This is a genomic window from Mesorhizobium sp. BR-1-1-10, from assembly GCF_020165595.1.
In the GTDB taxonomy this organism is placed as follows: Bacteria; Pseudomonadota; Alphaproteobacteria; order Rhizobiales; family Rhizobiaceae; genus Mesorhizobium; species Mesorhizobium australicum.
This window is the reverse complement of record NZ_JAIUIL010000003.1, coordinates 397,525-510,796: the sequence shown is the minus strand read 5'-3', so window position 1 is coordinate 510,796 and position 113,272 is coordinate 397,525. Positions and strand designations below refer to the sequence as shown.

The following is a 113,272-nucleotide window of genomic DNA, read 5'->3' as shown; positions in this document are numbered from 1 at the left end:
CTGGCGATGGAAGAACCGGCAATGGCGGTCCGTCCAGTCCATCATGGGTGCAATAGCCAGTCTATATTGTTGATTTTTCAGCATTTTCTTTAACATTCAAAACGCTAGACCCTGCCGGGTGCACACGAATTTACGCCAAGTCGATCATGGTGAGACGCTGACAAAGTCCCGTATAGCGCGCCTGAAGCCCTTCGGCGAATTCATCGACCTTCATATCGACGACATGTGCGATGTAGGCAAGTCCCTCTCCGATCTGTGTCGTAAGCACATGAGTTGTCCGGATTAGGTAGCAGAAGAGTTGTCCGGGTTTATCGCCCGCCAAAAGAGGCTTGGGATGACACGGACAGCATGGCTGAGCACCAGCCTCCAAATCCAACTGCACGAATTTTTCCAAAGCAGGAACATAGAAGCATTGTGCGAGTTAGGCACGGACGCCTGCTCGCGTTCCACGATCTGCCAGGGTTCTCTTTGATGTTCGAACGAATGCCCAAGACAATGTATCGCTGTCAGCTTTTCGTATCTGCCTTTGGTTTGTTGTTGCTGATGGGCGACCTGCTCCACGATGACAGGGCCATGGCGCAGCAGGCTTGTCCGGCCGATCACGATAGGCTGCTTACAGTCCTCAAAGCCAATGTGAAGGCAAGCGGCGGACCAGCCAATGGCGGCTTTGAAACCAACGAATGGGGCGCGATCGTTGCCCGCGATGGCACTGTCTGCGCGATTGCGTTCAGCGGCCCGGCAGTCGATTCGCAATGGCCGGGCAGTCGGCTCGTCGCAGCGGAGAAAGCCAACACCGCCAATGGTCTCAGCCTGGCTCAAATGGCCCTGTCGACGGCCAATCTCTACGCTGGCGTGCAACCGGGTGGGCCGCTGTTCGGGCTGCAGGCGACCAACCCCGTCAACCAAGCCGCGGCTTATGCGGGCGATCCCAAAACCTTCGGCAGCGCCAACGATCCGTTGGTCGGCAAGCCTATCGGCGGCGTCGTCGTGTTTGGCGGGGGCTTGGCCCTTTACGACGGCAAAACGATCGTCGGCGCGCTTGGCGTCAGTGGCGATTCCTCTTGCGCCGACCACAATGTCGCCTGGCGCGTTCGCGCGGCTCTCGGCCTCGACAAGGTCCCGGCAGGCGTCAATCCCAACCGTAAGGATGCCATCATCTATGATCTCGATCCCGGCGGAAAAAGCGCCTCCGGCTGGGGTCACCCGCTATGCTCGGGCACCGAGGCCGACATCGCAGCGGAAATCGGTTCAGGCGTCGGAGGCGCGACACCGAAATGAAGCAAGCAGCGCGGTGTGCAACACCCTGCGTCGACGCGGTACGCACGAACCGCCCGGCGGCAGCTAGAAAACGTCTCCAGAGCTTCCTTGCGGGGTTGCTGCTGGCTTGCACTCCTCTGCTGACGAGCGCTTCCGAAGCTCCGCCACCGTCGGCGATCTCGCCGCCGGCTTCCGCCGCACCGCGCGACGATGGGCAATGGACGATGCCGGCCAAGAACTACGCGTCGACCCGCTACAGTGAGCTCACGGAAATCAACGAAGGCAACGTCAAGAACCTGCAGGTGGCCTTCACCTTCTCCACCGGCGTCAACAAAGGCCAGGAAGCGGCGCCGCTGGTCGTCGGCGGCACGATGTACATCGTGACCCCCTTCCCCAACATGGTCTACGCGCTCGACCTCACCAAGCCAGGCGCGCCGATGAAATGGAAGTTCGAACCCAATCCCGAACCCGCGGCGCAAGGGGTTGCCTGTTGCGACGTCGTGAATCGCGGCGCGGCTTTCGCGGACGGGCGCATCTTCTTCAACACGCTGGACGGTCACACCATCGCACTCGATGCGAACACCGGTCAGCCGATCTGGAACTCCCATATCGGCAACATCAACATAGGAGAGACCATCACCATGGCGCCGTTGGTGGTGAAAGGCAAAGTGCTGGTCGGCAATTCAGGCGGCGAGATGGGCGTCCGCGGCTGGGTCAAGGCGCTTGACGCCGGCGACGGTCATGTCGTCTGGACGGCCTACGGCACCGGACCGGACAAGGACGTGCTGATCGGCCCCGATTTCAAGCCGCATTACGACATGGACAAGGGCAAGGACCTTGGCGTCACGACCTGGCCGCCGGAAGCCTGGAAAATCGGCGGCGGCAACATGTGGGGCTGGATTTCCTACGACCCGGATCTCAACCTGATCTTCCACGGCACCGGCAACCCCGGACCGTGGAACCCGGATCTGCGGCCCGGCGACAACAAATGGACGTCAGGGATTTTCGCCCGCGACCCTGATACCGGAGCGGCGAAATGGTTCTACCAGTGGAGCCCGCATGACCTCCATGACTATGACGGGATCAATGAGCAGGTCCTGCTCGACATGAACTGGCAGGGCAAGCCGCGTAAGGTGCTGGTCCGGCCCGAGCGCAACGGCTATCTCTACATTCTCGACCGGACCACCGGCGAAGTGCTGTCCGCGAAGCCCTACGGCCCCGTCAATTCCAGCAAGGGTGTCGACCTCAACAGCGGCCGTCTGGTCGAAAATCCGGACAAGAAGACCGGTACCGGCAAGGTCGTCCGCGACATCTGCCCGACCGCATCGGGGCTCAAGGACTGGCAGCCTTCCGCCTTTTCGCCGAAGACCGGGCTGCTCTACATCCCGCATAACAATCTGTGCATGGACGAAGAAGGCGTCGAGGTGAATTACATTGCCGGCACGCCCTATGTCGGCATGAACGTACGCATGATCCCCGGGCCCGGCGGAAACCGGGGCGCCTTCACCGCCTGGGACATCGCCGCGGAGAAGCCCGCCTGGAGCCTCAAGGAGAACTTCCCGGTGTGGAGCGGCGCGGTCGTGACCGCCGGCGATGTCGTCTTCTACGGAACCATGGAGGGTTGGTTCAAGGCGGTCAGCGCCAAGACCGGCGAGTTGCTTTGGCAATTCAAGACGTCGTCCGGCATCATTGGCCAGCCCATCACATATCGCGGCCCCGACGGACACCAATATGTGGCGATCCTGTCGGGTGTAGGCGGCTGGGCCGGCGCCATCGTGTCCGGCGATCTCGATCCGCGCGACGCCACCGCTGCCCTCGGTTTCGTCAACGCGATGAAGGATCTCAAGGACGCGACAACGGCGGGAGGCACGCTCTATGTGTTCCGGCTCCCCTGAGGCACTCGAGCGGCCCTCGCGCCAGGTGCGAAAGGCGCTCCAGCGGATGGCAACCGGCATGGCCGCCCTCGCCTTGCTGCTCTTGCCGGCGACAGCGAATGTGCGTGAACTGAGGGTCTGCGCCGACCCGAACAACATGCCCTTCTCCAACGCCGCCGGTCAGGGCTTCGAGAACAGGATCGCTGAGATCGTGGCCGCCGATCTCGGCGCCAAACTGACCTACACTTGGTGGGCACAGCGCCGGGGCTTCGTGCGCAACACGCTGAAGGCCGGCCTTTGCGATCTCGTGCCCGGCACGCCGGCCAATCTCGAAATGCTGCGCACCACCACCCCCTATTATCGGTCGTCCTATGTTTTCGTCACCCGCCAGGACGGTCCGGATGTGGCATCCTTCAACGATCCGCGGCTGCGCGCCATGCGGATCGGCGTGCAACTCATCGGCGACGACGGGGCCAATTCGCCTCCCGTCCAGGCGCTCGGCCGCCGCGGCATCGTCGGGCATCTCGTCGGCTATCCCGTCTATGGCGACTACTCCGCACCCAACCCTCCGGCGCGTATCGTCGAAGCAGTGGCGACCGGAGACATCGATCTTGCCGTCGTCTGGGGCCCGCTCGCCGGCTACTTCGCCGCCAAGCAGAAAGTGCCTCTCCGCGTCACGCCCGTCACGCCTCGCATCGACGGGCCGCAATTGCCCATGATCTACGACATCTCGATGGGCGTTCGGCGCGAGGACGATGCGCTGCGTGGCGATGTGAACAGCGCGCTGGCCAGGCACAAGGCCGAGATCGACGCATTGCTGTCGCAATATGGCGTGCCGCGCCTCGATGGCCCGGGGAGCCCAGTGCGATGAAGCACGGTGTCGCCATGCTCTTGTTTACGGCCCTAGCGCTTACGGCATGCCAGCGCGAGGAGCGTGACACGCGCCCGCAATCCTCGCTCGGATCGGGTGAGCAGCCGGCGCCTGTGACCACATTGGAACCCGGTGGACAGCGGCCTTCGGCCAGCGACAACAAGGCAGCCAGCTTCGAGGCCAATGCCTTCCACCTCAGCGAGGGCAAGCGCCTGTTCAGCTGGTTCAACTGTTCGGGCTGTCATGCCAATGGCGGCGGCGGCATGGGGCCGGCCTTGATGGACCAGAAATGGCTTTACGGCAGTTCGATCGAAAGCATCCACGCCACCATCCGCGATGGGCGGCCAAAAGGCATGCCGAGCTTCCGCGACAAGATACCCGATGACCAGATTTGGGAGCTTGCCGCCTTCGTTCGCTCGCTGAGTGGCAACGCACCCTCGTCCGCCGCGCCGCAACGCAATGACGACATGATGCCGCATCCGTCGGAAAACCGCATGCCAGATGCAGCCACGCTGGGGAAATCACCGTGAAGCGCCTTGCGTCGACCGGGTTCGGCACGGCCTGCGTCTTGTTTCTGCAGGGATGCGCGGGATGGCAATCAGCGCTCGACCCGAAAGGGCCAGCTGCCAGTGAGCTGGCATGGCTCATCTGGTTTTTCACCGCGCTTTGCGCGGTGATCTGGGTCCTGGTGATGATCGCTCTTGCCACACCGTTGATGATGCGGTCGCGGGACGGCGCCGAGCCGCTCGTGCTCGACGCCGGCGCCGACCATCGAAAGTTGCGCGTTGTCGTGATCGCCGTCGGGCTGACCGCAGTGATCGTGGTCGGACTGACCTTGCTGAGCTTCTTCGCCAACAGGACACTTGCGGCGATCGGCTCCGACGCCGCGCTCACCATTCGCGTCACGGGCCACCAATGGTGGTGGGAAGTCCGCTACGAAGACGCCACGCCGAGCCGCATCCTGACCACGGCGAACGAGATCCACATCCCCGCCGGGGAGCCCGTACGGCTTCTGCTGACATCGACGGACGTGATCCATTCCTTCTGGGTGCCGAGCCTTTCCGGCAAGCTCGACCTCATCCCCGGCCATATCAATGTGCTCGACATCAAGGCCGACAAGCCTGGCGTATATCGCGGCCAGTGCGCCGAGTTCTGCGGTGCGCAGCATGCGAACATGGGTACCTTCATCATCGCTGAGCCGAAGGAAAAGTTCGACGCTTGGTGGAACGACCAGTTGCAGCCGTCTGGCCCTCCGGCGAGCGACGAGGCCAAGGCTGGCGAGGACCTGTTCCTCAAGCGTCCCTGCGTGATGTGCCACAGGATCGGGGGCACTCCAGCGGGAGGAACCGTCGCGCCGGATCTGACGCATATTGCCAGCCGGCGCACGCTCGCCGCCGGCACGTTGACGATGAGCCGAGGCAATATCGCTGCCTGGATAGCGGACCCCCAAGGCGTGAAGCCCGGTTCCCACATGCCTGTGGTGGAGCTCAACGGCGACGAACTCAACGCCATCGTCGCCTACCTCGAGGGTCTGAAATGAGCAGCGCGGATCTGATCAGCGAACGCGACCTGCCGCCGAAACGCGAGACCGCCACCAAGGGCGACCTGGCTCCCGAGCATGACGGACCGCGCGATACTGGCATGGACGATGCCAGCCTGCACCACTGGCTCACGCGGGCATGGCGCACGCCGCCCGGCATCATCGGAGCATTGTCGGCCGTCGACCACAAGGTCATCGCAAGGCGCTATCTGATCACGGCCTTCATCTTCCTGTGCCTTGGCGGGCTGAACGCGGTCGCCATGCGAATCCAACTCTCCGGGCCGCAGCGCGGGCTGATCGGGCCGGACCTCTACAACCAGCTGTTCACGATGCATGGCGTCACCATGATGTTCCTGTTCGCTGTGCCCATCGTTCAGGCAACGGGAATCTATCTGGTGCCGCTGATGGTCGGCACCCGTAACATCGCCTTCCCGCGGCTCAATGCATTCGGCTACTGGATCTACGTCTCGGGCGGGGCCTTTGCCTGGATCTCATTCCTCCTCAACATGGCGCCGGACGTCGGCTGGTTCGCCTATGTGCCCCTATCCGGACCGGAATTCTCTCCTGGCAAGCGCGCTGACGTCTGGGCGCAAATGATCACCTATACCGAAGTGTCGTCGCTTGCGGTCGCCGTCGCCACCATCGTCACCGTGTTCAAGCAACGCGCGCCCGGCATGTCGCTGGACAAGATGCCGCTTTATGTGTGGGCACTGCTGGTCACTTCCTTCGTCGTCGTCTTCGCGATGCCGGCGGTCATGATCACCTCGACCTTCCTCATTCTCGACCGGCTTGTCGGAACCCACATTTTCAACCCCGCGGAGGGCGGCGACGCCCTGCTGTTTCAGCATCTGTTCTGGTTCTTCGGTCATCCCGAGGTCTACATCATCTTCCTGCCGGCGACGGGCATGGTCTCCTCCATCATTCCCGCTTTTGCCCGGCGACCGACGTTCGGCCATTTAGGGCTGGTCCTGTCGCTGATCGCGGTGGGTTTCCTGTCGTTCGGCCTCTGGGTGCATCATATGTTTGCAACAGGATTGCCGAAGCTCGGGGCGAGCTTCTTCACGGCGTCCAGCATGCTGATCGCCATCCCCAATGGCGTGCAGATCTTCTGCTGGCTGGCGACCTTGTGGGATGGCAGACCGGTGATCCGCACGCCGCTGCTGTTCGTCTTCGGCTTCTTCTTCATCTTCGTCATCGGCGGGCTAACCGGCGTCATGCTCGCCTCGGTGCCGCTCGACCTTCAGGTGCACGACACCTACTTCGTCGTCGCCCACTTCCACTATGTCCTGATCGGCGGATCGGTATTCCCGCTGCTGGGCGCGGCCTATTTTTGGTTCCCCAAGATCACCGGGCGCATGATGAGCGAACGTCTCGGACGCTGGCATTTCGGGCTGGCCTTCATCGGCTTCAACGCGGCCTTCTTCCCGATGCATCTCGTGGGCCTGTGGGGCATGCCGCGCAGGGTCTATACCTATCCGGCGGAGCTTGGCTGGGGCAACGTCAACCTGTTCATCAGCGCCGGCGCGGTGCTGTTCTTCCTGAGTTTCGTGCTGTTCACCTTCAACCTGATACATGGCGCATTGAAAGGGGCTCCGGCCGGCGATAACCCCTGGGATGCCGGCACCCTGGAATGGGCCACGTCGTCCCCGCCTCCAAGTTACAATTTCTCGCGCATTCCGATCGTGACGAATGTCGAGCCGCTGTGGGCCGAACGAGAGGCACTTCCCGTCGCAACTGGACTCCGCGTCGATGTCCGCGAGTTGCTCATCTCGACGGTGGCGGAGGCCTACCCCGACATCCGCGAGAAATCGGCGACGCCGTCGATCTGGCCGCTGCTGGCGGCGATCGCCGTGGGCGGCACGTTCCTCTACTCGATCTTTACGCCGTGGGCGATCGTCTGGGGCGCCATGCCGATCGCGCTCACGCTGCTCGGCTGGTTCTGGCCCAAGGGCGATCCGGAGGACGAGGAATGAACCAGCGGCCCGTCACCGACCTTTCCGCCCTCCCTACGTTTGGCCATGGTCCGCGCAGCCCAACCTGGTGGGGCACGCTCGGCTTCATGGCATTGGAAGGGACGGGCTTCGCGCTGGCGGCCGGCGCCTATCTCTATCTGGCGATGTCATGGCCCAACTGGCGTCTGAGCGCCCCGGAACCTAACCATTGGCCGGGAACGATCGTCACTCTGTTGCTGATCGCCAGCCTGGTGCCAAACCACATCCTCAATCGCTACGCCGAGCATTGCGCAATGGTACCGGTGCGGATCGGCATGGTCGTGATGTCGCTGTTCGGTGTCGCCCCGCTCGTGGTGCGCTGGTTCGAGTTCCCGGCATTGAATATCTTTTGGGACACAAACGCCTACGGCTCGATGCTTTGGGTGTTGCTTGGACTGCACACCACGCATCTGATCACCGACGTGGGCGACACGATCGTGCTGACGGTGCTGATGTTCACACGCCATGGGTATAGCGGCCGGCGCTTCGGCGATGTGGGCGACAACGTCTTCTACTGGGATTTCGTGGTGCTCACCTGGATCCCGATCTACCTGCTCATCTACTGGGTACCGAGGCTAGGCTGATGCGCGCGCTGCGGTTGGGAATGTCCTGGGGTGGTCTTCTGTCGGGGCCTTTGGCTTGGGCAATCTCGACGCAGCTGAACTACGCGCTTGTTCCGTGGCAGTGCAATCGCCAGGTTCCGGTCGTGCTTCCGATCGCATTGCTGCTGGCCTTCCTTTCACTTCTCGGCGGCATGCTTTCTTGGCGGGCACGGCGGCAAGGGGGCGCGGCTTTCAAGCCGGAGCGCACGCGCGGCACCGAGCAATTCGTCGCCGATCTCGGCATTCTTGCGGCTTTGCTTTTTGCCCTCGTCATCGTCATGCAGGGCAGCGCCGCACTCATTCTCGACGAGTGCCTGCGATGAGCTTCGAGGCCTTCTTCTCAACCTCGATCTGCTATGGCGCCGGCGCGCCCGAAGCGGGATGGACGCTTGCGTTTCCCATCACGCTCCCTTTGGCCGCAATCGCGCTCATCTATGCGCTCGGAGCGAGCCGGCTATGGCGCCGCAGCAGCCGGGGCCGCTCCGAGCGGACGCGGCAAGTTCTGTTGTTCACCGCCGGCTGGGGCGTGCTGACCGGAGCGCTGGTCAGCCCGATCCATGCGCTTGGCGAACGGGTGTTTGCCGCCCACATGATCGAGCATGAACTGCTGATGGCGGTAGCGGCGCCACTCCTTGTCGCCGCCTGCCCCGGCGCAGCCCTGATATGGGCATTGCCGACCGGACTTCGCCGAGGGACGGGAAGGCTCACGCACGGCAGGACTCTTCATGCGATATGGACCGTTGCCAGCCGCCCCCTCAACGCAACCGCCATCCACGGCATCGCGATCTGGATCTGGCACGTTCCCGTCCTGTTCGAGGCAGCGCTTCAGCAGGGCGTGCTGCACTATGCCCAGCATGCGAGCTTCCTCGGCACAGCCCTGCTGTTCTGGTGGGGGATTTTGCCGCGTTCCGGCCGCCAGCAGGCCTATGGCAGCGCGGTCATGCATCTCTTCTTCACGTCACTGCACACCGGTCTGCTCGGCGTGCTGCTGCTGTTGTCACCCAGACTCTGGTACCCGCAGAATGCCGCCGACGCGGCGCTCTGGGGTCTAACCCCGATCGAGGACCAGCAGCTCGCCGGACTGGTGATGTGGGTTCCGGCTGGCCTGATCTATGGCGGAGCCGCCTTGCTGCTTGCCGGCCTTTGGATAAGTAAGAGCGGAATCAGGGAGGCAAGCCATGCGCTCCGGCCTGGCTAGGATGGTGGGCGGCGCGCTCGCCGCGATCCTGCTGCTGACCGCGGCAGTCGCCGCAGCGACCTTGTGGTCCGACCGGCGCGATCGTGTTCGCCACGAATCGGACATGGCGACCGGCGGCTTGGAAGCGCGCGCCATTCCGATCATGATCGCGAACGGCTGCTCTGGATGCCATACGATCCCCGGCGTGCCGGGGGCACAAGGCCAGGTTGGTCCGCGCCTCGATTCCAGCCTTGCCGACCGGGTCTTTATCGCCGGCGTGCTGGCGAACAATCCGGAGAACCTGATCCGCTGGATACGAGCGGCCAGGGAGATCAATCCGCACACGGCCATGCCATCGACGGGGATCACAGAGCAGCAGGCGCGTGATATCGCTGCCTACCTCTACGCCCTGAAATGATCAGCCCTCGCCGCCGCCCCGGGACCACAGGCCGCGGCCGGGGTCGTAGCCGACCACTGCCGCCAGGAAAAACACGACGAGGCAGGCGAGAACGATTTAGGGCGGAAACGAGATCGAAGCGCAGATAGAGAGTGAAGCGTATCAGTTCGACCGCCGAACTGAACGGCCCTCGAGCGACAGCGCCTTCATGGACCGATCACCACCGACTTCACCACCTCCTCATTCTCCAGATCGATGAACGAGATGTCGCCGGAATTGCCCTTAGCGCTGACCAGGCGCTTCTGGTCATCGGACAGCGCCAAGTGCCACGGCCGCTGGCCGACGAGATAGAGGCGGCGCACCGCCAGCGTCTTGGCATCCACTTCGGCCACCCGGTTGGCCGAACCGAGCGCGACATAGGCAGTGGCGCCGTCGCGTGCCATTTCGATGTCGACCTGGACGCCCTCGCTGCGGATGCCGGGGACCTCGAACTCGACCTTGCCGGTCTCTGCACGAGACGTGGTGTCGAGGCGGTCACCGTCCCGGGACCAACAGAAGCAGCAGAATCGAGAGCGCCAGTTTCATTGATGGAGAGGTTGGGCGAGAATAGGAGTTCATTGACGACCTGAGGATCGGCCACGTCGATCTTCGCCTGCGGGCCGTCAACTGGCGACGGAAGAACCGGCAATACCGATCCGTCCAATCCATAGCGAATTTTGCTTCCAGCATGTTTGATTTTAGTTGCTCTCTGCCGAGGCTGGTCAGTGTTGATCACCGAACAGCTTGGAAAGCCTGTAATCTACTGCATTCTCTTTGTATTTCAAACACTTGGCGGGCGAGCATTGCCGCGATTCACGGCTGTTCGATGCTCGTTTGAATCGGTTTAGATTCATATTAATTTCAAAAATGCAATAGGCATATTGAATTATCCACAAATTGGAGTAGCTTTTTAGCTATTGCTAATAAAAGGAGGACGGCATGCACATCCGTGCGTGCCAAGGGAGGGGGGTCATCATCATGGCCTATTTGTTGCCTGATAGCATCCGCCGGCTGCGGATGATCCACGCGCGCAGGACACGTCCGCGCGGGAACGCCTGACCGGGGCATGAGCGAAGGGCTTGGAACGCCCTCGACGCCCTACCCCCGATCCATTCCACCACTCCACTTTCTTTAACGAGGACGCGTAGCGCCGGCCGTACCGGCGGATGCGCGCCCATGCGGCTGGTTGTCGGCGTTGGGGCCGATTTGGGCCTGCCGCAATAACCAGGGAGAATTCCGATGGCACTCGACATCCTCGCCCAAGACATCATCATCGACGAAACGACCGGCCTTCAGCAGCCCAGTGAAATAGACCCGACCGGCAACAGCAATGGCACGTTGCTATATCTCCTCAGCCGCGACGGAGCGGGGGGGCTGGCCTCACCGCAGGTCGCCTTCCAGTCCAACTTCGTGGTGGCCTCGGCGAGCGCGGGGGAAACCATCGACTCAGTCGTTCTTACGCAGAACGCCTCCGGAACCCCGTTTTCCACCACCGTCGGTGTGAACAGCGGCATTCAGACGGCCGACGGCAATTATGTCTGGCTATTCCAAGCCGTGGGGCACCCAAATGTAGTGATCGGCGTCATTGGGACCTCTAGTCTGGTCATCGCGCCAGACGCGAACGGCCCGCTCGCCTTCTCGTTCGGGCTGGATGGCACCGGCGCGAGTGCGGACCTCTACCTGGTTCAGTATGTGCCGTTGCTCCATCTGAACCCGGCCGACCCAGACGACCGCATCGATCTGACCGGCAAGGTGTTCGCATCGGTCTCGGGAACCACCGTCGTCAATTTCAGCCAACTTGGCGATGCCCCTCCCGGACACAACAAATGGTACATTCTCGACGCCGATGCGGCGAGCTCACAGAAGATTCTCGTCACTGCTCACGACAATGGCGTGCAAGCCGAAGTCAACATCAGCACGCAAGGCCTGGGTGTCTCATCCCAGGACGTGCGCTTTGGCCGCGAGCTACAGATTGACCTCATCAATGGTGGCACCCAGAGCGCGGGCAAGAACTTCACCAACTCGCCGCTCGCGCCAGACTACGGCAGCCACATCGAAACTGTCATCAGCGCCGGTTTTTCGGTCTCGCAGTCCACACCTACCAATACCAAGGCCGATATCGAGATCCACGCCTACAACAATAACGACAACGCGGAAGGCGCCGCGTTGCCCGGCGATGACAATGATGCAGAGATAAATATCTCCGCGGTGACCTTCAAACTGAACGGCGTCACAACCACGGCCGCAGCCCTGGGCATCACCATTAATGACAGCGGCCCTGGACTGATCCTTCATGATGTCGGCGAGGGCGTGACGGTCGATTTCACTGCAGACGCTACCTTTGACCGCTTCACCATCAAGAACATCGATACGCAGAAAGATTATTTCGATGTGAAGGAAGTTCACTTTGGTGGACAATCAACCAACGCCTACACCGAACAAGTCGGCTCCTTTATCAACTTCGACGACGACGGCCCGGCGGCCAGTTTGATCGAGGAAACGGCCACGCTGCTGCAGGACGAGACATCCGGTGTCGACCTCAACTCCGATGACCAGCCGCTCGGCTCCCTGCCCGCCGCCTTCGTGGCGCTTGGCTCGGCTATTGGCTGGGCGTCCAGCGCTTCCGCCGCTGTCACGCCTAACTCGAACTTCGGCGCGGACGCACCTGGCACAGAGACGCTGTCGCTTGGCGTCAGCGGGCCAAACGCTGACTCCGGCTTTGATTCGCTTGATGGCCATAATATCCTGCTTAATGTCGAGAATGGCCTCGTGATAGGCCGGGTTGATGTCGGCAATGACGGCAGCGTCGCCAGCGACCCGATCGCGCTCGCTATCTCGATCGACCAGAACGGCATTCTCAGCATCGCGCAGTACTTGGCGATTGCCCACTCGAATCCCGGCGACGCGGACGACGTGCAGACAATGCTCGACAGCGCGCTGGTCGCCAAGCTCCATGCCGTCGACAGCGACGGAGACAGCAGCGACACCAGCGTCGCCATCGGCGATAAGGTACAGATCAGGGATGACGGCCCGAGCGTCACGGGGGACGGCACCAAGCCGACGATCACGGTTGACGAGTCCAGCCTGGGCGACAAAAGCGGCGATTTCTCTGCCGCCTTCCAGTCGAATGCCGGTGCAGATGGTGGTGACATCAGCTATGCGCTCGGAATAAATCTGGTCACGAACGACAGCGGCCTGATCGATACCTTAAGCGGCCAGTCCGTCCTGCTTTTCGTCGAAAGCGGCGCCGTGGTCGGTCGTGCCGGCTCAGCCGGTGGCGCCGTCGTGTTCACGGTTAGCGTGGATATTGACGGTAACGTCACACTCGATCAGGAGCGCGCCATCATTCATTCGCCGGACACCGGGCCGGATCAGCAAACAACATTGACGTCCGATGATCTCATCACGTTGACGGCAACCATCACGGATGGCGACGGCGATCAGGATTCTGACACCGTCAACATCGGCACGAGTCTCATCTTCAAGGACGATGCTCCGACGATCACCGTGCCGTTCGACGGCGACCAGACCGGCACTGCCGGCACCCCCGAGACTCTGGCCAATACGACCAGCGCATCAGCCATAGGAGCCTTTGGCTACGACGTTGGCGCGGATGCTCATCCGGCTGCCTTCTACACGGGTGGCGGTTCGGACTTTGTCGACCAGGACAGCGTGCTCTCCGGCATCCAGCTCAGCCTTGGTGGTAACCTCACCGGCCTTGCACCAGGCGCGACTCCGTTCATCAGCTCGTTCGCGACGCTCCAGTCGGAAGACGCCCATCAGGCATCGTTCAACTGGCAAATCACTTACGACAGCGACCCCAACTCGGCCGCCGACCCCCCGGCAACGGCGGGCGGCACCCTTGTCTTCGACAAAGATAATGACACCTACACCATCAACTTGAACGACGCGGTGGAGGGCTTCACCAAAGACATTCTTCACACCAGTGAGCTTCTATCCAAGGAGCCTACGGGCAATACCGGCCACCCGAATATCGTGGTGGAGAAGCTCTTCGAGGCGGACAGTACACCGGAGACGACCGACCGTGACTTCTTCGTGCAGTTCACGGCGAACTCGACCACCAACACCATTAAGTTCGGGCTTAACACGACCGGCGACAGTGACGGGGTCGGCGCGACACCTACCGACACCCAGTGGAACCCCGGCGACCTGGTCACAAACAGCCACGAGGATTGGGTGTCTGCCACACAGAGTACGAACGGGGTTGCTGGTGACACCATCCAGAAGGGCGAATTGCTGACGCTGCGGTTCTTCGACCACAGTCCCGGCATCGCCACCGAGGACACCATTCCCACCCAGGCGGCCAGCGACATGGCGATCAAGTTCGACGGCATCGGCAGCAGCGAGGACCTGATGGTCATTCTTCAACTGGTCAGCAGCACCGACAGTTCGGTGCACACCTCCAAGGCGGTCTACATCTCCAACGCCGATATCTACAAGACTGGGCAGGTGCCTGCCGCCTACGCGGCGGACTTCCCGCTCGATAACAACGACGGCCTCGTGATCATCGAAAAGAACGACTACAACGCTGCCGGCGAGAACTGGGTGATCCAAGGTGCCCAGATCATGCAATCCGGCAACGGGATCACAGGCGACAACACTGCGATCGACCTGCAACGGGCGATTGGCTCTGGTGGTGGTAGCTCCCAGAACACACTGGTGAACTGGGACGCGACCGACAACGATGTGCTGAAGATCGTCGACCTCGGCTTCACCTCGACCCAGACCACGACACCGGACGCGCACCTCGACTTCGGCGTCCAAGTGGCGGACGCGGACGGCGACATGACCAACGTGCAGTTCATCCACGTCGACATCGCCTGACGGTCAACTACGGGGGCAGCAGCTGCTGCTGCCCCCACCCGCCACGCCCCAGCTGAGCGCCCGGGCACTCGCAGTAGCATCGAAGTGGGAAATCCGTGATGCAGCCAAGACCGCAATTCCAGGAGGTAATGCATCTGGCACGCCACCAGGTCCCCGCCCTCCTCCTCTTCAGCCTGGTCTCCAATCTTCTCCTGCTCGCCAGCACCGTTTACATGCTGCAAATCTACGACCGGGTACTGTCGAGCGGTTCCATCGACACATTGTTCTGGCTCACATTGGCCGTTGTCGGCGCCATCGCCGTCTACGGCATGCTGGAACACGCCCGCCGTATGATGCTGGGGCATATCAGCCAATGGCTGGACGACCAGCTCAGCGTTCCGGTGATCGAACGCGCCATGGACGCGCGGCTCGCCGGCAGCAGCCTCGAAGCCGGGCTGAAGGACGTAGCGGACCTGCGCGGTTTCATCGCCGGCGACGGCATCCTGACCTTTCTCGACGCGCCATGGACACCGGTCTTCCTGGCGTTCATGTGGTTGCTGCATCCCGCGCTGGGCGTGGTCGGTCTTGCCGGCGCCGTGCTTTTGTTCTGTGCTGCGCTCGCCAATGATTTCCTCACCCGCCGCAAGAGCCAGGAGGCCGCGGCCGGACTGCGCCGCAGCCAGACCGCCGTCGGGCAGTTCATCGACGGCGCCGAGACATTGCGCTCGCTCGGCATGTCCGAGCCGGCGCTGCGGCGCTGGGAGGAAAACCAGCAGTCGCTGATGGATATCCAGACCCGGCTCCTGCGGCGCACCACCGTCATCGGCAGCTTGTCGCGTTCGCTTCGCCTAGCGCTCCAAGTGGCGGTGCTCGGGCTCGGCGCCTATCTCGTCCTGCGTCGCGAGCTGACGCCAGGCTCGATGATTGCGGCCTCGATCCTGCTCAGCCGCGCGTTGGCGCCGATCGAGCGCTCTATCGGCGCCTGGCGCGGCCTGGTCAGCGCGCGAACCGCGCGCCGCAATCTCACGAAGCTTTTCGCCGACACCAGATCGATGCAAACGGTTGGCGTCACATTGCCCCGCCCACAAGGCAGGCTGAAGCTCGAGAACCTGCATTACTGCGCGCCGGGAACGTCCCAGGCGCTTGTCAATGCCATAAGCTTCGGCGTTGAGCCGGGCCAGACCTGCGGTGTGATCGGCCAGTCCGGTTCCGGCAAGACCACGCTCTGTCGTCTTATCGTCGGCGCGCTGCGGCCTTCGCTCGGCCATGTCAGGCTGGATGGCGCGGAGGTGTGCAACTGGCCTTCGGACGAACTTGGCATGCATCTCGGCTATCTGCCGCAGCAGGTCGAGCTGTTCCCCGGAACGATCGGCGAGAACATCGCGCGCCTGCGTGACGTCGACAGCGACGCGGTCATCGCCGCGGCGCAGCTTGCCGGCATCCATGATATGATCCTGCGGCTGCCGAACGGCTACCGGACCGAAGTGGGACCGCATGGCGCTCGCATTTCGCGCGGCCAGCGCCAGCGTATCGCGCTGGCCCGGGCACTGTTCGGCGATCCGCAGCTGATCGTTCTCGACGAACCGAACACCGGCCTGGACGGTGAAGGCGAAGTGGCGCTGTTCAACGTGCTCCAGCAACTGAAGGAGCGGGGCCGCACTGTCATTCTCGTCAGCCACCAGACCAATCTCCTGCGCACCGCCGATCATGTCGTCTTCCTCCATGACGGATCGGTTTCGATGTTCGGCACGCGCGACGAGGTGCTCGGCGCGCTCGGCGGACCGCCCAGGCGCATTCCGGTTCCGGCGGCCTTGCGGGAAAAGCTTGTTGCCAACGCGGCAACGAAACTGAACGCAGCGGAGTGAGCCATGAGCGATCGATTTGGCGACTTCTCGACGACGCTGAACCGGCTGACGGACAGCTTGCACGAACTCACCGACAGGCTGACCGCCTCCGCCAACGACCTCAGCACAGCGGTATCGGTTTGGTTGGATGGGACCGACACGCCGTCTCGCATAATGTTGCTGGCGGTGGCTGGCGCGCTCTTCCTGCTCTTGATTGCGGGATTGCTCCGGCGACGCTCGCGCGCCTACCGTGCCAGCAGGCGCAATCTGAAGCTGCGGACGCGGCCGGCGCGAATGCTGGGCTACGCTTCGGCCATCCTTTTCGTAGGCGGCACCGCTGCTTGGTCAAGCGTCGCCCTGCTGGCGAGCGCTGTCGTTGCCAACGGCGTCGTCAGCCCCGAAGGTTATCGTAAGACCATCCAGCATCTGGAGGGCGGCATCATCGGCGCGATCCACGTTAAGGAGGGCGATAAAGTCAGCGTCGGCCAAGTGCTTATCAGCCTGAAGACGACCGATGCGCAAGGGCGATATGACGAGCTGGAGGGGCGCTATGTTCGCCTGCTGGCGACCGAGGCGCGACTTGTTTCGGAACTTGCCGGTCGGGACCGGATCTCCTTCCCCAAGGAGCTGACCTCGATCGACAGCGAGAGCGCGCGAAAGGTGGTCGCCGAAGAACAGGCGCTGCTCGACAGCCGCCTCGCAACCCGCCAAGGCCGCACACAGATCCTCAACAAGCGCATCGCGCAGATCGAAGAGCAAAGCACGGGAGCGAGGGATGTCATGGCGGCCGAGGCCGAGCAACTCGGCCTGATCGACCAGGAGATCGCCTCCGCGCAGGAGATGTACAGGAAGGGCCTCGAACGCCTGCCGCGGATATTGGCGCTTCAGCGCTCCCAGGCCGACATTCGAGCCAACCAGGCATCGAACCGGGCGCAGATAGCGAAGAACGATCAGCAGATCGGCGAGACCCAGTTCCAACTCCTCAACCTGCGTCAGCAGGATAGCGAGAGCGCCAACGAGGATCTTGCCAAAGCGCGCACGGATCTCGCCGAATTGCGCAGCCAATTGCCTTCGCGCCAGGACGTGCTGGCGAGGACGGACATCGTCGCGCCAATCGCCGGAACGGTGATGAACCTGCGCGTAACAACGGAATCGGGCGTGATCTCCAGCGGTCAGGCGCTTCTCGACATCGTCCCGAACGAGGCCAATCTGATCATCGATTCCCGCATCAAGCCCACGGATATCGACGTGGTGCATCCGGACATGCCGGCCCGTGTGGTGCTGTCGGCCTATCCAACCAGACACCTGCCGCAAATCCATGGCCTGCTGACCTCGATTTCGGCTGACCGGCTGACGGACGAGAGAACCGGAGAGCCTTATTTCCTTGCCAAGGTCAAGATCGACGCGGCCGATCTCAGGGATCTGCATGACATCCATCTATCGCCCGGCATGCCGGCGGAAGTCATGATCCTGACCGGCGAGCACACGCTGCTGGACTATATGTTGGCGCCGGTTCGCGATTCGCTCAATCGTGGGTTCAGGGAGAATTGAGAAGCGATACCCACCGACCTGCCCCGAGGGTCAAGCATAACCTCCATCGCGCCCGTAAGGGGCGCGATCCACCAGAGGCAGAGGGGCGTGGCGGCTATCGCCGCAGCGCGTGTATGCTCGCCATGCTGTCGCTGCCCATCGGCAGTGCCATGTCATCGTCGAGAAGCCGCGTGATCCGGGCAAATCCGGTGAACGCCTTTCTGGCTTCCTCCGCCGACATCTGTCCCGACAGGGCAGCCGAGCAGCAATTCAGCGCGCACTGATACACTGGCCCACGTCGTCCCGTCGGCCATTTACGCAAGAAAACCATCGCCTCGGCGACACTATCCACTTCTTCTACAGGATGCCCCTGCCCGCGCGATATCCGCACGGGCGCAAAGAAATGCAGGTAGTCCATTGTTTCCTCCCGGTCGATCGAGATGCGCTCGATCGAACCGTATGAAACGCCCCGCCTGGTGATTTGTTCCATACGGAAAACAGAATTTTTTAAAAGATTCTGGCGATCGGAATGAGGTCGGCTATACCGTCGGGAAGTGGCAAGCCGCTTTGCGGCCGGATTGGTGCTCCCTCAGCTCCGGCCGTTCCGAACGGCAGCGCTCAACCGCGATTGGGCATCGGGGGTGGAAACGGCAGCCGGATGGCGGGTTGAGCGGGCTCGGTACGTCGCCTGTCAGAATGATACGCTTGCGCGTCCCAGTGGGCGTCGCCTGCACGACGGGAACGGCCGAGATCAACGCCTGGCTGTAAGGGTGGGCCGGGGCTGAAAATACCTCTTCCGCCGGTCCTTCCTCGACGATGGAGCCGAGATACATGACCGCGATGCGGGTCGAGACCTGACGCACCACGGACAGGTCGTGGGCGATAAAGACATAGGTGAGGTCCAACTTCTCCTGGAGATCGGCAAGCAGGTTGACGATCTGCGCCTGTACGGACACGTCGAGCGCGGAGACCGGTTCGTCGAGAACGACGAGATCGGGATTCAGGGCGATGGCGCGCGCAATGCCGACACGCTGGCGCTGCCCGCCCGAGAATTCATGGGGAAAGCGCATGACATGGTCCGGCAACAGTCCGACGAGGTCGAAGAGTTCCGCGACGCGGCTGGCGATCTCGCGCGATGAAAGCCTGCCATGGATGCGCAGCGGTTCGGCCACCAGGTCGCCGACGCGCCGGCGCGGATTGAGCGAGGCCGACGGGTCCTGGAAGACCATTTGCAGGCGCCGCCGCAGCGGCCTCAGTTCAGACAGCGATTTCGAGGTGATGTCGTCGCCTTCGAACAGGAGCTTGCCGTCCGAAATGTCGTAGAGCCTGACCAGGCATCGCGCCAGCGTGGACTTGCCGCATCCGGACTCGCCGACCAATCCAACAGTTTCGCCGCGCCGCACTGTCAGGGAGACATTGTCGACCGCCTGGACGGTTCGCCTGCCCTCCGCGGAAAAACGGCTGCCGATCGAGAAGCGTTTGCCGAGCCCGCGCGTTTCGAGGATTGGACGGTCTTTGTCGATCATCGGTCCGCTCATGTCTGCGCCACCCGGAAACAGGCCGCCGCGTGCGGGGCGGCGCCAAGCTCGGGCTTGCCGGTTAGGCAGGGCTCGTACCCGACGGGGCAACGCGGGCCGAAAGCGCAGCCTTGCGGCAATCGCAGCAGCGATGGCGGAGACCCGGGAATGGCCGGCAGGCGGCGGGGTTTGGCACCGGTCAGCGGCGGGATCGAACCAAGCAATGCACGCGTATAGGGGTGTCGCGGGTCGGAGAACAGCTCCGTGCGGCTGCCGCGTTCCACGATGCGGCCCGCATACATGACCATGACCCGGTCTGCGAGTTCGGAGACCACGCCCATGTCATGGGTGATGAAGACCACCGCCGATTTGTGCGTGGCGCGCAGCTTGCGCACGAGATCGAGAATGCCGGCCTGCACCGTGACGTCGAGCGCCGTGGTCGGCTCGTCCGCCACCAGCAGCGCCGGGTTGCAGGACAGCGCCATCGCGATCACCGCCCGTTGGCGCATGCCGCCGGAGAGCTGGTGCGGATAGCGCGACATTGCTTCGTGCGGATTGGGGAAATTCACCTCCGCCAGCAGTTCCTCCACGCGCTCCATGGCTTTGGTTTTGCTGACGTTGCGATGCGCGCGGATCTGTTCGGCGATCTGCCAGCCGATGGTGTAGACCGGCGTCAGCGCCGTCATCGGATCCTGAAAGATCATTGCGATCTCGTTGCCTCGCAGGCGCCTCAGTTCGCGCGGTGGCAATCCGACCAACTCGCGACCCTTGTAGCGGATCGAGCCTTCGATGATGGCGTTGGGATCGGTGATAAGCCCCATCACCGCAAGCAGCGACACGGTCTTGCCGGAGCCGGACTCGCCGACGACACCGAGAATTTCGCTTTCCGCGAGGTCGAAGGAAACGCCATCGATGGCCCTCACCAGGCCATCATCGGTCCGGAAGGATACACGGAGATCACGCACCGACAATATCATGATGTCCTCAGGCGCGGATCGAGAAGGATGTAGACGAAATCGACGACCGCGTTGGCGACCACCACGAACATGGAAGCGTACATCACCGTCGCCATGATCATTGGCAAATCGAGGTTCTGCAGCGCGTCATAGGTGAGCTTGCCGATGCCGTGCAGCCCGAACACCACTTCGGTCAGGAGGGCCGAGCCGCCCACCAGTGCGCCGAAGTCGAGACCGAACAAGGTGACGAAGGCGATGAGCGACGTGCGCAAGGCATGGCGCAGCAGGATGCGGGTCTCCGAAAGGCCCTTGGCGCGGGCCGTGCGGATATAGTCTTCCTGCAGGGATTCGATGATCGCCGCGCGCAAGACCCGCCCGTAAATGCCGATGTAGAGGATGGCGAGCGTGATCCAAGGTATGACCAGCGTCAGGAACCAGCCTTTCGGGTCGTCGGAAAAATTCTTGTAGCCAAGCGGCGGCACCCAGGAAAACGCCCAGCTGTCGTGATAGCGGCTCTGGGTGACCAGGTTCATCACCTCGCCCAGCCAGTAGACCGGCATGGAAATGCCGAGCAAGCCCAACGCCATCAGCAGCCTGTCCAGCCAACTGTCGCGTGTGGCGGCGGCGATGATGCCGATGCCGATGGAGACAACCACCCACAGGATCGCCGCCCCGAACACCAGCGAGAGCGTGACGGGTATGGAATCCAGCACCGCCGGCACCACCTTCCAGCCGCGATTGACGAAAGAAGTCAGATCGCCCGTGACGAAGATCTTCTCCATCATCGTCACGTACTGCACGTAGAGCGGCCGGTCGAAGCCGAAGCTGTGGCGTACCGCCTCGAGCACTTCGGGCGATGCATTGCGGCCGGCGATGCGGGCCGCGGGGTCGGCGCCGGGCGTGGCGAAGAAAATCAGGAAGACGATGACCGAGATGCCGAACATCACAAACAGCATCTGACCGAAACGGCGCAGGATGGCGTAGATCATCAGTCGCGCCCCAGCCGAACCTTCGAGCGCGGGTCGAGCGCGTCGCGCAGGCCGTCGCCGAAGACATTGAGGGTCATGACGGAAATCGCGATCGCCAGGCCCGGCACCAGCGCCACGAGTGGCCTGGTGTAAAGCAGCGCCTGCCCGTCCTGGATGATCGTTCCCCAGCTCGCCGCGGGCGGCTGCACGCCAATCGAGAGGAAAGAGAGCGCCGATTCGGTAAGCATGTTCAGCGCCATCATCAGCGGTATGAACACGATGAGGGTGGTGGTGATGTTGGGCAGGATGTCGCGCCATAATATCCGCCATCCCGGTACGCCCAGATTGATCGCGGCCAGAACGAACTCGCTGTGCCGCAGCGACAGAACCTGCCCCCGGATCGGACGCGCCACATAGGGTATATAGACGATACCGATGATGATGACCGGCAACCACAGGCTGCCGGACTCGATCTCGATCGGTCCGATCGAGATGCCTTGCGAAATTGTGACGATGGAAAGCGAAATCGCCAGGAGATAGATCGGAAATGCCCAGAGCACATCCAGCAAGCGCGACAGAACCGTGTCGGTAACGCCGCCGAAATACCCCGCGATCAATCCCGCCGCCGCGCCGAGGACCAGCGTGAAGATGGTCGCGGCCCCGGAGATCAGCAGCGAGCTCAGCCCGCCATAGAGCATCCGGGCCATGACATCGCGCCCCTGGCTGTCGGCACCGAGGAAATAGTTGCCGACCCGCCAGGTCGGGCCGAGCGGCGTGTAGCCAAGCCCGAGCCCCTCTGTCGATTGTTCCATCACCGGAACGTCGGCACCGTCGATCTGAATGACGGCGTCGAGCGTCGAGGCGAAGGGGTCTGTTCCTGCCCATTTCGCGTAGAGAGGCGCACTGAGGCAGGCAAGGACGATGACGAGGAACACGGCCAGGGACGCCATGGCGGCCCTGTTTCTTGCCAGCTTCGCAAACGCGACGGCCCAGGGCCCTCGCGTTTTGCGCGGCACGGCAGCGACTTGGTACGACACGGACGTGCCCTCCGCGGTTCGTTACTGCACCCAGGCCACTACTGTACCCAGGCCATTACTGTACCCACGACTGGGTGATCATCCAGTTGAACTGCCGGTTGAACTTGAAATTGCCCACGCGCTTGCTGACGAAGTCAAGCCGCTTCGGCGTGAAGAGGCCGACGGCCGGTGCCTTGTCCGTGACTTGCCTGTCGATTTCGGCCCACATTTTGTCGGCGGCTTTCTGGTCGGTCACACCGAGGTCCAATGCCTTCTGCATTTTGGCGTCGATATTCTTGTCGCAGAAGCCGGCGATGTTGATCGATGCGTCCGAGCCTTCACGGAAAGATGCGCAGCTGAACAGGATGTTCAGGAAGTCCGAAGCCGCGGGATAGTCCTTGTACCATTGGGTGACGGACATCTGCACTTTGTTGTTGGTGTTCTGGATGTAGGTGAACTGGATGTTCGACGAGATCGGCTTGACGTCGGCGACATAGCCGATGGTGGTCAGCACGCTCTGCAGATAGACGCCGATGGAGCGGGAAATGGCCGTGTCCTCGACGATGATGGTCACCTTCTGGCCCTTGGTGCCCGATTCCTCGACGAGCTGCTTTGCCTTGTCGAGGTCTGGCGCCGACCACTTGGCGCCGGGGTTCTTGGTGAAGGGGCAGTAGTCTTCGTGGCCGGGGAAATCCGGAGGCAGGACCTGACACACCGGCGAGGCCAGCACCTTGCCGCCAAACAGCTTGACCAGCGTGTTGCGGTCGACCGCGTAGGCAACGGCCTGCCGCGCCTTTTCATTGTCGAACGGCGCCAGCCGGTTGTTGAGCGGCGCATACCACCAGGCCGAGAGCGGCGAGATATGCAACTGGTCCATGGCCTTGGTACCGAGTTCGCCGAGACGATCGCTGGGCAGCGCGTCGAACATCCAGTCGGCTTCCCCGTTCTGGATCGCGGTGACGGCAGCTTCCTCGGAGAGGCCGAAATCATACTGGACGACATCAGGATAGCCGTCCGGCTGGGCGTCCTCGCTCCATTGCTTGAAATTGGGGTTGCGGGTCACCGTCATGCCCTTGTTGGGATCGAAGGCGGAGATCATGTAGGCGCCGGTGCTGGGGATGGGCTTGGAGCCCATGTCTTCCGCGGGCGTGTCCGCCGGCAGGACCACAGCATGCGGCAACGCAAGCTTGTAGAGGATCTCGGCGTCCGGCTTGGTGAGATTCAACGTAATGGTGCCTGCCGCTTCGTCGCCGACAACGCCGCCTTCCAGCGTGCAGCTCTTGGTTTCGGCAAGGCATTTGTCGGCGCCGACGATGCCGGCATAGAAGGTGCCGGAGGTCGGTCCGGAGACCTTGAAGATGCGCTGGAAGGAAGCAACGACGTCCTTCACGCCGAGATCCTTGCCGTCGGAGAACTTGATGCCCTTGCGCAGTTTGAAGGTGAAGGTCTTGCCGTCATTGGTCACCTCGGGCAGCGCCTCGGCCAGATCGGGGACGATGGCGAAGCCATCCATGCCCTCGGCCTTGCGGAAGGCGACCAGCCCGTCATAGATCGGCTGATACATCTGCCAGCCCTGGTCGGTGTAATTGATGTGCGGATCGAGCGTTCCGGCGGCCGAGCGGGCCAGCAGGCGAATAGTGCCGCCGCGATGTTCCTTGAGGTATTCGGCCTGTGCCGGAGCCAGCCACGAGCCGGCCAGCAATGCCGCGGCTGAGGCCGCCAAGAGCAGTTTCTTCATGTCGCAGTTCCCCTTTTTTCAGTTGTCGTTGTCGTCCAGGAAGTCTCCCACCACCCGCATGCATAGATCCTGCTCTTCGACATGCGGCATATGGCTGGAATGCTCGAATACCTGCCAGCGCGATCCCTCGATGCCGTCCTTGAACGGCTGCACGGTCGCGGGCGTGGCTTCGTCGTAACGGCCGGAAATGATCAGCGTCGGAACATCGACGGCGGGCAGCCGATCGATGATGCTCCAGTTCTTCAGCGTACCGATGACATGGAACTCGTTCGGCCCGTTCATGACGTTGTAAACGGTCGGATTGCGCACGACCTGGGCGAAGGTCTCGGTCACTTCGGCCGGGAACGGAACGATCCGGCAGACATGCCGCTCGTAGAACACCATCGTCGCTTGCTGGTAGTCCGGATGATCCGTCGTGCCAGCCTGTTCGTGCCGGGTCAGCGTCTCCTGTACGTCCATGGGCAGGTCGGCGCGCAGCCGGTTGGCCTCTTCTACCCAGAGCTTCATGGACGCCGGCGAGTTGGCGATGGTCAGCGACTTCAGGCCCTTCGGCCGCGTCACCCCATACTCGGCGCCCAACATGCCGCCCCAGCTCTGCCCGAGCACATGGAAGCCGCCGCGGATGCCGAGATGGTCGACAAGGTTTTCAAGCTCGTCGATGAACAGCCTGGGTGTCCAGAAATCGGCGCCTTTGTCCGGCAGCAAGGTGGAATTGCCGCAGCCCAGCTGGTCGTAGTGGATGACGGCGCGGCCTCTTCGGGCAAGAAGCTTGTAGGCATCGACGTAATTGTGGGCGGCGCCCGGCCCGCCATGCAAAATGACGATCGGAGCCTTGTCGGCATCGAGGTTACCGCTGACGCGATACCAGGTTTCGTAGTCGCCGAAATCGGCCCGCCCTTCCCTGGTGACGATCTCCGATGACATCCCGATCTCCTGAATGTTGGAAGGCATGCCGCTGGTCACCTAGTTTGCAACCCGGCTGGAGCGAACCCATTCTTCCAGCATCTGCACGCCGAATGCGGTAGCGCCTTCCCGGCCCAGGGGCTGATCCTTCTCGGTCAGTTCCTTGCCGGCGATGTCGAGATGCACCCAGGGGCGGTCTTCCGTGAAGTGGCGCAGGAACGCCGCGGCGTAGGGAGCGTCACCGTCTTCCATGTCCTTGGCGTGATGTCGCAGGTCCGCGAACGGCGATTGCAGGCCCTCGTCATAAGCCCGGTCGAGCGGCAGCTGCCAGAACCGCTCGCCGACCATTTCTCCGGCCGCGATCATCCGCGAGGCGATGGCATCGTCGGTGCTGAAGAGACCGGCGAATATCGATCCAAGACCGCGCATCACCGAATAGGTCAAGGTGGCGAGGTCGACGATCACCGACGGATTGAAGCGCGAAGCGGCATAATAGAGGCAGTCGGCCAGGATCAGGCGGCCTTCCGCATCCGTGTCGAACACTTCCACGGTTTGCCCGGACGCTGTCGTGATGATGTCGCGCGGCTTGAGCGCGGTGCCTGACGGCATGTTCTCGGCAATGCCGAGCACACCGACGACGTGCACCGGGCTGCCTTGCCGGGCCAGGGCGATCAGCAGGCCGACCACGGCAGCCGCACCGCCCATGTCGGCCTTCATATCGAACATCTGCTCGCCGCGTTTAATGCAGAGACCGCCGGAATCAAAACAGACACCCTTGCCGACGAACGCCAGCGGCTGCGCAGGAGCACCCTTGCCGCGATAGCGCAGGACGGCGACTCGTGGCGGCCGTACCGAACCCGACCCCACGGCCAGTATCGCGTTCATGCCGAATTCCCTGAGCTTCGCCGTATCGAGTATCTCGACGTCGATGCCGGCTTCGCGCAGAGGCTCCAGGTGATCGTGGAAATTGTCGGGATGGAGATGGTTCGGCGGCAGGTTGACCAGTGTGCGCGCATATTCGACGCCATCCGCGATGGCATTGATCCGCGCCAGCGCCGAATTCAGCTCCGGACCGCCGGCCCCGACCAGTTGCACCCGAAGGGTCCGATCGGCCCCCGCCCCTTGGCGCCGGTTGCGCATGTCGAAACGATAGCGCCGCAGCCGCATGCCAAGCGCGACTCTTGCCAGGATTTCCGCTCCCGGCAGACTTATGCCGGCAATGGGGTCCAGGACCAGGGTGGCCGCGCATTCCCCTTTGCCCTCCAGATGCGCGGCAAGCAGGCCGCCGGCACGCGCCAAGGAGAGTGCGGTGACGGCCTCAGCCTTGCCCATGGCCAGGACAATCACGCGCCGCGCCGATACCGCCTGGGGGGCGATGACATCGATACAGGCGCCGGATTCAGCCAAGGCAGCCGCATCGGCACAGGCCCGGGAGAGGATCCCGCCCATTTCGGTGTCCAGGGCCGTTGCCCGCGGGCCAAAGCCGGTTTGAGCGGCCTGCAAAATCACGACGACGGAGGTTTCAGCGGAAATCTCGTCCGCCGTTTCAAAGACCGGCACTGGCGATTGAGGCATAGGTAGGCGTTCTCCTCTTTGCGGGGCTTTGGCCGAGGCGCGGCTTGCAGTTTGCGCAAGGCTTCTCCCGCCACCGGTGGAAACCGGTCAAACCGGCCGTCACCTCTGGTTGGATCGTGCCGAAGTCCCCAAATTGTCGTTCTTGAGACGACTTAATTGCTCTTGCCTCTTGGGTATCCCCGAACGGGTCAGGCGATCAAACGCCAATTTTGTCCATATCGATTGACAAAAACTCAACTGGCAATTCATGATCGGCCGATGGCCCTACCCTCACTCAATGGCATGCGCGCTTTCGAGGCCGCCGCCCGTCTCGGCAGCGTCAAGGACGCAGCCGAAGAGCTGCATCTGACACCCTCGGCTATCAGCCGTCACATCCGCGCACTCGAACGGAATCTCGGCCAGGAGCTGTTCGAGCGCGGCTTTCGGCAGATAACGCCGACCATTCGGGGCTCTTATTACGCACGCAGCCTCTCCGAAGCATTCGAAGCCATCTGGCGGGCCACCGACGATGTCAGTCTCGCCGGGCCCCCAAGCCACGGCAGGACCCAGCGTGTCCGGGTTTTGTGCGTCCCTGCTGTCCTGAACCTTTGGCTGGCGGACCGGCTGCCGAATTTTCGCCGGCGGCATCCGTCCGTGGATCTGGAGATCTCGACATCGGGCAAGCGGGCCAATTTCGATTTGGCCATCGTCGACGAGTTCGTCTACAAGGCCGGCCCGGCTCTGACGCTGCTGATCCCGCTGGTCCTGACGCCGGTCTGTGCTCCTTCGCTGCTTGAAGGGCCGATGCCGCTGCGATCGCCCGCCGACTTGGTCAACCACCACCTGATCCACGAATGCGAGACCATGCGATGGAAGCGCTGGCTGGAGCAGGAAGGCGTGTTGGACACGACGCCGAAATCCAGCACGACGCTAGATGATTGTACGCTGATCATGCGCGAGGCGATCAATGGCGCTGGAATAGCGCTCGCCGACACGATGATGGCCCAGGATCTGCTGCAGCAGGGCAAACTGGTCGCCCCGTTCAGCGCCCGCCATACCTACCCGGCCGGCATCTACCTGCATCAGCGCCGCAGCATCGGCAACAAGCCGGGTACGGGCCTGTTTCAGGATTGGCTGCTTTCCGAAGTCGAGGACCACAAGCGGGTGATGGCCATCGGCTAGGCAGCCTAGCTTGCCGATAGGCGTCGGGAACGCGGATTTGTCCAGCTTGGAAGCCGTGGATCGAGAATTCGAATCGACAGGCAGGCCTGTTTCAAAAGCGGCTCACCATCACGGGCTCTCGATAATCGCGGTTCGCATTGAATATCTTTAAGGCCAAAGCCGGCAAATCGATTGCTTGCCGGTTCCCCTGCGTCAGGCGTAACCTCTGCGGTCAACGCGTGAGGGCGCGTGCTGCAAGAAGGGGACATTGCAATGACGATACAAGGCGCATCGCCTGACCTGTATAATGAAGACCTCGCTCCTGCCAAGGTTCGAAACTGGGGACCGTTCTCGATCTTCAACGTCTGGACGTCGGACGTCCATAGCCTGTGGGGCTACTACCTCGCCGCCAGCCTGTTTCTGTTCTGTGGCGGCTTCGTCAATTTCATCATCGCCATCGGCATCGGTTCGCTGATCATCTACGCACTGATGAACATGGTCGGTTATGCCGGTGTGAAGACCGGTGTGCCCTACCCCGTGCTCGCCCGCGCCTCCTTCGGCATCTGGGGCGCCAACATTCCGGCACTGGTGCGCGCCATCGTCGCCTGCTTCTGGTACGGCGCGCAGACAGCGGCCGCCTCAGGCGCCATCGTCGCATTGCTGATCCGCTCGCAATGGTTCGCCGATTTTAACGCCAATACCCATTTCCTTGGCCATTCCGGCCTGGAGGTGATCTGCTTCGTGATCATATGGGCACTGCAACTGCTGATCATCCAGCGCGGTATGGAAACGGTGCGCCGCTTCCAGGACTGGGCCGGCCCGGCGGTCTGGGTGATGATGCTGATCCTGGCCATCTATCTCTGCGTCAAATCAGGAACCTTCGCTTTCACCAGCGATATCCCAATGGATGTACTGCTGGAAAAGACCAAGGATGCGGGCGTCCCTGGTACTCCAGGGTCTTGGACCGCACTGTTTGCCGTGGCGGCGATCTGGGTGACTTACTTCTCGGCGCTCTATCTAAACTTCTGCGATTTCGCCCGTTATGCCCCCGACCAGGCATCGCTGCGCAAGGGCAATATCTGGGGCCTGCCTATCAACCTGATCCTGTTCTCGCTGGTCGCCGGCGTCACCACCATCGCCGCCTACGACGTCTACCATGAGGTGCTGCTGCACCCCGACCAGATCTCGGCCAAGTTCGACAGCTGGTTCCTGGCCGCCCTTGCCGCCCTTACCTTCGCGGTGGCGACGCTCGGCATCAATGTCGTGGCCAACTTCGTCTCGCCGGCCTTCGATTTTTCCAATGTCTTTCCCCGCCAGATCGACTTCAAGAAAGGCGGCTACATCGCGGCCGTCATCGCGCTGGTGCTCTATCCCTTCGCACCGTGGGAAGGCAGTGCGGCTTCCTTCGTCAACGTCATCGGCGCAACGATGGGGCCGATCTTCGGCGTGATGATGGTCGATTACTATCTGATCCGCAAAGGTGAGGTCGACGTCGAGGCGCTGTATCGCGAGGACGGCGAGTTCCGCTTCCAGGGTGGCTGGCACGTCAATGCGTTCATCGCCGCCGGCATCGGCGCCATCTTCTCGTCGATCCTGCCCAACTTCACCAACTGGCTGCCGTCCTGGTGGGGCGTCTATGGCTGGTTCTTCGGCGTGGCGATTGCCGGCGTCATCTACTACGTGCTGCGCACCGCGGCCGTGAGCGCCAGCGCCAAGATGGCGAAAGCTTGATGAAACCATAGCGGGGCGGCCCCGAGCCGCCCCGCTCTACCGCGCGATCATTTCGGCCAGCTTGCGCACGGTGTTCCAGTTGCGCGATGTGCCGACGCCCATGCGCTTGTGGTTGGCAGCGGCAAGCAGGCGCGAGCTAGGCCTCTCCCTTGAAAAGACGATCCAGATGTCGCCGCCGACCAGAAGCACCTTCTCGTCCGCGACGGCACAGGCTTGAAGCCCCGATATGGCATCTTCGGCCACAGGTTTGCGCATCACGCGCACCGCCACCTGGTCGCCGGCTTCCACCGACTCGGTCGGGAATGGATTGCTGGCTGCGAGTTTGCGCCAGTCTTCGGCGGCACGCACGATGATATCGACATGGCGGCCAAAGGCCTGTTCGAAGGCGGATTCCAGGCGTGTCTCAAGCGTGGTGATCGAGGTCCTTTCACTCTCGAAGACCAGGTTGCCGGTCGCCACCAAGGTGCGGACATTCTTCAGGCCGAGACTTTCCGCCATGGCCTTGAGGTCGGACATGACGACCCGCCGCCCCTCTCCCAGGACGATGCTGTAGAGAAGCGCGACATAGGTCCGCATGGGAGCGATCAGACCAGGCGGCTCTGCTCCACCGCCGCCTCGATGAAGCTGGCAAACAGCGGATGCGGATCGAGCGGCCGGCTCTTCAGTTCGGGGTGATATTGCACGCCGATGAACCAGGGATGGTCGGGGTATTCGACCGTCTCCGGCAGCACACCGTCGGGCGACATGCCTGCAAACACCAGCCCGCAATCCTCCAGGCGCTGCTTGTAGTCGATATTGACCTCGTAGCGGTGCCGGTGACGTTCGGAAATCTGGGTGTCGCCATAGATGTCGGCGATCTTCGAGCCCTTGGCGAGCTCGGCCTGATAGGCGCCGAGCCGCATGGTGCCGCCGAGATCGCCGGTCGCCCTGCGCTTTTCCAGCATGTTGCCTTTCAGCCATTCGGTCATCAAACCGACGACCGGCTCCTTGGTCGGGCCGAATTCGGTCGACGAGGCATGTTCGACACCGGCCAGCGATCGCGCCGCCTCGATGCACGCCATCTGCATGCCGAAGCAGATGCCGAAATACGGCACCTTGCGCTCGCGTGCGAATTTGGCCGCCAGGATCTTGCCTTCTGAGCCGCGTTCGCCGAAGCCGCCGGGCACCAATATGCCGTGCACCTTCTCCAGCCAAGGCGTCGGGTCTTCCTTTTCGAAGATTTCCGATTCGATCCAGTCGAGCTTGACCTTGACGTGATTGGCCAGCCCGCCATGCGAAAGCGCCTCGATCAGCGATTTGTAGGCATCCTTGAGGCCGGTATACTTGCCGACGATGGCGATGGTGACCTCGCCTTCCGGATTGTGGATGCGGTTGGAGACGGCCTGCCACGGCTCCATGCGCGGCTTGGGCGCCGGCTCGATGCCGAAGGCAGCGAGCACTTCCGAATCCAGACCTTCCTTGTGATAGGCCATCGGCACGTCGTAGATATGTGGCACGTCGAGCGCCTGGATGACGGCGCTTTCCCCGACATTACAGAACAGCGACAGCTTGCGGCGCTCTTCCTTGGGGATGGCGCGGTCGGCGCGCACCAGAAGAATGTCGGGCGCGATGCCTATGCCGCGCAGCTCCTTGACCGAATGCTGGGTCGGCTTGGTCTTCAGTTCGCCCGCCGTCGGGATATAGGGCATCAGCGTCAGGTGGACATAGACGGCGTTGTTGCGCGGCAGATCGTTGCCGAGCTGGCGGATCGCCTCGAGGAACGGCATCGCCTCGATGTCGCCGACCGTGCCGCCGATCTCGCACAGCACGAAATCATAGTCGTCATTGCCGTCGAGGACGAAGTTCTTGATCTCGTCGGTGACGTGCGGGATCACCTGCACGGTGGCGCCGAGATAATCGCCGCGCCGCTCGCGCTCGATGATGTTCTTGTAGATACGCCCGGTCGTGATGTTGTCCTGCTGATTGGCGGACCGGCCGGTGAAGCGCTCGTAATGGCCAAGATCGAGGTCGGTCTCGGCACCGTCATCGGTGACGAACACCTCGCCGTGCTGGTACGGCGACATCGTGCCGGGATCGACGTTCAGATAAGGGTCGAGTTTTTTGATGCGTGCGCGATAACCTCGCGCCTGCAGGAGAGCCCCAAGGGCCGCTGCGGCAATGCCTTTTCCAAGTGAGGAAACCACGCCGCCTGTGATGAATACATATCGCGCCATGGGAGTCATCGCTTAACGCGGCCGGATTGATTCCGCCAGAGAAAAAACCGCCGCGAAGGCTTTTTCCCAAAAAGGCGCTCGGACCATGATCCCGAAAAGTGGGATCCGGCTTTCGGACAGGCATCACGGCCAAAGGGTTTTGACCGGGGGTCTTACAGCAATTCCAGGACAGGTGCGTAGCGGTTTTTCGTCTGGAATTGGCGTAAAAACAACGACTTAGAGCGGGTCGACCCTTCAAACGTTGAATCGCTCTAAGCAAAACAAAAGGGCCGGCTGAGCCGGCCCTTTCGGTATGATGACGGAAACGTCAGATGATGACGACTTTGGTGCCGACCCGGACGCGGCTGTATAGATCCATGACGTGCTCGTTCATCATGCGGAAGCAGCCATTGGACGCGCTGGTGCCGATCGACTGCGGCGCGATGGTGCCGTGGATACGCAGATGCGTGTCCTTCCTGCCATCATAGAGATAGATGGCGCGGGCGCCGAGCGGGTTCTGGCCGCCGCCTGCCATGCCGTCCTTGTACTGGCCGTAGTGCTTGGGCTCGCGCTTCTGCATGTCGAGCGTCGGGATCCAGCGCGGCCACTCCTGCTTGTCACCAACCGCGACCGTGCCCTTGAACTGCAGGCCTTCGCGGCCGACCGCGATGGCATAACGGCGTGCGGTGGTCGATGATTCGACGAGGTAGAGTCGGCGAGCGCTGGTGTCGATGACGATTGTGCCGGCGTCATAGCCGGTGAATTCCACGTCCTGAGGCACGAATTCCGGCTTCACCTTGAACGGCTTCTTGGCGTTCTTCTGGGCAAGTGCCGAGTCGAGCGCGCGTGTCTCGGGCAGATAGCTGATCGATGAGCCAGACGAGGTTCCACCGAACAGACCGGCGAACAGGCCGCCGCTTGACTGCTTCTGGCCGCCGACGACCTCGCTGCGCAGTTCGCCATTGTTGCCCGTCAAAGCGACATTCATTGCCTCGGCTGGGATCGGCTCGGCCGCCGGGATCGGGGTTACAGGTTCGATCGGTTCGATGATCTTGACGGTCTTCTTGGCCGGCTTGGCATCGGCCACTTCGGTTGCCGCTGCTTTCTGGCCTTTGCTGGCCAGGAACGCCTGCCGATCTGCGTCAGCCCTGGCCTTGGCCGCCTCGCGCATCGCCATTTTCCTGGCCTCAAGCGCCTTGGCCTTGGCATCCTCCTTGTCGGCAACGATCTTGGCCTCGATCTTCTTGATCTGGGCAAGATCCTCCGGCGTGGGGTTTTTCTTCTTCTTGAGAAGCTTCAACTGCGTCGCATCGCTTTTGGCAGCGACGGGGATGGCGTCGGTCTTTTCGAGCGACACCGACTGTTGTGCGGCCATGTTTGCCGGCATGGCGGCGGAGGCCGGGGAACTTATGCCGATTGCGGCGCAAAGTCCCAGGAAAATGAAGCTGCGAAGCTGCATGGCGAAGATCCGATCGTTCAATGCTTGTTGCCCACGGCGTCGCCCGGCGTCCCCCAAGGACGCCGAAAATGCCGCGTGCAATCTATAGTCGAATAAGCGCGTATGCCTCAAGCGCGAGACCGCGCTGCGGTCTGTCGAATCTTCGTGATTGCGCAGCATTTGCCGCGACTGTGTTCAAACGAACACAGATCGCGGTTTAGAACATAAGGTTATTGGTTCGGAACCTGAGGCGACGCCGGCGCGGTGTTGGTGGTTCCATTGGCCGCTGGCGGCGTGGTGCTGCCGGCGGGCGCGGTGGCCGGGGCCGTTGCCAGCGGTTTTGTCGCGGCGTCGTTGCCGGACGGAGGCGTCGGCGTGGTGTTGCCGGCGGGTGCCGGCGTGGCCGTACCCGGCAATTGGTTGAGCACGCCCTTGCCGGCGCCATCCGAGGTCGCGGGAACCCGATCGAGAATGTCGATCGGCTTTTCGCCGTAGCGGGCAATGATCGACAAGGTCAGCGACGTCACAAAGAACGCTGCCGCCAGGATCGCCGTCGCCCGGGTCAATGCGTTGGCCGCGCCGCGCGCGGTCATGAAGCCCGATCCGCCACCAATGCCGAGACCGCCACCTTCGGAGCGCTGCAGCAGCACCACGCCGACAAGGGCGAGCACGACCATGAGATGGATGACGATCAGTACGGTTTGCATAATTTATCCTGGCAAGGCCCTGCCCGGCCGCGGACACGGCCGGTGAATTGGAGGCGGCTCAATACAATGCTTTCACGGCATTTCCAAGCCCGTGGCCGGAATATGGGAAGCAACGCCCTCTTTGCAACGAATTTGGACGGGACGAGACCCGTCCATCCTCGCGAATCTCAGCCAGCAATGCTGCGATAGGCTTCGGCGATGCCCAGGAAATCAGCCGCTTTCAGGCTGGCACCGCCGACCAGCGCGCCGTCGACATTCCTGACGCCCAGCAGTTCAACGGCATTGGAAGGCTTGACCGAGCCACCGTACAGGATGCGCATCCTGGCGGCGGCGGCCCCAAGTTTTTCCGCCAGCTTTTCGCGGATATGCGCATGCGCCTCGGCCACATCGGCCGCGGTTGGCGTCAGGCCGGTGCCGATCGCCCAAACCGGCTCATAGGCAATGACGGTGTTCGATGGCGTGGCGCTTGGCGGCACCGAGCCGGCGACCTGGCGCGACAGCACCTCCAGCGTCGCTCCAGCCTCACGCTCCTGCCGCGTCTCGCCGATGCACACGATGGCCACGAGCCCGGCCCGCCAGGCGGCGGTGGCCTTGGCCTGGACCGTCGCATCGTCCTCGCCGCTTTGCTCGCGGCATTCGGAATGGCCGACAATGACATGGCTGGCGCCTGCGTCCTTCAGCATCTCCGCGGAGATACAGCCGGTATAGGCACCGCTTTCCTTGGGATGGCAGTCCTCGCCACCGGCATGGACCGGCGTGCGCGACAAAATCTCCGCGGCATGGGAAAGCAGCGTCGCGGGAACGCAGACCAGGGCTTCGGTCTCGGCGTCGAGCCCGCTCATGAAACCGTTGCCGATCATCCTGAGCTCGTTCAGCGAGGCGCTGGTGCCGTTCATTTTCCAGTTGCCGGCGACAAGCGGGCGAATTCCTGGTGTCATGGTGTGCTTCTCCGGGCGATATCAAGCTCTGGCCCTCACTACCAAAATCAGGCCACAAAGCAATCGACAGTGGGCAGGAAGGGCGCTATTGCGCTTGGTTCAGACTCGGCGCATGCGAAAATGCGCATAAATCGGAAGTAACCATGCTTGGTATATTGAGAAGCGCGGCGGGTACCTGGGTCGCGAAGACATTGCTTTCGCTGCTGGTGGTCAGTTTCGCCGCCTGGGGCATCTCCGGACGGCTGATGGGCGGCTTCGCGGGCCACGATTCGGTAATAACGGCCGGCGGCACCAAGGTATCGATCAACGAATACCGCCTCGCCTATGACCGCCAGCTCGCCGTCATGTCGCAGCAGTTTGGTCAACGCCTCACGCATGAACAGGCAAAGGCGCTCGGCATCGACAACCAGGTGCTGGCGCAACTCGTTTCCGGTGCCGTCCTCGACGAGCAGGCACGCAAGCTCGGCCTCGGCCTTTCCAAGGATCGGCTGGCCGAACTCACCCGCGAAGACCCGGCTTTCAAGGGCCCTGGCGGTCAGTTCGACCGAAGGACATTCGACTACATGCTGCACCAGGTCGGCATGCGGCCCGAGGATTATCTGAAGAACCGTGCCCAGGTGGCGGTGCGCCAGCAGATCGTCGAGGCGGTCTCGGACGGCCTCAAGGCGCCGGACACGTTCTTCAAGGCGGTGGCGCTCTACCGCGGTGAAGACCGCACCGTCGACTATTTGACTTTGCCGAAGGCGCTGGTCGAGCCGATCGCGGCGCCGAGCGACAGCGTGCTTCAGGCCTATTTCGAGGCCAACAAGAAGAGCTACGCCGCACCTGAATACCGCAAATTCTCGTATGTCCGCCTCGAACCGGCGGACATTATGGATACGACCGCGGTCACCGACCAGCAGGTCAGTGACGACTACAACAAGAACAAGTCACGCTACACCACGCCCGAAATGCGCACCATCGAGCAGCTTGTGTTCAAGACGCCGGATGCCGCCAAGGCGGCGCTCGATTCGCTCAAGGCCGGCGCCACCTTCGACAAGCTGGTGACCGCTGAGGGCAAGACCCCGGCCGACACGCTGCTTGGCACGCTCGCCAAGGACAAGATCGCCGACAAGGCGGTTGCCGATGCCGCCTTCGCGCTCAACGCCAACGAAGTCAGCCAGGTCGTGCAGGGCGCCTTCGGTCCGGTGCTGCTGCGCGTGACCGAGATCAAGCCCGAGGTGGTGAAGCCGCTCGCCGAAGTGTCGGACCAGATCCGCAAGGATCTGGCGCTGGGCGAGGCAAGCCGCATCCTTCTGGATGTGCACGACAATTATGAAGACACCCGCGCCTCCGGCAGTTCGCTGGCCGATGCCGCCGCCAAATTGAAGCTTAAGGACATCACCATCGACGCCATCGATCGCAACGGCCTGAGGCCCGATGGCTCCATCGTCAAGGACCTGCCGGAATCGCCGGCGCTGATCAAGGCCGTCTTCGATGCGGAACCGAACACCGAAAACGAGGCGCTGACCACAGCGGACAACGGCTTTGTCTTCTATGAGGTCGGTTCGATCACACCGGCCCGCGACCGCACTCTTGATGAGGTGCGCCAAAAGGTTGTCGCCGACTGGACGGCGGCCGAGACCGCCAAGCGGCTCGCCGCCAAGGCGGACGAACTCGAGAAGCGCCTCAAGGCCGGCACCACGCTCGACGTCATCGCCGGCGAACTCAAGCTGGAGAAGCAGACCAAGCGCGGCTTGAAGCGCGAAGCCGACGATGCCGATTTCGGCAAGGAAGGCGCCGCCGTCATGTTCGGCGTCGGCGAAGGCGGCACCGGATTGATCCCCTCGCCCACCGGCGACGGCCAGATCCTGTTCAAGGTCGCCGAAGTGTTCGAACCGGCCGGCGCCGACGCCAGCTCGGTGCCGGACGACGCGCAGAAATCATTCACCTCCGGCATGTCCGACGACCTGCTCGACCAGTTGGTGGCGCAGTTGCAGACGCAGTACGACGTCCGCGTCGACCAGGCCGCCGTTGCCCAAGCCTCGACAAGATGAGCGCGCTGAAAACCCATATCGCCAAGGTCGCGACCGGCACCGCACTGTCCTTCGAGGAGGCCTGCGAGGCCTTCGACATCATCATGTCGGGCGATGCGACCCCAGGGCAGATCGGCGGCTTCCTGATGGCGTTGCGCGTACGCGGCGAGACGGTGAGCGAAATATCGGGCGCTGTCGCCACGATGCGCGCCAAGATGCTGCGCGTCGATGCTCCTGACGGCGCCATCGACATCGTCGGCACCGGCGGCGATAATTCGCACTCGGTCAACATCTCGACGGCTTCCGCCTTTGTCATTGCCGGCAGCGGCGTGCCGGTCGCCAAGCACGGCAATCGCGGCCTGTCCTCGCTGACCGGCGCGGCCGACGTGCTAATTGCCCTTGGCGTCAGGATCGACATCGCGCCGGAGCTAATCGGCAAGTGCATCCATGAAGCCGGCGTCGGCTTCATGTTCGCGCCAGCGCACCATCCGGCGATGAAGCATGTCGGTCCGGTTCGTGGCGAGCTTGGTACGCGCACCATCTTCAACCTGCTCGGCCCGCTTTCGAACCCGGCTAGCGTCAGGCGGCAGATGGTCGGCGTGTTCATGCCGGAATGGATCATGCCGGTGGCCGAAACGCTGAAGGCGCTCGGCACCGAGCATGCCTGGGTCGCCCACGGCGATGGTTATGACGAGATCACCACCACAGGCGACACACAGGTAGCCGAACTGGTTGGCGGCGAAATCCGCAGCTTCACGCTGACCCCGGAAGAGGTTGGACTGAAGCGTCATACCAAGGATGAGTTGCGTGGCGGTGATGCCGCCTACAATGCCAAGGCCTTGCGCGATATGCTGGGCGGCACCGCCGGCGCCTATCGCGACACGGTGTTGATGAATGCCGGCGCCGGACTGGTGATTGCGGGCAAGGCGACGACGCTCGGTGACGGCATCGCCATCGCCGCACAGGCCATCGACAGCGGCCGGGCGCTGCAGGTGCTCGACCGGCTGGTCGAGATTTCGAACGGGTGAACCGTGTCTGACATTCTGCGCAAGATCGAAGTCTACAAGCGCGACGAGATCGCCGCCGCCAAGGCAAGCGTGCCGCTGGCAGAGATCAAGGCGCGCGCGAAGGACGCCGACGCGCCGCGCGGGTTCCTCGCCGCGCTCGAAGCCAAGCGCGGATCGGGTGGCTTCGCACTGATAGCCGAGATCAAGAAGGCAAGTCCGTCCAAAGGGCTGATCCGTGCCGATTTCGATCCGCCGAGCCTGGCCAGGGCCTATGAAAAAGGCGGCGCGGCCTGTCTTTCCGTGCTGACCGATGCGCCCTCCTTTCAGGGCGCACCGGAGTTTCTGACCGAGGCGCGAGCCGCCGTGACGCTGCCCGCCCTGCGCAAGGATTTCCTGTTCGACCCCTACCAGGTCTACGAGGCGCGGGCCTGGGGCGCGGACGCCATTTTGATCATCATGGCCAGCGTCGATGATGCCATGGCCAGCCAACTCGAATCGACTGCGTTCGAGCTCGGCATGGACGCCCTGATCGAGGTGCACGATGAAGCCGAGACCGAGCGAGCGCTGAAACTGTCATCGCAATTGATCGGCATCAACAACCGCAATCTGCGGACATTCGAGACCAGCCTCGATACGTCGGAGCGGCTGCGGGCGATGGTGCCGGGGGGTCATTTGCTGGTCAGCGAAAGCGGCATTTTCTCGCATGACGATTGCCTTAGACTGCAAAGGATGGACATCGGTGCCTTCCTGGTGGGCGAGAGCTTGATGCGCCAACGGGACGTGACCGCTGCAACGCGCTCGCTGCTCACGGGCAAGGCGTCCGATGCGGGCCGAAAATCGGAATCGATTTTCGGAGAGCACGATGCATAGAGTCAAAGTGACAGAGCGCACTCTGTGCGTCCGAATGGACGCACGTCGCTCTATGGCGATTTGACGATGACAGGCGCTCTCACCCATCTTGGCGCACAGGGCGAGGCCAACATGGTCGATGTCGGCGGCAAGGACGAGACGACGCGCACCGCGATCGCCGAGGGTTTCGTCTCGATGCAGCCAGAGACGTTGAAGACCATCCTCGCCGGCAATGCCAAAAAAGGCGATGTGCTCGGCACGGCGCGCATCGCCGGCATCATGGCAGCGAAGAAGACCCATGAGTTGATCCCGCTCTGCCACCCCCTGCTGCTGACCAAGGTTTCCGTCGACATAGAGCCTGACCATGCTCTGCCCGGCCTGAAGGTCACCGCCCTTGCACGCGTCACCGGCAAGACCGGCGTCGAAATGGAAGCATTGACGGCAGCCTCGGTGGCCTGCCTGACCATTTACGACATGGCCAAGGCGGTTGACCGCGCCATGGTCATCTCCGGCATACGGCTGGTCGAAAAGACCGGCGGCAAGTCCGGCGACTACAAGGCAGGGCTCTGATGGCACTGGTTCCGGTCGCCGACGCGCTCGAGCGCCTGCTCGACGGCGCCGTGCCGCTGGCCGGCGAAAGCGTCCCGCTCATCGAGGCGATCGATCGTGTGCTGGCGGAACCGGTCATGGCGCTGCGCACCCAGCCACCCTTCGACGCTTCGGCCATGGACGGCTATGCGGTGCGAGCCGCCGATATCGCGTCGGTGCCGTCGAAACTCTCGGTGATCGGCATGGCGCCGGCCGGACGCGGCTTTGACGGCGCGGTCGGCCAGGCACAGGCAGTGCGTATCTTCACCGGCGCACCGCTGCCTGACGGCGCCGACACCATCGTCATCCAGGAAAACGTCCGGGATCTCGGCGGCGGCAACATCGAAGTGATCGAGCCAACCGCCGTGTGGCGTAACATTCGCCGCGTCGGCCTCGATTTTTCCAAGGGCGACGTGCTGCTGGAGAAGGGGCGCGTGCTCGACCCGGCGGCACTGTCGCTGACGGCATCGGCCAATCATCCCCGAGTAGGCGTGGTGAAACGGCCGCTGGTCGCCATCATCGCCACCGGTGACGAGTTGTTGCCGCCCGGCAGCGAACTCGGGCCCGACCAGATTATCTCGTCCAACGCCTACGGCGTCGCCGCGGCGGCACAATCGGTCGGTGCCTGTGCGCTCGATCTCGGGATCGCCGCCGACCGCAAGGACGACATCGCCGGCCTGGTCAGGAAAGCGGTCGCGGCGGGTGCCGATGTCATCGTCACGCTGGGCGGCGCCTCGGTCGGCGACCACGACCTGATCCATGACGTGCTGACCGGCGAAGGCATGACGCTCGGCTTCTGGAAGATCGCCATGCGTCCCGGCAAGCCGCTGATGTTCGGGCGCCTCGGCGATATCAGATGCATCGGCCTGCCCGGCAACCCGGTAGCAAGCCTGGTCTGCTCGCAATTGTTCCTGAAGCCGCTTCTGGCAAGGCTGGGCGGTCGCGACCATCGTCAGGACATCCGCCCGGCTCGGCTGGGCGCCGCAATGGCGGCGAATGATCTGCGCCAGGATTATGTGAGGGCGGTGGTCAGGGAGGATGACGGCGAACTGGTGGCGACGCCGTTCGGCATCCAGGATTCCTCGATGCTGAGGATGCTGGCCGATGCCAACGGACTGGTCGTTCGCGCGCCTTTTGCCCCTGCATCCGCTGCGGGCGACGCTTGCAGCGTTCTGATGTTGCGCTGAAGTATTTCGTAATAACTTACTGATCACAGGGCTTATTCCGAGATCAAGGTCCGCGTCAATGCATGCGCCGGATCGGCCAGGCCATCAACTACATCGTAGTGATGCCGGTCGGGCTCGACCACGGCACTGGTGGTGGCGCCAAGCCCGGTCCAGATGTTGGCCAGCAACGCATTCTGTCGCAGGAACTCCGAGCGCTCGCCGCCGCCGGCCCAGCAGGTGATGCGGGCACCATCGATTGGCCGCAGCAGTGCCGGGCTTTCCGTCAGCGCCTCATGCTCATCGATTTTCAGCACGGCGTTCATGCCGGTGCGCATCAGCGGGCGCAAATCATGCAAGCCGGAAATCGAAACGACGTGGCGTATGCGCCGCACGACATCGGTGGCGAGCGGTGTGGTTGTGGTCACCATGCGGCTGGCGAGATGTCCACCGGCCGAATGTCCGGTCAACATCAGCGGTCCCCCGACCATTGCCGCCGCTTTGCCGATCGCCGCCCCGATTTCGCTGACAATGCCGGCAATGCGGATGTCCGGGCACAGCGTGTAGGAAGGCATAGCCACCGCAAAGCCGTTGCCGACCGCGCCCTTGGCGAGATGCGACCATCCGCTTTTATCGGACTCCAGCCAGTAGCCGCCATGGATGAACACGACGAGCCCCTTGGGCGTGGTCTCCGGCAGGAAAAGGTCGAGCCGGTTGCGCGGCCGATCGCCATACGCGATGTCGAACCGTGCCCGGCCCTCCCCCGACAGTGCGTCACGGAACGCTTGCGCCGGTCCCGACCAGGCGGCCGGCCAACGGTCGCTGCCGGCAATATTCGCGCCGTTGGCATAGGCATTGTCCCAATCGGCAATGCGATGGTCGAGCATCGGCACCCTCCCCGAAACAGCGTCGTCTCAGTGCTAGCAATGGCCGCCACCATACCGTGCGTCAAGGCTTTGGGGTGAAACATTTTAGGCTTGAAACAAATTTCGACTGGTGCGATCCTGCCTTCGGAACAGCCGACAAAATGGGAGGTCCGCTGTGCCGTCCGAACCCGCCGATGGTCACCTTTCCGGTGACATGTCGACAAGGGTGTAGCCGGCCGCACGAAGCCTTCCGCGAGAGACAGGAATTCAGATCCACCGCCGCCGGCCAGGTGCCACGCACACTGCAGGCGGCAGACAGGGACAGCGGCGACATGCTTGGGCCTTCAGCGCATACCGACACGTTCACCCGCGATAATCTGCCGCCGCCCGAGCAATGGCCCGACTTCCTGCTCGACGGCTTCGACTATCCAGAACACCTCAATGCCGGTGTCGAATTGACCGACAGGCTCGTCGAGAAGGGCCTTGGTGACCACACCGCGCTGATCGGCAATGGCCGCCGCCGCACCTACAAGGAACTGTCCGACTGGACGAACCGGCTCGCCCATGCGCTGGTCGAGAACTACGGCGTCGAGCCGGGCAACCGGGTGCTGATCCGCTCCGCCAACAACCCGGCAATGGTCGCCTGCTGGCTGGCCGCCACCAAGGTCGGTGCTGTCGTCGTCAACACCATGCCGATGTTGCGCGCCGGTGAACTCACCAAGATCGTCGACAAGGCCGAGATCACGACCGCGCTCTGCGACACCAGGCTGATGGACGAGATGACCGCCTGCGCCAAGGACAGCGCGTTCCTGAAGCAGGTGATCGGCTTCGACGGCACCGCCAACCATGACGCCGAGCTCGATCGCGCCGCCCTCGACAAGCCGGTTACCTTCACCGCCGTCAGCACCGGCCGCGACGATGTCGCCCTGCTCGGCTTCACTTCGGGCACGACCGGCGTGCCGAAGGCGACGATGCATTTCCACCGCGACCTGCTGATCATCGCCGATGCCTACGCCCGTGAAGTCCTGCAGGTGACGCCCGACGACATCTTCGTCGGCTCGCCGCCGCTCGCCTTCACTTTCGGCCTTGGCGGGCTTGCCATCTTCCCCCTGCGCTTCGGCGCGGCGGCAACGCTTCTGGAACAGGCGACGCCACCCAACATGGTCCACATCATCGAGACCTACAAAGCGACCATTTCCTTCACCGCGCCGACCGCCTACCGGGCCATGCTGAAGGCCATGGACGAAGGCGCCGATCTTTCATCATTGCGCGTTGCCGTCTCGGCCGGCGAGACCTTGCCGGCCCCGGTCTTCGAAGAGTGGACGCGAAAGACCGGCAAGCCTATCCTTGACGGCATCGGCGCCACCGAAATGCTGCACATCTTCATCTCCAACCGCTTTGACGACAGGAAGCCCGCTTCGACGGGCAAGCCGGTGGGCGGTTACGAGGCGCGCATCGTCGACGAGGAGATGCGCGAGGTGCCGCGTGGCGAGACCGGACGGCTGGCGGTGCGCGGGCCGACCGGCTGCCGCTACATGGCCGATGACAGGCAGAAGGATTATGTGCGCGACGGCTGGAACCTCACCGGCGATACCTTCACGCAGGATGAGGACGGCTTCTTCCACTTCGCCGCGCGTTCCGACGACATGATTGTCAGCGCCGGCTACAACATCGCCGGACCCGAGGTCGAGGCGGCGCTGCTGTCGCATCCCGATGTCGCCGAATGCGCGGTCATCGGTGCCGAGGATGGCGAGCGCGGCCAGATCGTCGAGGCGCATGTCGTACTGGTGCAAGGTGTCCCGCCAGACGCAATGACCGTCAAGCGCCTGCAGGACCACGTCAAGGCAGCCATCGCGCCCTACAAATATCCCCGATCGGTCAAATTCATCGCCGCTCTGCCGAAGACCCAGACCGGCAAGATCCAGCGGTTTCGGCTGCGCACGGAGAAGATCAATTGAGCGAGCCTTACGATCCGGCCTCTGAAGGCGCAGAGATGTCGTTCAAGGAGCGCATGTCCTACAGCGACTATCTGCACCTGGAGAAAGTGCTGGAGGCCCAGACGCCGCTGTCCTCGGCGCATGACGAAATGCTGTTCATCATCCAGCACCAGACATCGGAATTGTGGATGAAACTCGCTTTGCACGAGATTGGCGCGGCGATCCGCTCGATCCGTGCCGACCGCCTCGAACCGAGCTTTAAGATGCTGTCGCGTGTCGCCCGCATTTTCGAGCAGTTGAACAATGCCTGGGACGTGCTGCGCACGATGACGCCCAGCGAATACACCGAGTTCCGCGACGCGCTCGGCCAGTCCTCGGGTTTCCAGTCCTGGCAGTATCGCGCCATCGAGTTCATGGCCGGTAACCGCAACCTCGCCATGCTCGGGCCGCACAAGCACCGGCCGGACCTCAGCCAGAAGCTGGAGGCGATCCTGGCCGAGCCGTCGCTCTACGATGAAGCGCTGCTGCTTCTGGCCCGCAATGGCTTCGACATCGGGGTGGACGCAAAGCGCACGGATTGGCGCGAGACGCGGACCGGGAACGAAGAAGTCCTGGTCGCCTGGCAGACGGTGTACCGCGATCCGCAGCGCTACTGGATGTTTTATGAACTGGCCGAGAAGCTGGTCGACTTCGAGGACTATTTCCGCCGCTGGCGCTTCAACCACGTCACCACCGTCGAGCGCATCATCGGCCTGAAGCGCGGCACCGGCGGCACGTCGGGCGCCTCCTATCTCAAGAAGATGCTCGAGGTCGTCCTGTTTCCGGAACTGTGGACGGTTCGCACCCGGCTCTGAACTCTCGTCTGACGCAATTCCTGTGGGAAACCGCGTCACATTTTTCCCGGCTTCGCGCCGGCTTCAGGTCACCGCCGTCTTGACCGCGAAGCGTGCATCCTGCCAGGCGCCAGTGCGCAGGATATCCTCCAGGACCTCGACCGCCTGCCATACATCGGCGTAGCCCACATACAGCGGGGTGAAGCCGAAGCGGATCGTCGACGGCGCACGGAAATCGCCGATCACACCGCGCTCGATCAAGGCCCGCATCACCTGGTAACCGTTGGGATGGAGGAAGGACACCTGGCTGCCACGCTGATTGCCGTCGCGCGGGCTTTCCAGCTCCAGGCCATAGGCGCCGCATCTGGTCTCGACGAGCTGGATGAACAGGTCGGTGAGCGCGATGCTCTTCTTGCGCACCGTCGCCATGTCGACATCGTCCCAGATATCCAGCGCCCCCTTCAGCGCCCGCATCGATAACACCGGCTGCGTGCCGCACAGGAACCGGCGGATACCGCTGCCGGCCGCATAACCCTGCTCGAAGGCGAAGGGCCGCGCATGGCCCCACCAACCGCTGAGCGGCTGCTGGACTTTATCGTGATGACGCTCGGCGGCGTAGATGAAGGCTGGCGCGCCCGGGCCGCCATTGAGATATTTGTAGGTGCAGCCGATGGCGAAATCGGCATTGGCGCTGTCGAGCTCGACAGGCAGCGCGCCGGCGGTGTGGCAGAGATCCCAGACGATCAGCGCTCCGACCTGATGGGCCTTGCATGTCAGTGCCGCCATGTCGCGCAGCTGGCCGGACTTGTAGTTGACGTGGTTGACCAGGATGACCGCAACGCGCTCGTCGATCAGCTCCTCAATGGTCGGCGCATCAACGCCCTCAAGGCGCAACACCGTGCCGGGGCGCGTCGAGGCCACGCCTTCGGCCATGTAGAGATCGGTTGGAAAGCTGTCTCCCTCGGCGACGATGACCGAGCGGTCCGGCCGCATGCCGAGTGCGGCATGCAGCACCTTGTAGATGTTGATCGAGGTCGTATCGCAGACCACCGTCTGGCCGGCCGCCGCGCCGATCAGCCGCCCCAGTTGGTCGCCGAGCGCGACCGGCATGTCGAACCAGCCGGCGGTGTTCCAGGCACGGATCAGATCCTGTGCCCACTCCTGGGTCGCGGCTTTCCGCAGCTCGTCGAAGACGGCGGGTGCCGCGGCGCCGAGTGAATTGCCGTCGAGATAGATCACGCCTTCCGGCAAGATGAACCGGTCGCGGATGGCACGCAGCGGGTCCGCCGCATCCATGGCTTCGACGGCTGCGAGATCGAGCGTTGCAGGCATCATTTGTGACATTCCCTGGTTATTCACGCCTTGGTCATTCACGCCGGTTACTCACGAATCGCTTCGCGAACCGGTGCGGAACCCCGGCTGCGCTTGAGGCTGGGCAAGGCAAGCATGGCCAGTACGAACAGGCCCGTGGCAAGCTTCAGGTCAGGCGGCGGCATGCCGGCCGCAAGGCAGAACGACACCAGCTGGTAGTAGATGATCGCGCCGGCGAAGGGCGCCAGCAATTGCCGCCACACCGTCTGCTTGCCGACGACGGCTTCGCCGATCATCAGCGCGGCAAGGCCGTTGATGAGAATTCCCAGGCCCATATTGACGTCGGCGAAGCCTTGCGACTGCACCATCAGCGCACCGCTTGACGCCGAAAAAGCGCTGGCCAGCCCGACACCGCCTATGGTCGCGGCCCAGACATTGATGCCTTGCGCCTCGGCCATGTCAGGATTGGCGCCCACGGCGCGCACGGCAGTCCCCTTCTCGGTCCTGAAGAACATGTAGAGCAGCATGAAGGCGGCAAGCGCGAGGAGACCCGCGACGACAATCTTGCTGGCGGGGAAACCCGGCCGCGCGAACGGCACCCAGTCGAACACCGAGGGCGAACCGAAGACGGACAGGTTGGACTTGCCCATAATGCGAAGGTTGATGCTGTAGAGCATCGTCATCATCAGGATGCCCGCAAGCAGCGTGTGGATGCGGAAGCGCAGATGGATGAAGGCGGTGCAGCAGCCCGCCGCGAAGCCAGCGACAAGGGCGGCAGCAACGCCCATCAGCGGCGATGCGCCGGCGGCAAGGAGAACGCCGCAGACGCAGCCGCCCAGCGGAAAAGCGCCTTCGCTGGTGAGATCGGGAAAATTCAGCATGCGAAACGGGATCATGATCCCGAGCACGACAAAGGCCAGGATCAGGCTTTGCGCCAGGGTGACCGGCATGATCGCGACGAAGCTGGTGAGAACGTCCCCAACAAAATCCATGATGATCAGCTCGCCAGCAACATGCGATCGGTCTTGACCGAGAAATGGCCGATCAGATCAATAACCGTGACCCTCGCCTTCTCCTGCCCGGCGACTTCCAGGAGCACCCGGCCCGCATCGAGCATGATCACCCGGCTGCCATAATCGACGGCGTGTTGCATGTTGTGGGTCACCATCAAAGTCGTCAGTTTCAGCGCGTTGACGGCGCGCACGGTCGCTTGCATGACGATTTCGGCCGTGCGCGGGTCGAGGGCCGCGGTATGCTCGTCGAGCAGCAGCAAGTCCGGCGATCCGCCGACCGCCATGATCAGCGACAAGGATTGCCGCTGCCCGCCCGAGAGCAGGTCGACGCGCGTGTCGAGACGATTTTCCAAACCGAGACCCAGTATCGACAGTCGTTCCCTGTAGGACGCAAGCCGGGTGGTGTTCAGCCCCGGGCGCAAGGTGCGCTTTTGGCTACGCAAATCGGCCAGCAGCATGTTTTCCGCAACCGTCATGCTGGCGGCGGTGCCGCGCATCGGGTCCTGGAACACGCGCGCCAGTTTCGCGGCGCGCTTGTGCACCGGCATTGCAGTCACGTCGGCGCCGTTGATCAGGATCTGGCCGGAATCGAGGATCAGGGCGCCGGAAATGGCGTTGAGCATGCTGCTCTTGCCGGCCCCATTGGAGCCGATGACGATGCCGAACTCTCCGGTGGCCAAGGACAGGCTGAGACCGTCCAGCGCGACCTTCTCGTCGGCCTGGCCCTTGTAGAACACTTTGCGCGCGGATCGAATCTCGAGCATCGTTTCTCCCTGACCTCGGGATGACGGCGCCGACGCCGTCACCCCGGCAGTTCCGATGTTAGTCGACGATGCAGCCGCAATCGGCCATTGAAGCCGGTATCTCGATGCCGAACGCGGCCATCGCCTTGCGCGAGATCGTTGCCATGTGGTCCTTGTAGGCCGGGCGCGACGGCGCGATCGTCTTGGGATCCTTGCCCTTGAGGATCTCGGCGGCGATGTTGCCGGCGTTGACGCCGACCTGCGTGTAATTGACCGCGAAGCTCGCCGGCACGGTACCGTTACGGACCGCACTGTCATCGGAGTTGACGACCGGGATACCGGCCTGGCGGGCGGCCGCGGAGACAGCGGCGATCGCCGGCTGGATCAGGTTCGAGGCCGGGCCGTAGATCACGTCGGCCTTGCCGGCGAGCGAAGCGATGCGTTGCTGGATGTCATTGACGTTGTCTATGCCGACCTCCACCACCTCGAAGCCCGCGGCCGGTGCCGCCGCCTTGATCTTTTCGACCAAGGCAACGTCATTGGCCTCACCGGGATTATAAGGCACGCCGAAGCGCTTGGCGTTCGGCAGCAGCTTCTTGGTGAAGGCCATCACCGCGGCGACGTCCTGCAGATCGCTGGCGCCGGTCATGCCTTCGTCTCCGGCGTCCCATGACGGCACCAGCTTGGCCGCCACCGGATCGGTGACCGCGGCAAAAACGATCGGAATGCCGGAACCGGCAAGCGCTTTCTTGGCGATCTGCGATACCGGCGTGGTGATGGTGTAGATCAGCTTGGGCTGCTCGGCCTGCAGCTTGGCGATCATCTGCGGCACCAGCGATGCATCGAAATTGGTGTGGCTCTCCGTGTAGACGACGTCCTTGCCCTCGACGTAGCCATTATCCGTCAGCGCCTTCTTGAAGCCGGCTATGGCGGCGTTCAATTGCGGATGCTCGCCGAAATTGGCAATGCCGATACGGATCTGATCGGCCGCGGCACTGCCGGCGCTGACCATCAATGCGCCTGCCAGCGCCAAGCCCGACAACCAAGCGGATTTCGACTTCAACATCATTTCCTCCCAGATTTGATCAGGGCCGCTTGGAAACGCGGCGGCTACGGCGATCATGGTGAGTCCGCCGGTCTGTGTCAAACATTATATATAATTGTTGCTGTGACCCAATATCATATATACTTTTGCCAGACGACGGATTGATCACCATGCGGGATGAAACGAGTTCCACAAAAACGGAAGCCGCCTATCAGCTGTTGCGGCGCGACATCCTGACCACGCGCCTCATGCCCGGCGCCCCGCTCAAACTGAGTGCGCTGCGCGGCACCTATGGCGTCGGCTGGACACCGTTGCGCGAAGCCCTGTCGCGGCTCGAGGCCGAACGCCTGGTCACCGCCATCAGCAATCGTGGTTTTGCCGTGGCTCCGGTGTCGCGGGCCGAGCTGGAGGATCTGGCACGCGCCAGGATGGTGGTCGAGATACCCCTGTTCCTCGAATCGATGGAAAAAGGCGGCAGGGAGTGGGAGGATGCCGTGGTCACCGCCCACTACCGGCTCTCGCGTTGCAAGACGGCGGTCGACGATCCCTCGGACGCGGCCGTCGACAGATGGGACGAGAACCACGAGGCCTTCCATGCGGCGCTGCTGAGCGCCGCCACATGCGACTGGCTGTTGCGGTTCCGCTCGACGATCTCGGATCAGCTGCGCCGGCATCATCGCTTTCTTGGTCTGGCGCCGACACTGCGGGCCGCGGCCGGCCTCAAGGATGGCTATGAAGAGGCAATCGAAGCGCTACGCGAAGCGATTGCGATCGAACACCATACCGCGATCATGGAAGCGGCGCTCGACCGTGACGTCGAGCGGGCCAAGGCGCTGATGACGGCGCATATCGGCTACACACTGCACGTCTATGTCCACAGCGAAGACAGCGGCGCTACCAGATACGCCGCTCGCGCCGGCAGCTTGAAGGCGGGTTCGGGATAACTTCAGCGCTTCCGCTACGCCTATTCGAACGCGCTGGCCGGGGTGCGCCGAACGCCCGGATCCATGGCCGCCCGAAGCTACCAATCGTTGGCATTTTGGTTTCGTTTCGTTCCGCGATAATGGCTCCGCGAATTATACGTGCCCCCGAGGAGAAGCCTTCCAACTAACTGATGCCAAAGCCTCGTCGGCGGATGGGCCACAGGCCATTAACCAAAACGATTTCAATGCGCCTGCCGATGGCGGAAAGGGCTGGTTGCTGCCCGCCGTCGCGGGCAAAAAACTTCAGACCCCTTAACAAATTCATTAAACTTTAAACGGTTGCAGAACACAACTGGAACAGATAGTGTTTGTTCTGGGTTTGTTTTTTCGATTCTGGTTCAACCTTTCGTTCAATGTCTTGGGGGCCGCCATGCTGACACGCAAGCAACATGAACTGCTGATGTTCATCCACGAACGGCTCAAGGAAAGCGGGATACCGCCTTCCTTCGACGAGATGAAGGAAGCACTCGATCTTGCCTCCAAGTCGGGGATCCATCGCCTGATCACGGCGCTGGAGGAGCGCGGCTTCATTCGCCGGCTACCCAATCGGGCGCGCGCGCTGGAAGTGCTGCGGCTGCCGGACTCGATCGCGCCGGGCCTCAATGCGGCAAAGAAGTTCTCGCCAAGCGTCATCCAAGGCAGCCTTGGCCAAGGCAGTCTCGGACGCCAGATCAGGCCGGCCGCTGCGCCTTCGCGCCTGCCCGCGGCCGGCAACGACGACGATGCGGTTTCAGCCGTGTCCATCCCGGTCATGGGCCGTATCGCCGCCGGTGTGCCGATCGATGCCATCCAGCATCAGACGCATTCGATCTCGGTGCCGCCGGACATGATCATGGGCGGCGAGCACTATGCGTTGGAGGTCAAGGGCGACTCGATGATCGAGGCTGGTATCTTCGATGGAGACACGGTCATTATCCGCAATGCCGACACGGCAAGCCCGGGCGAAATTATCGTGGCACTGGTCGACGAAGAGGAAGCGACACTGAAGCGGTTCCGCCGCAAAGGCGCTTCGATCGCGCTCGAGGCCGCCAATCCAGCCTACGAAACGCGCATTTTCGGGCCGGACAGGGTCAAGGTACAAGGCAAGCTGGTCGGGTTGATCAGGCGTTACTGAGCCGGCTTGCCATCGGGCTTGTCGGGTTTTTTGTACGGCGGCAGCCCCCTTGCCTCGCGTGAGAATTTTCGCTGTTCGTGCCAAGGTCGGTATGGTCCGTCGACGGCGAATGCGATCGCGGCCCGGGTCGTGGCCGACTGGGGATTGAAGAAGACGGCAGCGCTTCCCTTGCGGGCGAGCTGCCGTTTGGTGACGACGAGAACCAGTGGATTGTGGCACGCGTCATAGGCGGTTGCGTCGTTGACGATGATCAGGTCGGCGAAAGCGCAGGCTTTCCAGGTGGTCTTGCGGTCTTCGACATAGGCAATGATCGCGCCGGAAGGGTGCCTGGCAAGGCACAGGCCTTCGCGGCAGTAGAAGGGCGATCCCGGCGGCAGGTCGGTCGGACTGGCAACATCGAATTGCCCGTCTGTCGTGTCGAACATTTCCGGTTTGACGATTGTTTCGGAGATCAGGGCGCGCTTCCAGTTGTCGGTTGCGAATTCGTTGGGACGTTCCCGGTTGACGGCCAGTTCGCCATTGCCGATCGGCAGCGCGACCAGCCGCGCATCTTCCGAGATCAGCACATCGGGCGCGCGCGTGTGCGACACAGTCAACAGGCCGGCGAGCGCGAATGGCAGCGCCGCGAGCCGCAGCCATGTCGTCGCCATCGTCGCGATTACCAGCGCGACCGTGACCATCAGCACGGATTGCTGCGAAATCAGCCCGACTCCATCGACCGGAGAGCGCTCCGATATCCACGCCGACACGGCGATCATTGCTGTCAGGCCCTTGCCCATGAGGTAGAGAGCCGGCCAATCCAGTCCGAATGGCATCAGCAGCGCGCTGGCGACGGCCAGGAACATCACGACCGACACGATAGGCATCACGGCCAGATTGGCGAACAGGCTGAGCGGCGATACCCGCTGGAAATGCCAGATGGCAAACAGTGCCGTGGCGCTGCCGGCGATAATAGACGTCATGGCCAATCCACCTGTCGCCAGCAGGAATTTTCGCGTCAGGAACCAGGGCAGCGATCGCTTTGGCGGCGGTGGCCGCGTCTTTCCCGCACGGTGATCGGCCCAGCCGGCATAAGCGCCAACCAGGGCCGCGGTCGCGGCGAACGACATCTGAAAGCTCGGGCCGACGACCTCGTGAGGCGAGACCAGGATGACGGCGATCGCCGAGATCGCCAGATTGCGCATGGTCAGCGCAGCGCGATCGAAGAAGACGGCAATCAGCATCACCGCCAGCATGATGAAGCTGCGTTCGGCCGCAACGACGACACCGGAAATGATGAGATAGGCCGCGATCGAGAACAGTGCGGCGGCGGCCGCGTATTTCTTCACCGGCCGGCGCGCGGAAAAGTCTGGAAACAGCGCGAAGGCACCACGCAGCAGACCCATGATGGTGCCGGCCACAAGCGCCATATGCAGTCCCGAAATAGAGATGATGTGATAGATGCCGGTACGCCGCATCGCTTCATTGATTTCATCGGGTATGCCGGCGCGCACGCCGACGATCAGCGCCGCCGCGATCTCGCCTTCAGCGCCGCCGACGCTGCCCCTGATGTGGTCGGCGATGGCTTCGCGGGCATTTTCGATGCCTGAAAAAAGGCGAGCCGATAGCGGCATCTCACCGTCGTCGGCGGAAACAACCGTTGGATTGCCGAGAAAGAAGCCGCTGCCGCCGATGCCGGCGAAATAGCTGTCGAAAGAGAAGTCGTAGCTGTCCGGCCGCACCGGACCGGTCGGCGGCAGCAGTTTGGCGTAGCCTGTGATGAGCGAGCCGGCGGTCATTCCCGGTGGTATCTTGCGTGCGGAAAGCCGGACCCTTTCCGGCGCATAGCGCAGTTTCGGCCGGGCGGTCGAAATCACGTCCATGGTCAGCCGGATGCGGCCGCTCTCCATCTCTTCGAGCGAGACCACGCGGCCGGTCAGTTGCGTGGAGATTTCCGAACCCAGCATCCGGGTTCCGGCTCGCCATGTTTCGACCTTCGCCGCGAGTAGGCCCAGCGCGCACAACAGCACTGCCATGAAACACAGATGGGTTTTCGACCAGGAGCGCGAGACGAAGGCACAGACCGCCATCAGCACCACGACCGCGACGGGTTTTGCAAAGTCGGGCTCGGATGCCAGCGAGAAATAGGCGATCGCCCCAACGGCCAGACAGACCGGCACCAGCAGGAACGCGATGCCCCGGTCGAGTTCAAGCTCCGCCGCCCGGGTCACGCCATGGCGCACGCGAGGCAAGGATACCAGGCCGACTTGCCGGCGCACGCGCGCGATCCTGCCCGCGGCAGGAGCCGGCGCCGGCGCCTGCCCACCTGCCTGCAGCGACCTGGTTTCGGGTGCAGCCACGAGCGGAGATGGCAGTGGGATCGTCGCAGGCGCCGCAAACAGGGATCGCTCGCTGACGCCGATAGCGGCATCCTCGCCCCGATCCGAGCCCCGGCCTCGTCCAGTCATCGGGTCTGCCCCTTGCACCCTCGACGTCCTATGCTACATGAACGCGCAACGCGCGAAAGTCCGCACGCTCCGCACCCAGCTTCAGACGTTTTCCGAGAGTTCCATGCCCGACAAGGTCATCACCCGTTTTGCCCCCTCGCCGACCGGCTATCTGCACATCGGCGGCGCGCGCACGGCGCTCTTCAACTGGCTCTATGCAAAGCATACCGGCGGCACGATGCTGCTGCGCATCGAGGACACCGATCGCGAGCGTTCGACCGATGCGGCCACATCGGCCATTCTCGATGGCCTGACCTGGCTTGGCCTTTCGTGGGACGGTGACGCGGTCTCCCAATTCGAGCGCGCGCCGCGCCATCGCGAGGTGGCCGAGGAGCTGGTGCGCCTGGGCAAGGCCTATTACAGCTACGAGACTTCAGCCGAGCTCGAGGCAATGCGCGAGGCTGCACGTGCCAAGGGCCTGCCGCCACGCTATAACGGCCATTGGCGTGACCGCGACCCGTCGGAGGCGCCGTCCGGCGTCAGGGGCGCCATCCGCATCAAGGCACCGGCCGAGGGCGAGACAGTTGTGCAGGACCGGGTCCAGGGAGACGTGCGCTTCCCCAACAAGGATCTCGACGACTTCATCATCCTGCGTTCGGACGGCAACCCGACCTACATGCATGCCGTCGTCGTCGACGATCACGACATGGGCGTCACCCACATCATCCGTGGCGACGATCACCTGACCAACGCCGCCCGCCAGACCGTGATCTACAATGCCATGGGCTGGGACGTGCCGTCGATGTCGCATATCCCGCTGATCCACGGCGCCGACGGCGCCAAGCTGTCGAAGCGCCATGGCGCGCTCGGCGTCGAAGCCTATCGCGCCATGGGCTATCTGCCGGAGGCGCTCCTCAATTACCTTGCGCGGCTCGGCTGGAGCCATGGCGACGACGAGATCATGTCGATCGAGGACATGGTCTCGTGGTTCGACATTAGCGACGTCAACAAGGGTGCGGCGCGCTTCGACTTCGCCAAGCTGGAAGCGATCAACGGCGCGCATATGCGACGTATGGCCGACACCGAGCTGTTCGATATCTTTATCGCCACCTTGCCCTATCTGGAGGGCGGCCCGGCGATGGCGGCGCGGCTCAACGAGAAGAACAAGGCGCAGCTGCTGGCAGCACTTCCGGGCCTGAAGGAGCGCGCCAAGACGCTGGTCGAGCTTGTCGACGGCGCCGCCTTCCTGTTTGCCGCGCGGCCGCTGCCGATCGACGACAAGGCGGCACTCCTGCTCAATGACGACGCGCGCAAGATCCTGCGTGGCGCTCACGAAGCTTTGAAGTCGCTGTCAGGCGACTGGACGGCGGCCACGGCCGAGGCCGCGATCCGCGACTTTGCGCTGGCTGGCGGGCACAAGCTTGGCGCCGTGGCCCAGCCGTTGCGGGCTGCGTTGACCGGCAAGAGCACGTCACCGGGCGTATTCGACGTGCTTGCCGTTCTGGGGCGTGAGGAAAGCCTGGCGCGCGTAGCGGATCAAATCGATTAGGAGCAAACTGGCCCAAGAAGATTGGCATTGAAAGGCGGGTTTCGCAGTGCAACATTAGGCCTTGGCCCAATCTGGCACGCACCTCCTAGAATGCGGTGGCGAATACGCGCATTGCGGTGATTTCGACGTGTCGCTCTGCGGAATTTGCCTTTGCCGGCATGAGGAAACAAGAAGGAGTTTGCAATGACCGAAGCTGCGAAAAAACTGGATGTGGGCGGCCAAGAGGCCACGGCAACGCTGGAATTCGCCGGCAAGACTCACGAATTCAAGGTGCGAAGCGGCTCGGTCGGACCTGACGTCATCGACATCGCCTCGCTCTACAGCACCACCGGCGCCTTCACCTATGACCCAGGCTTCACCTCGACGGCAAGCTGCGAGTCGGAAATCACCTTCATCGATGGCGACGCCGGCATCCTCCTGCATCGGGGCTATCCGATCGACCAGTTGGCCGAACATGGCGACTTCCTCGAAGTCTGCTACCTCCTGCTCTACGGCGAATTGCCGACCAAGGCGCAGAAGGACGATTTTGACTACCGCGTAACGCGCCACACAATGGTGCACGAGCAGATGTCGCGCTTTTTCACCGGCTTCCGCCGCGACGCGCACCCGATGGCGGTGATGTGCGGCGTGGTTGGCGCGCTGTCGGCCTTCTATCATGACTCGACCGACATCTCCGACCCGTACCAGCGCATGGTTGCCTCCATGCGCCTGATCGCCAAAATGCCGACGATCGCGGCCATGGCCTACAAGTACCACATCGGCCAGCCCTTTATTTATCCGAAGAACGATCTCGGTTTCGCGGCAAACTTCCTGCACATGTGCTTTGCCGTGCCGTGCGAGGAGTACAAGATCAACCCGGTGCTGGCGCGCGCCATGGAGCGTATCTTCATCCTGCATGCCGATCATGAGCAGAACGCTTCGACCTCGACCGTTCGCCTCGCCGGTTCCTCGGGCGCCAACCCGTTCGCCTGCATCGCCGCCGGGATTGCTTGCCTGTGGGGCCCGGCCCATGGCGGCGCCAACGAAGCGGCGCTCAACATGCTGGGCGAGATCGGGCATGTCGATCACATCCCGGAATTCATCGCCCGCGCCAAGGACAAGAACGATCCGTTCCGCCTGATGGGCTTTGGCCACCGCGTCTACAAGAACTACGATCCGCGTGCCAAGATCATGCAGAAGACGGCGCATGAGGTTCTGGGCGAACTCGGCATCAAGGACGATCCGCTGCTCGACATCGCGATGGAACTGGAAAAGATCGCGCTGACCGATCCCTATTTCATCGAGAAGAAACTCTACCCGAACGTCGACTTCTATTCCGGCATCACGCTGAAGGCGCTGGGCTTCCCCACCACCATGTTCACCGTGCTGTTCGCGGTTGCCCGCACGGTCGGCTGGATCGCCCAGTGGAAGGAAATGATCGAGGATCCACGCCAGAAGATCGGCCGTCCGCGCCAGCTCTATACCGGTGCGCCAGAGCGCGACTACGTGCCGATCGCCAAGCGCTGAGACGAGTGAGTAGCGAGTAGTGAGTAGTGAGTAGTCAGGTTAGAGAGTTTTCTAATTCACTACTCACTACTCACTACTCACTATTCACCACTCACTACTGCCTACCCACTCTCTTGATACACCCCATCACCACCTGCGCCGCGATCTCACCGGACGGTTTGTCCGTTGCCATGCGCCGTGAAATCTCGGCGAACCCGTCTTTCTGCCAGGCGCGCATGCCACTGTCGGCCAACAGCGCTTCCAGCTGGCGTGCCAGATTGTTCGGCCTGACGTATTCGTCGTAGAACTCCGGGATCAGTGCGCGATCCGAGATCAGGTTGGGCAGCAGCGCCGACCAGACGGAAACGAAATACCGCGCCACGGCGCGTGCGACAGGGTCGAGCCGGTAGCAAGAGATCATCGGCACGCCGGACAGTGCCAGTTCCAGGGAGACGGTGCCGGACGCGATCAACGCCGCGTCGGCCTTGCCGAAGGCCTGCCATTTGCGCTCCGGCTCCAGGATAATCTCGGGTTTTTCATCCCAGCGCGTGACCGCGGATCGTACGATGTCCGCGACATGCGGCACCGTCGGCAACATCAGCCGAAGCCGATGCCCGCGTGCCCGCAGCATCGACACGGTCTCGCCGAACGGCTCGAGCAGCCGTCGCACCTCGCCGCGCCGCGAGCCGGGCAGGACAAGCAGCGTCTTCACGCGGTCTGGTGAAAGATCACGCGGCTGGGCCTGCGCCCTGGCGGCCGACAGCACGCCGGGATCATGCGTCAGGCGATGGCCGACATAGGTGCCGGGCGGGCCACCCAGCCGATCGAGCTCCTTCACTTCGAACGGCAGGATGCACAGGATGTGATCGACATACGGCTTCATCGCCACCGCCCTGCCCGGCCGCCATGCCCAGACGCTCGGGCAGACATAGTGGACGATCGGGATCGTCGGGTTGGCGGCGCGCACCTTTTTGGCGACGCGCAGCGAAAAATCGGGGCTGTCGATGGTGACGAGGCAGTCCGGCTTGGCATCCGCAACCAGCCCCGCCAGCTGACCGATCCGCCGCATCAGGCGCGGCAGGTCACGCAGGACGGCGCTGAACCCCATCAGCGCGACCTCGCTGGCGTCGAACGGCGAAACCAGCCCAAGCGCCTGCAGGTGGCGGCCACCGAGGCCGACGAGCTGCACCTCGCGTCCTGTTATTTGGCGCAGCGACTGGACAATGTCGGCGCCAAGCAGGTCGCCTGACTCCTCGCCCGCGACGATCGCGATCTTCAGCGCCCTGTCAGCCATGACCTGACTCCGTTGCGGCCAGACCGACAATAAACAGCCCAAGGTCATTGGCACGCGAGAGGGTTGCGGGACCTTCGAGGATCAGGGAGCGTCCCGCCTCGACGGCAATGCCGGCAAGCCCGGCCGCATGCGCTGCTTCTACCGTCTGGGGCCCCATGGAAGGAAGATCCGCGCGCAGCTCCTGGCCAGGCTTGGCGCATTTGACCAGCACGCCGCGCGTCTTGCCGGCGATACGGCCGTGGCCGCGCAGCAGCCTGGCGCGGTCCAGCAATCCGGCCGTGCCCTCGATGCCTTCAAGCGCAATGGTCCGGCCGCCGACCGCGATCGCCGCCTGGCCGATATCCAGCGCCCCGATGGCTTTTGCCGCGGCAAAACCTGCATCGATGTCGCGCCAGTCCGACTTCCGAGGCGTGACCCTGGTCAACACCCCTTCGGCGGCGACAAGGTTCGGCACGATCTCGTGGGCGCCCACGACCTTTATCCCCCGGGCCTCGAGCCCGCGCGCCACCACCTTGAGCAGTCCATCGTCGCCGCGCGCCAACGCCATGACGACGGTGGGTATCACAGCGAGCAGGCTGAGGCTTGGACGCATCTGTGTCAGCCTTGGCCTGCGCTTTATCTCGCCGGCAAGCACCAGATGCGTAATCCGGTTACGCTTGAGCAGCGGAATGAGCGATCCTATCGCCTCCAGGGCAAGGGTCTCATGCTCGTAACGGCACAATTCCGCCAGGCGGTCGGCCTCACCGTCCATGAGCACGAGGAATGGCGGATGACCCTGTTCGGCCAAACCGGCAGCGACTTCGACCGGAAGGCTGCCGCCGCCGGCGATGATGCCGACCCTGGCACCAGGCGGGAGATCAAGACCAGCCGCGGCTGTCTCAGCCTTCGTCATCGGCATCGTCGCCATCGCCGCCCTTGAGCGATGGCACCGCATAGTGCCGCTTGCCGCGACTGGTGATGAAGTCGATGATCTTCATCGCTGTCGGCGACGAGGCGAACTCCACCTTGGCGAACTCGATGTTCTCGCCGACGGTGCGGGAGCGGTCGAAGATCGTCTTGTAGGCCTTGCGCAGCAGATGGATTTCGGAACGCGGCAGACCGGCGCGCTTGAGGCCGATGATGTTCAAGCCGCGCAGGCTGGCGCGGTTACCGACGGCGATGGCATAGGGAATGACATCACCGACAAAAGCCGAGCACCCGCCAAGAAAGGCGTTGTCACCCACGCGCACGAATTGATGGACGGCGCTGAGGCCGCCAATATAGACGTTGTTGCCGATCTCGCAGTGGCCGCCCAATGTCGCCCCATTGGCGAAGGTGGCGTTGTTGCCGACGGCGCAGTCATGGGCGATATGGGCGTAGGCGAGAAAATTGCCATTGTTGCCGACCGTGGTTTCGCCACGGCTGGTGTCGGTGCCGACATGCATGGTCACGCCTTCGCGGATGGTGCAGTTGGCGCCGATGACCAGCGTCGTGCGGCGGCCCTTGTGCTTGGTGTTTTGCGGCGGTGCGCCCAGTGTCGCCATCGGATAGACCTTGGTCGACGCCCCGATAGTGGTCGCGCCCATCACCGAGACATGGCTGACCAGTTCGACCCCGTCGCCGATCACGGCATCGGCGCTGACATGGCAGAACGGCCCTATGCGCACACCCTGGCCGATCTGGGCGCCTTCTTCCACGACGGAGGAAGGATGGATTGACGTCTTGATTTTCATAGGCACTCGATCGTCAGTCGCCGGTGACCATCATGGCTGAAATCTCGGCCTCGGCCGCCTTGGTACCTTCGACCAGGGCTTCACAGGCGAATTTGAGCAGGTTGCCGCGCTTCTTGATTTTCTTGACATGGATCTTCAACTGGTCGCCGGGGACGACCGGTTTGCGGAATTTGGCGTTGTCGATGGTCAGAAAATAGACCAGCGACGGCTTCGACGCCCCGAGGCTGCGGATGCAGATGGCTCCGGCCGTCTGGGCCATGGCCTCGACGATCAGCACGCCAGGCATCACCGGCTGCTCCGGGAAATGCCCCTGAAAATGCGGCTCGTTTATGGTCACGTTCTTGATGCCGATGGCAGAGTCGTCGCCGTCGATGTCCACGATGCGGTCGATCATCAGGAAGGGATAGCGGTGCGGCAGGAGCTTCATCAGCCCCAATATGTCGACCGCTTCCAGCGTTGTCGCCGCCACCATGTCAGCCATTGTCCTTGCCCTGCTTGCGTGCCCTGGCCATCGTGCGCAACATGGCTATCTCTCGCATGGCTTCCGCCATCGGCTGCGCCGGATAGCCACCCCAGATCTCGCCGGCGGGAACATTGCTCATAAATCCACTTCTGGCTGCAAGCTTGGCACCTGTACCAATCGTCAGATGATCCGCAAGCCCGACACCGCCGCCCATGGTGACATTGTCACCCACCACCACGGAACCGGAAATACCCGACAGCCCGGCCACTATACAATTGCGGCCGATGCGGACGTTATGGGCGATCTGAACGAGATTGTCGATCTTGGTGCCTTGCCCGATGATCGTATCGGACATGGCGCCACGATCGACGGTGGAATTGGAGCCGATCTCGACATCGTCCTGGATGACGACGCGTCCGATCTGTGGAACACGTTCCGGCCCCTTGGCGCCGCCGACAAAGCCAAAGCCGTCCTGGCCGATCCTGGCGCCACCATGGATGATGACCCGATTGCCGATCAGAGCGTACTGGATACTGGCGCCCGGCCCGACATAACCGTCACGGCCAATCTGGCAGGACTGTCCGATGACGGCGTTGGGCGCAATGACTGTGCCGCTGCCGATCGAGACACCAGGCCCGATGACCGCGCCGGCCTCGATGATAGCCCCGGCTTCGACATGCGCCGTCGGATCGACATGGGCATGCGGCGAAACACCGGTTTCACTCGTCATTGGCCCCGGCGTGGCGGCTGTCGGGAACAGCAGGCGCCCAACCAGCGCGAAAGCCTGCTGCGGCCGTGGATGAGTCAAGACAGCGACGCTGGAAGGCGCCTTGTTTGCGAATTCGGCCGTGCACAGGACCGCCGCCGCCCGCAGCGACGGCATCAGCGCGGAATTACGCCTGCCGTCGACGAAGACAAGCGCATTGGCGCCGCCTTCATTGGCCGGCGCCAGCGCTTCGATCAAAACGTCGGATTGGCCGGAATCGACAAGCACCGAGCCGGTCAGATTCGCGACTTCGGCCGCCGTATACCGGCGTGATGGCGCGAAGAACACCGGATCGGTCATTCCAGAAGCTATATCCAGCTAGGTCGGAACATTTCTCCCGGATCCAAAACCCGGGAGCATCGTTGGCCGCCGATCAGAAGCGGGTCGATATGCCGAAGTTGAATTCCTGCACGTCGTCGCTCGCTTCCTTCTTGACCGGGATTGCATAGTCGATACGGATCGGGCCGAACGGAGACGCCCACATCAGGCCGAGACCAACCGAGGCGCGCACCTTCATGCCGGTAGAATCTGGATCGACCAAGCCAGTGGCGATCTTGCTGCCATAGAGCGTTGCCGCATCAGCGAACACCGCGCCCCGCAAGCCGAAGCTCTCAGGCACGACCGGCAGCGGGAATTGCGCCTCCGCCGAAGCGTTGAAATAGGTCGTTCCACCCAGATGGTCACCGCTGGTGTCGTTAGCAACCGGGCCGATGCCACCATAGGCAAAGCCGCGGATCATGCGATCGGTGCTCTGGAAGTGATCGAAGATACGCAGATCGCCGTCGCTGCCGTAGCCCTCGACATGTCCTGCGCCACCCGAAAGGAGGCCGACAAGGTCAAGCTGCTCGGACAGCGTCTGGTAGATGCTGCCGCGCCCGGTGATCTTCACGAACTTGGCATCGCCACCGAGACCGGCGACCTCCACTGTCGTGTTGGCATAGATACCCTCATGCGGGTTCTTCATGTCATCGATGGTATTGTAGACCAGCCCAAGGCTGACCGAGGACTTGATCCATGGGCTCTGCTCGATGCCATCCAGAATGGCCTGGGAAATGTTGCAGTTGCCGTCGGGATCGACAGGAGTGGGATCGCAACCGTCGTCGACCTTATATTTCTCCTGCGAGATGTTGTACGCCAACTGGGTCGTGATGCTGTTGGTGATTGGCAACCCGAAGCGGATCGTCGCGCCGGTGGTGTCGCTGTCGTAATTGTTGTTGTATTCCCGCGTCGACTTGAAAATGTCGAAGCCGGCGGCGATACGCCGCCCGAGGAAATACGGCTCGGTGAAGGACAGGCTGTAGTCGCGCGAGTTCTTCCCGCCACCGGCCGACACTTTGATGAACTGGCCACGGCCTAGGAAGTTGCGCTCTGTGATCGATCCTTCAACAGACGGTCCAGCCGAATCGCCGCCAGTCGAATAGCCGGCGCCAACCGAGAATTCACCCGTCGACTTCTCGACCACGTCGACCACCAGCACGACCTGGTCAGGGGCCGAGCCGGGCACAGTCGAAATCTCGACTTTGTCAAAATAATTCAAGTCTTCCAGGCGCTTCTTCGCGCGCTGGATGAGCACCTGGTTGAACGCATCGCCTTCGCTGACATCGAATTCGCGACGGATGACATAGTCACGCGTGCGGTCGTTGCCGCGGATCTCGATGCGCTCGACATAGGCCTTGGTGCCCTGGTCGACGGTGTAGACCACCGAGATCGTGTGGTTCTCGAAGTTGCGGTCGCCGCGCGGTGTCACCTGGGCGAAAGCATAGCCGGAACCAGCCACCTTCTCCGTCAGCGCAATGATGGAGTCTTCGACGTTCTTGGCATTGTAGACATCGCCCTTGCGGGTTTCGACCACCGATTCCAGCGACTTGGAGTCGACTTCCGGAATCGTGCTTTCGACGCTGATGTCGCCAAAATTGTAGCGCTCGCCTTCCTGGACGGTGATGGTGACCGTGTATTTGTTGGTCGCATTGTCGAGCTCGCCGACGGCGGACACGACCTGGAAGTCGGCATAACCGTGATTGTAATAGAAGCGGCGCAGCAGCTCCTGGTCGGCGCGCAGCTTGTCTTCGTCGTAGACGTCGTCGCGCAGGATGAACGAGACCCAGGACGAGCGCTTGGTGTTGATCACATCAGACAGGCGGCGGCTGGAATAGGCGCTGTTGCCGACGAAATTGATTGCCGCGATCTGCGTGCGATCGCCTTCGGTGATGTGGAAGACCACGTTCACGCGGTTGTCGCCAAGCTCCATGATCTGCGCGGTCACGCCGGCATCGTCACGGCCGATGCGCCTGTAGGCGGCCTTGACCGCCTCGACATCCGAATCCAGCGTAGCCTGAGAGAACGTGCCGCGCGGCTTCAGCTGAACCGCCGCCTGAAGCGCGTTGTCCTTGAGCTTCTTGTTGCCCTGGAACAGCACCTGGTTGACGACCTTGTATTCCGAAACCTTGACCACCAGGGTCGAGCCGACCTGGTTGATCTGGACATCCGAGAACAGGCCGGTGCCGAACAGCGCCTTGACCGCGCTATCGACATCGGAGCTGGAGAAGGCCTTGCCGGGCTTGATGGTGATGTAGTTGCGGATGGTATCGGCGTCGACACGCTGGTTGCCGCTCACCTCCACCCGGCTTACGACCGCGGCTTCGGCCGCCGATGTGGCAACGAACTGCACTGCGAGCGCACCTGGTACGACCAGAGCGGCGGACAGTGCCGCCGCTGACGCGGCGTTTAGAAACTTGGATGCTGCCTTCATCGGGCTTAATAACCTTTTCTCGTAGTCCCCACGGCGAGAAAACCGGACGTGCGGTCATTTCCCCTACCGTATTAACCGGATTTTCCCTACACGCAAGGCTTCTGGTTAATTTGTATTTACTTAACCCTGGTGCGTGGCTTTCGCGTCACTCATATCCCCGTGCATGGTAAACGGCGTCTCAACATCCGCCATGCTCAGGCCAAATTCCTTCATGATTTCAGCACCCAAAGAGATCGTTCCAGAACACGAACCCCATGAAGCACAGCACCAGAAGCAGACCGGCCCGATAGGCCATTTCCATCATCCGTTCCGACACCGGCCGGCGGATGACGGCCTCCACCCCGTAGAACAACAGATGGCCGCCGTCGAGGGGGGGAATCGGCAAAAGGTTTAGAATGCCTATCCCAACGGACAGCAGCGCGACGAGCTGCACCAGCCATTCAAAACCGAGTTTGGCCGCCTTGCCGGCCATGTCGGCGATCTTGACCGGGCCACCCAACTGGCACTTGTCCTCGCGCCCGACGGCGAAGCGCTGCAGGAACTGTCCGGTGCGCTCGATGACGTGGCCGGTTTCCTCAACGGCCGCCGCAACGGCTCCGACCGGGGTGTAGGTGATGAGGCGGGGCTGGCCGAGTTCCTTGTTGTTGACGACGCCGATCACGGCGACTTTGACCTTGTTGCCGAGCGCGTCCTCCTGCTCCATCAGCTGCGGCGACGCGGTCACCGTGACCTCCTTGCCGCCGCGCAGCATGACGAAGGTGATGGTGTCGCCGGCGCGGCCCGAGACCAGCCGCTGCACGTCGCCGAAGGTTTCGACCTTGCTGCCGTCAACGCTGACGAATCGGTCGCCTGGCAAGATGCCGGCCTTGGCCGCGGGACTGTCTGTTGTAACCTCCGCCACCATGGGCTCCGCGACATAACGCCCATAGGCGGCAAACAGCACGGAAAAGACGACGATCGTCAGCAGGAAGTTGAATAGCGGCCCGGCCACCACCGTTGCCGCGCGCTTCCAGATCGCCTGGGTGTGGAAGGCAACCTTGCGTTCCTCGTCGGTCAGCGTTTCGAGTTCTTCCGATGTCGGCTGGCTGGAGGTGGCGTTCATGTCGCCGACAAACTTGACATAGCCGCCAAGCGGTATGGCGCAAAGCTTCCAGCGCGTACCATGCCTGTCGTTGAAGCCGATGAGCTCCGGACCGAAGCCGATTGAGAAGGCCCTGACCCCGATGCCGCACCAGCGGCCAACGAGATAGTGGCCCATCTCGTGAACGAACACCACGACGGTCAGAACGAAGAGAAACGGCACGAGCGTGCCGAGAAAGAGGCCTTCCGTGCTGAAAATCGCGTGAAGAATCTCGTTCAATTCAGGCCCTCAAGTTCTTCCGCGTCGCTGCGTGACTGTGACATCAATACAGGCGAATCCAAGGCGCCCGCGCCAGATCGTGGAATGACACCGTTCAAATGGGAAACAGCCCCTGTGCCGGATGCTCGGCGCCCGCCGCGATCCAGCCGATGACGTATAGGGCAAGAGCGGCCGCGACAAGCCCGTCGACACGGTCCATGACGCCGCCATGCCCAGGGATGAGCACGCCAGAATCCTTGCGGCCGTGCCGCCGCTTGACCCAGGATTCGAAGAGGTCGCCGGCCTGGGCGACGATCGACAGCACCAGCGCCACAATACCCAGCAACGCCAGGTTGCCGGCGCCGGCGAAGGCGGCAAGCAGAAGCCCTGCCACGACACCACCGACCGCCCCGCCGAGGGCGCCGCTGCGGGTCTTGCCGGGCGAGATCGAAGGCGCCAGTTTGGGCCCGCCGACGGCACGCCCGACGAAATAGGCAAAAATGTCGGTTGCCCAGACGACCGCGAACAGGAACAGGATGGCGACGAGGCCCGAATGGTCGCCGTCGCGCAGCAGGGCAAGCGACAGGCCCGACATGCAGGCATAGGCAAGGCCGCTGGCGTCCCACTGGCCGATCTTGCGAACTCCGGCGGTGATCGCCGCTGTCGCAACCAGAATCACGACGAGCGGCAGCAGCCACCGTGCGGGCAGGCCGGCAACCAGGGCGCCGACGAAAATGACCATCAGCGCTTCCGGGAGAAAACCAAGCCCGTCGGCCGCGGCGGGCCGCGACATGCGTGTCCACTCGTAAAAGATCATTGCCGCCATGACGGCGCACAGCAGCCGGAACGGCAGGCCGCCGAGCCAGGTCAGGCCGAGGGCCACAATGGCCAGCACGACAGCCGACATGACGCGCAGCTGAAGGTTGCTCATCCCGCGGCCGGCCGCGAAGCAACGTCCTGCGGGCCGAGTCCGCCGAAGCGGCGCTCACGGCCAGCATATTCGCGCAAGGCCTCGGCGAAATGCTCGCGGTTGAAGTCCGGCCAGTAGCACGGCAGGAAGACGAGTTCGCTGTAGGCGGCCTGCCACAACAGGAAGTTGGACAGGCGCAGTTCGCCGCTGGTGCGGATGACCAGCTCCGGATCGGGAATGCCTTGCGTGTCCAGAGAGCCGGCAAAGCTTTCGGCTGATATCGCCTCGCTGTCCATTTCGCCGCGCGCCACGGCCGCGGCAAGCTTGCGCGCCGTGCGGACGATCTCGTCACGCCCGCCGTAATTGAAGGCGATCACCAGCGTCAGCGAAGTGTTGTGGATCGTCAGCGATTCGGCCTCGTCGAGCAGCCCCCTGATGTCCGCCTGCAGCCCTGTGCGGTCGCCGATGATCCTGACCCGTACGCCGCTCTGGTGCAGCTCGGCAAGGTCGCGACGGATGAACAGCTTCAACAGACCCATAAGGTCGCTGACCTCGGACTTCGGCCGCGACCAGTTCTCCGACGAGAAAGCGTAGACGGTCAGGAAGGAGATGCCGAGACCCGGGGCGGCGCGCACCGCCTTGCGCAGGGCCTCGACGCCGGCGCGATGACCGGCGAGCCTCGGCATACCGCGCGCCTTGGCCCAGCGTCCATTTCCATCCATGATGATCGCGACATGCGCGGGCGTTGTCATGATCTCGCTTTCGGGTCAGCCAAGGGCCAACCCTAAACCTGCATGATTTCAGCTTCCTTGTCGGAAAGCAGATGATCGATGGTGCTGATGGTTTCGTCGGTAAGTTTCTGGACCTGGTCGGAACGCTTGCGCTGATCGTCCTCGCTGATGTCGCCGTCCTTCTCCGCCTTCTTCAGGAAATCCATGCCGTCGCGGCGCACATGGCGCGCGGCGACACGGGCGTTCTCTGCGTAGCCGTGCGAGATCTTGACCAGTTCCTTGCGGCGCTGTTCGTTGAGCTCCGGCAGCGGAATCCTCAGATTGGTGCCATCGACGATCGGGTTGAAGCCCAGATTGGATTCCCGGATCGCGCGGGCCCCCGCGCCGACCATCGATTTGTCCCAGACCGAGACCGAGATCATGCGCGGCTCCGGCACCGAAACGTTGGCCACCTGGTTGATCGGCATGGTGGTGCCATAGGCCTGCACCTGGATCGCATCGAGCAGATTGCTGGAGGCGCGACCGGTCCGCAGCGAAGCCAGGTCATGCTTGAACGCGGCGATGGCCCCATCCATGCGCCGCTTCAGATCGTCGTACTCACCACTCATCTTAGTCTCCTCGACCCGTCTGCCGCGGGTTCACTGCTTCGGGGCAAGGGCCCCGTGTTCGAGCCTGATGTTCGAAAGCCGGTTTCCCCTTCCAGGGATCCGGCCCCGATCATTCGTCCGCGACGACCGTGCAGCGGCCGCCGCCCCTTAGAATATCGCCGAAACCACCCTTTTCGTGGATCGAATAGACGATTATCGGAATGTTGTTTTCGCGCGCAAGTGCAATCGCAGCGGTATCCATGATGGAAAGGCCGCGATTTATGACTTCGGCGTGGCTGATGCGCTCGAAACGCGCCGCACTCGGGTCCTTTTTCGGGTCGGCCGAATAGACGCCGTCGACCTGGGTACCCTTGAACAGCGCGTCGGCGCCGATTTCGGCCGCGCGAAGTGCCGCTGCCGAATCAGTGGTGAAGAACGGATTGCCGGTGCCGCCGGCGAAGATCACCACCTTGCCCTGGTTCATGTAGGCGGTCGCTTGGCGCTGCGAAAAACTCTCGCAAAGCTCGGGCATGGCAATTGCGGACAGCACGACGGCATCGACACCGATCTTGTTCAGCGACGTGCGCAACGCCAGCGAATTGATGACCGTGGCAAGCATGCCCATGTGATCGCCGGTAACGCGGTCGCCTCCCTTGGAGGCGCCCCCCACGCCGCGAAAGATATTGCCGCCGCCGATAACGACACCCACCTCGATGCCCAGCGCACGGGCCTCGGCAATGTCGCCGGCGATGCGGTCGACGACCGAGACGTCGATGCCGAAATGCTGTTCGCCCATCAACGCTTCGCCCGAAGCTTTCAGCAGAACACGTCGGTAGCGGGGCTTGACCGTCATCTGGTTCCTCGAAATTCCGGCGTGGCAAGCTCTGAAGGCGAAAACGCCCCCTGCTTCGCCCGGCGGTGCTGTCATGACGGGTTGACCGGATACACGAAGGGCGCGGCGATGTCACGCCGCGCCCTTGTGCAAAATTCCAGGCTTTCTGGATCAGTTGCTGCTGATGGCAACCGCCTCGCCTTCGACCACGACCGGCAATGCGTAGCCTGACGGCTTGTCGCCGGTCACGACACCGCCCGCGACACGGACCTGGATCTCGGGACCGAAATAAGAATGCGGGAACGGTGCCGGCGTGCCGCTCACCTTGTCCAGGCGCTGGCGAAGCGCGGGCGGTATGGAGAAATCGAGCGCCGCAAGATTATCCTGCAGCTGCGAAAGCCGCGTTGCTCCGAGAATGACGGTGGCAACTCCTGGCTGAGTCGCCACCCAGTTCAGCGCGACCTGAGCCATGCCGCGGCCGAGTTCGGCGGCGACTTTCTCCAGCTCCGCCACCACAGCCCAGTTGTGCTCGCTGAATTTCTGGAAGCCTGGGTGGGTGGTGTTGCGGAAGCCGTCGAGCCGGCCGGCATTGCCCGCCTGCGCCGGGCGGTATTTGCCACTTAGCAGTCCGCTTGCCAGCGGGCTCCAGACCATGATGCCGGCGCCATGGCGTGTCCCGAACGGCACGAATTCATGCTCGATGGCACGCTCCGCCAGGGAGTATTCAAGCTGCAACGCCGAGATCGGCTCATAGCCGCGCAGTTCGGCGATCGCCTGCGCCCGCCCGGCATACCAGGCCGGCACGTCGGACAGGCCGATGTGACGTATCTTGCCTGCCCGAACCAGATCGTCGAGCGTACGCAGCACTTCTTCGGCCGGCGTCAGCCTGTCCCAGATATGCATGAGATAGAGATCGATATAGTCGGTACCCAGCCGCTTCAGCGATGCGTCGACGGCACGCATGATGTTCTTGCGGCCATTGCCGCCGGCGTTCGGATTGCCGGGGTTCGAGTTCATGGTGAATTTGGTGGCGATCACCGCCTTGTCGCGCAAGCCCCGCTCGGCCACGAATTCACCGAGCCAGGTCTCGGCCGTGCCGCCGGTGTAAAGGTCGGCGGTGTCGAAGAAATTGCCTCCGGCCTCGACATAGGCGTCGAACATCGCGCGCGCCGTATCCCGGTCAGCGCCCCAGCCCCATTCCGTCCCGAAAGTCATCGTGCCCAGTGCCAGCCGGCTGACGCGCAGGCCGCTGTTGCCGAGTGTGTAGTAGCTCATCGTCATTGTCTTTTTCCGATCTTGGTCCGGTTGATGCGGGCGTCATTGGCCAGGTGTCGCCTTGACCCAGGGATTGCCGCGCTCATGCGTCATGCGGAAGGTGAAGCCATCGACCTTCCAGCCAGCCGCGGAGCGCGTGAGGTGATGCTCATACGTGCCCCAGACCTCCCAGAGCGGGTCGCCATTGCCCTCCATCCGGTTCCAGGCGTAGCCGTTCGACAGAACGGTCGCCGTGTCCGCTTCAAGGACGACCTGGTGATTGGTGCGCAGATGCAGGCTGGTCTTGCTGCCTTTGAGATTGCCGGCCCAGGCGCCGATCAGATCGTCGGAGGCGATGTTGGCCGCGGGCTGCCCGGGCAGGCTGCTGAAGTCGGCGGTGACCCTATCCGCGAAATAGCTGCGCGCGCGTTTCCAGTCCTGCGCGTCGACCGCGCGGTCGATGGCATCGGCGATGCGGATGATGGCGCGGTCATCGGCAAGCGCCTGCCAGCCCATCGGTTCAGCCCCGCCGGCGTCGAGCGGCGCCAAGGCAAGCCCTGCGGCGAAGGTAGCGTGTTTCAAGGCGTTCATGTCTCTTCTCCTCGATACCATCAGCCCGATCGCCGATGTGTTGGCGACAATGTGGACCTCTGCCTCGGCGTCGATAAGATTGCATTGTCCGCAAAGACTATGCGATACTGTTCATGAATGGACCGGGATCTGCTCAGCCATCTGCCTGTCATCATTGCGGTCGCCCGGCGCGGCGGTTTTGCCCTTGCCGCGGCCGAACTGGGCATGAGCCCTTCGGCGGTCAGCCATGCAGTGCGCCTCGTCGAGGAGCGGATCGGCCAGCCGCTGTTTGCGCGCACGACGCGCAGCGTTTCGCTCACCGAGGCGGGCAAGGCGCTGGTGGAAACGGCGGCCCCTGCCCTTCAGGATATCGCCGAGCGGATGGATCGTATCCGCAGCGTCAAGGGTAGGCCGTCCGGGCTGCTCAGGATCAACGCCTCCAACATCGCAATGCCGTTGGCGGTGACGCCGGTCGTGGCGGCGATGGCCGAGCGATATCCCGACATCACGGTCGAGATTTTTGCTGATCAAGGGTTGGTCGACATCGTCGGCGAAGGTTTTGACGCCGGCATCCGGCTCGGCGAGATGATCGCCCAGGACATGGTGGCCATCCGACTGACGCAGCCCTTCAAAGCCGTTATCGTCGCCTCGCCCGCCTATATCGGGCGACATGGCCGTCCGCGCAGCGTGGCCGATCTCGCGAACCACAATTGCATCGGATACCGTCTCGTTCGCTCCGGTGCCCTCTATCGCTGGGATTTGACCTGGGACGGCAAGGACGTGGTCATGGAAACCAGCGGTACGGCCATCGTGACGGACTCGCTTGCGGCAATCGATCTGGCTCTCGCCGGAGTGGGCCTTGCCTACATGTTCGAGCCGCTGGCGCGCGCCGATCTCGCGGCCGGTCGCCTGGTGCAGGTTCTGCCGCAATCAGCGATCGAGGAACCCGGCCTTTTCCTCTACTTTCCGCGTCGCGCGGCGATGGCGCCCAAACTCAGGGCCTTTATCGACACCGCGAACGAAATCGGCCGGGCATCCCAGCGGATGTCCGGCCGAAAAAACACAGGCGAAATGGACCGGTAAGAAGTTACTTCTTGACCGCCGCCGCGACTTCCGCGGCGAAATCCGTCTCTTCCTTCTCGATGCCCTCGCCAAGGGCGAAGCGCAAATAGGCCGTGATCTTGGCCGGCGCGCCGATTTCCTTTTCGGCATCCTGCAGCGCCTTCTCGACGGTGATGTCGGGATTGAGCACGAAGGCCTGCTTCAGGAGCACGACTTCCTCATAGAACTTGCGCAGGCGACCCTCGACCATCTTCTCGATGATGGCTTCCGGCTTGCCGGACTGGCGCGCCTGATCGGAGAAGATTGCCTTCTCGCGCTCGACCGCGGCCGGATCGATCTGCTCGGCGGTCAGCGCCATCGGGTTGGTGGCGGCGACATGCATGGCGACCTGGCGGCCAAAGGCATTGGCGGCATGCTCGTTGCCCGTGGTCTCGATCGCGACCAGCACACCGAGCTTGCCGAGACCATCGGCAACAGCGTTGTGGACATAGGTCGCAACCGCGCCATGCGGAACGGTGAGCTTGGCCGAGCGGCGGAAGCCCATGTTCTCGCCGATAGTGCCGACCGCGTCCTTGATGGTGTCGGTGACCGACTTGTCGGAGCCCGGATATTTGGCGGCGGCGACCGCTTCGGTCGTGCCATAGGCAAGCGCCACCTTGGCGACGTTGGCGACGATTTCCTGGAAGGCGGCATTGCGGGCGACGAAGTCGGTCTCGGAATTCACCTCGACCACGGCCGCTTCACGCACACCGTTGTCGACGCCGATCAGACCTTCGGCTGCCGTACGGCCGGCCTTCTTGTCGGCCTTGGAGATACCCTTCTTGCGCAGCCAGTCAACGGCCTCTTCCAAGTTGCCGTTGGTCTCGTTCAACGCCGCCTTGCAGTCCATCATGCCCGCGCCGGTCAAGTCGCGGAGTTCTTTGACCTGTGCAGCCGAAATGCTCATTGTCGCCTCTTTGTTTAAATGCACCGACGCACCATCGGTATTCGATGGTGCGTCTGTTTAGCGTGCCAAAATATGAGAAAGATGAAGGCCGCAACCGGCCTTCGATTGTCAAGCCTCGGGGGCTTCCGACGCCGGAGCCGGATCGAGCGCCGGTTCGATCGGAGCTTCGACCGAAGCGCCGATATCCATGCCGAGCGCGCCCTGCTGACGGGCGATGCCGTCGATGGCGGCCTTGGCGATCAGATCGCAATAAAGCTGGATGGCGCGGGCCGCGTCGTCATTGCCGGGGATCGGGAAATCGATCTTGTCCGGATCGCAGTTCGAATCGATGATGGCGACGACCGGGATGCCCAGGCGCTTGGCCTCGAGGATGGCAATCGCCTCCTTGTTGGTGTCGATCACGAACATCAGGTCGGGCGTCGAGCCCATGTCCTTGATACCGCCGAGCGCCTTGTCGAGCTTCTCGCGCTCGCGATCGAGGTTCAGGCGTTCCTTCTTGGTCAACCCTTGCGCTTCGCCGGCCAGCATCTCGTCGAGCTTGCGCAGGCGCTGGATCGAGTTCGAGATCGTCTTCCAGTTGGTCAGCATGCCGCCGAGCCAACGCGAGTTGACGTAGTACTGGGCCGAACGCTGTGCCGCATCGGCAACGATGTCCGACGCCTGGCGCTTGGTGCCGACGAACAGCACGCGGCCGCCCTTGGCGACGGTGTCGGAAACCTGCTTCAGCGCCTGGTGCAGCAAAGGCACCGTCTGCGAGAGGTCGATGATGTGGATGTTGTTGCGGGCGCCGTAGATGTAGGACGCCATCTTCGGGTTCCAGCGGTGGGTCTGGTGGCCGAAGTGAATGCCAGCTTCCAAAAGCTGGCGCATGCTGAAATCAGGCAGTGCCATTCTAAGTTCCTTTCCGGTTAGCCTCCACGGACACAGGCATTTTTAGACCGAGGTCCTCGAACGCCACCGGAGGTCTCAGCCGGATTTCTCCCGGGCAGACACCAAAGTCCGTGTGTGGAATGAGCGCGCATATAGAGGGGAAGTCCGACAAACGCAAGCGGGGCGGCGCTTTAACGCCTAGCGTGCGGCAATCAGCGCTCCGGTGCCGTCCGCGGCTCATTCGATTGCGCGACCGAGGCCCGCCACATCCTGACGCCGAGAAAGATCAGATAGGCGGCGCCGGCATATTTCAACAGGAGGAAGATCCATTCGAAGGTCTGAGCCAGGGCCACCAACCCCAGCAGCGCCAGAGTGACGAGCACGGCATCGCCGGCGGCGACCCCAAGGCCGGCCATGAAGGCCCGCAGGAACCCACGCGACACGCCGTTGGTGATGACCGCGAACATTGCCCGCCCCGGCGTGGCGGCGGCGAGCGTCACAGCGGCGCAATATGCCAGGAATGCGGTTGGTGTCATCGCTTGGACTTTCCGTTGGGCACCCGCACGCGCCGGAAGATGGCGACGATCTGCTCGCGGCTGCACTCGATGGCGCCGAGCCGCACCGCACGGTCGCGCTCGAAGCCGGTTATGTCATAGTGCGGAGCGGATGTCTTGGGCGGGCCTTGGTAAGATGAGCGCTTGATGCCGAGTTCCGCCGCAAAGCGATGCAATTCGTCGGTGTCGTCGGCCAGGAGATGGCACCAGAGATGGCCGGCCCATTTCCAGATCGCCGCATCTACATAGACTGCCATCAAGCCCGCCACGGCCAGCTCAATTGCCCGACCCTGCTATTTCGATACTGGGCAAGGCTTTGTCTGGTCGAACAGCGACAGGTTGACCAGCTTGCCGGTCATCGAGAAGTCGCCATAGTCCATGACGAGATCACGGGTGATGCCGTTCTCGTGCAGCTTGAAGCTGATCCGGTATTCCGGCACTTCCTCGCCGTTCTGGGCGCTGTCGTCGAAATAGGCGATGTCGACCGGCCAGTATTTGTCGGTGGCAAGCTTCGCCAATGCCGGCGCTTCCGGATCGGCCTTGTCGGCCTCGCTCTTCTTGCCGACGACGACGGTGGTCGTCATCACCTTGTTGGCGTCTTCCGAACCATCAAACAGGTTGGTCTGATAGAAGTTTTCGCCTTTTTCGGCCTTTCCGATCAGCTCGACCAGGTGCTGGGTCGGAAACTGGGTGGCGGCGAGTTCGAGACTGTTTTTCTCCGGCTTGTCGATGTCGACCTTGAGGCCCTTCGCGTCCTTCGTGGCCATACCCTTGACCTCCTTGTCGAGGTTCTGGTCGACAAAGGATTTGGTCACGAATGAAAAGGTCTTGCCTTCGGCATCCTCGAAAGTCGTCGTCTGCTGGTCGGTCAGCTTCGTGTTGTCATTGGTGGCGATCTGGGTGACGAAACGGAATTTCACCGTATAGCCTTCGCAGGCCGAGCCATTGAACTCGTAGACCATGCGGCCGGTGATGCCGGTGATGCCGGACCGATCGTCCGCCTTTTTGAGCGTGAGATCATAGACGGCGCGATGCGCCTGCAGCGCCGGTGCGGCGACAGCGGCGCCTGTTGGCAAAAGCGCCGACAACAGAACGGCGTGGAATGCAAGGCGCGTCGCGCGCATGAGGTACTCCGATCGTCGCGGCTGATGGCAGGCCGCAGGGAAAGATGGTCCAGCTTAAAAAAAGTCGTGGCGGAAGCGAGGCAAAAATAGCAATTTCGGCCCGGCCAGCGCGGCGCCTTCCAGCAATAGGGAAAAGCAATGAGTGAAACAATCGAAAAGCGGCTAAGTGATCTCGGCGTGACGCTTCCCGTCGCCGCCGCACCCGCCGCCAACTACGTGCCCTATTGCAGGACCGGCAACCTGCTGTTCACTGCTGGTCAGTTGCCGCTCAAGGACGGCAAGCTGCAGGCAAGCGGCCTGCTCGGCCGCGACGTCGACACGGCAAGCGGCAAGGACGCGGCGAAATACTGCGCCATCAACATCCTGGCACAAGCCAAGGCGGCACTTGGCGACCTCGAGAAGATCCGTCGCCTGGTGAAGATCACCGTCTTCGTGGCCTCTGCCCCCGACTTCGTCGAGCAGCATCTGGTCGCCAACGGCGCCTCCGATTTCCTGGTTGCCGCGCTCGGCGAAAGCGGCAAGCACGCGCGCTCGGCCGTCGGCACCGCCTCCCTGCCGCTTAATGCCGCGGTGGAAATCGAAGCGATCTTCGAAGTCGAATGAGTGTAGGTGCTGACATGACCGACCTCTCCTGGCTGACGGCCCGGCCGGTTGCCCATCGCGGCTTTCACGACATGAACAAGACGCGCTGGGAAAACACGCTTTCCGCCTTCGCTGCCGCGGCCGAACGCGGCTACGCGATCGAATGCGACGTGCATCTGTCGTCGGATGGCGTCCCCGTCGTGATCCATGACGACGATTTGCAACGGCTGACCGGGCAGGACGGTTTCGTCTGGCAACGCAGCGCGGCCGAACTTACCGCGCTCAAGGTTGGCGGCACGGCGGATCACGTGCCGACGTTGCAGGAAGCACTCGACCTCGTCGATGGTCGCGTGCCCATGGTGGTCGAACTGAAAGGAACTCCCGGTCGCGACGAAGGCCTGGTGGCGCGCGTCGGCAAGATGCTCAAGCGCTACAAGGGCAAGGCGGCGATCATGTCATTCGATCACTGGCTGATCCGCGATTTCCCCAAACACGCGCCCGGCATCCCGGCTGGATTGACCGCCTATGGCAAGGACGCCAAGCTGATCGAAGCACATTTCGCCATGCTGGCGCACGAACTCGCCTTTACCTCCTATGCCGCAGGCGACTTGCCGAACCCGTTTGTCAGCTTCGTGCGCGAAAAGCTCAAAATGCCTGTCATCACCTGGACGGTGCATGATCAGCCCGCGATCGACCTGACCTTTAGATACGCCGACCAGATGACGTTCGAAGGGTTCGAACCCGACCTGGTCGAAGTCGCCTGAGCAGGGTGCCCGAAACGTGACTTGTAGCGGCCCGAATGGAGCTTAAATAAGCCTCATGGATCAGGGCGACGACGGCGACGGGCAAATGGCGAATGCGGACTATTCGATCCGCATCGCCGCCGGCATCGGTGCCTTTACCTGCGACGAATGGAACGGCTTTGCCGGAACCACGCGTGGCAACACGGAAGCTGGGTACAACCCGCTCGTTTCCTTCGCTTTTTTGAGCGCTCTGGAGGATTCCGGCTGTGCCGTGCGTCGCACCGGCTGGCAAGGTCATCACCTGCGGCTGGAGACCGCGCAAGGCAGGCTCCTCGGCGCCGTTCCCTGTTATCTCAAGTCGCACAGCCAGGGCGAATACGTGTTCGATCACGGCTGGTCGGATGCCTTCGAACGCGCCGGCGGCCGTTACTATCCAAAACTGCAAAGTGCCGTGCCGTTCACCCCCGTCACCGGCCCTCGCCTGCTGGTCGGCAAAGGCGAGGATCAGGATGCGGTGAAGGCTGGGCTTGCCGCCGGTCTCAAAATGGTGACCGACAAGCTCGGCGTGTCCTCTGCGCATGTCACCTTCGTGCAGGAGAGCGACGTCGCGACGCTGGAAGCCGCGGGCTTCCTGCATCGCACCGACCAGCAATTCCATTTCTTCAACGAAGGCTTTTCGACCTATGACGACTTCCTCGCCACGCTTGCCTCACGCAAACGCAAGGCGATGAGGAAGGAACGGCGCGAGGCGCTGGCCGATGGCATCTCGATCGACTGGCTGACCGGAAAGGACCTGACCGAAAAGGCCTGGGACGACTTCTTCGCCTTCTATATGGACACCGGCAGCCGCAAATGGGGCCGCCCCTACCTGAACCGCCAGTTCTTCTCGTTGATCGGCGAACGCATGGCGGACGACATCCTGCTGGTGATGGCCAAGCGCAACGGGCGCTATATTGCCGGCGCCATCAACTTCATCGGCTCCGACGCGCTCTACGGCCGCAACTGGGGCTGCATCGAGGATCACCCCTACCTGCATTTCGAGGTTTGCTATCACCAGGCCATCGACTTCGCCATCGAACGCAAGCTGAAGGTGGTCGAGGCAGGCGCGCAAGGCGAACACAAGCTGGCGCGCGGCTACCGGCCGGTGACTACGCATTCGGCCCACTACATTTCCCATCCTGGCCTGCGCAACGCGGTCGCCGATTATCTCAGGCGCGAGCGGCGCGAAGTCGAGCGGATGGGCGAATATTTGGAAGAACATACCCCGTTCCGCAAGGATCTCGAGGAATAGCAGGCTCTTTGGCGTGCCATGCCCCGGCCATGGGTGCGTAAGCACCATCGCAGCGCAAAAGGCGCTTCATGACGCGCTTGTCGAATTTGGGATGGCCGATCACGTCGGCCATAGTCTTGCCGCTCCGGAAGAGCTTCGTTACACCGGATGGCGAGGCACAATCCGGAGCGTTCGCCATGGCCGAAACCGCCTATGACCCCGACAACATCTTCGCAAAGATCCTGCGTGGAGAACTTCCTTCGCACCGCGTTTACGAAGATGACGCCGTAGTGGCCTTCATGGACGTGATGCCGCAAGGACCGGGCCATACGCTGGTGGTGCCGAAAGCACCGTCGCGCAACTTGCTCGACGCCGATCCGTTGACCTTCGGCCCGCTTTTCACGGTTGTTCAGAAAGTGGCCCGAGCGGTCAAAAAAGCCTTCGACGCCGACGGTGTCACCATCATTCAATTCAACGAGCCTGCTTCGGGGCAGACTGTCTATCACCTCCACGTCCACGTCATTCCGCGTTTCGATGGCATCCCGCTGAAGCCGCATTCGGGCGAAATAGAGAAGCCTGAGGTGCTGGCTGAGAACGCCCGCCGGATAAAAGCGGCGTTGGCGTTATCCTGACGCCTGACTTCCAGCGGTTGCCAGCACCTGCGGACTTCCGCGGAGATTGCGCAGTTGCGTATCGAAAACCATTAACCCGAGCCGCCAGGATATCAGCGTGATCGTCGTTCCACCGAACACATCCATCAGATTGTGCCCGCCTTGGATGAGGATCGCAGGCAACAAGGCGGCACTGATCAGGATCAATGCAAAACGCATCGGCCTGTAGGGCCAGATCGCGATCAGCGAAATCAGCGCCATGACGGTATGAAACGAAGGAAACCCAATGAGACCGGTTACTTTCAGGCTGGAAACATCCGGTACGCCCCTGGCGAACAGGCGATTCAATTCCGTGCCATAAGCCGAGCTTACGACCGGCCGGACAATACGGTCCACCTCCGGCGCCAGCGTCCAGTAGCCGGCGGCGCCGGCGGACGGGAACAGCGCCCAGCAGAATATGGTCGCCAGTGATGCTATTACTGTCCCCAATGCGGCCGCATGCAGGCGGCGCCGGTCGTTCGCCATGCCGAGGAAGAGAAACGTGAACAGCAACTGGGCCAGCGTCAGGTTGTAGATTTGCCGAAGCAAATCCGAGAGGCGGGGATATTGCGCAATCCAGGCGCAAAAGCCCGGCCAGGAATATCCCAGCCACGAATCCATTCGGACAAGCATGGCGTCGATCGGCTCTGATGGCCGCGGCAGCAACAGTATGTTGAAAAGGGCGGCAGGCACGGAATAGGCGATGAACAGCGCCAGAATGTGTGTGGTGAGGGCAATGCGCTCCGCCTTGCGGACCCGACGGTAGAACTGGCCGATGATTATCAAGAGAACGGCAAAATAAACAGAAGGAATATATCCGTCGAGCGAGACGACGGTTCCTTTCTCCCAAACAAGAAAGAGGCAAACCGCCACCAGCGCCAGGGTAGCCGCCAATATCGTGCGTTCTGCAGGGAGGAGAACCATTCGTCAAATCTGCACGAAGGTCGTTAATTCAGAATGAAAACACAACGGTCAGCCGGCTGAAATCCATTCCCATCGCCCGCCAGGACGCGTGATCAGAATGGTTTGGTCGTGGAGACAGCCGAAAGCTTCTCAAACGCCGTCGGATGCTCTGCATGTTGCCGCAGCCGTTTGCGGATCGCATCCGCGCATTGTGCAGGCGTCAGCAGCGACGTGTCGACTTCCAGATCGTATACGCCTGGCCGGTGCACCTCCTCTTGCCACAGGCGCACCGGCAACGGCACGGGATCGCCAGGCGAGCCGGTCACATACCCCCTCGCCGTCGCAGTGGCGGCACGCCTCTGCATGATGATTCCGATCGGGCAGCGAATACCCACAAATAGTACCGGAAGGCCGACGAGACGACGAGCACAGTCGGCAAGGCAATCAAGGGCTTCGAATAGGCGTCGTGGTGACCAACATCCGCCACGACGTTCAGTCCCAGCCGGCTGTGGGCGGCCATCGACTCGTAGAGAGCTGCGTATAATTCCGGCACAAGGCCATCGAGGTCCGGACGCTCGCCGCCTGGCCGCAGTCCTATTCCAGGCCGGCATCGTGGCGGCGTGGCCTGCTCGAAAACATCCACGCCGAGATTCATCCAGACGCCATCGAAATGCTCCTGAATGGCCTGGACGGTGCTTGATTTTCCCGATCGCGGCGCGCCGTTCAGGATGATGATTTGCCCGACCATGGATCGCCTCTTCTCCAACGAAAAAAGCCCCGTTGCCGGGGCTTTTCGAGGGGGTGACTGTTCAGCCTTTGCGGGGCAATTGCGGCACCAGGCTGCGTTTGCCACCATCCTTGCCCTTGGGCTCCGGCTTCTGCGCGACGACCTTCTTGGCCGCGGGCTTCTTGGCCACCGCCTTGGGCGGCTTCGGCGCGTCTTCGGGCTCTTCCTTCTTCGGCTTCACCGGTGCCTCGTCGGCGAGCGATTCGAGCTTCAGGCCGGTCTCGCCAGTTTCCTTCTTCTCGACGGTGACGCGCACCGTGCCGCCCTTCTTCAGCTTGCCGAACAGCACCTCGTCGGCCAGCGGCTTCTTGATGTGCTCCTGGATGACGCGGCCAAGTGGACGCGCGCCCATGCGTTCGTCATAACCCTTGTCGGCAAGCCAGGCGATCGCGTCCGGCGACAGGTCGAAGGTGACGCCGCGCTCGGAGAGCTGGGCTTCCAGCTGCATGACGAACTTCTGCACCACCTGATGGATCACCGGCACCGGCAGCGAGCCGAACGGGATGATCGCATCGAGACGGTTGCGGAATTCCGGCGTGAACAGCCGGTTGATCGCCTCGACATCGTCGCCTTCGCGCTTGGTCGAACCGAAACCGATCGCCGCGCGCTGCGCATCGGATGCGCCCGCATTGGTGGTCATGATCAGGATGACATTGCGGAAGTCGATCTGCTTGCCATTGTGGTCGGTCAGCTTGCCGTGGTCCATCACCTGCAACAGGATGTTGAACAGGTCCGGATGCGCCTTCTCGACCTCGTCGAGAAGCAGCACGCAGTGCGGATGCTGGTCGACACCGTCGGTCAAAAGGCCGCCTTGGTCGAAACCGACATAGCCGGGAGGCGCGCCGATCAGCCGCGAGACGGTGTGGCGTTCCATATATTCCGACATGTCGAAGCGGATCAGTTCGACGCCGAGCGAGGCGGCCAACTGCTTGGCGACCTCCGTCTTGCCGACGCCGGTCGGGCCCGAGAACAAGTACGAGCCGATCGGCTTTTCCGGTTCGCGCAGGCCGGCCCGTGCCAGCTTGATCGCCGAGGTCAGCGCCGTAATGGCGGTGTCCTGGCCGTAGACGACGCGCTTGAGCTCAATGTCCAGGCCCTGCAGCACCTTCTCGTCATCGGCCGAAACCGTCTTCGGCGGAATACGCGCCATGGTGGCGATCGTCGCTTCGATCTCCTTGATGCCGATCGTCTTCTTGCGCTTGGCTTCCGGCACCAGCATCTGCGAGGCGCCGGTCTCGTCGATCACGTCGATCGCCTTGTCCGGCAGCTTGCGGTCGTTGATGTAGCGCGCCGACAGTTCCACCGAGGCCTTGATCGCCTCGTTGGTGAACTTCACCTTGTGAAATTCCTCATAATAGGGCTTCAGGCCCTTCATGATCTCGATGGCGTCCTCGACGGTCGGCTCATTGACGTCGATCTTCTGGAAGCGCCGCACCAAGGCACGGTCCTTCTCGAAGAATTGGCGGAACTCCTTGTAGGTGGTCGAACCGATGCAGCGGATCGCACCGGAAGACAGCGCCGGCTTCAACAGGTTCGACGCATCCATGGCGCCGCCCGAAGTGGCGCCGGCGCCGATCACCGTATGGATCTCGTCGATGAACAGCACGGCACCCGGATAATCCTCGAGTTCCTTGACGACCTGCTTCAGCCGTTCCTCGAAATCGCCACGATAGCGCGTGCCGGCCAACAGCGTGCCCATGTCGAGCGCGAAGATGGTGGCATTGTGCAGCACTTCCGGCACGTCGCCCTCGACGATGCGCTTGGCCAACCCTTCGGCGATCGCCGTCTTGCCGACACCGGGGTCACCGACATAGAGCGGGTTGTTCTTGGAACGGCGGCACAGCACCTGGATGGTGCGGTTGATCTCGCCTTCGCGGCCGATCAGCGGATCGATCTTGCCGGCCTTGGCCTTGTTGTTCAGGTTGACGCAATAAGCGGTCAACGCGTCCTGTTGCTGCTTCTTCTTGCCGCCCTCCTCCTGTGGCTCGGCGCCGTTCGGGCCGCCCTGCTCGTCATCGGCACCGCGCGGGCTGCGGCTCTCCGACGCGCCCGGACGCTTGGCGATGCCATGCGAGATGTAGTTGACCGCGTCGTAGCGGGTCATCTGCTGTTCCTGCAGGAAATAAGCGGCATGGCTTTCGCGCTCGGCGAAGATCGCCACGAGCACGTTGGCACCAGACACTTCCTCGCGACCCGATGACTGCACATGGATCACCGCGCGCTGGATGACCCGCTGGAAGCCGGCGGTCGGCTTGGAGTCCTCGTCGTAGCCGGTAACCAGATTGTCGAGCTCGGTATCGATGTAGGTGAGAACGGTGTGCTTCAGCTCGTCGAGATCGACGTTGCAGGCGCGCATGACGGCGGCCGCCTCGGTGTCGTCGATGAGCGCGAGCAGCAAGTGTTCAAGGGTTGCATATTCATGGTGCCGCTCATTGGCGAGCGTCAGCGCCTGGTGAAGCGCCTTTTCCAGGCCTTGGGAGAAAGCCGGCATGTTACCTCACTTCTTCTCCATCACGCATTGCAGCGGATGCTGATTCTGTCGGGCGAAATCCATGACCTGAGACACTTTGGTCTCGGCCACCTCGAATGTATAGACCCCGCACTCGCCCACTCCATGATTGTGAACATGAAGCATGATGCGTGTGGCGGCTTCGCGGTCCTTCTGGAAAAAACGTTCCAGCACGTGAACCACGAACTCCATCGGAGTGTAGTCGTCGTTGAGGATGAGGACCCGGTAAAGGCTGGGCTTCTTGGTTTTGGTTTTGGTGCGCGTGATGACGGCGGTCCCGCGGCCGGCCTCATTGCCGTCGCCGCCGCCGTTTTGCATCCGCGCCACTTGTCTCGTGGCAGTCAAACCGATCGTCACGTAATCCTGCCTCTTTCGAATCCTCATGCGAGTTCAACATGTAGGTGTTCGATGGACGATTTTAAGCCCTTCTGGTTAGCTGACAATATGGCTAGGTGATCAACCTGGCGGTTTTTCGCAATCGTGAAGCGCTGGCATGAAAAAACCCGGCCGCGTTTCCGCGGTCGGGTTTTGTCCCGCGCCCAAAGGGCCGGATTTTCAATTCACGGGCGAAAAATTACTTTGCCTTGGCAACGATCGATTCGAACGGCTTGTAGGCCTCTTTGGCGAGTTCGGCATAGAGGTCGCCAATCTTGGTGGCCTCGGCGACGAACGCCTCGTAGGACTGCTTGGCATAGTCGGATTGAATCTCGATCGCCTTGTCCAGCGACTTGGCCGAGAACAGCTTCTCGCACGCGACGCTGCCGGCTTCGAAGCTCTTCTTGGTGTATTCGCCGGCCTCGGTGGCGATCGCCTGCGCGCCCTTGGACAAGGAGGCGAAGCTCTTCAATCCGGTGTCGGCGAACTCCTTGCCGTATTTGCTGAAGTCCTCATAGGTCTGGGTCATTTCGTACTCTCCCTGGACGGTTGACGCGCCCTGCCCCGAGCGCCGTTGTGCAATGCATAATATATATTGTGCAGCGCACAAAAGTCAAGAAGTCGGGGGCTCGCGACCCCGCGGGCAGCGGCAATGGCTAAAATTCGAATAAAGGAAGGCTCAAACCCCCAGAAAATGGTGAACGCGGCGGTTACCATAAACGGATTGGTAACGCTGCCCCGCTAGCTTGGCCAGAAGTGAGGCAGGATCCCTTTGCCGCCTCCAGCGCAACGAGAAATTCAAAGGAACTACCAGTGCGTCAGGCGTTGTCGGGCTTCGTTTCCAAATCCGCGTTCCCTCTTAAAACGATCATGATCCTCGCCATGGCGATGACCTTCGTCGTCGCGGACGTCGCCTCGTCGCTCGCGGCGAAATCCGCGGCCATCGTCGTCGATGCCAAAACCGGCAAGGTGCTGTACTCGGCTAATGCCGATGGCCGGCGCTATCCCGCTTCGCTGACCAAGATGATGACGCTCTATCTGACCTTCGAAGCGATGGCGAAGGGCAAGATCAGCAGAAACTCGCCAGTCGTGTTTTCGGCACATGCGTCAGCCGAGGCGCCGACCAAGCTCGGCGTGAAGCCTGGTGGATCGGTGGCGGTCGAGACCGCGATCCTGTCGATCGTGACGAAGTCGGCCAACGACTCGGCGACCGCGCTCGGCGAAATGCTCGGCGGCAACGAAACCAACTTCGCCCGCATGATGACGGCCAAGGCGCGGCAGCTCGGCATGAACGGCACGGTCTTCCGCAACGCCAACGGCCTGCCGGATCCGGGACAGTTCACCACCGCGCGCGACATGGCCACGCTCGGCATTGCGCTCAGGGAACATTTTCCCCAGTACTACGGCTATTTCGCGCAGCGATCCTTTCTCTACGGTCGCCAGCGCATCAATGGCCATAACCGTCTGCTCGGACGCATCAAGGGCGTCGACGGCATCAAGACCGGCTATACCCGCGCCTCCGGCTTCAATCTCGTCTCGTCCGTTAATGACGGCAACCGCCGCCTGGTCGCCGTTGTCATGGGCGGCACATCGGGCGGCAGCCGAGACAACCAGATGGCAGGCCTGATCAACACCTATCTGCCGAGGGCCTCGACCCGCGGTGGCGGCGACCTCGTTGCCAAGGCGGACAGCAACCCCATCAGCGCACTTGCAAAGGTTCTCCTGCCCAAGCATGATGCGCCGACCCCGGACGAAAAGCCGGTGGCCGTGGCGGAAGCCGATACGGCCGTCGCCGACGACGCGACCGTTGCCCAGGGCGACAGCGAGGACGAGGATACAGCCGAGGCGGAGGCACCCAAGCTGGTTGTCCCGGCAAAGAAGGTAAAGACGGTCATCGTCTCCGCTCCCAAGGTCGCCACCGCCCAGGTCGTGGCCGCCTATGCCGAGCCCACCCCGGCCGTTGATCCGGTCAGCACCGCGTCGGTTCCGTCAGGCTGGGCCATCCAGGTTGCCTCCTCGCCGAAGCAGTCCGAAGCCCAGGCTTTCCTCGACAAGACCACCAAGCAGGCTCCCAAGGTGCTAGCCAACGCTTCCGGCTTCACCGTCGCTTTCGACAAGGACGGCGCCACCTACTACCGCGCTCGCTTCGGCGGCTTTGGGTCCAAGGATGCCGCCTGGAAGGCCTGCACCGCTTTGAAGAAGAAGAAAATCGAGTGCTACGCCGTCCAGCAATAGGACTGCGTGGAAGATATCTCCCGGAAAATTTTTGCGTCGAAGGAGACTAGTTGTGATTGGAGAGCAAGACGTCCTTGGCTTCGTTAATCCGCGCCGCCAGGAAAGACGTGCCGCCGACATCGGGGTGCAGGCGCTGCATCAGGCGGCGGTGCGCCTTGCGGACATCCGCCGCGGCGGCCCCCGCTTCAAGACCAAGGACCTTGTAGGCCTCCTCCTTAGTCATGGCGCCCGAACCTGGCGCAACACCCAGCCTTTCGCCACCATTCGTCTCAGCGTATTTGCGCCAGACGGGAAATCTGCCGTCAAGATACGTCTCTAGCAACTGCCGGCTCTCCGGATCGCCGGAGAGTTCGCGGTAGAGATGCTGCAATTGCGCAAGGGTCATCGAGCCAAGCATCTTGCCATCGTGGCGGCCGGCCAGAACCAGTCCTTCCAGGCCGCCAGTATTGTGATCGAGTTCCATCTCGAGTGCCGCCGTCCGCACCATTGAGCGTTTTCCAGCACCCGGTCTGGCCTTTGGCCCGCCCGTATGCGTGGCGCCGTACCAGGCGATTGCCACGAACAGGATGATGCCGCCGATGCCTTGGCGCCCGACCAGGAGCACGGCGCCACCCACCAGCGCCAGCAGGATCGGTCCCAATTTTCTCATTCCGCTTGCGAGTTGCGCCGGATCCGCGCGGAGAAATGCGGTGGCTACCCCCAGCAGCACCAGCAACAACGCGACCACGATGATAATTGCGCCTAACATTTCGCACCGCCCCGCAGGGGTCCTGTCCGCTCGGACAGCCGCGTGATGTCCTTCAACACTTTTCCTGCGCCAGAATCATGGCCTTTAATCGGGCCGGAAGGAGGACCATCATGCGAACTGATCCTCCAAAGCACAGCGGCCTGTGTCGACAGTTCTTCATCGCGCATGGATTTCAAGATGTGGCGTCGTCGCGTCGCTTGCAAGTCCAGCGCGGGGCAAGATTGAGGGCCAGAAAACGCGGGCGCGGCAGTAGGCAATCCTTCGCTCAAGCCCTAGAGCAGGCCGAGGTCGGCCAGCTCGCGCCTGAGTTTCGGCGGCATCTCGACCAATCCCGCCTTGCCCTTGCCGAGGTCGGCCGGGGCGTCCGCCGGCTTCAGGTAACGCCAGCCCTGGAAGGCGCGGCGCGGCTGCCAGTCGGTGCGCACCACCTCGGGATCGAGCATCAAATGGCAGCGGCCAATGCCGTCGTCATCGGTGAACGGCCGGATTTCCGTGATCAACTGGCGGCACTGCACGCTGCCCTTGATCACCCAGTAGAGCGAACCGCCATCGGTGACCTCGTCGCCACGTGTCGGCATCATGCGGGTGGTGTGCCAGTGTTCGGCTGGTTCGCCGGCACGGCGGCGCTCGTCAAGGCGGAAGGCGATCCACTCTTCGAGATCCTCGACACTGTCGCAACCGACGCAAAGCTTTAGGAGATTGAGAGCCATCGCCCAAGGTTAGTCCGGAGCGCCGGGACGTCAACGGCCTGACGGACTTCTCCACAGTGCCGGCTTGGGCCAGCCCTCAACACTCAACGACATTGACCGCCAGGCCGCCAAGGCTGGTTTCCTTGTACTTCTCGTTCATGTCGAGGCCGGTCTGGCGCATCGTCTCGATCGCCGCATCAAGCGGCACGAAATGCACGCCGTCGCCTTTGATGGCCAGTGACGCGGCCGTCACCGCCTTGACGGCACCCAATGCGTTGCGCTCGATGCAGGGCACCTGGACTAGCCCGCCGACCGGGTCGCAAGTCATGCCGAGATGGTGTTCCAAGGCGATTTCGGCAGCATTCTCGACCTGCTCGGGCGTGCCGCCCATGACCGCGCACAGGCCGGCCGCAGCCATCGCCGAGGCGGAACCGACCTCGCCCTGGCAGCCTACCTCGGCGCCCGATATCGACGCATTGGACTTGATGATGCCGCCGACGGCCGCTGCCGTCAGCAGGAAGTCGCGAATGCTCGGCTGGTCGGCCTCGGGATGGAAATGCAGCCAATAACGCAGCACCGCCGGCAGCGTGCCGGCGGCACCATTGGTCGGCGCGGTGACGACACGCCCGCCGGCCGCATTCTCCTCGTTGACCGCCATCGCATAGATCGACAGCCAGTCATTGGCGAGTAGCGGGTTCGGCCGGTTCTGTTGCCACTGCTCTTGCAGCTTGTCGTGGAGCTGCCTGGCGCGGCGGCGCACCTTCAGGCCGCCGGGCATGATGCCATCCTGCGACAGGCCGCGGTCGATGCAGCCCTTCATGGCGTCCCATATCGCGTCGAGGCCGGTGTCGAGCGCCTCGCGCGACATCTGCGTCTCCTCGTTGACGCGCTTCATTTCGGCAATGGAAAGGCCGCTCCTGGCCGCCATCTTCAGCATCTCGACAGCATTCTTGAAGGGATACGGCACTTTCTTGCCCTCGGTTGTGACCGAGCCCTTCGACTTCATCCGTTGCAGCTCTTCTTCCGAAACCACGAAGCCGCCGCCGATCGAATAGTAGATGCGCTTGAGCAGCAACCGGCCGCCGGCGTCGTAAGCGTAGAACGCCATGCCGTTGGCATGACCGGTGAGCGGCGTCTTGCGGTCCAGCACCAGATCGGTGGTCGGATCGAAATGGTAGGGAGGGTGGCCGGGCGGTGAAACCAGCTTGTCGGCGGTGATGCGGCTGACAATTTCGTCGGCTCGGTCGGGGTCGACCGTTTGCGGCGTCTGGCCGGCAAGGCCGAGAATGACGGCACGGTCGCTGCCATGGCCGATGCCGGTATAGGCGAGCGAGCCATGCAGGCTGGCGCCGATGCGATCGACCTTGGCGCCGGCGGGATGCGGCCAGTCGTCGCCCGCGACCTCATCAAGGAAGCGGCGCGCAGCCGTCATCGGTCCCATCGTGTGCGAGCTCGAGGGGCCGATGCCGATCTTGAACAGGTCGAAAACCGAAAGGAACACGCTGTCTCCTGGGTCACGTCGAGGATTACATATAGGAATTCCCGGGATGTTTCCGCTCTTTTGACAATCGCGGCGCAGCACCTGCCGACCTTGTTTGCTCCGGCAGCGACATCGAGTGCAACGCGCCGTGCAAGGTCATCGAAGCAACCGGGCCAAATATGGTAGATTCGGCGCCATGGGCGATTCCTATCTTTCGACGGCCGATCTCGCGGCGCTGGGCTTTTTCCTCCTCGCATGGGTGCTGCACACGCTCGCCTCGGACGGCCACCTGGTCGGCCGCGTGTCGCTGACCACCGCCATGAATGCGCAACGCGAGGCCTGGATGCGCACCATGGCCGAGCGCGAGATCCGCATCGTCGACACCGCCATCATGAGCGGCCTGCAGCAGGGAACCGCCTTCTTCGCCTCCAGTTCGCTGATCGCGCTCGGCGGCTGCTTCGCCCTGCTTGGCGCGTCGGACCGGGTGCTTGAGGTGCTGAGCACCTTGCCCTTGGGCGGCGCGCCGTCGCGCTCGGCCTTTCAGATCAAGGTGCTGGGACTGGTGCTGATCCTGGCCTTTTCCTTCTTCAAATTCGGCTGGGCCTATAGGCTGTTCAACTACTGTTCGATCCTGATCGGCGCCGTGCCGATCCCGCATGGCGAGGCCTCGCGCAATCCCCTCACGCAAACGGCCGTGTGGCGTGCGACGCAAATGAACATGCTGGCCGGCAAGCATTTCAACTCGGGCCTGCGCGGCGTGTTCTTCTCGATCGGCTATCTCGGCTGGTTCGTCGATCCCCTGGTGTTCGTGCTGTCGACGCTTCTGCTGCTGGCCGTTCTGGTACGGCGCCAGTTCTTCTCGGCGGCGCGGCGCGCGGTGATCGGTCAGCCGCCCGGCGTGGGAAACGGCTGATCGATGCGTCCGGAAAGCCAATAGGCAAAAAGCCCGATCCATTCGCGAACCGCGATGGTCGTGTTCTGCAGCGAATCGGCCGCATTGTCGCGAAACAAGCCGACGCCTTCCCGACCCGAGGTGCGATAGTCGACCGGCCATTGGACAGTTGGAAAACCTGCCTTGTCGAACAGGGCCTTGGCGCGCGGCATGTGAAAGGCTGATGTCACCAAAAGCCATGTCTCGCCCGGTTTGGGCTTGACCAGTTCGCGGCTGAAGACCGCGTTCTCGTAAGTGTTGCGGGATTTGTCTTCGAGGAGCAGCTGGTCGGCCGGGACACCCAGCGCCTCGAGCAGGCGCGGCGCGGTGTCGGCATCACCTTCGCCGTCGAAGAACAGTGAACCGTTTCCACCGGAGACCACCACCTTTGCCTGCGGGAAACGCCTGGCGAGGATCGCGGTCTCAACCATGCGATCGCCGCTGCTGTTCAATTCATAGCCGCCGCGCACAAGGTTGATAGCGCCCTCGAAGCCGCCGCCGAGCACGACGATGCCGTCTACCTTCTCCGGCAGCGGCGGCCTGGGAAAGCGTTCCTCCAGCGGATTGAGCATCATCGCTCCAAGTGACGTCCACGCCGACAGCGCAAGGATCAGAAACGCCAGCACGCCGCCGCTGACGGCAAGTCGCCGCCGGCCGGCCATCCCGGCGAGCAGGCCTGCCAAAAGCAGGAAGATCGTCAGGTTGAGCGGCTGGATGAAGAACCAGAATATCTTGGAAAGATAGTAGAACATCGCTCACTCATTACAGCCCGCAAGGCTGTCCAAAATCGATCGCGATTTTCAGGACCATGCGTCAGGCGAGCGATACCCTTACCACCACTTCTCCGGCTGGAATGTGCCGGCCGCCTGCTCGATGACGGCGGCGGTCTGGAACAGCGTCTCTTCCTCGAATGGCCTGCCGATCAATTGCAGGCCGAGCGGCAGCCCCTTGGGGTCGAGGCCGGCGGGCACTGCGATGCCGGGCAGGCCGGCCATGTTCACGGTGACCGTGAAAATATCGTTGAGGTACATCTTGACCGGATCGGCGGCCATGTCCTCGTCGGCAATGCCGAAGGCAGCGGACGGCGTCGCAGGTGTCAGGATGACATCGACGCCGGCGGCGAAGACATTTTCGAAGTCGCGCTTGATCAGGTTGCGCACCTTCTGAGCCTGCAGGTAGTAGGCGTCATAGTAGCCGGCCGACAGCACATAGGTGCCGATCATGATGCGGCGCTTGACCTCGCGGCCGAAGCCGGCGGCGCGGGTCTTCTCATACATCTCGACGATGTCCTTGCCCGGCACGCGCAAGCCGTAGCGGACGCCGTCATAGCGGGCGAGGTTGGAAGAAGCTTCCGCGGGCGCCACGATGTAATAGGCCGGCAGCGCGTATTTGGTGTGCGGCAGGGAGATGTCGACGATTTCGGCGCCCGCGTCCTTGAGCCAGGCAATGCCCTTCTGCCACAACGCCTCGATCTCTTCCGGCATGCCGTCGACACGGTATTCCTTGGGAATGCCGACTTTCATGCCCTTGATCGGCTTGCCGATCGCCGCCTCGTAGTCCGGCACCGGCCGGTTGACGGACGTGGTGTCCTTGGGATCGACCGACGCCATGGATTTGAGGAGAATGGCGGCGTCGCGCACGTCGCGGGCGATCGGTCCGGCCTGATCGAGCGACGAGGCGAAGGCGACGATGCCCCAGCGCGAGCAGCGGCCATAGGTCGGCTTGATGCCGACGGTCCCGGTGAACGCGGCTGGCTGGCGGATCGAACCGCCGGTGTCGGTGGCGGTTGCGCCTGCACACAGGAAGGCCGACACGGCGGTCGCCGAACCACCGGAAGAACCACCCGGCACCAGCTGCGCATTGTCGAGGCTACGCTGGGTTTTCGTGCCACCTGCCGAGACGAAGCCGCCATCACCCTGATGCGTCGTCGGCATCACCACCGTATCGAGGCGCGAACGCCGCCACGGGTTGATGACCGGGCCGTAGTAGGAGGTCTCGTTGGACGAGCCCATGGCGAATTCGTCCATGTTGAGCTTGCCCAGCATGACCGCGCCGTCGGCCCACAGGTTGGACGTGACCGTTGATTCATAGCGCGGCTTGAAACCGTCGAGCACGTGGCTGCAGGCCTGGGTGTGGACGCCTTCGGTACCGAACAGGTCCTTGATCCCGAGCGGAATGCCTTCCAGCGCACCGCCCTCGCCCTTGAGCAGCCTGGCGTCCGACGTCTTGGCCATGTCGCGCGCCTTGTCGCCCGTCACCGCCACATAGGCATTGAGCGCCGGATTGGCGCGATCGATCGCCAAGAGATAGGCTTCGGTGATCTCGGTCGCGGTGATTTCCTTGGCGCGCAGCTTGGCGCGGGCCTGCGAAATCGTCAGATGGGTCAGGTCGCTCATCAAAGGCTCTTTTCGTAAAACACCGACCACTCGGAATCGGGATAGTCCAGCACCGGGCCGCAGCGCGAGAACCCGGCGCGTTCATAGACGGTCCAGGCGGCGGGATGGCGATCGCCGGTCTCCAGCACCAGCCGCTTCAACCCTTCATCGCGCGCCAGCGCCTCGACCCGTTGGACGATTCCAGCGCCGATCTTGCGGCCACGATGCGAAGGCCTCGTGTACATACGCTTGACCTCGCCAATGGCATCGTCATGGCGCTTGAGTGCACCACAACCAATGGCGACGCCGTTGTCCCGAGCGATGAAAACCGTCGTGTCCGTGCCTGCCATCTGCTCGACCGTCAGGTGGTAGCAGTGCTCCGGCGGCGTCAGTTCGAGCAAGGTCGCGTTTAGTTCCGCGACCAGGCTGCGCACGTCGTCCTGCAGCGGCGTTTCGATGGCGATCTCGATAGCCATCGGTGCCTTACTCCACGACCTTCGGCACGAGGAAGAAATTCTCGTCGGTCGCGGGCGCGTTGGCGACGATGTCGGCCGCCTTGTTGCCGTCGGTGACGACATCGCCGCGCTTCTTCATTTCCATCGGCGTCACCGACGTCATTGGCTCGACGCCGGAAACATCGACCTCGTTCAACTGCTCGACGAAGCCCAGTATGGCATTCAACTCGCCGGTCATACGCTCGGCATCTTCCTCGCTCACCGCGATGCGGGCGAGATGCGCCACGCGCTTCACTGTCTTGACATCAACGGACATGTATTTGCCTCGGGGAAAACCAGTCCGGGCTATAGCGGCGCGGCGCGCGACGCGCAACATGTGCCGCCCGACAATCGGGCAACAACCTCATGGCAGGGCAATGCCCGCGCACAGATAGTAGCTGCCGCTGTTGCCGCTCGCCTCGCTTTCATCGTCGATCGGCCGGGCCGACACGAGATCGACCTGCGTCGGGTTCATCTGCGTCACCGACAGGACGTCAGGAAAGACATAGCCCGGCTCCTGGCAGATCGCCGTCACAGCCCAGCTCGGCGAGCGTGTCGCCTTGCTGACCTGAACGAATTCGCAATTGTATTCGACGCCTTGCAGGCCGTTCTTCGAAAGAACGATGTTGCCGGCATCGATCAGCGTCTGCAGCGTATCCTTTTTGGCTTGGGTACAGAGTTCCTCCGACTGGAGATAGACACCTTCGATGAAGTCATCCGCAGCAAGCGCGGGCGACGCCGCGACAAACATCGATACGCAAAGAGATCGCCCTAATGCCATGGATTTGTTCCGCTTTGGCTGTTCTAGATGGTAATCGTTTCACCAATCTTCGGCAATGCAAGCTTGACCCCAGATCCTTCCAGCCCGGCTTCGAACTTCTCGGGCGTCGGGTCGATCATTGGAAACGTGCCGAAATGGCAAGGGACCACCGTTTCGAACTTGAAGAAGCGGCGGCAGGCAAGGGCCGCCACCGCACCGCCCATGGTGAAGCGATCGCCGATCGGAACGATGCCAATCTTTGGCTCGTGCAATTCATTGATCAGCGCCATGTCGGAAAAGATGTCGGTGTCACCCATGTGGTAGAGCGTCTGGTCTTCCGGGAAATGCAGGACCAGCCCACCCGGATTGCCGAGATAGACGTTCTTGCCGCCCTCTTCGCCAAAGGAGGACGAATGCAGCGCCTGAACGAAAGTGGAGGTGAAACCGCCGCAATCGACCGTGCCGCCAATGTTGCCGGGATTGATCTTCTTGTCGCTGACGCCCCTGCCGACAAGGTACATGCAGATCTCGAAATTGGCGACCAGTTGCGCGCCGCTCTTGCCGAGCACTTCCAGCGCGCCGCTGATGTGGTCGCTGTGCCCGTGCGTCAAAAGAACATGCGTGATCCCTTCGGCCGGTCCTTCCCACCCGTCCGTCCAGGACGGGTTGCCGATCAGATAGGGGTCGATGAGGATTTTCGCGTCGCCGGTTTCGATGCGGAAGGCCGAGTGGCCATACCAGGTCAGTTTCATGAATGCATTTCCTCGATTTTTCCCGAGCCAAAGGATAGAACGCCGATAGCCTTGAGATCAAAGGGTATAGTGTCCGCCGGGCATCCGAAAGGACGCGTGCTGTCGAAAAAACGAGGGAAAACCGTTGACCGTCATCACGATTGAGCAATTGCCGGCACGGCTCGCCAACGGCAGGACCTTGGCGGGGCTCGATCTCGGCGACAAGACGATCGGCGTGGCGGTTTCCGATCGGGGGTTCTCCTTCGCTCATCCGCGTCCAGTCATCATCCGGCGGAAATTCTCGCTCGACGCCGCCGTCCTTCTGGCATTGCTGACGAAGGAGAATGTCGGTGCGGTGGCGATCGGATTGCCGATCAACATGGATGGATCGGAAGGTCCGCGCGCACAGAAATCGCGCGCCTTCGTGCGCAACATGGCGCGGCTAAGCGACCTGCCCTTCGTATTCTGGGATGAGCGGCTGTCGACCGTCGCGGCCGAACGGACGCTGATAGAGATGGATTTCTCGCGCGCCAAACGCGCCGGCAAGATCGATTCGGCGGCGGCCGCCTTTATTCTGCAGGGAGTTTTAGACCGGCTTCAGTCACTCGATGCAGCCGATCGAACGGGACCGGACCCGTCCAGCGACGCCTGACCCAGCCCAATATCTCGCGACGCCTGCGAAACACCCATATCGCCACGAGCAGCAAGCCATCGAACACGCAGGCTTTTGCCACCATGCCCGGGATGGTCGCGGGGTCGATGCCGAGCATCTGACCGTAGAGCTGGAACACGAAATCGTGCAGCTGCCGGCTGAGCATCACATAGCCGAAATTCATGTCGTTGAGCGACAGGTAGAACCAGCCCCAAAACAGCGCCATCGGCGCGGCCCACAACGCGAAGATGTAGCGCATCAGCGGCCTCCCTTCCCGTTCGGGCCGGTCCGTCCCGATATCATGGAGAGCAGCGAATTGTGCGCCGCGGCTTTCGCCATGCTGTGCGCCGTGGCGTGGAAATCCTCCTCATCCAGCGCAGCTACCGAACGCCGTTCGGCAAGCATTGCGACATAGGAGACCAGAAGTGCGGCCAGTTGCACTGCGACCACCATGAACAGGCCGTTGATGCCTTGGGCCGCACCGCCGATCAGGATCATCGACATCACCCCGGAAGCGGAAATGAAGGCGATGCGAACGACGCTGTCGGCGCCGGGGCTGGACGCGTCGTTGATCAGTGTATCGACAAAGGCCCAGAAGAACAGCACCGCCACGACCAGCAACGCGATCGCCAGCGGAGCGACCACGACGATGTTCTCCAGATTGACAAACTGGGCGCTCTCGACGGTCACGCCGAGTACGCCGAGAGCCGCCGTCACACCTCGATTTCCATCGATACAGATCACCGCGAGCAGGGCAAAAACGATCGCCCAGTGCACGGACAGAAAGGAGGTCAGTACGTGTCGCATCGTGATTCCTGCTTCGACAGGAATGACAGTGGGCTTTGCGGTTCGCCGCCGCAACGGAAACCATTTGTTAAGGTTAACGGCGACGGCGGGTCAGTGGGGATTCCGGCAACGCCCCTCGAACATGAACGGCATCTCCGTCAATTCACCGGCGGATAGAGCGTATCGATGATCATGCGCGCGTCGTGGCGCGAATCGAGCATGCCGTAGGTATTGCGCCACTGGCCCGCGAGCCGCGTCTCGACGAAGGCATCGGCGATCCGCCCTGCCCCGAGCCGACGCAACTCGGCGGCCGCCGCAGAGAGCGCAAGCTGTTCCGTCAGCAGCCGGGCCGAGCCCTCGTCGGTCGAAGCGACCTGCATGGCCGCCTTCAGAACGCCGATCGTGCCGCGCCCGCCGGCGCCGAGGTCGCGATCGATGCCGGTCAATACTTCTTCGAAAAGCCCCGGCGCGCGGCCAAGCACGCGCAGCACGTCGAGCGCCATGACATTGCCCGACCCTTCCCAGATCGCGTTGACAGGCGCTTCGCGGTAATAACGGGCGAGCGGAGCTTCCTCGACATAGCCATTGCCGCCAAGGCACTCCATCGCCTCGTAAAGCAGCGGTGGCGCGATCTTGCAGACCCAGTATTTGACGACCGGCGTCATGGCGCGGGCGAACGCCGCCTCGCCGCGATCGCTCGCCGCCTCGTCGAAGGAACGCGCCAGCCGGAACGACAGCGCGGTCGCCGCGGCAACATCGAGCGCCATGTCGGCCAGCACGCGCTGCATCAACGGCTGCTCGATCAAGGTCGAACCGAACACCTGGCGATGGCGGGCATGATGGATCGCTTCGGCCAGCCCGGCCCGCATGATCGCCGAAGACGCCACCGCGCAGTCGAGCCGGGTCAGCGTCACCATGTCCATGATCGTCTTGACGCCGGCGCCGGGTTCGCCGACCATCTCCCCGATGGCGTTGACGAATTCAACCTCGGAAGACGCGTTCGAGCGATTGCCGAGCTTGTCCTTCAGCCGCTGGAAGCGAAAGCCGTTGCCAGACCCGTCGCCGAGCACGCGCGGCACCAGGAAGCAGGACAGTCCCTCCGGCGCCTGTGCCAGCACCAGGAAGGCGTCCGACATCGGCGCCGACATGAACCATTTATGTCCCGTCAGGCGGTAGAAGCCGCTACCGACGCGTTCCGCCCGGGTCACATTGGCACGCACATCGGTGCCGCCCTGTTTCTCGGTCATGCCCATGCCGAGCGTCAGTCCGGTCTTTTCGACGGGCGGCTTCTGGCTCTGGTCGTATTTGCGCGTCGTCACGCGCGGCGCCCATTCGCGAAACAGTTTTGGGCTGGCCATCAATGCCGCCAGCGAGGCGCTGGTCATGGTGATGGGGCAGAGATGCCCGGTCTCGAGTTCCGCCGTCAGGTAAAAACGGGCGGCGCGCACCTGATGGCGGCGGCCGATCTCGGCGTCGCCATTTTCCCAGACCGAGGAATGCAGGCCGTTGGCCACCGAGCGGCGCATCAAGGCGTGGTAGGCGGGATGGAATTCGACCAGGTCGATGCGCCGTCCCTGGCGATCGTGCGTCCTGAGTTTCGGCGTCTCGACATTGGCGAGGCGCGCCAGTTCCTGCGCTTCTTGCGTCAGCACGAAACGGCCGAGCCCGTCGAGATCCTTGCGCACCGGATCGGAAAAGCGCTCGGCAAGCTGGATCAGCAACGGATCGCCTCGCCAGGCGTTGCCGCCCGTCAGCGGCGGCGGCTGGTTCGTTACGTCGTCGGTCACGCCCAATCCTTCTAGCCGATCCTTCTAGAAAGGCCCTATTGTCGGAAAGCCTCGAATCCGAGGCCGTCGGCTTAGATATAGCCAAGCGTTGCTGCGCGCGCGACGAAAATACCGGCCGATCTAATCGGCTATCTACACGAAAAAATTGAGGAGAACGGCGTCAATCCAAAGCGGGTGCTTGCGGGCGCGAAATCCGCACCCTATAGCAGCCCCTTGAGATGACCGACGCTTCGTCCCTGCCACTCTACCCTCACCGCCATCTTCTGGGCATCAGCGACCTTTCGCCCGCCGACATCGAGCTTTTGCTCGACAGGGCGGATCGGGCGGTCGCGATCTCGCGCCAGTCCGAAAAAAAGACCTCGACGCTGCGCGGCCGCACCCAGATCAATCTCTTCTACGAAGCCTCGACCCGCACGCAATCCTCGTTCGAGCTGGCCGGAAAGCGGCTTGGCGCCGATGTCATGAACATGTCGGTGGCGAGTTCCTCGGTAAAGAAGGGCGAAACGCTCATCGACACCGCGATGACACTCAATGCCATGCGGCCCGACATATTGATCATCCGCCATCAGTCGGCGGGCGCGGCGGCCCTCCTGGCGCAGAAGGTCGGCTGCTCGGTGGTCAATGCCGGCGACGGCGCCCATGAACACCCGACACAGGCGCTGCTCGACGCGCTCACCATCCGCCGCGCCAAGGGTGCGCTGTCGAAGCTGATCGTGGCGATCTGCGGCGACATCCTGCATTCGCGTGTGGCGCGCTCCAACATCATGCTGCTCAACGCACTCGGCGCACAGGTGCGGGTGGTGGCGCCCTCGACGCTGTTGCCCTCGGGCATCGACAGGATGGGCGTGATCGTCTGCCGCTCGATGGCGGAGGGCCTGAAGGACGCGGATGTGGTGATGATGTTGCGCTTGCAGCGCGAGCGCATGGAAGGAGCCTTCGTGCCGTCGGTGCGCGAATATTTCCGCTATTTTGGTCTAGACGCCGAGAAACTGAAGGCCGCCAAGGATGACGCGCTTGTCATGCATCCTGGCCCGATGAACCGCGGTGTCGAAATTGCTTCGGAAATCGCCGACGGCCCGCAAAGCGTCATCCAGGAGCAGGTGGAAATGGGCGTCGCCGTGCGCATGGCGGTGATGGAAGCGCTGCTCGATTCCCGCCGCAATCAAGAGGGCCGCAATCAAGAGGGCCGCAATCAAGAAGGCCGCGGCGCATGAGCATCACGGTCTTTGAACGCGCCCGCATCGTCGACCCGTCACGCGGCCTTGATGAAGTCGGCTCCGTCATAGTCGAAGGTAGGAAAATCGTTGCCGCGGGCAAGGCGGCGCTGAACCAGGGCGTCCCCGACGGCGCTACGGCGATCGACTGCAGCGGCAAGGCGATCATCCCCGGCCTGATCGACGGCCGGGTCTTCATCGGCGAGCCCGGCGCCGAACATCGCGAAACCATCGCTTCGGCAAGTGTCGCCGCAGCGGCCGGCGGCGTCACGTCCATCGTGATGATGCCAGACACCGATCCGGTGATCGACAATGTGGCGCTGGTCGAATTCGTGCTGCGCACCGCCAAGGACACGGCCGTCGTCAATATCTTTCCGGCCGCCGCCATCACCAAGGGCCTCCACGGACGTGAAATGACGGAGTTCGGGCTGCTGCGCGAGGCGGGCGCGGTCGCCTTCACCGATGGCAGGCATACCATATCGAGCGCGCTGGTGATGCGTCGCGCGCTAACCTATGCGCGCGATTTCGGCGCCACCATCGTCCATGAAACGCAGGATGCCGATCTTGGGTCGTCGGGCGTCATGAACGAAGGCCTGTATGCCAGTTGGCTCGGCCTCTCCGGCATTCCACGTGAAGCCGAATCCATCCCGCTCGAGCGTGACCTCGCGCTGGCGCGGCTGACGCAAGGTTCGTACCACGCCGCGAAGATCTCGACGGCAATGGCGGCAAGCGCCGTGGCGCGTGCGAAGGCCGACAGCGCGGCAGTGACGTCTGGCGTGTCGATCCACAATCTGTCTCTCAATGAAAACGACGTTGGCGAGTACCGCACCTTCTTCCGCCTGACGCCGCCGCTGCGGGCCGAGGAGGACCGGTTGGCGATGATCGATGCGGTCAAGGACGGAACGGTCGATGTCATCGTCTCCTCGCACGATCCGCAGGACGTCGATACCAAGCGCCTGCCCTTCGCCGACGCCGCGGCCGGTGCCATTGGCCTCGAAACCCTGCTGGGCGCGGCCTTGCGCCTCTACCACAATGGCGACGTGCCCCTGCTCAGGCTGATCGAAACCTTGTCCACCGCGCCGGCGAGGCTGTTTGGATTGGCCGGCGGCACGCTGAAGCCAGGCGCCGTCGCCGATCTCGCGCTTGTCGACCTCGATGAACCCTGGATAGTCAGCGAAAGCGGTATCCGCTCGCGCTCGAAAAACACCTGCTTCGAAGGCGCACGGCTGCAAGGCAAGGTCTTGCAAACGCTGGTGGCGGGCCGCACAATATTTTCTGCCTGAGCCGGCGGTAGCCATGCGACTTCAGGCATGGTTGGGGGAACGCGGGGGGAACAATGACTTACGGCCCAATCCTGGCGCTGGTGTTCGGCTATCTGCTGGGCTCGATTCCGTTCGGCCTGCTGCTTACCCGCGCGGCCGGCCTTGGCGATGTGCGCAAGATCGGTTCAGGCAATATCGGCGCCACCAATGTGCTGCGCACCGGCAACAAGGGGCTTGCCGCCGCGACTTTGCTGCTCGATGTGCTGAAAGGCACGGCCGCCGTGCTGATAGCAAGCCATTTCGCGCCTGAAGCCGCGATCTGGGCTGGTCTCGGCGCCTTTCTGGGCCACCTGTTCCCGGCATGGCTCGGCTTCAAGGGTGGCAAGGGCGTCGCCACTTATCTCGGCGTGCTGGTCGGCCTTGCCTGGCAAGTCGCATTGATCTTCGCTGTCGGATGGTTGGTGATGGCTTTCCTCTTCCGCTACTCATCGCTGGCGGCGCTGGCTGCTGCCGTGGTGGTGCCGATCGCGCTTTATTTCCTGAGCACGCCGCAGATAGCCATTCTGTTCGTGGTGATGAGCATCATTGTCTTCATCAAGCACCGAGAAAACATTTCGCGACTGATTGCCGGCACCGAACGCAAGATCGGAGCCAAGGGGTGAGCGAACCGGCCGCCGGGCCGCGTCTCACCGATCGCCAGCGACTGAGCTGGCTGCGGCTGATCCGCACCCAGAATGTCGGCCCGGCCTCCTTTCGCGACCTGATCAACCGTTTCGGTTCGGCCGAAGTCGCGTTGGAAATGCTGCCGGAACTGATGATTTCCGGCGGCGCCAACCGGATCGTGCGCACCCCTTCCCTTGCCGAGGCCGAGGCCGAGATGGAGGCCGCGCGGCGACTTGGAGCACGCTTTGTCGGTATTGGGGAGGCGGACTATCCGCCGCTGTTGCGCAGCATGGACAATCCGCCGCCGATGCTGGCGGTCAGGGGCAATGCCGCGGTGTTCCGGTTGCCGGGTGTCGCGATAGTCGGCGCCCGCAACGCATCGCTTGCCGGCATCAAGATGGCGCGCATGCTGGCAGCCGATCTCGGACGAGACGGCTACGGCATCGTCTCCGGCCTGGCACGTGGCATCGACACGGCGGCGCATCAGGGCAGTGTCTTGACCGGTACGGTCGGCGTGCTCGCCGGTGGGCTCGACCTGCCCTACCCGCCCGAAAATGCCGGTCTGTGCGATGACATTGCGGAGCGTGGCGCCATCATCTCGGAAATGCCGTTCGGCTGGCAGCCGCGTGCCCAGGATTTCCCGCGCCGCAACCGCCTTGTCGCGGGCGCCGCTCTTGGGCTGGTGGTGGTTGAGGCAGCACAGCGCTCAGGCTCGCTGATCAGCGCCAGGCTTGCCGGCGAGATGGGCCGGTTGGTCTTTGCGGTGCCCGGCTCCCCGCTCGATCCGCGCGCGGCCGGTACCAACGGTCTGCTCAAGGACGGCGCCACGCTGGTCACCGAAGCTTCGGATATTTCCAGGGCGATCCTTCCGCTGACCGGCATGCGGGCGCCTGATCTGCCGCCGTTTGAGGACCCGCCCGACTTTTCGGCCACACCGCCACCAGGCGAGAGCGACCGGGCCAAGGTGATCGAGGCGCTGGGGCCGACACCGGTGCCGGTCGACGAGATCATCCGCCACACCGGCCTGCATCCCGCCCAGGTCTTCATGGTGCTGCTTGAACTCGACCTTGCCGGCCGCCTCGAGCGTCACGCCGGTGGAAATGTTTCGCTTGTTTTCGGGGAAGGCTAACCGCCCTCAGTGGCGGCTGGTCTTTCTATCTCCGGTCTCGTCGTAATCCTGCATGTTGGCGTCAAAGAGATCCTTTTGAACAAACTGGCGCCAGACCTCATCCGCGTCCTGCGGGCGCGACGGATCGAAACTCGGCTGGGTCTCGTGCGTATTCGGCAGCGACCGCCGGCGTAGCCAAGCAGGCATGATCTCCAAGATGAGACTGGTGAATTGGGTCATCACGGACTCCTTCGATTGAAGGGATGGACCAGGCCGGTCGATCCATCCAAATTACGCTGGCTCACCGCACCCAGCCAAGCCAAAGCCTCCCCGACGTCGGCAAGCACATGGCGCGCCGCTGTCGGTCCGTGCGGTTTGATGCGGATCGACATGCCGTCCATCTCGTTCACGGCCTCGAAACCATTTTCGTCGGATGTATCGTCGCCCAGAAACACCGGCCGCCGCCCCTCGAAAGCCGGCAGATCCAGAAAGCGCCTGATGGCGGCTCCCTTTGCTGCCTCCAGCGGCATCAATTCAACGCCGGCATTGCCGGCCAGCACCCGATATCCCGTAGGTAACCTGCCCAACGCCTGTTCGACCAGTTGCGTCGCGCGCCGCAACAGTTGCGGTGCCGCGCGCGTGTGGACTGCCAGGATCGGTCCCTTGCGCTCGATATAAACGTCCGAACTGCCCAGCTCCGCTTCGATTTCCTCGGCAAGTGCCGCAATGTCGGCCGGCTCTCCCGCTGCCTCGACCGGGCCGTCGCGGATGAGCCTGTGCTCAAGCCCATACAGCCCGGCGGCGCGCAATCTGAGCGGCTGGAAAAGATGGTCGACCGCGGCGATCGATCGTCCCGTGATGAACGCCAGAGCTCCATCCAATTGCAATTCGAGCCTCGCCAGCAGCGTACGCAATTCATCGCCGACAACCACCGCATCGGGATGCGCGGCGTGTTCGAGAAGCGTGCCGTCAATGTCCAGGAACAAGGCCCACGGCCCTGTTGGGAGCTCAGGCGCGGGCAGCTTTGGCAGAAGCGACATCACAGCGCCGCCACCCGTCTGCGATCGAGCAGCGAGATCACGTTGCCCGATGAGGTCGGGGCGGCGCCGACGGCGCGATCGACCGCAACGCGTTTGCGCAGGCGCGCGGCATCGAGAAGCATGCTGCCTGCCCACCGGTAGACATTATTGTCGCGAACGACCTCACGCATCCTTTGCATGCGCTGCCGCTGCTCTTCCGACGACATCGTCAAAGCCTGCAACAAGGCGTCGCCCATCATTGTGGCGTCGTAGGGATTGACGATCAGCGCTTCCAGCAATTCCTTGGAAGCGCCGGCGAACATGCTGAGCAGCAGGACCCCCTGTTCGTCATTGCGCGCCGCGACGAACTCCTTGGCCACCAGGTTCATGCCGTCATGCAGGCTCGTGACCAAGCAAACGTCGGCGGCCCGGTAGATTTCGTAGACCTGTTCCTGCGAATGATGTTCCGTGACCATCAGGACGGGAGTGTAGCCGTCGCGGCCATAGCGCCGGTTGAGATCCTCGGCTTGACGCAGACACTCTTCATGCAACTGTTGGTATGCGGGCAAGGTGCCGCGACTGGGTGCCGCGATCTGCAGGAAGGCGACCTTGCCAATCCATTCCGGATGGAGCCTCAGCAGCTCGTCGAGTGCGGTAAAGCGATCGAGGATGCCCTTGGTGTAGTCGAGACGTTCGACGCCGACACACAGCCTGACATCGTCCGCCAGCCCGAACTTTTCACGAACATGCCGCCGGCATTGCGCCACGTCGGGCAGCTGGGCCTGTCGAGCCGGCTCCCATTCGATTGAAATTGGATACGCGTGAACCAGGCTGATCTGGCCGCCATAGGAGATGGCGGAATCCTCGCGCTCGATCCTGCTCTCCAGGAAGCGGTCGACGCTGTCGATGAAGTTGTTGCAATGGAACTGGGTGTGAAAGCCGACGATCGAACTGCCCAGCAATCCTTCTAGGATCTTCTCGCGCCATGGGCAGATGCTGAATACCTCGGAATTCGGCCATGGAATGTGCCAGAAGGTGATGATGATGGCTTCCGGCAGGCGCTCCCGGATCATCCGCGGCAACAGGGCGAAATGGTAGTCCTGGACAAGCACGATGGGCCGCTCGTTGCGTGCCTCCGCGACGACGGTGTCGGCGAATTTGCGGTTAACCGCCTCGTAGGCCTCCCAGTCGGAAGCACGGAATATCGGTCGGGTGAAGGCTATGTGGCACAGCGGCCAAAGCCCCTCATTGGCAAAGCCGAGATAATAGCCTTGCTGTTCTTCCTCGCTCAGCCAGACACGGCGCAACGTATAGGAAGGGTTTTCCGGCGGCACTTCGACGCGGTCGTTTTCGTCCACCACCAGCGCATCGGCCGAACCGCCGCCATAGGCGATCCATGTGCCCGCACAGGCGCGCGTGATCGGCTCCAGGGCGGAGACCAGCCCGCTGGCGGGTACGACCAGCTGGATGCCGTCGCCGTTGCGGTTATGGATGTAGGGTTCGCGATTTGACACCACGATCACCTGCGCATCGGGAAGTTCCTTCGCCAGAATGTGACGCAACGTTTCCGGCGACCATTGGACGAGGGCGGCGGCCGCGGATTGCCCGTTCTTTTCGAACTCCGGCAATGGGCTGCGAACGGATCCTGCTTCGAGACGGGCGAGCTTCATGTTTCTGGCCCGGCGCGCCCGTGACAGCACCACCGCGAGCGCGACGCATGAGATACCGACAATTACGAGAACGAAGAGCCACAGTGCGGCCGAGGGTACGACCAGGTACGAACTGTTGTCGGGCATTTCGAATTGATTACCTTTCAATGGGACGCGGCAGATCCACCGACAGGAACTCCAGCATCCTTGGCGTGCTGATCCAACGTTCCGCACCCGGTGTTGGTTCCGATTTTTCAGCTCTTGACCACCAGTGGCACCAATCCTTCATGCGCATCCGCAAGGAAGGCACCGACACGATCCCCCACGCGCTGAAACGTCAGGTCCACCGCCACATGTCCCACCGAGAGATGGCGAATGACAAGATTGTCGATGCCGATCGGCAAGTGCGGCCGGGTCACGTGAATTTCGTTCGTCCAACCGTCGATCTGTAGGCCGAGGCAGGCCTGCATGAGCATGAAGGCGGAGCCCGCGGACCAGGCCTGCGGCAGGCAAGCCACCGGATAGGCAATCGGCGCTTCGCCGGCCGAGCGCGTGAACCCGCAGAACAGTTCGGGTAGCCGCATGTTGAAATGAACCGCGGATTCGAAGGTCCCGCTCATCAACCGCACCACGCTGTCGCGGATACCGTATCGCGCCAGCCCGGCGGCGCAGATCGCGGTGTCGTGCGGCCAGATGGAGCCGTTATGATAGGACATCGGATTGAAGAAGATCGCATCGTCCGCCAGCGTTCTCAGCCCCCAGCCGGAATGGAACGAAGCCGACAGCAGCTGGTCGGCGACCATGCGTGCGCGATCCGGATTGGGAAGGCCGACATAGAGCAGGTGACCAGCATTGGACGTGCGCACCTTGCAGGGTTGGCCGTCGCCATCGATCGCCAGCGCATAGTAGCCAAGCTCTTCGATCCAGAAATGGCGTTCGACTTGTTGGCGAATGGCATCGGCGCGCAGCTCCCAATTCTCCGCCCGCTCCTCTTCGCCGCGCAGCCGTGCCAGCTTTGCCAATCCCCGAAATGCTGCAAAGACGTAACCCTGCACCTCGACCAGCGCGATCGGCCCTTTCGGAATGCGGCCGTCGGCATGGAAGACGGAATCGAAGCTGTCCTTCCATCCCTGGTTGGCAAGGCCGGATTCCGCGGCGCGCTGATAGGTAAGAAACCCTGTCGAACGGCTCGCTGTCTCGATCCACTCGGCGGCGGCGCACAGCGATGGCCAAAGGCCATCGATGAAAGCCGTGTCTCCCGTGCGGTCCGCATAGGCGCAGGCGAGATGGATGTAGAGGGGCGTCGTATCGACGCCGCCATAGTAGCGGCCGAACGGCAACTCGCTCAGCGCCGCCATCTCGCCCTTGCGGGTCTCGTGCATGATCTTGCCGGGCTCGGAATCGCTGAAGGGAGAGGTTTCGGTCGCCTGGTGCTGGGCGAGAAAGGCAAGCACGCCACGAGCCAGGCCGGGATTGAGCCAAAGCATCTGCAGAGCTGAAATCACGCCGTCGCGGCCGAAGGCGGTGGAGAACCACGGGATCCCGGCATATGGGTAAGGCCCGGTCGCCAGTTCCGTGGTGAGCAATGCCACATCGGCACGCGCCCGTTCCATCCAATCATTGAAGACGCGGCCTGAACTGTGCAGCGTTGCCCCATGCCGGCGCTTGGCGCGCATGCCGAAACGGGCGCGCGCCGCCGCGGCCCGGAAACGTTCACTTTGCGGGCGGGCCGTTGTCTTGCTCCCCACCTCCACATACAGCGTCTGGCGGCTGCGCTTGGTGACGGCAATGAAGAAATCCGCCCGCTCGGAGGTCAGTTGATCCGGGGGCTGTGAAAACGAAATGGCCGAGGTCCGTACGACCTTGTCCAGCCCTTCGTAGCGGAGCACGACCGAACTCTGGTCGATCTCGGCCGTGTGCGCGGTACCGCGCTTGGAGCGGGTCGAGCCCCGGACTTCGAACATGTCGCGAAAATCAACACCGAAGCGCAGTGACACCAAGACCGTCGAATGCTCCCGGCTATAGTTCGAGAGCGTGATGCGTTCATATAGCCTTTCCTGCCACAGAAGCCTGACCCGCTCGATATGGATCGCGCCCTGCGGAATCTGGCGGCCCGCGGCGCTCTCGATCGGCAGATTGGTCAGGTTGCTGGTGAACAGGACGTTGTCCTGGCTGAGCGATGCGCCCAGCAGCGACAACGATCGCCCGCCAACCGTCAGGCGAAATTCGGAGAGCACGCGCGTGTCGTCGCGGAAGAAGCCGTCGCCGGCGCCACGTATGTCGCCATAGGCGTCGGCGACGGCAAAGCAATCGCCATGCTTGAGAGCGTAAAGCCGATGCGGCTCCCTGGGCGCGGTTTCGTCCAGGGAAGCCAGTGCTATCGCAGGATCGAGCTTGCGCTCGTCGAGTTGGGTAATGGTCAAGAAGATTGTCCCGTGCTGGTTTCCGAACGGGTTGAAGATCTATGAGGCCCTGCTCTCTTCGTGGCCGGTGGTCAGCCGCGAATAGGCCTCGACATAATCCCTGGCCATTCTATCGGCCGAAAACCGCCTTTCGAAGGCCGTTCTTATTCGTCGCCTGTCGAGTTGCAGGAGAGCCGGCATCGAGGCGACGGCATCTTCGATGGTTTCGACGACAAAGCCGGTGACCCCATGATCGATGATCTCGGGCATAGCGCCGCAACTCCAAGCCATGACCGGGGTTCCGCACGCCATGGCCTCGATCACCGCAAGCCCGAAGGGTTCAGGCCAGTCGATGGGAAACAGCAAGGCGGCCGCATTGCCCAGAAACCGGGCCTTCTGGTCCTCACCAATCTCGCCGACATACTCGACCCGGTCGCCATCGATCAGCGGCTGCACGACTTCCTCGAAATAGGCGCGGTCGCCATCGCCGACCTTGGCGGCGAGCTTCAGTTTCAGGCCGGTTCGGCGGGCAATCTCGATTGCCCGGTCCGGCCGCTTGTCGCGTGACATTCTGCCGAGAAAAGCCAGGTAGGTACCGTCCGAACCGGCCTCGAAATCGGCCTCATAAAGGTCAAGCGGCAGCCCGTGATGGATCGTCGCCAGCCAGTTCGCGGATGCGAACCGCGCCCGCTGGCTGCGGGATATGGAAATCATGGGGAACCGCGGGAACCGGTCATAGGCTTGCGCGAGGTCCGCGTAATCTAGCCTGCCATGCGGCGTTGTCACCGTGCGCTGCGGCATATCACGGAAAAACGGGAAATGCAGGAAATGGCTCAGATGGAAATGCACGACGTCGAAGTCGTCGGCCCGTTTGCGCACTTCGTCGAGCATCGACAAATGTGCCGCGATCTCGGACTTCAGCGGACGCGGATCGAGACGAAGCGCCCTTTCGCGGCATGGCACCAGTTTGGCGGAGCTCTTCGTGTCGCCGCTGGCAAACAACGTCACCTCGTGGCCGAGATCGACGAGAGCTTCGGTAAGATACGAGATGATACGCTCGGTACCCCCGTAAAGTCGTGGCGGCACCGATTCGTAGAGTGGTGCGACATGGGCAATCTTCATGTCCCGGCGTCCCTCAATGAGCTGGTCATAGAGCCAAAATGCATCAAGGCCCGGATCGTTCCTATATCTGCGCAAGATGCGTCGAATGATCGATCCGTCCCCTGTTTGAGTAGATCCGCCGCCCTATTTCCTTCTGGTGCTGTCGACCTTGCGCTTGCGGCAGCCGGAGGAGGCCCAGATGCAGCAACCCAGGGATATCGCAGCGCGGCGCCTGAGCATGATCATCGAGCAATATGTCGAGGCCAGAAAACGGCATTTTGGCTTTGTGTCGACTGATCAGGCTGCCCGAGTGATCCGCAGAACCCTGAAGCCCGATCCTTCGGAGCCAGCGCTTTCCGATCACGACCTCGACGACATGGTCGCCGCCCTCGCCGTGAAGAACGGCCTGGCCGTCATCTTCGACCGTGGCGTGCGGGGACCGGCCAACGGCGCCGAGGCCGACCTGAACAGAAAGGAACCGATCATGCGAGCACCGACGGAGACCCCGGATGTTGCCGGCGCGGTGGACGCTATCCTGAGCGATCGCACTGCCCAGCTTTCGATGAGCGCGGTCATCTCGTTGCTGCGCGAACGGACCGGCACCAAGCGATCCGACGCGGATCTGACAGGACTGATCGCCAAGAAAGCCGCCGTTCTGGACGTGCACTTGTCAGGAGGCGCCTGAGCGGTCGTTGAGCGCCGCAAGGATACATGGGCAAATCAAAAGCGCTGACATGTCATTTGACGATGGTGAGCGCGATGGGATTCGAACCCATGACCTACTGATTAAAAGTCAGTTGCTCTACCGGCTGAGCTACGCGCTCCCGCGGGCTCGAAAAGGCCGCCCTCGAAATTGCGCGGAACATAGGGAGAGTGCCGCGACCGGTCAACCGGAAAAGATGGGTTCCAAACCTGCTCTTTGCCCTAATTCGCCGCCTCTTGCTTGTTCCCCCGGGTCCTGGCGAGCAGTCCGGCGGTTTGGGTTTCGGTGCAGGAACGGCTGCCTACACGGCGGAACAAATCCGACGCACTGTCGTTTTTTGCCAAAGGGACGTTCGCCAAACCCTCGAGGAGAATACCAATGAATAGAATCACAACGGGCCTGCTTGCCGCCACCCTTTCGGCGACATTCGTCGCGGCGGAGGTGGTGCCGGTCAACGCCCAGCCCAACTACGTGCCACTCTCCCAGGCGGCAGCGCCGGATGTACAGACGGTGCAATACCGGGAGTGGAGGAGAAACCGCTCCTTCGACCGCAATTTCTCGCGCAATCGAAGCTTTAGCCGCAACGGTGACATGTATTGGAATGGGCATCGCGGCTATCGTGAATATCGCCGCGGCTATCGCCGTCATGGCGACTACTGGTTCCCGCTGGCCGCCTTCGCGACTGGCGCGCTGATCACCGGCGCGATTGTCAACAACGAGAACAACCGCGTCTATGAAGGCAACTCGCACGTTCAGTGGTGCTACGATCATTATCGGAGCTACCGCGCTTCCGACAACACCTTCCAGCCGAACAATGGTCCTCGTCGGGAGTGCCGCTCCCCTTACTGATCCCTGTTGAGTATCAGTAGCTGGTAATGGTGAGTAAAGGCCCGCGTATAGAAGACGCGGGCCTTGTCGCGTCTATCCTAACATGGTTGGCAGTGGTCGCGTTTGTCGCTGGCCCAGCTCAGGCTCTTGATAACCAGGTAAAGACCGCCACCTTTGCCGCGGGGAGAGCGGTACGCTCCAACAGCGTCGCAAATCCGTACCATAGCCCCGCTGAGTTCCCATCCGAGTGCTTCGAGGTCGTCGTCGGTATCGACCACGTAAGCCTGCGCCAGCTCGTCGATGCCGTTCTGTTCCCCGAAGGATCGGACCTGCTTTGCGTCCGCAAGGAGTTCGTCGGGCAGGTTGGAGTTCGCCCAGGCCCACAGCCAGTTGCCAGCCATTGTGCTCGTGGAACCCGCGATCTGGATTTCGGCGACGACCGCGACCTTCCCTTCCTGTGAAAACAGCAGCTTCCCCGTTGTCAGGTCGTAGTCATAGCGCGGCCAGTGCCCCAAGTGGAAATCCTTCTCCAGACGGGCGTTCTTCGCGGTAAGCTGTTCGAATGCCTCCGCGCACCAGTTGCTATACCATTCCGGCGTCATTTCCCCCTCGCCAAGCCCTCACCTCAAGGCGATTATGGCACGCTCAATGTCCGGCGCACAGCGTCCCGCCAGCCCGCCAATTTGACGGACCGGGTAGCGGATTCCATGTCGGGCACGAACCGCCGCTCCAGGGCCCAGGTCTTCGCGAATTCCCGCGCCTTCGGCCATGCGCCGGCCTTCGAACCGGCAAGCCATGCCGCCCCCAGCGCGGTCGTCTCCAGAATTGTCGGCCGATCGACCGGCGCGTCGAGAATGTCGGCCAGGCGCTGCATGGTCCAGTCCGATGCCACCATGCCGCCATCGACCCTGAGCACCGTCTTTGCCTTGGCGCCCTTCCAATCCTTGTGCATGGCGTCGAGCAGGTCGCGGGTCTGGTAGGCGACGGATTCCAGTGCCGCGCGGGCAAACTCCGCCGGTCCGGTGTTGCGGGTCAATCCGAAAATCGCGCCCCGCGCCTCGGCATCCCAGTGCGGCGCACCGAGCCCGACAAAGGCCGGCACCAGATAGACGTTCTGCGTCGGATCGGCTTCCGCCGCGAGTTTGCCGCTCTGCTCTGCCTTGCCGATCACCTTGATGCCGTCGCGCAGCCATTGCACGGCAGCCCCAGCGATGAAGATCGAGCCTTCCAGCGCATAGGTGGTCTTGCCGTTCAGCCGATAGGCAATGGTGGTCAAGAGTCGGTTCTTCGACCGCACCAGGTCGCTGCCGGTGTTGAGCAACGCAAAACAGCCGGTGCCATAGGTGGATTTCATCATGCCCGGCTCGAAGCAGGCCTGGCCAATCGTCGCGGCATGCTGGTCGCCGGCAACGCCGAGGATTCTGATTTCGGCGCCAAACAGGTTTTTCTCTGTTATTCCATAATCATCGGCGCAATCCTTGACTTCGGGCAGCATCGCGGCGGGGATGCGCAGGATGGCCAGCAGCTCCTCGTCCCAGGCATTCTCCGCAATGTTGTAGACCAGCGTGCGCGACGCGTTGGTGGCATCCGTGGCGTGAACCTTGCCGCCGGTCAGCCGCCAGATCAAAAAGCTGTCGATGGTGCCGGCGAGCAGCTCGCCCTTCTCGGCACGCTTCCTCGCGCCCTTCACCTTGTCCAGCATCCAGGCGATCTTGGTGCCGGAGAAATAGGGGTCGAGCAGCAGGCCGGTCTTGCGGGTGAATTTCTTCTCAAGCCCCTGCTTCCTGAGCTTCTGGCATAGCGGTGCGGTGCGCCGGTCCTGCCAGACAATGGCGTTGTGAATCGGTTTGCCGGTCGCTTTGTCCCAGATGACGACCGTCTCGCGCTGGTTGGTGATGCCGATCGCAGCCACATCCGAAGCGTCGCGGCCGGCATTCTTCAGCGCAGCCCTCACCGTCTCAATGACGCTCGACCAGATCTCCTCCGGATCGTGTTCGACCCAGCCTGAGGCCGGATAGTGCTGGGCGAATTCCTTCTGCCCGCTGCCTGCGACATTCATCGTGCCGTCGAACAGGATCGCCCGTGTCGATGTCGTTCCCTGGTCGATCGCAAGCACCAAACCGCTCATTCTGCATCCTCCGCCTTAACAAAAAGAAGGGAGACGGCAACGCGCCGCCTCCCTCAATTTCACACGGGCGCGAACGCCCGCATAGATCGTCTTACTTTTGCCAGCTCTTGACCAGTTCGTCGTAGTTGATGGTGACCGGCTTTTCCTTCTCGTTCTCGATCTTGAGCTGAGGCGCGAGATTGCCCTTCTTGACCGCGTCGGCGTTCCAGTAGGCGAGATCATGCTCTTCGGCCATCTTCGGGCCGATATCGCCCTGGACACCCGATTTCTCGATGCGGCTCATGACCTTCTCCTGCTCGCCGCAGAGCGAGTCCATCGCTTCCTGCGCCGTCTTGGCTCCGGACGACGCATCGCCGATTGCCTGCCACCAGAGCTGAGCCAGCTTCGGATAGTCAGGCACGTTGGTGCCGGTCGGGGACCACTGCACACGGGCGGGTGAGCGGTAGAACTCGATCAGGCCGCCGAGCTTCGGCGCACGTTCGGTGAAGCTCTTGTCGTGGATAGTACTCTCGCGGATGAAAGTCAGGCCGACATGGCTCTTCTTCACGTCCACGGTCTTCGAGGTGACGAATTGCGCGTAAAGCCAGGCGGCCTTGGCGCGATCGGTCGGCGTCGACTTCATCAGCGTCCAGGAACCCACGTCCTGGTAGCCGAGCTTCATGCCGTCCTTCCAGTAGACGCCGTGCGGCGACGGCGCCATGCGCCACTTCGGCGTGCCATCGTCGTTCAGCACCGCCTTGGCGCCGGCGTCGACCATCGAAGCGGTGAAGGCGGTGTACCAGAAGATCTGCTGGGCAACCGCCCCTTGCGCCGGCACCGGGCCGGATTCAGAGAAGGTCATGCCTTGCGCTTCGGCAGGCGCGTAGGCTTTCAACCAGTCGAGATACTTCTGGATCGAATAGACCGCCGCAGGACCATTGGTATCGCCGCCGCGGGCGGTGCAGGAGCCGACAGGGCGTGAATTCTCGTCGACCTTGATGCCCCACTCGTCGACCGGCAAGCCATTCGGCAGGCCCTTGTCGCCATTGCCGGCCATCGACAGCCAGGCGTCGGTGAACCGCCAGCCCAGCGACGGGTCCTTCTTGCCGTAGTCCATGTGGCCATAGACCTTCTTGCCGTCTATCTCGCGACCGGTGAAGAATTCGGCGATGTCCTCATACGCCGACCAATTGACCGGAACGCCGAGGTCGTAGCCGTATTTCGCCTTGAAGTCGGCCTTGTTCTTCTCGTCGTTGAACCAGTCGTAACGGAACCAGTAGAGGTTGGCGAACTGCTGATCGGGCAGTTGGTAGAGCTTCTTGTCGGGAGCCGTCGTGAACGAGGTGCCGATGAAGTCCTTCAGGTCCAGGTTCGGATTGGTGACGTCCTTGCCCTCACCCGCCATCCAGTCGGTCAGATTGCGCACCTGCTGGTAGCGCCAGTGGGTGCCGATCAGGTCGGAATCGTTGACCCAGCCGTCATAGAGGTTCTGGCCGGTCTGCATCTGCGTCTGGATCTTCTCAACGACGTCGCCTTCCTGGATAACGTCATGTGTGATCTTGATGCCGGTGATGGCGGTAAAGGCCGGCGCCAGCACCTGCGATTCATACTGGTGGGTGGCGATGGTTTCAGAGACGACCTTGATGTCCATGCCGGCGAACGGCTTGGCGGCGTCGATGAACCATTGCATTTCGGCTTCCTGATCGGCGCGCGAAAGCGTCGACAGGGGGCCGATTTCCTTGTCCAGGAAGGACTTGGCTTCGTCCATTCCGGCATAGGCATTGCCTGCCCCCAGCAACAGGACAAGGGCGGTCGTTGACGTTAAAAATTGCCGTCGCATTAGTTTCCTCCACAGTTTTAAGTTTCAAGTGCGATCTGGAGCAGTCGCCGGCACGCGGCCGCTCCAACAGTTTCCCCCTCTATACGTAGCGGAACACGCCGACGGCGTAGACCACGGAGAGAGCGAGAGCCCACCAAAGGTTGGATCCGACGAGACCCAGCCAAGCGAGATGAATAAAGGCACTGCCAAGCAGCGACAGAAACAGGCGATCGCCGCGTGTCGTCTCGAAGCGCAGCATGCCGACGCGCGGATTGCCGCCTGGCGAGGCGTATTCCCAAGCGGCCATGCCGCACAGCAACAGAAGAATGGTGGCGAAGAAAGCGGCCGTCGGCCACGTCCACGCCATCCAGGAGAGGTCGAGATTCATGATCATACCCTCCCCAGGGCGAAGCCCTTGGCGATATAGTTGCGGACAAACCAGATGACGAGCGCGCCAGGGATCAGCGTCAGCACGCCGGCTGCGGCAAGGAGGCCCCAGTCCATGCCGGCGGCCGATACGGTGCGCGTCATGGTGGCGGCGATCGGCTTGGCGTCGGTGGTGGTCAGCGTGCGCGCGATCAACAGTTCCACCCATGAGAACATGAAGCAGAAGAAGCAGGCGACGCCGATGCCGCTGGCGATCAGCGGCATGAATATCCTGACAAAGAAACGCGGGAACGAATAGCCGTCGATATAGGCGGTTTCATCGATCTCCTTCGGCACGCCCGACATGAAGCCTTCGAGGATCCACACCGCCAGCGGCACGTTGAACAGGCAGTGCGCCAGCGCCACCGCAATGTGCGTGTCGATGAGGCCGAAGGCCGAATAGAGCTGGAAGAACGGCAGTGCGAACACGGCCGGCGGCGCCATGCGGTTGGTCAGCAGCCAGAAGAACAGATGCTTATCGCCGAGGAAACGATAGCGCGAGAAAGCGTAAGCCGCAGGCAGCGCCACCGACACCGAAATCACCATGTTCATGACGACATAGGTGATCGAGTTGATGTAGCCGGAATACCAAGCCCTCTGCGTGAAGATGGTGACGTAGTTGGCGATTGTCGGCGTGTGCGGGTAGAGCGTCATCGAGTTGACGATCTCGGCATTGGTCTTGAAGCTCATATTGATGAGCCAGTAAATCGGCAGCAGAAGTACGATGATGTAGAGCGTCGGCACGATCCACCACCAGCGCGATTCCTCGCCGCGCCGGCGCATGCGCCTGTCGAGATCGCTCTGCGACAGTGTACCGGCGAGACTTTCCGAGGCGGTCCCGTTCATCGCATTGCGCTCGGTTCGTTCATTGGCGCCAGCCATTTCAGCGCTCCGCGTCGTAATTGGTCATCACGGTGTAGAACACCCATGACAACAACAGGATGATGAGGAAGTAGACCAGCGACATGGCGGCCGCCGGGCCAAGGTCGAACTGGCCGAGCGCCGTCTTGACGAGGTCGATCGACAGGAAGGTCGTCGAGTTGCCCGGCCCGCCGCCGGTGACGACGAACGGTTCGGTGTAGATCATGAAACTGTCCATGAAGCGCAGCAGCACGGCGATCAAAAGCACGCGCTGCATCTTCGGCAGCTGGATGTAGCGGAATACCGCCCAGCGCGAGGCCCCGTCGATCTTTGCCGCCTGGTAGAAGGCATCGGGGATCGAGACCAGCCCGGCATAGCAGAGCAGCACGACGAGGCTGGTCCAGTGCCAGACATCCATGACGATGATCGTCACCCAGGCATCGAACGGATCCTGCACGTAATTGTAGTCGATGCCGATCGCGTTGAGGTAATAGCCCAACAGTCCGATGTCGTTGCGTCCGAACACCTGCCAGATGGTGCCGACGACATTCCACGGGATCAGCAGTGGCAGCGACATCAGCACCAGGCAGACCGGCACGCCCCAGCCCTTCTTAGGCATGTTGAGCGCGATGAAGATGCCGAGCGGCACCTCGATCGCCAGGATGATAAAGGAAAAGATCAGGTTGCGGACCATCGCTTCCCAGAAGCGGCTGGATGAAAGCAGTTCCTCGAACCATTCGGTGCCGGCCCAGGTGAAGACATTGTTGCCGAACGTGTCCTGCACGGAATAGTTGACGACCGTCATCAGCGGGATGACGGCGGTGAAGGCCACCAGCACCAGCACCGGCAGCACGAGGAACCAGGCCTTGTTGTTCCAGGTCTTGTCCATCTATGCCCCCATCTCGACACGCCAGGAACCGGCATAGATGTTGATGCCGGCCGGATCGAACCGCACCTTCGGTTCGGCTGGCACGGTCTCGTCCTCACCGATGACGGCAGCGATGTCCCTGCCTTCCAGCTTGGCGCGAACCACCTTGTGGCGGCCGACATCCTCGACCTTGGTGATCGAGACGGCCATGCCGTCCCGGCCGAGCCGCACATATTCGGGGCGAATGCCGAGTTCGACGGCGCCGCCGGCGGCTTTGGGCGCGCCCGGCAGTTCGATACG

At 62.6% G+C, this 113,272-nt stretch carries 108 protein-coding genes, 1 tRNA gene and 1 pseudogene (2 of these 110 running past the window's edge); 40 read left to right on the top strand and 70 right to left on the bottom strand.

What is annotated here, in order from left to right; genetic code table 11:
• Positions 1-84: the beginning of a tRNA dihydrouridine(20/20a) synthase DusA gene (gene dusA / locus LB555_RS08320; protein ID WP_224682617.1), read on the bottom strand. The gene continues 915 nt to the left of window position 1, outside the view; 84 of the gene's 999 nt are visible here — the first part of the coding sequence; it begins with the start codon at positions 82-84; its stop codon lies off the left edge, out of view.
• A gap of 46 nt (positions 85-130) precedes the next feature.
• A complete protein-coding gene (locus LB555_RS08315) occupies positions 131-268 on the bottom strand; it encodes a hypothetical protein (RefSeq protein WP_157163660.1) in 138 nt (45 codons plus the stop codon).
• 275 nt (positions 269-543) lie between these two features.
• Here LB555_RS08315 and LB555_RS08310 point away from each other — a divergent pair, with 275 nt between their 5' ends.
• The 10 genes from LB555_RS08310 to LB555_RS08265 are packed head-to-tail and all read left to right on the top strand — an operon-like array spanning position 544 to position 9,730.
• Positions 544-1,278, top strand: coding sequence for a heme-binding protein (locus tag LB555_RS08310; protein ID WP_224587218.1), 735 nt, complete (start codon positions 544-546; stop codon positions 1,276-1,278).
• Positions 1,275-3,152: a methanol/ethanol family PQQ-dependent dehydrogenase gene (locus LB555_RS08305; RefSeq protein WP_224682616.1), complete on the top strand. Its 1,878-nt coding sequence runs from the start codon at positions 1,275-1,277 to the stop codon at positions 3,150-3,152. The genes LB555_RS08310 and LB555_RS08305 overlap by 4 nt, the downstream gene beginning before the upstream one ends.
• Positions 3,133-4,002 (top strand): substrate-binding domain-containing protein, encoded by an 870-nt coding sequence (locus LB555_RS08300; protein ID WP_015317838.1) that lies wholly within the window; start codon positions 3,133-3,135, stop codon positions 4,000-4,002. The genes LB555_RS08305 and LB555_RS08300 overlap by 20 nt, the downstream gene beginning before the upstream one ends.
• Positions 3,999-4,532: a c-type cytochrome gene (locus LB555_RS08295; RefSeq protein WP_015317837.1), complete on the top strand. Its 534-nt coding sequence runs from the start codon at positions 3,999-4,001 to the stop codon at positions 4,530-4,532. Before LB555_RS08300 ends, LB555_RS08295 begins: the two co-directional genes overlap by 4 nt.
• Complete coding sequence (gene coxB, locus LB555_RS08290) at positions 4,529-5,542, top strand: cytochrome c oxidase subunit II (protein ID WP_015317836.1); 1,014 nt, start codon at positions 4,529-4,531, stop codon at positions 5,540-5,542. The genes LB555_RS08295 and coxB overlap by 4 nt, the downstream gene beginning before the upstream one ends.
• Positions 5,539-7,515 carry a cytochrome c oxidase subunit I gene (ctaD, locus tag LB555_RS08285; RefSeq protein ID WP_015317835.1) on the top strand — a complete coding sequence of 659 codons (1,977 nt, stop codon included), beginning with the start codon at positions 5,539-5,541 and terminating at the stop codon, positions 7,513-7,515. Before coxB ends, ctaD begins: the two co-directional genes overlap by 4 nt.
• Entirely contained in the window at positions 7,512-8,117 is a 606-nt protein-coding gene (locus tag LB555_RS08280; protein ID WP_015317834.1) for a heme-copper oxidase subunit III, read from the top strand. Before ctaD ends, LB555_RS08280 begins: the two co-directional genes overlap by 4 nt.
• Positions 8,117-8,458 (top strand): hypothetical protein, encoded by a 342-nt coding sequence (locus LB555_RS08275; RefSeq protein WP_015317833.1) that lies wholly within the window; start codon positions 8,117-8,119, stop codon positions 8,456-8,458. The genes LB555_RS08280 and LB555_RS08275 overlap by 1 nt, the downstream gene beginning before the upstream one ends.
• Complete coding sequence (locus tag LB555_RS08270) at positions 8,455-9,333, top strand: cytochrome c oxidase assembly protein (RefSeq protein WP_015317832.1); 879 nt, start codon at positions 8,455-8,457, stop codon at positions 9,331-9,333. The genes LB555_RS08275 and LB555_RS08270 overlap by 4 nt, the downstream gene beginning before the upstream one ends.
• A complete protein-coding gene (locus tag LB555_RS08265) occupies positions 9,314-9,730 on the top strand; it encodes a c-type cytochrome (RefSeq protein WP_015317831.1) in 417 nt (138 codons plus the stop codon). The genes LB555_RS08270 and LB555_RS08265 overlap by 20 nt, the downstream gene beginning before the upstream one ends.
• A gap of 185 nt (positions 9,731-9,915) precedes the next feature.
• Here LB555_RS08265 and LB555_RS08260 read toward each other — a convergent pair whose 3' ends face one another.
• The gene (locus LB555_RS08260) at positions 9,916-10,152 is read right to left on the bottom strand and encodes a hypothetical protein (RefSeq protein WP_041163447.1); all 237 of its coding nucleotides are present in this window, start codon (positions 10,150-10,152) and stop codon (positions 9,916-9,918) included.
• 835 nt (positions 10,153-10,987) lie between these two features.
• On the opposite strand from LB555_RS08260, the gene LB555_RS08255 reads away from it, so the two are divergent.
• From LB555_RS08255 to LB555_RS08245, 3 genes are all read left to right on the top strand, one after another.
• Complete coding sequence (locus LB555_RS08255) at positions 10,988-14,593, top strand: DUF5801 repeats-in-toxin domain-containing protein (RefSeq protein WP_015317829.1); 3,606 nt, start codon at positions 10,988-10,990, stop codon at positions 14,591-14,593.
• A 128-nt stretch (positions 14,594-14,721) separates the two neighbouring features.
• Complete coding sequence (locus tag LB555_RS08250) at positions 14,722-16,437, top strand: type I secretion system permease/ATPase (protein WP_015317828.1); 1,716 nt, start codon at positions 14,722-14,724, stop codon at positions 16,435-16,437.
• 3 nt (positions 16,438-16,440) lie between these two features.
• On the top strand, positions 16,441-17,967 hold the full coding sequence (locus LB555_RS08245; RefSeq protein ID WP_015317827.1) for an HlyD family type I secretion periplasmic adaptor subunit: 1,527 nt from the start codon (positions 16,441-16,443) through the stop codon (positions 17,965-17,967).
• A gap of 94 nt (positions 17,968-18,061) precedes the next feature.
• On the opposite strand, the gene LB555_RS08240 is transcribed toward LB555_RS08245, so the two are convergent.
• The 8 genes from LB555_RS08240 to LB555_RS08205 form a co-directional block, all read right to left on the bottom strand.
• Positions 18,062-18,364 (bottom strand): DUF982 domain-containing protein, encoded by a 303-nt coding sequence (locus LB555_RS08240; RefSeq protein ID WP_015317826.1) that lies wholly within the window; start codon positions 18,362-18,364, stop codon positions 18,062-18,064.
• 121 nt (positions 18,365-18,485) lie between these two features.
• Positions 18,486-19,472 (bottom strand): ABC transporter ATP-binding protein, encoded by a 987-nt coding sequence (locus LB555_RS08235; protein ID WP_015317825.1) that lies wholly within the window; start codon positions 19,470-19,472, stop codon positions 18,486-18,488.
• Positions 19,473-19,480: 8 nt separating this feature from the next.
• The gene (locus LB555_RS08230) at positions 19,481-20,440 is read right to left on the bottom strand and encodes an ABC transporter ATP-binding protein (protein WP_015317824.1); all 960 of its coding nucleotides are present in this window, start codon (positions 20,438-20,440) and stop codon (positions 19,481-19,483) included.
• Entirely contained in the window at positions 20,437-21,408 is a 972-nt protein-coding gene (locus tag LB555_RS08225; RefSeq protein ID WP_224527616.1) for an ABC transporter permease, read from the bottom strand. Before LB555_RS08225 ends, LB555_RS08230 begins: the two co-directional genes overlap by 4 nt.
• On the bottom strand, positions 21,408-22,424 hold the full coding sequence (locus LB555_RS08220; protein WP_318012996.1) for an ABC transporter permease: 1,017 nt from the start codon (positions 22,422-22,424) through the stop codon (positions 21,408-21,410). Before LB555_RS08220 ends, LB555_RS08225 begins: the two co-directional genes overlap by 1 nt.
• 55 nt (positions 22,425-22,479) lie before the next feature.
• Positions 22,480-24,141: an ABC transporter substrate-binding protein gene (locus tag LB555_RS08215; protein WP_224682614.1), complete on the bottom strand. Its 1,662-nt coding sequence runs from the start codon at positions 24,139-24,141 to the stop codon at positions 22,480-22,482.
• Between the two features lie 18 nt (positions 24,142-24,159).
• The gene (locus LB555_RS08210) at positions 24,160-25,065 is read right to left on the bottom strand and encodes a proline iminopeptidase-family hydrolase (protein ID WP_224682613.1); all 906 of its coding nucleotides are present in this window, start codon (positions 25,063-25,065) and stop codon (positions 24,160-24,162) included.
• A 39-nt stretch (positions 25,066-25,104) separates the two neighbouring features.
• Positions 25,105-26,619, bottom strand: a complete 1,515-nt coding sequence (locus LB555_RS08205) for a leucyl aminopeptidase (protein ID WP_224682612.1) — start codon at positions 26,617-26,619, stop codon at positions 25,105-25,107.
• A gap of 258 nt (positions 26,620-26,877) precedes the next feature.
• Between LB555_RS08205 and LB555_RS08200 the strand changes: the two genes are divergently transcribed.
• Both LB555_RS08200 and LB555_RS08195 read left to right on the top strand, forming a co-directional pair.
• A complete protein-coding gene (locus LB555_RS08200) occupies positions 26,878-27,780 on the top strand; it encodes a LysR substrate-binding domain-containing protein (protein ID WP_224587246.1) in 903 nt (300 codons plus the stop codon).
• 252 nt (positions 27,781-28,032) lie between these two features.
• Positions 28,033-29,490 carry an NCS1 family nucleobase:cation symporter-1 gene (locus LB555_RS08195; protein WP_140793586.1) on the top strand — a complete coding sequence of 486 codons (1,458 nt, stop codon included), beginning with the start codon at positions 28,033-28,035 and terminating at the stop codon, positions 29,488-29,490.
• A gap of 36 nt (positions 29,491-29,526) precedes the next feature.
• Here the strand turns inward: LB555_RS08195 and LB555_RS08190 are convergent, their stop codons facing one another.
• The 5 genes from LB555_RS08190 to tpiA form a co-directional block, all read right to left on the bottom strand.
• Positions 29,527-30,066, bottom strand: coding sequence for a DUF1697 domain-containing protein (locus LB555_RS08190; RefSeq protein WP_140793584.1), 540 nt, complete (start codon positions 30,064-30,066; stop codon positions 29,527-29,529).
• Between the two features lie 8 nt (positions 30,067-30,074).
• Positions 30,075-31,712, bottom strand: a complete 1,638-nt coding sequence (locus LB555_RS08185) for a CTP synthase (protein ID WP_318012995.1) — start codon at positions 31,710-31,712, stop codon at positions 30,075-30,077.
• A 298-nt stretch (positions 31,713-32,010) separates the two neighbouring features.
• Positions 32,011-33,141 carry a L,D-transpeptidase gene (locus LB555_RS08180; RefSeq protein ID WP_224682610.1) on the bottom strand — a complete coding sequence of 377 codons (1,131 nt, stop codon included), beginning with the start codon at positions 33,139-33,141 and terminating at the stop codon, positions 32,011-32,013.
• Between the two features lie 209 nt (positions 33,142-33,350).
• Positions 33,351-33,827 carry a preprotein translocase subunit SecG gene (gene secG / locus LB555_RS08175; RefSeq protein ID WP_140616434.1) on the bottom strand — a complete coding sequence of 159 codons (477 nt, stop codon included), beginning with the start codon at positions 33,825-33,827 and terminating at the stop codon, positions 33,351-33,353.
• Between the two features lie 167 nt (positions 33,828-33,994).
• Positions 33,995-34,765, bottom strand: a complete 771-nt coding sequence (gene tpiA, locus LB555_RS08170) for a triose-phosphate isomerase (RefSeq protein ID WP_015317811.1) — start codon at positions 34,763-34,765, stop codon at positions 33,995-33,997.
• Positions 34,766-34,908: 143 nt separating this feature from the next.
• On the opposite strand from tpiA, the gene LB555_RS08165 reads away from it, so the two are divergent.
• The 5 genes from LB555_RS08165 (at position 34,909) to glp (ending at position 40,411) form a co-directional block, all read left to right on the top strand.
• Positions 34,909-36,801: a SurA N-terminal domain-containing protein gene (locus tag LB555_RS08165; protein ID WP_015317810.1), complete on the top strand. Its 1,893-nt coding sequence runs from the start codon at positions 34,909-34,911 to the stop codon at positions 36,799-36,801.
• Positions 36,798-37,808, top strand: a complete 1,011-nt coding sequence (trpD, locus tag LB555_RS08160; RefSeq protein ID WP_015317809.1) for an anthranilate phosphoribosyltransferase — start codon at positions 36,798-36,800, stop codon at positions 37,806-37,808. Before LB555_RS08165 ends, trpD begins: the two co-directional genes overlap by 4 nt.
• A gap of 3 nt (positions 37,809-37,811) precedes the next feature.
• Complete coding sequence (gene trpC / locus LB555_RS08155; RefSeq protein WP_015317808.1) at positions 37,812-38,657, top strand: indole-3-glycerol phosphate synthase TrpC; 846 nt, start codon at positions 37,812-37,814, stop codon at positions 38,655-38,657.
• 66 nt (positions 38,658-38,723) lie between these two features.
• A complete protein-coding gene (gene moaC / locus LB555_RS08150) occupies positions 38,724-39,206 on the top strand; it encodes a cyclic pyranopterin monophosphate synthase MoaC (protein ID WP_015317807.1) in 483 nt (160 codons plus the stop codon).
• Positions 39,206-40,411, top strand: coding sequence for a gephyrin-like molybdotransferase Glp (gene glp, locus LB555_RS08145; protein WP_015317806.1), 1,206 nt, complete (start codon positions 39,206-39,208; stop codon positions 40,409-40,411). The genes moaC and glp overlap by 1 nt, the downstream gene beginning before the upstream one ends.
• A 32-nt stretch (positions 40,412-40,443) precedes the next feature.
• On the opposite strand, the gene LB555_RS08140 is transcribed toward glp, so the two are convergent.
• Positions 40,444-41,274 (bottom strand): alpha/beta hydrolase, encoded by an 831-nt coding sequence (locus LB555_RS08140; RefSeq protein ID WP_015317805.1) that lies wholly within the window; start codon positions 41,272-41,274, stop codon positions 40,444-40,446.
• A 311-nt stretch (positions 41,275-41,585) separates the two neighbouring features.
• Here LB555_RS08140 and LB555_RS08135 point away from each other — a divergent pair, with 311 nt between their 5' ends.
• Positions 41,586-43,211: an AMP-binding protein gene (locus tag LB555_RS08135; RefSeq protein ID WP_015317804.1), complete on the top strand. Its 1,626-nt coding sequence runs from the start codon at positions 41,586-41,588 to the stop codon at positions 43,209-43,211.
• The gene (gene kynA / locus LB555_RS08130) at positions 43,208-44,044 is read left to right on the top strand and encodes a tryptophan 2,3-dioxygenase (protein ID WP_015317803.1); all 837 of its coding nucleotides are present in this window, start codon (positions 43,208-43,210) and stop codon (positions 44,042-44,044) included. The genes LB555_RS08135 and kynA overlap by 4 nt, the downstream gene beginning before the upstream one ends.
• Before the next feature lie 63 nt (positions 44,045-44,107).
• On the opposite strand, the gene kynU is transcribed toward kynA, so the two are convergent.
• Genes kynU through LB555_RS08110 form a run of 4 tightly spaced genes read right to left on the bottom strand, consistent with a single transcriptional unit; the run spans position 44,108 to position 48,156 of the window.
• The gene (gene kynU / locus LB555_RS08125) at positions 44,108-45,355 is read right to left on the bottom strand and encodes a kynureninase (protein ID WP_041163834.1); all 1,248 of its coding nucleotides are present in this window, start codon (positions 45,353-45,355) and stop codon (positions 44,108-44,110) included.
• Positions 45,356-45,402: 47 nt separating this feature from the next.
• A complete protein-coding gene (locus LB555_RS08120) occupies positions 45,403-46,326 on the bottom strand; it encodes an ABC transporter permease (RefSeq protein ID WP_015317801.1) in 924 nt (307 codons plus the stop codon).
• Positions 46,327-46,331: 5 nt separating this feature from the next.
• Positions 46,332-47,111, bottom strand: coding sequence for an ABC transporter ATP-binding protein (locus LB555_RS08115; protein WP_015317800.1), 780 nt, complete (start codon positions 47,109-47,111; stop codon positions 46,332-46,334).
• 58 nt (positions 47,112-47,169) lie between these two features.
• Complete coding sequence (locus tag LB555_RS08110; RefSeq protein ID WP_140873826.1) at positions 47,170-48,156, bottom strand: ABC transporter substrate-binding protein; 987 nt, start codon at positions 48,154-48,156, stop codon at positions 47,170-47,172.
• A gap of 149 nt (positions 48,157-48,305) precedes the next feature.
• Between LB555_RS08110 and LB555_RS08105 the strand changes: the two genes are divergently transcribed.
• Together LB555_RS08105 and lexA are read left to right on the top strand one after the other, a co-directional pair.
• The gene (locus LB555_RS08105; RefSeq protein WP_140718013.1) at positions 48,306-49,079 is read left to right on the top strand and encodes a GntR family transcriptional regulator; all 774 of its coding nucleotides are present in this window, start codon (positions 48,306-48,308) and stop codon (positions 49,077-49,079) included.
• A 409-nt stretch (positions 49,080-49,488) separates the two neighbouring features.
• A complete protein-coding gene (gene lexA, locus LB555_RS08100; protein WP_015317797.1) occupies positions 49,489-50,232 on the top strand; it encodes a transcriptional repressor LexA in 744 nt (247 codons plus the stop codon).
• On the opposite strand, the gene LB555_RS08095 is transcribed toward lexA, so the two are convergent.
• Positions 50,226-52,679, bottom strand: a complete 2,454-nt coding sequence (locus LB555_RS08095) for a ComEC/Rec2 family competence protein (RefSeq protein ID WP_224682609.1) — start codon at positions 52,677-52,679, stop codon at positions 50,226-50,228. The two genes, lexA and LB555_RS08095, sit on opposite strands and share 7 nt — an antisense overlap.
• A 103-nt stretch (positions 52,680-52,782) precedes the next feature.
• Here LB555_RS08095 and gltX point away from each other — a divergent pair, with 103 nt between their 5' ends.
• Both gltX and gltA read left to right on the top strand, forming a co-directional pair.
• Complete coding sequence (gene gltX / locus LB555_RS08090) at positions 52,783-54,207, top strand: glutamate--tRNA ligase (protein ID WP_224682608.1); 1,425 nt, start codon at positions 52,783-52,785, stop codon at positions 54,205-54,207.
• A gap of 183 nt (positions 54,208-54,390) precedes the next feature.
• Positions 54,391-55,713 (top strand): citrate synthase, encoded by a 1,323-nt coding sequence (gltA, locus tag LB555_RS08085; RefSeq protein ID WP_015317794.1) that lies wholly within the window; start codon positions 54,391-54,393, stop codon positions 55,711-55,713.
• Positions 55,714-55,807: 94 nt separating this feature from the next.
• Here the strand turns inward: gltA and lpxB are convergent, their stop codons facing one another.
• The 13 genes from lpxB to LB555_RS08020 all read right to left on the bottom strand — a co-directional run bounded on the left by lpxB (position 55,808) and on the right by LB555_RS08020 (position 68,920).
• Positions 55,808-56,986 (bottom strand): lipid-A-disaccharide synthase, encoded by a 1,179-nt coding sequence (gene lpxB, locus LB555_RS08080; protein WP_224682607.1) that lies wholly within the window; start codon positions 56,984-56,986, stop codon positions 55,808-55,810.
• The gene (locus LB555_RS08075; RefSeq protein WP_224682606.1) at positions 56,979-57,893 is read right to left on the bottom strand and encodes an LpxI family protein; all 915 of its coding nucleotides are present in this window, start codon (positions 57,891-57,893) and stop codon (positions 56,979-56,981) included. The genes lpxB and LB555_RS08075 overlap by 8 nt, the downstream gene beginning before the upstream one ends.
• Positions 57,865-58,698: an acyl-ACP--UDP-N-acetylglucosamine O-acyltransferase gene (gene lpxA, locus LB555_RS08070; RefSeq protein WP_224682605.1), complete on the bottom strand. Its 834-nt coding sequence runs from the start codon at positions 58,696-58,698 to the stop codon at positions 57,865-57,867. Before lpxA ends, LB555_RS08075 begins: the two co-directional genes overlap by 29 nt.
• Before the next feature lie 13 nt (positions 58,699-58,711).
• A complete protein-coding gene (gene fabZ / locus LB555_RS08065) occupies positions 58,712-59,179 on the bottom strand; it encodes a 3-hydroxyacyl-ACP dehydratase FabZ (RefSeq protein WP_015317790.1) in 468 nt (155 codons plus the stop codon).
• Positions 59,172-60,227, bottom strand: coding sequence for a UDP-3-O-(3-hydroxymyristoyl)glucosamine N-acyltransferase (gene lpxD, locus LB555_RS08060; protein WP_015317789.1), 1,056 nt, complete (start codon positions 60,225-60,227; stop codon positions 59,172-59,174). Before lpxD ends, fabZ begins: the two co-directional genes overlap by 8 nt.
• A 73-nt stretch (positions 60,228-60,300) precedes the next feature.
• Positions 60,301-62,676, bottom strand: coding sequence for an outer membrane protein assembly factor BamA (gene bamA / locus LB555_RS08055; protein WP_224682604.1), 2,376 nt, complete (start codon positions 62,674-62,676; stop codon positions 60,301-60,303).
• A gap of 217 nt (positions 62,677-62,893) precedes the next feature.
• On the bottom strand, positions 62,894-64,036 hold the full coding sequence (rseP, locus tag LB555_RS08050) for an RIP metalloprotease RseP (protein ID WP_015317787.1): 1,143 nt from the start codon (positions 64,034-64,036) through the stop codon (positions 62,894-62,896).
• A 94-nt stretch (positions 64,037-64,130) separates the two neighbouring features.
• Complete coding sequence (locus tag LB555_RS08045; RefSeq protein ID WP_224644161.1) at positions 64,131-64,946, bottom strand: phosphatidate cytidylyltransferase; 816 nt, start codon at positions 64,944-64,946, stop codon at positions 64,131-64,133.
• Positions 64,943-65,677 (bottom strand): isoprenyl transferase, encoded by a 735-nt coding sequence (locus LB555_RS08040; protein ID WP_140664120.1) that lies wholly within the window; start codon positions 65,675-65,677, stop codon positions 64,943-64,945. Before LB555_RS08040 ends, LB555_RS08045 begins: the two co-directional genes overlap by 4 nt.
• Positions 65,678-65,709: 32 nt before the next feature.
• Positions 65,710-66,264 carry a ribosome recycling factor gene (gene frr, locus LB555_RS08035; protein ID WP_224682603.1) on the bottom strand — a complete coding sequence of 185 codons (555 nt, stop codon included), beginning with the start codon at positions 66,262-66,264 and terminating at the stop codon, positions 65,710-65,712.
• A gap of 109 nt (positions 66,265-66,373) precedes the next feature.
• Complete coding sequence (gene pyrH / locus LB555_RS08030; protein WP_224682602.1) at positions 66,374-67,096, bottom strand: UMP kinase; 723 nt, start codon at positions 67,094-67,096, stop codon at positions 66,374-66,376.
• Positions 67,097-67,246: 150 nt separating this feature from the next.
• Positions 67,247-68,356: an aldo/keto reductase gene (locus LB555_RS08025; RefSeq protein ID WP_015317782.1), complete on the bottom strand. Its 1,110-nt coding sequence runs from the start codon at positions 68,354-68,356 to the stop codon at positions 67,247-67,249.
• 36 nt (positions 68,357-68,392) lie between these two features.
• Positions 68,393-68,920 carry a nuclear transport factor 2 family protein gene (locus LB555_RS08020; RefSeq protein WP_224682601.1) on the bottom strand — a complete coding sequence of 176 codons (528 nt, stop codon included), beginning with the start codon at positions 68,918-68,920 and terminating at the stop codon, positions 68,393-68,395.
• A gap of 117 nt (positions 68,921-69,037) precedes the next feature.
• Here LB555_RS08020 and LB555_RS08015 point away from each other — a divergent pair, with 117 nt between their 5' ends.
• The gene (locus tag LB555_RS08015; protein ID WP_140664123.1) at positions 69,038-69,982 is read left to right on the top strand and encodes a LysR family transcriptional regulator; all 945 of its coding nucleotides are present in this window, start codon (positions 69,038-69,040) and stop codon (positions 69,980-69,982) included.
• Positions 69,983-69,986: 4 nt separating this feature from the next.
• Here LB555_RS08015 and tsf read toward each other — a convergent pair whose 3' ends face one another.
• The 5 genes from tsf to LB555_RS07990 all read right to left on the bottom strand — a co-directional run bounded on the left by tsf (position 69,987) and on the right by LB555_RS07990 (position 73,455).
• On the bottom strand, positions 69,987-70,907 hold the full coding sequence (tsf, locus tag LB555_RS08010; protein ID WP_015317779.1) for a translation elongation factor Ts: 921 nt from the start codon (positions 70,905-70,907) through the stop codon (positions 69,987-69,989).
• A 108-nt stretch (positions 70,908-71,015) separates the two neighbouring features.
• Positions 71,016-71,798: a 30S ribosomal protein S2 gene (gene rpsB / locus LB555_RS08005; RefSeq protein WP_140824584.1), complete on the bottom strand. Its 783-nt coding sequence runs from the start codon at positions 71,796-71,798 to the stop codon at positions 71,016-71,018.
• A gap of 191 nt (positions 71,799-71,989) precedes the next feature.
• Positions 71,990-72,313: a LysE family translocator gene (locus LB555_RS08000; RefSeq protein ID WP_224682600.1), complete on the bottom strand. Its 324-nt coding sequence runs from the start codon at positions 72,311-72,313 to the stop codon at positions 71,990-71,992.
• Positions 72,310-72,588, bottom strand: a complete 279-nt coding sequence (locus LB555_RS07995) for a DUF4031 domain-containing protein (protein WP_140616396.1) — start codon at positions 72,586-72,588, stop codon at positions 72,310-72,312. Before LB555_RS07995 ends, LB555_RS08000 begins: the two co-directional genes overlap by 4 nt.
• Positions 72,589-72,624: 36 nt before the next feature.
• Positions 72,625-73,455 carry a cell envelope integrity EipB family protein gene (locus LB555_RS07990; protein ID WP_015317775.1) on the bottom strand — a complete coding sequence of 277 codons (831 nt, stop codon included), beginning with the start codon at positions 73,453-73,455 and terminating at the stop codon, positions 72,625-72,627.
• A 138-nt stretch (positions 73,456-73,593) separates the two neighbouring features.
• Between LB555_RS07990 and LB555_RS07985 the strand changes: the two genes are divergently transcribed.
• The 4 genes from LB555_RS07985 to LB555_RS07970 all read left to right on the top strand — a co-directional run bounded on the left by LB555_RS07985 (position 73,594) and on the right by LB555_RS07970 (position 76,682).
• Positions 73,594-74,058 carry a RidA family protein gene (locus LB555_RS07985; protein ID WP_015317774.1) on the top strand — a complete coding sequence of 155 codons (465 nt, stop codon included), beginning with the start codon at positions 73,594-73,596 and terminating at the stop codon, positions 74,056-74,058.
• Between the two features lie 14 nt (positions 74,059-74,072).
• Entirely contained in the window at positions 74,073-74,801 is a 729-nt protein-coding gene (locus LB555_RS07980) for a glycerophosphodiester phosphodiesterase (RefSeq protein WP_140726952.1), read from the top strand.
• A gap of 55 nt (positions 74,802-74,856) precedes the next feature.
• Positions 74,857-76,071, top strand: coding sequence for a GNAT family N-acetyltransferase (locus tag LB555_RS07975; protein WP_224682599.1), 1,215 nt, complete (start codon positions 74,857-74,859; stop codon positions 76,069-76,071).
• 176 nt (positions 76,072-76,247) lie between these two features.
• A complete protein-coding gene (locus LB555_RS07970; protein WP_224682598.1) occupies positions 76,248-76,682 on the top strand; it encodes an HIT family protein in 435 nt (144 codons plus the stop codon).
• Here the strand turns inward: LB555_RS07970 and LB555_RS07965 are convergent.
• From LB555_RS07965 to LB555_RS07945, 5 genes and pseudogenes are all read right to left on the bottom strand, one after another.
• Complete coding sequence (locus LB555_RS07965) at positions 76,674-77,624, bottom strand: phosphatase PAP2 family protein (RefSeq protein ID WP_224643791.1); 951 nt, start codon at positions 77,622-77,624, stop codon at positions 76,674-76,676. The two genes, LB555_RS07970 and LB555_RS07965, sit on opposite strands and share 9 nt — an antisense overlap.
• Positions 77,625-77,716: 92 nt before the next feature.
• Positions 77,717-78,351, bottom strand: a pseudogene (locus LB555_RS07960) (chloramphenicol phosphotransferase CPT family protein).
• A 61-nt stretch (positions 78,352-78,412) separates the two neighbouring features.
• Complete coding sequence (gene clpA, locus LB555_RS07955; protein WP_140664145.1) at positions 78,413-80,881, bottom strand: ATP-dependent Clp protease ATP-binding subunit ClpA; 2,469 nt, start codon at positions 80,879-80,881, stop codon at positions 78,413-78,415.
• 6 nt (positions 80,882-80,887) lie between these two features.
• Positions 80,888-81,217: an ATP-dependent Clp protease adapter ClpS gene (clpS, locus tag LB555_RS07950; RefSeq protein ID WP_010909565.1), complete on the bottom strand. Its 330-nt coding sequence runs from the start codon at positions 81,215-81,217 to the stop codon at positions 80,888-80,890.
• A gap of 256 nt (positions 81,218-81,473) precedes the next feature.
• Positions 81,474-81,803 (bottom strand): phasin family protein, encoded by a 330-nt coding sequence (locus tag LB555_RS07945; protein WP_015317766.1) that lies wholly within the window; start codon positions 81,801-81,803, stop codon positions 81,474-81,476.
• Positions 81,804-82,087: 284 nt separating this feature from the next.
• On the opposite strand from LB555_RS07945, the gene LB555_RS07940 reads away from it, so the two are divergent.
• The gene (locus LB555_RS07940) at positions 82,088-83,509 is read left to right on the top strand and encodes a D-alanyl-D-alanine carboxypeptidase family protein (protein ID WP_140616379.1); all 1,422 of its coding nucleotides are present in this window, start codon (positions 82,088-82,090) and stop codon (positions 83,507-83,509) included.
• A gap of 46 nt (positions 83,510-83,555) precedes the next feature.
• On the opposite strand, the gene LB555_RS07935 is transcribed toward LB555_RS07940, so the two are convergent.
• The 3 genes from LB555_RS07935 to LB555_RS07925 all read right to left on the bottom strand — a co-directional run bounded on the left by LB555_RS07935 (position 83,556) and on the right by LB555_RS07925 (position 86,447).
• Positions 83,556-84,257: a DnaJ domain-containing protein gene (locus LB555_RS07935; protein WP_140790163.1), complete on the bottom strand. Its 702-nt coding sequence runs from the start codon at positions 84,255-84,257 to the stop codon at positions 83,556-83,558.
• 272 nt (positions 84,258-84,529) lie between these two features.
• Positions 84,530-84,967, bottom strand: a complete 438-nt coding sequence (locus tag LB555_RS07930) for a DUF1489 family protein (RefSeq protein WP_140616375.1) — start codon at positions 84,965-84,967, stop codon at positions 84,530-84,532.
• Positions 84,968-85,043: 76 nt separating this feature from the next.
• Complete coding sequence (locus LB555_RS07925) at positions 85,044-86,447, bottom strand: L-serine ammonia-lyase (protein WP_224682597.1); 1,404 nt, start codon at positions 86,445-86,447, stop codon at positions 85,044-85,046.
• A gap of 175 nt (positions 86,448-86,622) precedes the next feature.
• Between LB555_RS07925 and LB555_RS07920 the strand changes: the two genes are divergently transcribed.
• The gene (locus tag LB555_RS07920; protein WP_140718058.1) at positions 86,623-87,339 is read left to right on the top strand and encodes a DUF599 domain-containing protein; all 717 of its coding nucleotides are present in this window, start codon (positions 86,623-86,625) and stop codon (positions 87,337-87,339) included.
• On the opposite strand, the gene LB555_RS07915 is transcribed toward LB555_RS07920, so the two are convergent.
• The 6 genes from LB555_RS07915 to LB555_RS07890 form a co-directional block, all read right to left on the bottom strand.
• Positions 87,312-88,109 carry a YdcF family protein gene (locus LB555_RS07915; protein WP_224682596.1) on the bottom strand — a complete coding sequence of 266 codons (798 nt, stop codon included), beginning with the start codon at positions 88,107-88,109 and terminating at the stop codon, positions 87,312-87,314. The two genes, LB555_RS07920 and LB555_RS07915, sit on opposite strands and share 28 nt — an antisense overlap.
• 78 nt (positions 88,110-88,187) lie before the next feature.
• Entirely contained in the window at positions 88,188-89,753 is a 1,566-nt protein-coding gene (locus LB555_RS07910) for an amidase (protein ID WP_140616367.1), read from the bottom strand.
• Positions 89,753-90,208, bottom strand: coding sequence for a GNAT family N-acetyltransferase (locus LB555_RS07905; RefSeq protein WP_015317758.1), 456 nt, complete (start codon positions 90,206-90,208; stop codon positions 89,753-89,755). The genes LB555_RS07910 and LB555_RS07905 overlap by 1 nt, the downstream gene beginning before the upstream one ends.
• Before the next feature lie 7 nt (positions 90,209-90,215).
• Positions 90,216-90,503, bottom strand: a complete 288-nt coding sequence (gene gatC / locus LB555_RS07900) for an Asp-tRNA(Asn)/Glu-tRNA(Gln) amidotransferase subunit GatC (RefSeq protein WP_015317757.1) — start codon at positions 90,501-90,503, stop codon at positions 90,216-90,218.
• A gap of 87 nt (positions 90,504-90,590) precedes the next feature.
• Positions 90,591-91,007 carry a hypothetical protein gene (locus LB555_RS07895; protein ID WP_015317756.1) on the bottom strand — a complete coding sequence of 139 codons (417 nt, stop codon included), beginning with the start codon at positions 91,005-91,007 and terminating at the stop codon, positions 90,591-90,593.
• Between the two features lie 23 nt (positions 91,008-91,030).
• Positions 91,031-91,738 carry a metal-dependent hydrolase gene (locus LB555_RS07890; RefSeq protein WP_015317755.1) on the bottom strand — a complete coding sequence of 236 codons (708 nt, stop codon included), beginning with the start codon at positions 91,736-91,738 and terminating at the stop codon, positions 91,031-91,033.
• A 124-nt stretch (positions 91,739-91,862) separates the two neighbouring features.
• Here LB555_RS07890 and ruvX point away from each other — a divergent pair, with 124 nt between their 5' ends.
• Positions 91,863-92,369: a Holliday junction resolvase RuvX gene (ruvX, locus tag LB555_RS07885; protein WP_015317754.1), complete on the top strand. Its 507-nt coding sequence runs from the start codon at positions 91,863-91,865 to the stop codon at positions 92,367-92,369.
• Here the strand turns inward: ruvX and LB555_RS07880 are convergent.
• The 3 genes from LB555_RS07880 to LB555_RS07870 form a co-directional block, all read right to left on the bottom strand.
• Positions 92,287-92,628: a DUF6105 family protein gene (locus LB555_RS07880; RefSeq protein ID WP_015317753.1), complete on the bottom strand. Its 342-nt coding sequence runs from the start codon at positions 92,626-92,628 to the stop codon at positions 92,287-92,289. The genes ruvX and LB555_RS07880 overlap by 83 nt on opposite strands.
• Positions 92,628-93,176 (bottom strand): hypothetical protein, encoded by a 549-nt coding sequence (locus tag LB555_RS07875; protein ID WP_015317752.1) that lies wholly within the window; start codon positions 93,174-93,176, stop codon positions 92,628-92,630. Before LB555_RS07875 ends, LB555_RS07880 begins: the two co-directional genes overlap by 1 nt.
• Before the next feature lie 137 nt (positions 93,177-93,313).
• A complete protein-coding gene (locus LB555_RS07870; protein ID WP_015317751.1) occupies positions 93,314-94,942 on the bottom strand; it encodes a DNA alkylation response protein in 1,629 nt (542 codons plus the stop codon).
• A 218-nt stretch (positions 94,943-95,160) separates the two neighbouring features.
• On the opposite strand from LB555_RS07870, the gene LB555_RS07865 reads away from it, so the two are divergent.
• Genes LB555_RS07865 through dprA form a run of 4 tightly spaced genes read left to right on the top strand, consistent with a single transcriptional unit; the run spans position 95,161 to position 99,210 of the window.
• Positions 95,161-96,156 carry an aspartate carbamoyltransferase catalytic subunit gene (locus LB555_RS07865; protein ID WP_015317750.1) on the top strand — a complete coding sequence of 332 codons (996 nt, stop codon included), beginning with the start codon at positions 95,161-95,163 and terminating at the stop codon, positions 96,154-96,156.
• Positions 96,153-97,439, top strand: coding sequence for a dihydroorotase (locus LB555_RS07860; protein WP_224682595.1), 1,287 nt, complete (start codon positions 96,153-96,155; stop codon positions 97,437-97,439). The genes LB555_RS07865 and LB555_RS07860 overlap by 4 nt, the downstream gene beginning before the upstream one ends.
• Before the next feature lie 53 nt (positions 97,440-97,492).
• On the top strand, positions 97,493-98,080 hold the full coding sequence (plsY, locus tag LB555_RS07855; protein ID WP_224682594.1) for a glycerol-3-phosphate 1-O-acyltransferase PlsY: 588 nt from the start codon (positions 97,493-97,495) through the stop codon (positions 98,078-98,080).
• Positions 98,077-99,210 carry a DNA-processing protein DprA gene (gene dprA, locus LB555_RS07850; protein ID WP_224682593.1) on the top strand — a complete coding sequence of 378 codons (1,134 nt, stop codon included), beginning with the start codon at positions 98,077-98,079 and terminating at the stop codon, positions 99,208-99,210. The genes plsY and dprA overlap by 4 nt, the downstream gene beginning before the upstream one ends.
• Before the next feature lie 6 nt (positions 99,211-99,216).
• On the opposite strand, the gene LB555_RS07845 is transcribed toward dprA, so the two are convergent.
• The 5 genes from LB555_RS07845 to LB555_RS07825 all read right to left on the bottom strand — a co-directional run bounded on the left by LB555_RS07845 (position 99,217) and on the right by LB555_RS07825 (position 105,381).
• Complete coding sequence (locus LB555_RS07845; RefSeq protein ID WP_015317746.1) at positions 99,217-99,429, bottom strand: hypothetical protein; 213 nt, start codon at positions 99,427-99,429, stop codon at positions 99,217-99,219.
• Positions 99,429-100,229 carry a trehalose-phosphatase gene (gene otsB, locus LB555_RS07840; protein WP_140718072.1) on the bottom strand — a complete coding sequence of 267 codons (801 nt, stop codon included), beginning with the start codon at positions 100,227-100,229 and terminating at the stop codon, positions 99,429-99,431. Before otsB ends, LB555_RS07845 begins: the two co-directional genes overlap by 1 nt.
• Positions 100,229-102,004: a trehalose-6-phosphate synthase gene (locus tag LB555_RS07835; protein ID WP_015317744.1), complete on the bottom strand. Its 1,776-nt coding sequence runs from the start codon at positions 102,002-102,004 to the stop codon at positions 100,229-100,231. Before LB555_RS07835 ends, otsB begins: the two co-directional genes overlap by 1 nt.
• A 107-nt stretch (positions 102,005-102,111) precedes the next feature.
• Positions 102,112-104,274 carry an amylo-alpha-1,6-glucosidase gene (locus tag LB555_RS07830; RefSeq protein WP_140616516.1) on the bottom strand — a complete coding sequence of 721 codons (2,163 nt, stop codon included), beginning with the start codon at positions 104,272-104,274 and terminating at the stop codon, positions 102,112-102,114.
• A 45-nt stretch (positions 104,275-104,319) separates the two neighbouring features.
• The gene (locus LB555_RS07825; RefSeq protein ID WP_015317742.1) at positions 104,320-105,381 is read right to left on the bottom strand and encodes a glycosyltransferase family 4 protein; all 1,062 of its coding nucleotides are present in this window, start codon (positions 105,379-105,381) and stop codon (positions 104,320-104,322) included.
• 217 nt (positions 105,382-105,598) lie between these two features.
• On the opposite strand from LB555_RS07825, the gene LB555_RS07820 reads away from it, so the two are divergent.
• Positions 105,599-106,045, top strand: coding sequence for a hypothetical protein (locus LB555_RS07820; RefSeq protein WP_224682592.1), 447 nt, complete (start codon positions 105,599-105,601; stop codon positions 106,043-106,045).
• A 63-nt stretch (positions 106,046-106,108) separates the two neighbouring features.
• Here the strand turns inward: LB555_RS07820 and LB555_RS07815 are convergent.
• Positions 106,109-106,184: transfer RNA gene (locus LB555_RS07815), tRNA-Lys, on the bottom strand.
• A gap of 257 nt (positions 106,185-106,441) precedes the next feature.
• Here LB555_RS07815 and LB555_RS07810 point away from each other — a divergent pair.
• On the top strand, positions 106,442-106,912 hold the full coding sequence (locus LB555_RS07810; RefSeq protein WP_140664185.1) for a BA14K family protein: 471 nt from the start codon (positions 106,442-106,444) through the stop codon (positions 106,910-106,912).
• Positions 106,913-106,989: 77 nt separating this feature from the next.
• On the opposite strand, the gene LB555_RS07805 is transcribed toward LB555_RS07810, so the two are convergent.
• The 7 genes from LB555_RS07805 to LB555_RS07775 all read right to left on the bottom strand — a co-directional run.
• Positions 106,990-107,493, bottom strand: a complete 504-nt coding sequence (locus tag LB555_RS07805) for a DUF6882 domain-containing protein (protein WP_224682591.1) — start codon at positions 107,491-107,493, stop codon at positions 106,990-106,992.
• A gap of 32 nt (positions 107,494-107,525) precedes the next feature.
• Complete coding sequence (gene glpK, locus LB555_RS07800; protein ID WP_224682590.1) at positions 107,526-109,019, bottom strand: glycerol kinase GlpK; 1,494 nt, start codon at positions 109,017-109,019, stop codon at positions 107,526-107,528.
• Positions 109,020-109,110: 91 nt separating this feature from the next.
• Positions 109,111-110,838, bottom strand: coding sequence for an ABC transporter substrate-binding protein (locus tag LB555_RS07795; RefSeq protein WP_015317738.1), 1,728 nt, complete (start codon positions 110,836-110,838; stop codon positions 109,111-109,113).
• A 79-nt stretch (positions 110,839-110,917) separates the two neighbouring features.
• Entirely contained in the window at positions 110,918-111,205 is a 288-nt protein-coding gene (locus LB555_RS07790; protein ID WP_015317737.1) for a DUF2160 domain-containing protein, read from the bottom strand.
• 2 nt (positions 111,206-111,207) lie between these two features.
• Positions 111,208-112,089: a carbohydrate ABC transporter permease gene (locus LB555_RS07785; protein WP_411908819.1), complete on the bottom strand. Its 882-nt coding sequence runs from the start codon at positions 112,087-112,089 to the stop codon at positions 111,208-111,210.
• 37 nt (positions 112,090-112,126) lie between these two features.
• A complete protein-coding gene (locus tag LB555_RS07780; protein ID WP_027044598.1) occupies positions 112,127-112,993 on the bottom strand; it encodes a carbohydrate ABC transporter permease in 867 nt (288 codons plus the stop codon).
• Positions 112,994-113,272, bottom strand: the 3' portion of a protein-coding gene (locus tag LB555_RS07775; protein WP_224682589.1) for an ABC transporter ATP-binding protein. It continues 789 nt past the right edge of the window; the window shows 279 of its 1,068 coding nt (coding positions 790-1,068); its start codon lies beyond the right edge, outside the window — the gene reads right to left on this strand; its stop codon occupies positions 112,994-112,996. It lies immediately after the preceding gene.

Excerpts from the sequence above, each read along its gene's own strand:
- LB555_RS08305 (WP_224682616.1), top strand. The coding sequence starts at position 1,275 with ATGAAGCAAGCAGCGCGGTGTGCAACACCCTGCGTCGACGCGGTACGC.
- LB555_RS08195 (WP_140793586.1), top strand. The coding sequence starts at position 28,033 with ATGACGATACAAGGCGCATCGCCTGACCTGTATAATGAAGACCTCGCT.
- clpA (WP_140664145.1), bottom strand. The coding sequence starts at position 80,881 with ATGCCGGCTTTCTCCCAAGGCCTGGAAAAGGCGCTTCACCAGGCGCTG.
- LB555_RS08225 (WP_224527616.1), bottom strand. The coding sequence starts at position 21,408 with ATGATCTACGCCATCCTGCGCCGTTTCGGTCAGATGCTGTTTGTGATG.
- LB555_RS08020 (WP_224682601.1), bottom strand. The coding sequence starts at position 68,920 with ATGAACGCCTTGAAACACGCTACCTTCGCCGCAGGGCTTGCCTTGGCG.
- gatC (WP_015317757.1), bottom strand. The coding sequence starts at position 90,503 with ATGTCCGTTGATGTCAAGACAGTGAAGCGCGTGGCGCATCTCGCCCGC.
- LB555_RS08240 (WP_015317826.1), bottom strand. The coding sequence starts at position 18,364 with ATGGACTACCTGCATTTCTTTGCGCCCGTGCGGATATCGCGCGGGCAG.
- LB555_RS07895 (WP_015317756.1), bottom strand. The coding sequence starts at position 91,007 with ATGGCATTAGGGCGATCTCTTTGCGTATCGATGTTTGTCGCGGCGTCG.
- LB555_RS08045 (WP_224644161.1), bottom strand. The coding sequence starts at position 64,946 with ATGAGCAACCTTCAGCTGCGCGTCATGTCGGCTGTCGTGCTGGCCATT.
- LB555_RS08180 (WP_224682610.1), bottom strand. The coding sequence starts at position 33,141 with ATGCAGCTTCGCAGCTTCATTTTCCTGGGACTTTGCGCCGCAATCGGC.
- LB555_RS08245 (WP_015317827.1), top strand. The coding sequence starts at position 16,441 with ATGAGCGATCGATTTGGCGACTTCTCGACGACGCTGAACCGGCTGACG.
- LB555_RS07860 (WP_224682595.1), top strand. The coding sequence starts at position 96,153 with ATGAGCATCACGGTCTTTGAACGCGCCCGCATCGTCGACCCGTCACGC.
- lpxA (WP_224682605.1), bottom strand. The coding sequence starts at position 58,698 with ATGAAAATCAAGACGTCAATCCATCCTTCCTCCGTCGTGGAAGAAGGC.
- tpiA (WP_015317811.1), bottom strand. The coding sequence starts at position 34,765 with ATGACACCAGGAATTCGCCCGCTTGTCGCCGGCAACTGGAAAATGAAC.
- LB555_RS07875 (WP_015317752.1), bottom strand. The coding sequence starts at position 93,176 with ATGCGACACGTACTGACCTCCTTTCTGTCCGTGCACTGGGCGATCGTT.
- LB555_RS07825 (WP_015317742.1), bottom strand. The coding sequence starts at position 105,381 with ATGAAGATTGCCCATGTCGCACCACTCTACGAATCGGTGCCGCCACGA.
- LB555_RS08135 (WP_015317804.1), top strand. The coding sequence starts at position 41,586 with ATGCTTGGGCCTTCAGCGCATACCGACACGTTCACCCGCGATAATCTG.
- LB555_RS07975 (WP_224682599.1), top strand. The coding sequence starts at position 74,857 with ATGGATCAGGGCGACGACGGCGACGGGCAAATGGCGAATGCGGACTAT.
- glp (WP_015317806.1), top strand. The coding sequence starts at position 39,206 with ATGGCACTGGTTCCGGTCGCCGACGCGCTCGAGCGCCTGCTCGACGGC.
- LB555_RS07935 (WP_140790163.1), bottom strand. The coding sequence starts at position 84,257 with ATGTTAGGCGCAATTATCATCGTGGTCGCGTTGTTGCTGGTGCTGCTG.
- LB555_RS07965 (WP_224643791.1), bottom strand. The coding sequence starts at position 77,624 with ATGGTTCTCCTCCCTGCAGAACGCACGATATTGGCGGCTACCCTGGCG.
- LB555_RS07790 (WP_015317737.1), bottom strand. The coding sequence starts at position 111,205 with ATGAATCTCGACCTCTCCTGGATGGCGTGGACGTGGCCGACGGCCGCT.
- pyrH (WP_224682602.1), bottom strand. The coding sequence starts at position 67,096 with ATGACGGTCAAGCCCCGCTACCGACGTGTTCTGCTGAAAGCTTCGGGC.
- LB555_RS07915 (WP_224682596.1), bottom strand. The coding sequence starts at position 88,109 with ATGTTCTACTATCTTTCCAAGATATTCTGGTTCTTCATCCAGCCGCTC.
- rpsB (WP_140824584.1), bottom strand. The coding sequence starts at position 71,798 with ATGGCACTGCCTGATTTCAGCATGCGCCAGCTTTTGGAAGCTGGCATT.
- LB555_RS08105 (WP_140718013.1), top strand. The coding sequence starts at position 48,306 with ATGCGGGATGAAACGAGTTCCACAAAAACGGAAGCCGCCTATCAGCTG.
- otsB (WP_140718072.1), bottom strand. The coding sequence starts at position 100,229 with ATGTCGCTTCTGCCAAAGCTGCCCGCGCCTGAGCTCCCAACAGGGCCG.
- LB555_RS07785 (WP_411908819.1), bottom strand. The coding sequence starts at position 112,089 with ATGAACGGGACCGCCTCGGAAAGTCTCGCCGGTACACTGTCGCAGAGC.
- LB555_RS08075 (WP_224682606.1), bottom strand. The coding sequence starts at position 57,893 with ATGGCGACGATGCCGATGACGAAGGCTGAGACAGCCGCGGCTGGTCTT.
- LB555_RS08280 (WP_015317834.1), top strand. The coding sequence starts at position 7,512 with ATGAACCAGCGGCCCGTCACCGACCTTTCCGCCCTCCCTACGTTTGGC.
- fabZ (WP_015317790.1), bottom strand. The coding sequence starts at position 59,179 with ATGGCTGACATGGTGGCGGCGACAACGCTGGAAGCGGTCGACATATTG.
- LB555_RS08300 (WP_015317838.1), top strand. The coding sequence starts at position 3,133 with ATGTGTTCCGGCTCCCCTGAGGCACTCGAGCGGCCCTCGCGCCAGGTG.
- LB555_RS08215 (WP_224682614.1), bottom strand. The coding sequence starts at position 24,141 with ATGAAGAAACTGCTCTTGGCGGCCTCAGCCGCGGCATTGCTGGCCGGC.
- LB555_RS08230 (WP_015317824.1), bottom strand. The coding sequence starts at position 20,440 with ATGATATTGTCGGTGCGTGATCTCCGTGTATCCTTCCGGACCGATGAT.
- moaC (WP_015317807.1), top strand. The coding sequence starts at position 38,724 with ATGACAGGCGCTCTCACCCATCTTGGCGCACAGGGCGAGGCCAACATG.
- kynU (WP_041163834.1), bottom strand. The coding sequence starts at position 45,355 with ATGCCTGCAACGCTCGATCTCGCAGCCGTCGAAGCCATGGATGCGGCG.
- LB555_RS08235 (WP_015317825.1), bottom strand. The coding sequence starts at position 19,472 with ATGATCGACAAAGACCGTCCAATCCTCGAAACGCGCGGGCTCGGCAAA.
- clpS (WP_010909565.1), bottom strand. The coding sequence starts at position 81,217 with ATGCAAAACGGCGGCGGCGACGGCAATGAGGCCGGCCGCGGGACCGCC.
- LB555_RS08255 (WP_015317829.1), top strand. The coding sequence starts at position 10,988 with ATGGCACTCGACATCCTCGCCCAAGACATCATCATCGACGAAACGACC.
- trpD (WP_015317809.1), top strand. The coding sequence starts at position 36,798 with ATGAGCGCGCTGAAAACCCATATCGCCAAGGTCGCGACCGGCACCGCA.
- LB555_RS08200 (WP_224587246.1), top strand. The coding sequence starts at position 26,878 with ATGGCCCTACCCTCACTCAATGGCATGCGCGCTTTCGAGGCCGCCGCC.
- tsf (WP_015317779.1), bottom strand. The coding sequence starts at position 70,907 with ATGAGCATTTCGGCTGCACAGGTCAAAGAACTCCGCGACTTGACCGGC.
- LB555_RS07930 (WP_140616375.1), bottom strand. The coding sequence starts at position 84,967 with ATGGCTCTCAATCTCCTAAAGCTTTGCGTCGGTTGCGACAGTGTCGAG.
- LB555_RS07810 (WP_140664185.1), top strand. The coding sequence starts at position 106,442 with ATGAATAGAATCACAACGGGCCTGCTTGCCGCCACCCTTTCGGCGACA.
- LB555_RS08110 (WP_140873826.1), bottom strand. The coding sequence starts at position 48,156 with ATGTTGAAGTCGAAATCCGCTTGGTTGTCGGGCTTGGCGCTGGCAGGC.
- LB555_RS07865 (WP_015317750.1), top strand. The coding sequence starts at position 95,161 with ATGACCGACGCTTCGTCCCTGCCACTCTACCCTCACCGCCATCTTCTG.
- LB555_RS07905 (WP_015317758.1), bottom strand. The coding sequence starts at position 90,208 with ATGGCTATCGAGATCGCCATCGAAACGCCGCTGCAGGACGACGTGCGC.
- LB555_RS08275 (WP_015317833.1), top strand. The coding sequence starts at position 8,117 with ATGCGCGCGCTGCGGTTGGGAATGTCCTGGGGTGGTCTTCTGTCGGGG.
- LB555_RS07890 (WP_015317755.1), bottom strand. The coding sequence starts at position 91,738 with ATGAAACTGACCTGGTATGGCCACTCGGCCTTCCGCATCGAAACCGGC.
- frr (WP_224682603.1), bottom strand. The coding sequence starts at position 66,264 with ATGAGTGGTGAGTACGACGATCTGAAGCGGCGCATGGATGGGGCCATC.
- LB555_RS08210 (WP_224682613.1), bottom strand. The coding sequence starts at position 25,065 with ATGTCATCGGAGATCGTCACCAGGGAAGGGCGGGCCGATTTCGGCGAC.
- ctaD (WP_015317835.1), top strand. The coding sequence starts at position 5,539 with ATGAGCAGCGCGGATCTGATCAGCGAACGCGACCTGCCGCCGAAACGC.
- LB555_RS07945 (WP_015317766.1), bottom strand. The coding sequence starts at position 81,803 with ATGACCCAGACCTATGAGGACTTCAGCAAATACGGCAAGGAGTTCGCC.
- LB555_RS07845 (WP_015317746.1), bottom strand. The coding sequence starts at position 99,429 with ATGACCCAATTCACCAGTCTCATCTTGGAGATCATGCCTGCTTGGCTA.
- LB555_RS08095 (WP_224682609.1), bottom strand. The coding sequence starts at position 52,679 with ATGACTGGACGAGGCCGGGGCTCGGATCGGGGCGAGGATGCCGCTATC.
- LB555_RS08165 (WP_015317810.1), top strand. The coding sequence starts at position 34,909 with ATGCTTGGTATATTGAGAAGCGCGGCGGGTACCTGGGTCGCGAAGACA.
- LB555_RS08120 (WP_015317801.1), bottom strand. The coding sequence starts at position 46,326 with ATGGATTTTGTTGGGGACGTTCTCACCAGCTTCGTCGCGATCATGCCG.
- LB555_RS07995 (WP_140616396.1), bottom strand. The coding sequence starts at position 72,588 with ATGGCAGTCTATGTAGATGCGGCGATCTGGAAATGGGCCGGCCATCTC.
- LB555_RS07980 (WP_140726952.1), top strand. The coding sequence starts at position 74,073 with ATGACCGACCTCTCCTGGCTGACGGCCCGGCCGGTTGCCCATCGCGGC.
- LB555_RS08265 (WP_015317831.1), top strand. The coding sequence starts at position 9,314 with ATGCGCTCCGGCCTGGCTAGGATGGTGGGCGGCGCGCTCGCCGCGATC.
- LB555_RS08270 (WP_015317832.1), top strand. The coding sequence starts at position 8,455 with ATGAGCTTCGAGGCCTTCTTCTCAACCTCGATCTGCTATGGCGCCGGC.
- plsY (WP_224682594.1), top strand. The coding sequence starts at position 97,493 with ATGACTTACGGCCCAATCCTGGCGCTGGTGTTCGGCTATCTGCTGGGC.
- LB555_RS07910 (WP_140616367.1), bottom strand. The coding sequence starts at position 89,753 with ATGAGCGACCTGACCCATCTGACGATTTCGCAGGCCCGCGCCAAGCTG.
- secG (WP_140616434.1), bottom strand. The coding sequence starts at position 33,827 with ATGCAAACCGTACTGATCGTCATCCATCTCATGGTCGTGCTCGCCCTT.
- lpxD (WP_015317789.1), bottom strand. The coding sequence starts at position 60,227 with ATGACCGATCCGGTGTTCTTCGCGCCATCACGCCGGTATACGGCGGCC.
- LB555_RS07920 (WP_140718058.1), top strand. The coding sequence starts at position 86,623 with ATGGGCGATTCCTATCTTTCGACGGCCGATCTCGCGGCGCTGGGCTTT.
- LB555_RS08250 (WP_015317828.1), top strand. The coding sequence starts at position 14,722 with ATGCATCTGGCACGCCACCAGGTCCCCGCCCTCCTCCTCTTCAGCCTG.
- lpxB (WP_224682607.1), bottom strand. The coding sequence starts at position 56,986 with ATGGCTGACAGGGCGCTGAAGATCGCGATCGTCGCGGGCGAGGAGTCA.
- LB555_RS08205 (WP_224682612.1), bottom strand. The coding sequence starts at position 26,619 with ATGCCTCAATCGCCAGTGCCGGTCTTTGAAACGGCGGACGAGATTTCC.
- LB555_RS08025 (WP_015317782.1), bottom strand. The coding sequence starts at position 68,356 with ATGACGATGAGCTACTACACACTCGGCAACAGCGGCCTGCGCGTCAGC.
- gltX (WP_224682608.1), top strand. The coding sequence starts at position 52,783 with ATGCCCGACAAGGTCATCACCCGTTTTGCCCCCTCGCCGACCGGCTAT.
- LB555_RS07880 (WP_015317753.1), bottom strand. The coding sequence starts at position 92,628 with ATGCGCTACATCTTCGCGTTGTGGGCCGCGCCGATGGCGCTGTTTTGG.
- LB555_RS07990 (WP_015317775.1), bottom strand. The coding sequence starts at position 73,455 with ATGCGCGCGACGCGCCTTGCATTCCACGCCGTTCTGTTGTCGGCGCTT.
- LB555_RS08310 (WP_224587218.1), top strand. The coding sequence starts at position 544 with ATGGGCGACCTGCTCCACGATGACAGGGCCATGGCGCAGCAGGCTTGT.
- gltA (WP_015317794.1), top strand. The coding sequence starts at position 54,391 with ATGACCGAAGCTGCGAAAAAACTGGATGTGGGCGGCCAAGAGGCCACG.
- bamA (WP_224682604.1), bottom strand. The coding sequence starts at position 62,676 with ATGAAGGCAGCATCCAAGTTTCTAAACGCCGCGTCAGCGGCGGCACTG.
- glpK (WP_224682590.1), bottom strand. The coding sequence starts at position 109,019 with ATGAGCGGTTTGGTGCTTGCGATCGACCAGGGAACGACATCGACACGG.
- LB555_RS08015 (WP_140664123.1), top strand. The coding sequence starts at position 69,038 with ATGGACCGGGATCTGCTCAGCCATCTGCCTGTCATCATTGCGGTCGCC.
- LB555_RS08140 (WP_015317805.1), bottom strand. The coding sequence starts at position 41,274 with ATGCTCGACCATCGCATTGCCGATTGGGACAATGCCTATGCCAACGGC.
- LB555_RS07835 (WP_015317744.1), bottom strand. The coding sequence starts at position 102,004 with ATGCCCGACAACAGTTCGTACCTGGTCGTACCCTCGGCCGCACTGTGG.
- LB555_RS07780 (WP_027044598.1), bottom strand. The coding sequence starts at position 112,993 with ATGGACAAGACCTGGAACAACAAGGCCTGGTTCCTCGTGCTGCCGGTG.
- LB555_RS07805 (WP_224682591.1), bottom strand. The coding sequence starts at position 107,493 with ATGACGCCGGAATGGTATAGCAACTGGTGCGCGGAGGCATTCGAACAG.
- LB555_RS08185 (WP_318012995.1), bottom strand. The coding sequence starts at position 31,712 with ATGACTCCCATGGCGCGATATGTATTCATCACAGGCGGCGTGGTTTCC.
- LB555_RS07820 (WP_224682592.1), top strand. The coding sequence starts at position 105,599 with ATGATCATCGAGCAATATGTCGAGGCCAGAAAACGGCATTTTGGCTTT.
- LB555_RS08190 (WP_140793584.1), bottom strand. The coding sequence starts at position 30,066 with ATGCGGACCTATGTCGCGCTTCTCTACAGCATCGTCCTGGGAGAGGGG.
- LB555_RS07970 (WP_224682598.1), top strand. The coding sequence starts at position 76,248 with ATGGCCGAAACCGCCTATGACCCCGACAACATCTTCGCAAAGATCCTG.
- LB555_RS07985 (WP_015317774.1), top strand. The coding sequence starts at position 73,594 with ATGAGTGAAACAATCGAAAAGCGGCTAAGTGATCTCGGCGTGACGCTT.
- LB555_RS08000 (WP_224682600.1), bottom strand. The coding sequence starts at position 72,313 with ATGACACCAACCGCATTCCTGGCATATTGCGCCGCTGTGACGCTCGCC.
- LB555_RS08115 (WP_015317800.1), bottom strand. The coding sequence starts at position 47,111 with ATGCTCGAGATTCGATCCGCGCGCAAAGTGTTCTACAAGGGCCAGGCC.
- LB555_RS07795 (WP_015317738.1), bottom strand. The coding sequence starts at position 110,838 with ATGCGACGGCAATTTTTAACGTCAACGACCGCCCTTGTCCTGTTGCTG.
- lexA (WP_015317797.1), top strand. The coding sequence starts at position 49,489 with ATGCTGACACGCAAGCAACATGAACTGCTGATGTTCATCCACGAACGG.
- LB555_RS08040 (WP_140664120.1), bottom strand. The coding sequence starts at position 65,677 with ATGACAACGCCCGCGCATGTCGCGATCATCATGGATGGAAATGGACGC.
- LB555_RS08260 (WP_041163447.1), bottom strand. The coding sequence starts at position 10,152 with ATGGCACGCGACGGCGCCACTGCCTATGTCGCGCTCGGTTCGGCCAAC.
- LB555_RS08295 (WP_015317837.1), top strand. The coding sequence starts at position 3,999 with ATGAAGCACGGTGTCGCCATGCTCTTGTTTACGGCCCTAGCGCTTACG.